This is a genomic window from Psychrobacter sp. Pi2-52 (assembly GCF_904846705.1).
GTDB lineage: Bacteria > Pseudomonadota > Gammaproteobacteria > Pseudomonadales > Moraxellaceae > Psychrobacter.
The window spans coordinates 1-115,343 of record NZ_CAJHBS010000005.1 but is presented as its reverse complement, the minus strand read 5'-3'; the positions used below and the strand labels follow the sequence as shown (position 1 = coordinate 115,343).

Genomic DNA, 115,343 nt, shown 5'->3' with positions numbered 1-115,343 from the left:
GCATATCGGCTCTAGCTGGTAATTCCTTACTGATAATGACCTGCTGCTGCTCATACATTTGCCACAGCGCTTGCAGATGATGCTCAAAACCATACTGTTGTATCTGCTGCGTCAGTAGCGCCTTGTCTGCGTAAAGATGCACACACTGACCAAGACTTGCCAGCACTACTGCACTGGTAATCGCCTCTATACTGTGACCAATAAGCACACAGACTGTGGAATCAGTTAATTGGTTTGGTTCAGATTTATTGTTATATTTATTCATATGGCTACCATCTAAAGCCGTTTCCATGAGCGTGCTTTCCTATATTATTGACACACCATTATCGCTAGGACAGCTGTTTGATACGCTGTAGTAATTGGTCAGTAGACGTATCAAATAGACCTTGAGAATCTTTCTGCACGTGCTGCATAGCATGGTGTACGGAGTCTGCCATTTGCTTGCCCATCTCAACGCCCCATTGATCAAACGGATTGATATCCCAAATGCTGGCCATGACATAGACCTTATGCTCGTAGAGCGCTATCAATGCGCCTAAGCTATGCGGCGTCAGCTCATCAATCAGTAATGTAGTTGACGGTTGATTCCCACGGTAGTACTTATATTTGTCCGCATGAGACACTGTCTGTGGATCAACCAGATCTGTCACAGCAGCATTGCCAAATGCCAATACTCGACTTTGCGCAAGACAGTTGGCTAAAGACAATTCGTGCTGTTGCTGCAATGATGAGTTCTGCGCCTCATCACCGTAGCGTCGCACGCAAGCGATAAAATCACAGGAGACTTGCTGCGTACCTTGGTGTAGCAGCTGATAGAATGCATGTTGTGCATTTGAGCCAATTTCACCCCATAGAATTGGACACGTATCATAGTCAATATGATCCCCATTCCGAGTAACAGACTTACCATTACTCTCCATCTCTAGCTGGGTAAGATAGCTAGGTAGATAGCCCAATCGGCCATCATAAGGCAATACAGTGTGCGCGTTTACTTGTAAAAAAGTACTGTTCCAAACAGCCAGTAAGCCTAGCAATACTGGTAAGTTATCAGCAAAATCAGCCTGTGCAAAATGCTCATCCATACTATGAGCACCGCTTAATAGAGCCTTAAAGCCATTCATACCGATACGAATAGCAATGGCAAGGCCAATTGCTGACCATAGAGAAAATCGACCGCCGACCCACTCCCAAAGCTGCAACTGATGCTCAGGATGAATTCCCCAAGCACTCATTTTTTCACTATTGGCTGAGATGCCGATAAAGTGACGACGCAATACACTATCTTCTGTACCTGCACGGAGTTTTGCCGTCACAAGTAGCCAAGATAATGCCGTCTTAGCATTCGATAAAGTGTCAACCGTACCAAAGGATTTGGAAGAGATAATAAATAGTGTGGTCTCAGGATTTAAATGCTTGAGTAGATTATCAAGCTGCGTACCGTCCATATTGGAGACAAAATGCACTTCAATACTGGTATCTGCCCATTCGTCGAGCGCTGTAGTTGCCATGAGTGGGCCAAGATCAGAACCGCCAACCCCAATATTGACAACATCTGTAATTGCCTTGCCAGAAAACCCGCGCCACGTGCCATTGCGCACGCGCTCTGAGAGGCGTGCTACTTGTGCCAAACTATGATGTACATCAGTGACAATATTTTGTCCATCGACTTGTAATGTCGCTGTCTCTGGCAATCGTAATGCTGTGTGCAATGCAGCACGCTGCTCGCTGGTATTTACCATCGCTCCTTGTAGTAACGAATCAATACGAGCATCTAGCTCACAACTATCGGCCAAACTTAGTAAGTTAGACAATACTGTCTGATCGATACGCTGCTTACTAAAGTCCATATACAGCGCACCAGCCTGCACACTGAAATGCTTAGCGCGATTATCATCTTGCGCAAATAACTGTGCAAGCGACCATGGATGTTTTGCAAGCGTCTGTAGTTGCTGCCAGTATTTAGAATGTCGAGCACTGCTATATGCTTTGTCGCCCTTTATCTCTTCCATCAGCTACTCATCGTCTGCTAATTGCTGTTCGGCAAAGTAGATGAATGCCTGCATATACGAGCGCATATCGCCTGCATCGTAGCTATCGCCACGCATAGTTGTGACATGGACACCATATTCACTAATGAGCGCGTCAATCGCATCTGTCAGCTGAATTTCACCACCGACTGAAGCTTTAGTGTTTGTCAAGTAATCGAATATCTTATTGCTAAATATATAGCGTCCTACCACAGCCAGATTTGAAGGAGCATCATCTAAATTGGGCTTTTCTACAAAACCAGCCACTTTAAAGCTAGTATTAGTATTTATTTCTTCACTAATGTCATTAGTATCGCTGAGCTTTTCATCTAGTTGAGCAATACCGTATTTATGTACATCTTCATCCGCTACTTGATCAACCAATATCTGTGAATGACCATCTGTAGCAAAGGCATCTAACATAAACGCCAAATTGTCAGTTGACATATCAGTAGTAAAAGGATCAAGCACGACATCAGGCAATAATACGGCAAAGTCATGCTCACCAATGATTGGTCGCGCTGCCAGTACTGCATGTCCCAAACCTAACGCTTTACCTTGACGTATCATCGACACAGTCACATCTTCTGGCAACCAATTTAAGCTATCAGCCAGTTCATCTTTGCCTTTATGACGCAATTGATTGTCCAATTCGGCATTGATATCAAAGTAGTTTTCAATCGCGCTCTTTTGCGCATGACCGACCAAGACAATATGCTTGACACCCGCAGCGATGGCCTCTTCGACCACGTAGTGAATAGCAGGGCGATTGCCAAGCGGTAACAACTCTTTTGGCACAGATTTTGACAATGGCAGCATACGTGTCCCAAAGCCTGCAACGGGAATAATGGCGTGGGTGATTTTTTTCATAGTATGTTAGCTATATTAAGAAGATGGGTGAAAATGAGACAATCATAACGCATTATTAGACAGCTGTAACGCCATGTGACTTAAGAAACATCGTAGCCATTTGGGTACATGCTCTGCCAACGCCATGTATCTTGACACATATCAGTAATCGATAATTCAGCTTGCCACCCTAACAACATTTTCGCTTTATCGACACTGGCATAACAACTCGCAATATCACCTGCTCGACGATCTGTAAACTGATAAGGAATAGCCTGACCAGATACATCAGAAAATGCACATACCAACTCTAATACAGACGTACCTTTGCCAGTACCTAAGTTAATAGGTAAAAAGCCTACTGAATATTGTTGTGTCGTACCACTTTCGTTTAGTCTGCTTTGTTTCTCTAAATAATCGAAGGCAGCCACATGACCTTGAGCTAAGTCAGTGACATGAATAAAGTCACGGACACCTGTTCCATCGACAGTAGAATAGTCATTACCAAAGATGCTAAGCTTTTCAAGTTTGTCGACGGCCACTTGGGAAATATAAGGCATCAAGTTATTAGGAATATCATTTGGGTCTTCGCCAATCTGTCCTGATGGATGTGCCCCTACTGGATTAAAGTATCTGAGAGCAATCAGGTTCCAACTGTCATCGGACGCAGCTAGATCTTCTAAGATATGTTCAACTGCAAGCTTACTTTGTCCATAAGGATTGGTACAAGAACGCTTCGATCTCTCATCGATGGGTAAGGATTCAGGATCACCATAGACAGTGGCAGATGATGAAAAAACTATATTCTTAACGCTATACTCTGCCATAACTTCTAATAAGGTTATGGTGCCGCTGACATTGTTATTATAATATAGCAATGGCTTGGAGACCGACTCTCCAACTGCTTTTAACCCAGCAAAGTGAATCACGCCGAAGAATTTGTGTAAAGCAAAGACTTCTCTAAGTAACTCAGTATCTCGTATATCACCTTCGATAAACTCAATAGGCTGTCCAATCAGAATAGAGACTCGATTGATAGCTTCACGGTTACTATTAGATAAGTTATCGTATACGACAATATCATAGCCTGCTTCATGCAATGCTATACAGGTATGGGAACCGATATATCCAGCACCGCCCGTAACTAGTATCTTGGTTTTCATAAGAGATTCAGATATAAAAAGACACCCCATTGTAGGGGTGTCTTTATCATATTTCAATGTAGATTTAGTAGTTTAACTGTAGACTAATGCCTATCTTACCAACCAGTAACTTCTTTTAGCTTGTCGCCAAGCTTAGATGGGTCACGTGTATACGCGATACCAGCATCTTCAAACGCTTTGAATTTCTCTTCAGCAGTACCTTGACCACCAGAGATGATAGCGCCAGCATGGCCCATACGCTTGCCTTCTGGAGCAGTAACACCAGCGATATAACCAACAACTGGCTTAGTTACATGATCTTTGATGTAAGCAGCAGCTTCTTCTTCAGCAGTACCACCGATCTCACCGATTAGGATAATAGCTTCAGTTTGTGGATCAGCTTCGAATAGTTTCAATGCGTCAATCTGGTTCATACCAGGGATAGGATCACCACCGATACCGATACAAGTTGACTGACCAAAACCAAGCTTAGTAGTCTGAGCGACGGCTTCATAAGTCAATGTACCAGAACGTGAGATGATACCTACTTTACCTGGCTGATGGATATGGCCTGGCATGATACCGATTTTGCACTGACCTGGAGTGATAACGCCTGGGCAGTTAGGACCAACTAGACGCACATCGCCAGCTTCTTCAAGATAGCGTTTTGCTTTTAGCATATCGATAGTCGGTACGCCTTCAGTGATCACAACGATTAACTTAACGCCAGCATCGATTGCTTCAACGATAGAATCTAGTACAAATGGTGCTGGTACGTAGATAACAGAAGCGTCAGCTTGAGTCGCTTCCATTGCTTCCGCCATAGTGTTAAATACTGGTAGGCCTAGGTGCGTTTGACCGCCTTTACCTGGCGTCACACCACCAACTACTTTTGTACCGTATTCGATGGCTTGTTCAGAATGGAACGTACCATTTTTACCAGTAAAACCTTGTACCAATACTTTGGTATCTTTATCGATTAATACACTCATTATATTTTCCTTGTATTCGGTTGTCTTGTAACAGTGGCCTTTATGACTATCATTATCAAATTTTGATAACCAATTTTTATTATAAAAACCACTATTACGATTTGACTACTATGCTTAAGCGTTTATCTCTAAACACTTATATTTAAAGACTTACGCTTTAACAGCATCGACAATTTTTTGAGCCGCGTCAGATAAACCTTGAGCTGAAATCAATTTCAGACCAGACTCTTCTAGGATTTGCGCGCCTTTCTCAGCGTTGTTACCTTCTAAACGAACAACGACTGGTACTTGTACGTCAACTTCTTTGATAGCAGCGATAATAGCTTCTGCAATCATGTCACAACGTACGATACCACCGAAGATGTTGATTAGAACACCTTCAACGCTGCTGTCTTCAAGAATGATCTTGAATGCTTCAACAACGCGATCTTTAGTTGCGCCGCCGCCAACGTCCAAGAAGTTAGCAGGCTTGCCGCCATACAATTTGATGATGTCCATGGTCGCCATCGCAAGACCAGCACCGTTAACCATACAACCGATGTTACCTTCTAGAGCAACATAGTTTAGGTCAAACTCAGCGGCTTTAAGCTCACGCTCGTTTTCTTGTGTTTTGTCTTGTAGCGCTGCAATTTTAGGCAGACGATACAATGCGTTTGAATCGATACCGATTTTGCCATCGACACAAACGATTTCGCCATTTTCGCGAACGGCTAATGGGTTGATTTCCATTAGAGCAAAGTCGTTTTCAACAAATGCTTTATAAGCACCAGTCATCAATTTAACGAACTGGTTAATTTGCTTACCTTCTAGACCAAGTTTGAACGCAACGTCGCGCGCTTGGAAAGGCATTAAACCTACTAAAGGATCAACATTTACTTTGAAGATTTTTTCTGGAGTGCTGTGTGCTACTTCTTCGATATCTACACCACCTTCGGTAGATGCCATGAAGGTTACACGACGAGTCGCACGATCAACGACTGCACCAAGATATAGCTCAGTTTGTACTGGGTACATATCTTCTGCAACCAATACGAAGTTGACTGGCTGACCATCAGCATCAGTTTGGAACGTTACTAGGTTAGTACCGATCAGCTCTTCAGCAACTTGCTTAGCTTCTTCACGAGTTTTAACCAGCTTCACACCACCAGCTTTACCGCGACCACCAGCATGTACTTGCGCTTTAATTACCGCAATATCAGTTGGGGTTTTATCAAAAGCTGCAGCAGCTTCTTCGCCGTTATGAGCGATGATGCCTTCTTGAATTGGCAAACCGTAGCTTTTTAATAGCTCTTTTGCTTGATACTCATGTAAATTCATTGATTGTATCCTTTATTTTTTACAATTAATAAAAAGTGAAATCAAGTGCGCACATATACATATTAATCATACGTCTGACGCACTCATGATTGTGGCATCACCACAATAGCGATACCACAATCAGGTTGTAAATCGATAATAACTAAATTAGCAATTACTTATTTTTTACGCTTTTTACGCTGGATAGCGTGAATAGCACGACCATCTGCAGATAGAGCAGCTTCATGCACTGCTTCTGAAATAGTTGGATGAGCAAATGTCATCAACTGTAAGTCTTCGATACTAGACACAAATTCCATCGCGATCATACCTTGATGGACGACATCACCAGCACCAGCAGCGATAGCATGCATACCTAATAGACGATCTGTTTTCGCATCAGCAACTACTTTCACAGAACCTTGCGCTTCACTTTGCGCTAATGCACGACCGTTAGCAGCTAAGTTGAAAGAACCTGTTTTAACTTCATAGCCAGCTTCTTCAGCTTCTTGCTCAGTCAAACCTACCCATGCGATTTCTGGGTGAGTATAAATGACATTGATGATAGTGTCATAGTTAACTTGAGGTTTTTCGCCATGAATGCGCTCAACAGCCATCATACCCTCTTCCATAGCTTTGTGCGCAAGCATAGGACCACGGACCAAATCACCGATAGCATAAACGCCATCAAGATTGGTTTTGCATTGGTCATTAACATCGATAAGGCCACGTTCAGTCAACGTGATACCGCTGTCATCGCCAAGTAGCTTTTCAGAATAAGCACGGCGACCAACACAAACGATTAGCTTATCAAAGCTCTCCTCGCTCGATTCACCTTTGCTTTCGCTAGTGACGACAACTTGGTCACCTTGTACTTCAGCATTGGTTACTTTGGTATCGACACGGATATCAAGACCTTGCTTCTTCAGCATTTTGCCAGCTTCTTTTGAGATGTCTTTGTCAGCAGCAGCTAAGAAACTAGGAAGTGCTTCATATACGACGACCTCGCTACCTAGACGACGCCATACTGAACCAAGCTCAAGACCGATAACACCAGCACCAATAACGCCTAAACGCTTAGGGACTGAGGTGAAATCAAGTGCGCCAGTTGAATCAACAATACGGTCACCGTCAGTCTTGGCAACAGGAATCTCGATAGGCACAGAACCTGCCGCAAGAATAACATTCTTAGCAGTGATCGTCGTTTCGCTTTCGTCTTCTAGAGCAGTAAATTTGACTTTTTTGTCAGCGCCCGTGCCGTCAACTAAAGTACCCCAGCCCTGTAGCCAATCAACACCATTGCCTTTTAGCAACGCAGCAACACCACCAGTCAACTGCTTAACAATACCTTCTTTACGTTCTATCATTTTTTCGATATTGATAGCAACGTCACCAGTACTGATACCGTGCTCGTCAAGGTCATGCTTAGTAGCTTCGTAACGATGTGAGCTGTCAAGTAGGGCTTTTGATGGGATACAACCAACGTTTAAGCAAGTACCGCCAAGTGCTGGCTCGCCTTTATAAACGCGCTTTTCGATACAAGCAACACTCATACCGAGCTGGCCTGCACGAATAGCTGCTTCGTAACCACCAGGACCGCCGCCGATGACGACTAAATCATAATTGTCTTTCATAGTACGTTCCTATTTTTAATTGTATGTGTCATTTAAACTGGTTGTTATCTCGCTGATAGATCAGCGTTATCTACACTGAACAGTTAATACACTATGTCAATGAGATAGACTCACTCATCAATAATCGATAGCAAGTCACCATTATTAAATTTATTTAAATACAGTTATCAGCGCATAAAGAGATCGCTGACTAATAAAAATCATTATCTATACCAAAGTTAAAAAGCTTGTATCAGCGGTTGCCAATACAAGCTTAAAAGCTTACAGGTCTAGTAGTAGCATTGCAGGGTCTTCGACCAACTCTTTGATAGTTACCAAGAACTGTACTGCTTCTTTACCATCGATCATACGATGGTCATAAGATAGCGCTAGGTACATCATTGGTAAGATTTCAACTTTACCATCTACAGCCATTGGACGGTCATTGATAGCGTGCATACCTAGGATAGCAGTTTGTGGTGGGTTCAAGATAGGTGTTGACATCAATGAACCAAATACACCACCGTTAGAGATAGTGAACGTACCGCCAGTCATGTCTTCTAGACCAAGCTTACCTTGCTGTGCTTTACCGCCAAACTCACGAATTGTGCTTTCAACATCAGCCATGCTCATGCGATCAGTATCACGTAGTACTGGAACAACCAAACCACGATCTGAAGATACTGCTACACCGATATCATAAAAACCATGATAAACAATGTCATCGCCATCTAGTGAAGCGTTTACTGCTGGGAAGCGTTTCAGTGCTTCTGTCGCTGCTTTTACGAATAACGACATAAAGCCTAAACGTACGCCATGACGCTTTTCAAACTTCTCTTTGTACTTAGCGCGCATGTCCATCAATGGCTTCATGTTCACTTCGTTAAACGTCGTCAACATCGCTGTATCTTGTGATGCTGATAATAGACGCTCAGCAACACGTTTACGAAGACGAGTCATTGGAACACGTTTTTCAGTACGCTCACCCATTGATTCAGCAACAGGACGGCCGCTATCAGACTTGATGCTGCTGTCTGATTTCAATGTAGGGTTAGCCATATCAGTTTTGGTTACACGACCACCGCGGCCACTACCTTCAACTTCTTTAGGATCTATGCCTGACTCTTTTGCTGCTTTACGAACTGCTGGGCTTTGATCTTTATGATCAGCTTCGCCTTTCTTATCTGTTGCTTGAACAGGCTCGCCACCATCGGCAGCTTGTCTTGCCTGAACTGGCGCAGCTGGTTGATCAGGATCTACTGCTGGCGCTTCTTCTGCGCTAGCACCAGCACTTGCACCGGCTTCAAACTGAGCGATAAGCTCATCAGACAACACAGTATCATCAACTTGCTTTACGATTTTGGTCAATACACCATCATCAGGTGCCACAACTTCTAATACAACTTTATCAGTTTCAATTTCAGCCAATAGGTCATCACGATTAACTTGTTGACCTTCAGTGACATGCCACTCAACGATTGTGCCATCGGCAACCGATTCTGGAAAAACGGGGGCTTTGATGTCAGCCATCGATATACTCCTTAGATTTGGATATTCATACTTATTATTAAGTCGTGATAGGCAGTCAGTAGTTTTCTAATAACTTTGCTTATATTTTATTAAAAAACACTGACTGTCATCGCCTGATTCATTTATCTTCTATAATCTTTTGATTAGACAAGGTGTTACTGAGCTAATTCATCAACACTTATGCCAAGGCCACCAGCAATGAGTGCTTGCTGTTGTTGAGCGTGTAGTTTTGGTGATCCTGTTGCAGGGGCTGCACTAGGAGGACGCGCTACTGGCTCCATGACTTTTGCTTTGGTTGGATGCGGTACGACAATACGGAACATATGCGGTGCCAAATAGTACCAAGCGCCTTGGTTCAATGGCTCTTCTTGCGTCCATACAATTTCAGTTAGGTTACTGTACTTTTCGATTTCAGCGATTAAGCGAGTCTCTGGCAATGGATACAATTGCTCAATACGAACAATAGCCACATGATCAAGACCTAATGCACGGCGCTGCTCTAACAAATCATAATAGACCTTACCACCACACAGAACCATACGGGTCACTTTATCTGCGTTGTGATCGTCCATCTCTGGCAATACCGTCTCAAACTTACCGTTAGCAAGCTCTTCTAAATTAGAAGTCGCTAGCTTATGACGCAATAAGCTCTTTGGTGACATAACGATCAATGGCTTACGAATAGGACGTACTGCCTGACGACGTAATGCATGATAAATTTGCGCAGGAGTCGTTGGGGTAATGACCTGCATATTGTCTTCAGCACATAGCTGTAAGAAACGCTCTAAACGTGCAGATGAATGCTCAGGGCCTTGACCTTCAAAGCCATGTGGTAACAACATCGTCAAACCACAAACACGCTGCCATTTGGTCTCGCCGCTTGAGATAAACTGGTCAATCACAACCTGAGCACCATTCACGAAATCACCAAACTGTGCTTCCCAAACGATCAATGCGTTCGGTACAGTGGTCGCGTAACCATATTCAAAGGCTAGTACCGCTTCTTCTGACAACAATGAGTTGTAAGTAGCAAAGCGCGCTTGATTTTCGCTCAGATGAGACAACGGTACATACATGCTACCATCATTGACATTGTATATTTCACTGTGACGATGTGAGAAAGTACCACGGCCTACATCTTCACCAGTAATACGTACTAGTACGCCATCGTTATCGACCAATGATGCATAAGCCAATGTCTCAGCCGCACCCCAGTTAAGAGGCTCTTCGCCCGTTTGCATCGCTAGACGCTGCTCAACGACTTTTTGAACCTGACGTTGTAGCTTATAACCTTCTGGCATTTCGGCCATACGGCGTCCATAACCTTTCAGCTTTTCTATATCAACACTGGTATCCCAGTCATCAACCAAGTCATGACCTAGATAAGGTTTCCAATCTACAAATAACTGCTCGTTAGGCTCTTGAACCAATGAGCTAACAACATAATCACCACGGTCTAACGACTCACGATAGTCATCTTCGTACTGTTTTTCTTCTTCAGTATTTAAGATACCTTCTGCGATAAGCTTCTGCGCATAAAGAGTACGAGTAGTTGGAAGCTTCTTAATAACAGCATACATCAATGGCTGAGTTGCAGATGGCTCATCTGCTTCATTATGGCCATTACGGCGATAGCAGAACAAATCAATGATGATGTCTTTGTCAAACTTATGACGATAATCTAATGCTAACTGAGCGGCAAATACGACTGCTTCAGGATCATCACCGTTTACATGTAGGATAGGAGCATGAACCATCTTGGCAACGTCAGTACAATATTCAGTTGAACGAACATCTTCTTGACGGCTAGTAGTAAAGCCAACTTGGTTATTAATCACGATATGCACAGTACCGCCAGTGGTATAAGCACGGGTCTGTGACATCTGGAAGGTTTCTTGAACCACACCTTGACCAGCAAAAGCGGCATCACCATGAATCACGATAGGTAATACTGAATTACCACCAGTATTGTCTAGTAGTGGCTGATCATTACGGCGTACTTGACGAGCACGTACTGAGCCTTGTAGTACTGGCGCGACAATTTCAAGATGCGATGGGTTAAATGCTAAAGCCAAATGCGCTTCGCCACCTGGTGTCATCACGTTAGATGAAAAACCATTGTGGTATTTAACGTCACCTGAGCCTTTTTCTGGCTGCACTTTACCATCAAACTCATCAAATAAGTCTGCAGGATTTTTACCTAAGATATTGACTAATAGATTGAGGCGGCCACGGTGAGCCATACCAATGACCATTTCTTTTGTGCCATATCCACCAGCACGTTGAATGATTTCATTGATCGCAGGAATGAAGCTCTCGCCCCCTTCCAAACCAAAACGTTTAACACCCGTGTATTTACGAGCAAGGTATTTTTCTAGACCTTCAGCAGCGGTTAAACGCTCAAGAATAGATAAACGTTTTTCTTTATCGAATTTGATATAGCCTAGATTAGTCTCTAGGTATTCTTCCATCCAGCGTTTCTCTGTACTGGTGGTAACGTGCATATACTCGACACCGATATGGCCACAGTAAACACGTTCCATGATTTCGATGATTTCGCGCAATGTCGCTTCATCTTTACCGATGACTAAATCATTTGTCGGGAATACGGTATCAAGATCAGCTTCTGACAAATTATGATAAGCAAGCGTCAAATCTTCTACTTCTGCACGTGGATGCAAATCTAAAGGATCAAGCTTGGCGCGGCGATGACCGCGACGACGGTATGCTGAGATTAGTTGCTGTACGCCCATCTGCTTAGGATCACAGTTGGCAGAGCTGCTAGAGTCGGTATCAGTACTGCTACTCTTATTTGCCGTTTGATTACGAGCAAGTAGTAAGAACTGATCTTTGATAGCGTTATGCTGAGCATCGTTCTGCGACTTATACTGTTCAAAGTACGTTTGCCAGTCAGTATCAACACTATCAGGGTCTGTTAGGTATTGCTCGTAGAGAGCTTCTATATAGTTGGCGTTATCGGCAGCCAGTTCAGTATGTACTTGGCCAGATTTTTCTTTGGTTATACTATTCATAATAATCGTCTATTTGATAGATAAATGAATGGAATCGTGCTTATTATTGTGTCAGTCGTTGTATGCTCAGGTAGTTAGACAATGTGTCATATCCTGTTAAATACTATTCGATAAAACACTTTTATCCCTAAGTATTGCCATCACCATAGAATATTGCTGTCAGTGTCTACAAGAGCAAGTGATGCTAAATAGTGGTAACAAGTCTTATTGCAATACCCGTCTAAAAATAAAACTATTTGTGAACGCTCAGTTTTCTTATCTAGCTCGTTTCACAACATTAATTTATATATACTTCTTTGAGTCATAACCAATCCATTAATGATAAGCTATTAATAGATAATTATATTTTCAGCTAACCTATAAACTGGTTATTGATGCTGAGTTACCCTAAATTTGCTGATAAATCCTGCCTTTTCAGACAGACATACATTGCTGTATAGATTATCATGCCCATTTTTTGCGACATAGTTTGTTTGTTCAATACTAGGTATTTATGTAATGAATATCTATCATCAATTATAAACGCATAATCATTGTGCGCATAGTATTTTAGCCTGATAATGTCATAATCTGCTCAAACGATACATATTAAGCGCTAAAAAAGACGCTTTGATCATCTCATTAAATACCAAATACAATTATACCAAAATTCGACTGTGTCTATATTCGATTATATAGGGTGATTGTCTATGTATTATTTCTTCTTACATACGACCAACGTATTGACCATACAGTTTTACTCATAAATCATTTAAAACCTATTTTTCAATAGGCTAAATTCATCATATCTTTTAAATGACAGGTCAGCTATAAAAGTAGTAAATCTATATATCAGCTTTTTAACTAACAAAAACACCACCTAATGAATAGGTGGTGTTTTTCGTATGGTAACTATAAAGATTAATTATTTGTGCTTAACCAGCTTGGTCAATCAACATATTACGTAAGTGACCGATCGCTTTGGTTGGATTCAAGCCTTTTGGACAAACTGATACACAGTTCATGATACCGCGGCAACGGAACAAGCTAAACGGATCGTCTAAGCGAGCTAAACGTGCTTGAGTATCACCGTCACGACTATCAGCAACGAAGCGATAGGCATGTAATAACGCTGATGGTCCTAGGAACTTATCAGGGTTCCACCAGAATGATGGGCAGCTGGTTGAACAACAAGCACATAGGATACATTCGTATAGACCGTTCAGCTTTTCACGCTGTTCAGGCGACTGTAAACGCTCTGTTGGTGGTGCTGGCTGATCATTAATTAAATATGGATGTACTTTCTCATACTGCTCATAGAACTGGTTCATATCAACAACCAAATCACGAACCACTGGCAAACCAGGTAGCGGACGAACCGTTACTTTTTCTGGTAGCGTGTTCATGTTGATTAGACATGCCAAACCGTTTTTACCATTGATGTTCATGCCGTCAGAGCCACAAATACCTTCACGGCAAGAGCGACGGAAAGTAAGCGTTTCATCTTCTTTCTTTAGGCGTAATAATACGTCAAGCAACATACGATCTGAATCAAGTAGTTCAATCGTATAAGTTTGCATACGTGGCGCTGCGTCCAGATCTGGATCGTAGCGATAGATTTCGATGGTGCGAGTACCTCGGCTCATAATGCTAAACTCCACACGTAGGTGATGGCGGGCATACAAAGATTGCAACATATTTGCGCTAGCTATTAATCAGTACTGATAACCAGTATCGGGTACCAATTAATAGCGTAGTAGCGCTGGCATGAGCATGTAGCTGGCGGTCACCTTTTTAATAAATTAATAAGGGATAAAACGTTAACACTGCTGTTATCTATCAACTATATATAAAGCATGCAGTCTAGAATTAGTAGACGCGGACTTTTGGTTCGATATAATCAACGGTTAATGGCACTTTACGTACTGGCTTATAAATGATGCGATTGCCTTCAGAGTACCATAAAGTATGCTTCATCCAATCGTGGTCATTACGGCCGTTAGGTGCGTAATCATCATCTTCTGGACGATCATAATCAGATACACTGTGTGCGCCGCGGCTTTCATGACGCTTCGCTGCAGATATCATTGTCGCTTTTGCTACCTCATATAAGTTAGCAACTTCGAATGCCTCAATACGTGCTGTGTTGAACACTTGTGATTTATCGCCAAGATGAATCTTGTCGATTTTTTCACCTAGCGCTAAAATCTTCTCAACGCCTTCGTCCATCATCGCTTGCGTACGGAATACACTAGCGTGTTTTTGCATCGTAGCACGAATCTCATCAGCCACGTCTTGAGCATTGTAGCCTTCAGTAGACTGTTGCAGCTTGTCTAAACGCTTCACTGTAAAGTCAAGTACGCGTGGATCAAGCGGCTTATAGTTGTGATCTGCATGGTGGAACTCATCAACGATATGCTTACCAGCTGCACGGCCAAATACCAATAGATCTAGCAGAGAGTTCGTACCTAGACGGTTAGCACCATGTACACTTACACAAGCACATTCACCGATTGCATAAAGACCTTTAACCACATTGCCTTTTGCATATAGACCGTCTTCATCAGTACCCGCTTCTAGATCCGGCACAATCACTTGACCATGAATAGTGGTTGGAATACCGCCCATCATGTAGTGAATGGTTGGGATTACTGGAATTGGCTCTTTAGTGATGTCAACGTTGGCGAAGTTTTTACCGATCTCAAATACTGATGGTAGACGCTTCATGATGGTTTCAACACCTAGATGCGTCATATCCATGACGATATGATCAGCATTAGGACCACAACCACGGCCTTCTTTGATTTCTTGGTCCATCGAGCGCGATACGAGATCACGTGGTGCCAAGTCTTTCACGGTTGGTGCATAACGCTCCATGAACGCTTCGCCATCTTTGTTACGCAAGATAGCGCCTTCACCGCGGCAACCTTCAGTTAATAGTACACCTGCACCATGAACACCAGTTGGATGGAACTGCCAGAATTCCATGTCTTGCAATGGAATACCAGCACGTACTGCCATGCCAATACCGTCACCAGTATTGATATAAGCATTGGTAGAAGCTGCGAAGATACGACCAGCACCACCTGTCGCTAGGACAGTAATTGGTGACTGGAATACTGCAATCGTACCCGTCTCTTGCTCAAGCGCGACGACACCGTTGATGTTACCAGCTTCGTCTTTGATCAAGTCAAGGGCGATCCACTCGATAAAGAACTCAGTGCCCTGCTCTAGGTTTTTCTGATATAGCGTATGTAATAGTGCGTGACCTGTACGGTCAGCAGCGGCACAAGCACGTTGTACTGCTTTTTCGCCATAGTTAGACGTATGACCACCGAACGGACGCTGATAGATCGTACCATCTTCGTTACGGTCAAACGGCATGCCCATGTGCTCAAGCTCATAGACTACTTTTGGCGCTTCACGGCACATATATTCGATAGCGTCCTGGTCACCTAACCAATCTGATCCTTTAACGGTATCATAAAAGTGAAAGTGCCAGTTGTCATTGCTCATGTTGCCCAAACTTGCACCGATACCACCCTGAGCGGCAACCGTATGCGAACGCGTTGGGAATACTTTGGTAAGGACTGCAACCTTCATGCCTGCTTCCGCTAAATGCAATGAAGCACGCATACCTGAGCCGCCGCCACCAACGATAACTGCATCGTAGTTTAGGGTCTTGATATTACTAATGGTATTGTCTTGTCTAGTTGCCATTACGGTTTTCCTAATGCCTGTTAATGCGTAAAAGTAAATCAAAGACTGTTTGAGACATCTCTATTACAGCTATAAAGGCTTACTATTTGGCCATTTCTAAGCTTATAAAATAAAGAGTATTAATAGTCGTTAACCACTTAATTTGCATATCTATCGTTATACTGAACTAAGCATACTCAACTATAATCAGATTAGCTGATCAGTAATGCTAGTCCAATGCTATGACTATTCTTGGCTATCAACGGATGACTCTAAAGTACCTTACCAACTAATGTATCAGTTGGATGCATCCGTCGTTATATATAGATATCAGAGCTTTTTATGAGATGGTTAAACGGTAGCGATACCGAAACCGTTACCCCAAAAAATCATGATGCCCCAAAATAGAAAGACTAAAATAGCGATAATCATCAATGACTGTAGTACTAAACGTAAACCTGCTGCGCTTGAGCCCAGTTTGCCTGTTGTAATATAGTCAGTAAATACTGTCCACATCCCAACCCAAGCATGACCAGCTAGTGCAAGTACTGCAACCAAGCTGAATAGACGCATTGGTAGGCTGGTCATAAATGATGACCATTCAACAAAAGTGACATCGCCATGGGTCAAAAAGAAGCCCAGCAATACCACACTATAAACGGCTAAAACAACAGCACTAATACGCTGAATAATCCAATCACGTGAGCCTGAACCTGTCAGACCAGTAGCACTTTTGATTCCTGAATCATTTTTTATCATTAGAACATCACCCATACAAATGACGCGACAACTAAAATCGCTGCAATCACAAAACTGACCATAGAGGCAGTGCGGCCAGATTTTAGCTCTTCGTTCATGCCCATATCAGCAAATAAATGTTTGATACCCATCACAAAATGATATGCAATGGCGGCAACAAATATCCATGCTAAAAAGCGCACAAGTACGTTGTCAAATACGGTCGCAAAACTCTCAGGCGATGCCAATGAGTTCTGTAGTATCCATAACATGACAGGAATCAATAAAAATAAAATAATGCCAGAGATACGATGCAAGATAGAGGCGATCGCGATCGGTGAGCGATTAACGCTAATCACTTGGCTTAAAGGCAGATCAATAGGTCGGTTGCTTTTCACAGCGGGCATCCTTTTGCGGTTATACTCCTGTATCTGCTATCAACGCCTGACATAAATAGTGCCAATTGAGCATTGAGCAACACACGAGACGAATAAAGTAAGGAAGAGCTAGCTGACTTCGTTTAGTTTGCGCTAAATATGAAGAAAGGATCATGTATATAAAGGTATTGATAGACTGTTCAATGTCGCTTGTCGAATCGACAGGCCTATCAAACAACCTATCTATTATACAACAAAGAGAATAAACATGAGTAACATCGACTAACCAGTCTATTTTAGAGGTCGTATGAATAGTAAGACAACGTTACTATGTCTTCTATATCAGAGCAGACCTTATATTAGGCATTCAAAATCTTGTGCCAAACAAATAAAAAATATCGGTTAAGAAGAAAGTTCAAACCATAGAATGCGGTTTGGTCTATCGTAACATCAGACAATCGTAAATAAGCATGAATAGAAGACGCTCTGAACGACACTATAACATGGTCATTTATTAATTCGCGCAAAGCTAGTGCCAGTTAATTCCTACAATTATAAAATGCCTGAGCAATAATTACAAATTTATCCATTCAGTAAGAATATATACATATTTAATCAATAAATGAATGGATAAGGATAATACTGGTTTTAACAGTGATTATTATGACAAACTTTAATCCGCTTACTAGGCATAGTCTGCCAGTTTTTGGTGTCATTATTTATGAGTTTTGTCTCTTAAATATATTTAGAAACCCAAAATATTGCTCCGATAATGCTGCTATAAACTTGCTCAAAAACAGAGGAATTTTAAGCAAAATAACCTGACAGACATATTTTGATACAAAAATTGCAGCGAATAACTACCGCCACACCGCGCCAATTGGACACATGCTCCATAAAAGTTTTTTCAAATCATCAAGAATTGCTGCTAATATACCCTGCGTACTAAATGAGTTGAATGCACTTTTACTGTTCAACCGACAATGACGCGAGGGTATGCGTCTGTAGTAATTTATTCTAACAAGTCAAACCAATGGAGAGCAATTTATGGCTGATACTAATGCCAAACTAACCGTGAATGGTGAAGAATACGAACTTCCTATTATTAAAGGTACTTTAGGGCGCCCAGTTATCGATATTGCTGCTTTACAAGAATCAGGATTTTGGTCTTATGACCCTGGTTTTAAAGTAACTGCTCCTGTTGAATCAAAGATTACTTATATTGATGGTGGCAAAGGCGAGTTATTACACCGCGGCTACCCTATCGACGAGCTAGCGAACAATGCTGAATACCTAGAAGTTGCTTATGCACTTTTACATGGTGACCTACCTACTGCTGAGCAAAAAGCAGAATTTTTTGAAAAAATCCGCGAGCATACTGCTGTTCATGATCAATTGCGTAAATTCTTTGAAGGCTTCCGCCGTGACGCGCATCCAATGGCTATCATGGTTGGTGTCGTTGGTGCTTTATCAGCGTTCTACCATGAAGACCTAGACGTGAGCAATGAAGAGCATCGCGAAATCACAGCTATTCGTCTGATTGCTAAGATGCCTACGCTTGCTGCGATGAGTTATAAATACTCACAAGGCGAACCGTTCATGTATCCGCGTAATGACTTTAACTACGCAGAAAACTTCTTATACATGATGTTTGCAACGCCTGCTGATGTAGACTACGAGAAAAACGACGTTATCACTCGCGCAATGGACAAAATCTTTACCTTGCACGCTGACCATGAGCAAAACGCTTCTACGTCAACGGTACGTTTAGCTGGTTCTACTGGTGCAAACCCTTATGCATGTATCGCTGCTGGTATTGCAGCCCTTTGGGGACCATCACATGGCGGCGCGAACGAAGCTGTTCTTGAGATGCTAGACGAAATCGGTACTGTTGAGAACGTGCCTGAGTTCATGGAAAAAGTGAAGAGCCGTGAAGTGAAGCTAATGGGCTTTGGTCACCGTGTTTACAAAAACTTCGATCCACGCGCTCAAGTAATGAAAGAGACTTGTGATGAAGTACTAGAAGCACTAGGTATCAACGATCCTAAGCTTGAATTGGCAATGGCACTAGAGAAAATTGCGTTAGAAGATCCGTTCTTCATCGAGCGTAACTTATATCCAAACGTTGATTTCTACTCTGGTATCATTTTGAAAGCCATTGGTATCCCAACGTCAATGTTTACCGTAATCTTTGCATTGGCTCGTACTTCAGGTTGGATCAGCCATTGGTTAGAAATGCACAGTGCACCGTTCAAAATCGGTCGTCCACGTCAGTTATACACTGGTGAAACGCGCCGTGATTTTGTAAAAGTTGAAGATCGCAAGTAAGCAAAAATAATCGTTACCCAATAAAAAATCCCGACATCGTGCGGGATTTTTTATTGTCTTAACTCTCGTTATTTGATATTGATTGTTTTATGAGAAATGATTAATTCAATCAGTTCATAAAAATATAGTCAGTTACTGAAACTCTTTTAACGTCTGCTCATATTTGGCAATCTGCTCATCGTATCCTTCGATAGTTTCATTAAATTTAGCCATTAAAGCTTCAAACTCTTGTTGCTGCTGCTGTTTCATTTGCTGCATATCAACCACTTGTTGAGCTTCTATTTGTTCCCATACCTGATGCTGAATGATTAAACGGGCAAGTGCTGGACTTTTCGCACTTACTCTGCCAGCAATCTCTGCATGCTCAAGTAACTGCGGAACCAAGGTTGCCACATTGATTAATGTATCAGAATCCTCTGCGCTCAGCGGTGTTGTCACCGGTTGATATAAAGCGTCCATGGTCTGCTGATAGCGTTCTATAATTTGGTCCTCGGTCAACATAACAGGTTTACGCGGCTCAAGACTGATGCGTTTTAACACCGTCAAATCACGCTCACCAACTTCAGTGCTAGTATTGACGTCAACCTCTGCATCTACATTTGAATTGCTGTCTATCGGGGCGATATCGTTATTCGATGACACCACTTCTTCAGAACTGGTAGCAGTAGTATTTGCAATAGGAGCGGTATTATCGGTCGCTACTTCGTTATTACTATCTGTATTTTCACTATTATTAGTACTCAGTAATAATAGCTCCTCACTGTCTGACGTATCTGCCGCTTGCAATGACTCATATTCTGCTTGCAATCGTCTCTGTAAACTCTGCGCCTGTGCGACATATATCGGCTGAAATTGTTTTATGCGCGCAGCAGCTGAGTCGCTTTTTGGCATAGGCTGACTGTCTTCTACGGTTGTTTTTTCACTGGTTTGACTGTCATCAGCTACAGACGCTGTGTCAGACTGCTGACAGCCTGTCAAAAACAACACTCCTGACAGTGCGGCTACAAGCAAAGTCGGTGGATAGCGGGTATCAACATTAGGCTTTACTGACAAAAATTTAAACATGAGAGTACATATCCTTTGGTAAAGCAAAATTATTAAAGGGTAAATTACCATTGCGGTTCGTTATTCTTTGATTTTTAGCGACACAGTTGGCTGTTAAATTGCCCAATATAGTTATCCAGTATTTATCCAACTGTCCTGTATCTCAATTACTATATAACTCAATCGTTCTATAGCTCGGTTATGCTTATCATAACCAAGCTTACTGTTTTTTTTAAAAACTAGATGACTGATGGATCATCAGTATTTTCTGTCTTAACAATAGGCTGCTCTGTCAAAAATGGAATACAAGTTTCCCACTCTTGGCAGTTCTGACCACGCTGACGACGTACAAAATAGTCTTGAACCATGCGTGCCTGCTGCTCAATACCATACTTAAAAAATGATTTACCTGTTTCTAACACGTAGTCATATTTTCGGTTGATGATTGCTCCGCGTACCACTTTTAAGCCTTGCTGTAACTGCCATACGTGCGTTAGCTCGTGTATGAGCCAGCTTTGTTTGCTCAGTGGAGCTTCGCTAAAATCCTTAATCCAATCGACTGAATTAAAGTAAATATTGCCATTAGGGCTAACTGCATAATGTTTTAGTACCCACCACACTGTCTTTAACTGCACTTCATCAAGTTTGATGCTGTCACCAAATACTGAATACGCCAACGCTATCTCGCCAGCTGTCAGATAACGTGACTGCTGCTTACCTGTATCACTACGCAAGTAGCTATTGAATAAGCGTTTAAGAGTCGGTTCAGACATCGTTAATGCAATACCTTATATTTGATAAGCCATTTTTAATAGTTAATGGTCGCGATTGGCTAACTTTTCTCATCGATACGGTAGAACTGTTAATAGTAGAGCCGTTAATATAGATGAATGATGAAAACTAAAGTACTCCGGACACAAGCTATACGCTTAGTTAGCTTTCATTAACATATTTTTGCGCTAACCTAGCGCGTATGACTTATAACAAGTACCATCCTTATAAACTAGCTTACTTCTACTGCTGATGTCTAATACTCATTGCTATTATAAAATTGCTGCGAAAATCATGCCAAACATATATGAGTGTCGAAACCCAATGAGAATGATGGAGTTAGACTAGTATGCTGTTATTTAGATTTAACTATAAAGACCTTGCCATTACTACCATTGCAGCTAGTAGATAGCTTTTTTATTTTTCGATAGAGAATCTTATGCCACCTAACTTCCATGCCGATACCCCACTTGCTCAGCGTATGCGCCCTACTTCTCTTACCGAAATCATTGGTCAAGAGCATTTGCTGGCAACTGGTGCACCGTTACGACGTTTGGTAGAGCAAGGACACCTGCCATCTATTATCCTGCACGGTGAAGCAGGTATTGGCAAAACAACCATTGCGATGTTGTTAGCCGATGCCGTGAATAGACCTTTTCATGCGCTTTCCGCGTTAAATACTGGAGTCAAACAGTTACGCGAAGTCTTAGATAATAAAGATTCGTTGGCATTTGAATCACCTGTGGTCTTCATCGATGAGATTCATCGCTTTAATAAAGCACAGCAAGATGCACTATTGGGTGCGGTAGAGTCTGGTGATATTACTTTGATTGGTGCCACTACGGAGAACCCGTCATTTAGTGTCAACAACGCTCTACTGTCACGTTGCCAAGTATATCGTTTAGAGCCGTTAACACCTGAGCAGATAAGTGCCGTGCTGCAACGAGCCCTTTCGGAAGACAATATACTCAAAAGATTGACCGTCGATTTACAAGCAAAAGATACCATTAGTCAATTGGCCCACGGTGATGCTCGAAAAGCGCTAAATTTATTAGAGTTAGCCATTCAGACTGCTGATGCCAAGCAGTCGCCAGTGATTATCGATGATGAATTGGTCAGCCGAGTGGCACAGACTGCTTTGGTAAGATATGACAAAGATGGCGAGCAGCATTACGATATTATCTCAGCGATGATAAAGTCCGTCCGCGGCTCAGATCCAGATGCGGCATTGTATTGGATGGCACGTATGCTCGTAGGCGGCGAACCTGCTGATTTTATTGCGCGGCGCTTGGTGATTTTGGCCAGTGAAGATATCGGTAATGCCAATCCTAATGCTTTACTCCTAGCTGATGCAGCATTACGTAGTGTGCAATCTATTGGTATGCCAGAAGCACGTATTATTTTAGGGCAAGTTGTGGTGTATTTAGCGACCAGTGCCAAAAGCAATAGCACTTATAAAGCAATCAATGCTGCGATGGCGTTGGCTGAAAAAGATGCTTCACCTGTACCGCTACATTTGCGCAATGGCGTGACCAAACTGATGCATAGTCAAGGCTATGGTCAAGGTTATGCTTACCCGCACGACTATCCTAACCATTACTATCCACAAAGCTACTTACCAGATAATTTGGTTGGTAGCAGTTTCTACGAGTTTGCAGATAATCAGCGTGAGCAGCACAGTAAGCAATTTATGGACTGGCTAAAAAGCCAAGCGGCGAGCAATGATTAACTGTGATATAGATCAATAAAAAAGATAACGCACAGATTTACGAGTCAGTTTTAATGTTCATTGATAATATTTATGACTATTTTTGACATACTGAACGATATAGTGGGAAGATGGCGCAGCACGTGACGCTGAAAAGCGTTAAAATAACCTCATAATGATATATACAGGCAATTAAGCGAGTCACTTTTATATCAAATGATATTGCTTATAGCGCGATTTACTTGACCGTAGTAGCGCTTTGCTTGACCGTAACAGCGCTTTGTATTATCTACTGCTACAATAAGCAGATAGAGCCCTATATTCCAAATGACATCTATTTATAAATAATAAAATATTGAGATTTACTATGAGTTTAAATGCAATTCCTGAGATTATCGAAGACATTCGTGCTGGAAAAATGGTCATCTTGATGGATGATGAAGACCGCGAAAATGAAGGTGATATCATCATGGCAGCGACGCATGTCCGCCCTGAAGATATTAACTTTATGATTACTCACGCGCGTGGTCTTGTTTGCTTGACCTTATCACAAGCGCGTTGCCAGCAATTGGCACTGCCACTAATGTCAGATCGTAACGAAGCTAAATTCAGCACCAACTTTACTGTCTCGATTGAAGCAGCTGAAGGCGTCACCACTGGTATTTCTGCTGGTGATCGTGCACGTACTATTCAGGCAGCGGTATCTTCATCAGCAAAGCCTGAAGACATCGTTCAGCCTGGACATATTTTTCCAATTATGGCACAAAACGGCGGTGTTCTTCACCGTGCAGGCCATACAGAAGCAGGGTGTGATTTAGCACGTTTAGCAGGTCTAGAGCCAGCAGCGGTGATTGTAGAGATTATCAATGCAGATGGTACGATGGCGCGCCGTGACGACCTTGAAATATTTGCAAAAGAGCATGACATCAAGATAGGCACGATTGCTGACCTTATCAATTATCGTATCGCTAATGAGCAAACGGTAGAAGAGATTGAGTCACATCCGTTTGAAACTGAACACGGTACTTTTACGCTACATCGCTTCCGTGAGTTTGGCGCTGAAGAAACACATTTAGCCTTGGTAAAAGGTGATGTTAGCGAAGGCATCAGCACTGTACGTGTTCATGGTTTCCACCCATTACGCGACTTATTCGCTGCTAAAAATGATATGACTGGCCGTAGTGGTTGGAGCGTACAGTCAGCACTAGAAGAAATCAGTGCTTCAGATCGCGGTGTGCTCGTATGGATTGGTAGTAATCAGCCAGTTGATTTGGGAGATGCGCTGGATAAAGCCGCGGACAACGAGTCGCAATCAACCATCACGCAGCAACCTTATCGTAGCATCGGTGTTGGTGCACAGATATTACGTCATTTAGGTGTCCGTGATATGCGCTTATTATCATCGCCAATGAAATTTTTTGCATTATCAGGTTTTGATCTAAACGTGGTTGATTTTGTTCATGCACCACAACAAGACTAACGACTATTTAAGAAAGTAGTTGCAGAATGAGTGATAAAAAAGGCACGCTAACATCATGTTAGCGTGCCTTTTTTGTTTTTAGCTTTTAATTTATAATAATTTTTTTGAAAAAATGAATCATCGACTCATATAGAAACCAACCTAAAGCTCAGGCGTATGACCAAACTTGGCTTCCAATGCTAGCAGCTGTTGACGCTCTGCTGCTGTCCATGGCAATTTACCTTTTCCATCACTATCCAGACGTACTACCACAGCCTCTGCCGTAGCAACGATGATCTCTTGCGCAGTACTATAGTAACTATATTCCATCGCCATACTTGTATTGCCTAAACGCTTACAACGAACTCCTAATAATAATGTATCAGGATAAATAACTGGGCGTAAATACTGGCAGCTAGACTGGGCTAAAACAGTGACCATACTGCCATCAAACATACCTAGCGCATGCAAATAACTAATGCGTGCTGACTCAGCGTAACGATAGTAAACCACATTGTTCAGGTGATTGAAGGCATCCATCTCTCCCCACTGGATAGGTTGATGATGAATAACGGGATAATGAGCTAGTAATTCAGGGCGGTGTTCGTTTGCTGCATCAGATATAGATACTGACTTTTCATTAGAGTGGGTCATTGCTTACCTTACGTTTTATATTTTCTGTATTAACTCTTGTGACTAACTCTCTTTAGCGTTGCGGCTTGTCTAAAATTTCTGTCGTCAATAATGGCGTTGGTTTTGGTGCATGAGCAATCAACTGATTTAGCCATACAATTACTTCTGGTATGTCACTCGGTGCTTTCATTGTCTCAAGATTACTTTGACCATCGATTGGTTTTTTATTTGCTTGTACAATTCCAATCGCGCCAGCTTGTACTGATTTTTTATTATCGCTAGTTGAAGCTTTAGGTACCAACGTTTTTAACTGTTTGCGTGCCTGCGTCAAATAGCTGACAAGTTGATCTTGCTTACGCATATTGCTGGCTTGGCTTGCTAAATTCAACGTCATGATGACTTCATGGATAGTGAGCTGACGACGCGTTAAATTTGTATCACCAGTCGCTGAGGTATCAGTGGCATTGGTTGCTTTGAGTAGCTGCTTGTTCTCAGTAGCTGCATCTACCAGCTCTCGACGCTGTAGATCCGTACCTTCATAACTGCCAAGACGCTCATGACTGTGCAAAAACTCCTGAATGTTCTGAATCGCAAGATTTTGTATTTGCCACGGGCTTGGCTGTGAGCTTTGTGCCTGCAGACGCTCAATATCTTTAATCAAACTTTGCTTTATAACGATGGTTAGCGCAGGTGCAATTTCATTACTGCTTTGCGATAACTGCCAATGTAGACCTCGCAATAACTCAATCGCGGCACTGTCATTACTATCCGCCAACAGTCTATCAGCCGCTTTAATTTGGATACGCAATAGGTCCAACTGATTCTGAGCTTGGCTACTGGCCTTAACTCTAGGTTCTGGCAACGTCTGCTGACTCATGGCAAATAGACGGTCGTCCATTTCGTTTAGTCGACTGATTACTTGCTCATTACTCTGCAAACGGTCGTTGACACTATGCTGAAAGCGCTGCTGACTAATATATAGCCACAATAATGCAGCGATCAGTAATAAGATAACCAGCCATTGCATCCGTAGCAGCAAAATATTTGCTTGCCGGCGCTGCTGAACAGTAGAAGGATCCTTAGATAAGGACTCAGAATTCATTGACATAAGGCAGTACCGTTATTGGTATAGATAAACATGTTTAAAGCAAATGGGAAGTTTAAGGTATTATATTTTAGAATGAATGGCTGAGAGAATCGTATCTGGCGACAAATCCTCTACTCGCCAGTAGCTCAACTGCTGTGCGTCAACCATATTGGCCAGACGCTCACCCAACACAACGTAAAAAAAATCTTTTAGCGTAAGCGAAAGCCGCTGTTCTATATCAGCCACTGCATCAGAATTTTGCTCTTTTTTTAACGTCTTCGATTGCTCGTCATTGACGATACTTGACCAATGCTCAAAAGCCGCCGCACTGCTGATTACGACAATTGGCTTTGGCTGCTTTGGTAGGGCAATATCTGACGTAGTACTATGAGTAAGAAATGCTTGTTGCCACTGCTGATATTCAGCCATTGCATCGATAGGCATTGTACGCTCGTACCAAGCAATACTATCGATATGTACACCGCGCGCCTGCAATGTATCAACCAATAATCGTCGTCCGCCAAGCCCGCGCCATATCAGCAATTTATCGCCTGCTTGTAAGCTATCAATTTCAGTCATTGCTAGCATGCCTTCGTTATTGGCAGTCTCAGGCTGAAGTATTTGATAGTCTGTTGTATTTATACGCACCTGACTGAACTCTGCCGCCGTTGCTTCACCAACCGCAACCAGAGGACTAGGTAATGATAAACCTTCTAGTAAACTATGTGCGTACTTGTCATTATCGTCTTTCGTTTTGTGTTTACGCTTTTCATGTTCAAGTGATTGCCAAACGGCTAACCCTGAAGCCGCTGCAGTTGGGCTAACGACAACAAGTGCTTTGTACGCCCCCGCCAACCACTGATGCATTAATGCAATATCTAGATCAGTTGTTGGTCGTGGTCGTAGCGTCAACATTGGCATCTCAATCACTACCAATCCTGCCGCTTGCAAATGCTGCGTCAACGGTGCTGCTCGCTCTACTGGGCGAGTATTGATGACAATTTGCGGCATTACTTTTGACTTATCATTAGCATAATTCTTATGAGAAGTTATGTATGTAGACTGAGTTGGCATTGATGACATCGATATACCATGACAAAAACGAATGAAAAAGGCTTAAGTATATAAAAATGGCTGATGCTTAGATCAGCCTATCTTACGGTTAATCCAACCTATAGCGACTGTACTTTTACTACTCAGGCTGATAGATCGCTGACAAAATAGCGCCTGCACCATCGGCAAGTAGCATTTCTGCGACATCGATACCCAGTTGGTTGGCTTGGGATTCTTGCTCAGCTTGTGTCCCAACCAACGTAGCTCGTTTGTCTGCCTTCAACAATTCGCTACCATCGGCCTGACCCACTCGACCGCGTAGCCATAGCACATTCCCGCTGTCGTTATTGCCGTTATCACCATTGTTATCATTATTAACGCTGGTTTCTTCAGCTGTCTGCAGAACTGCATAAGCGGCGATCGGTACTTGGCAGCCGCCCTCTAAATGACGGTTCAGAGCACGCTCAGCGATAAGTCGAATACGGGCTTTGTCATCATTGAGTGGTGCAAGTAATTTAAGGACTTCTTCATCGCCTTCACGGCATTCGATTGCTAAGGCACCTTGCCCAACTGCAGGCAAGCAAGCTGCAATGTCAAGCTCACCGCGTATTCTCTCGTCCAACTCAATACGTTGCAAGCCGCTCGTTGCCAGAATAATGGCATCATATTCACCTGCATCCAGCTTGCCCAAACGAGTGCCGACATTGCCGCGCAACGTTTTGATTTGCAGGTCAGGACGATAGGCTTTGATCTGGCATTGACGACGTAAACTCGATGTCCCAACGACTGCACCTTGTGGTAGCTCATCAATACTATTATAAGTATTAGAGACAAAGGCATCTGTTGGTGAGGCGCGTTTACAGTAGACGCCTAATGTGAGGCCTTCGGGAAGCTGCATGGGTACATCTTTTAGCGAGTGCACTGCAATATCAGCTTGTTTGTCATACAACGCTTGTTCAAGCTCTTTTACAAACAATCCTTTACCACCGATTTTGGCCAAAGGTGTATCCAAAATCTTGTCACCCTTAGTGACAATTTTTAGTAAATTAATCGTCAGATTAGGATACAACGCCAATAAACGATCACGAATATGCTCAGCCTGCCATAAGGCTAGAGGACTTTGACGTGTGGCGATATTTAAAGTAGTCAAAACAGGTTGCTGCAGATTGCTCATAAAGGGCCTCAATAAGTTCGATACTAATACTATAATGGCTATAGTCCCTATGTCAGTACTGTTCATATTTATACTGAATAATATCGATATTACTCGATAGGGCAAGTTTGCCAAAGCATAGGCGACTCAAATGATTAATAGTAGATGCTGACGCAAAAAAAATACCCCTATTTAAGCATAAATAAGGGTTTGATGATATGGAATGATTGGTCGCTATCAGGACAGCCTATTACATGCTTTGTATTTTATCACGTAAGGCAGGTAAGTGACGACGACTGACCGCTAGCGTCTCATCAATACCTTTAAAACGTATCTGATACTGACCTGCGTCTAGGGTTTCTAAAAAGTCCAAATAACTAAGGTTGATGATGGCATTGCGATGTACTCGGAACAGACGATCATCAAATTCTTGCTCTAACTCTTTTAGCGTTTCATCGATCAATACCATGCCATCTTTGTGACGCACTTTGACGTATTTTTGATCTGCTGCAAAATAGTAGATATCTTTTAGCTTAATCAGTTCAACACCGCGATGCGTACGAGCAGCGATATGTTCACGTATCGGACGTGCTGTCGGGTCTTCAAGCTTGCGAATTTCATTTAGTTGAGCGGCATTTAAGTTCTTTGCTTTGTTTAATGCCTCTAGTAGCTCATCTTTGTTTGCAGGTTTCAACAAATAGCCAATTGCATTGGCTTTTAACGCTGCGATCGCATAATGGTCGTATGCCGTCACAAAGATAATCGCTGGTGGATGCTCAAGTTTGGCAAGTTCTTGAGCACAGCGTACTCCGTCCATTTCAGGCATTCGGATATCTAATAATATAATATCTGGCTGCTGGGTTTTTACAGCGACGATAGCTTCTGCACCTGTTGTGGCCTGAGCAACTACCTCATGGCCTGACTCCTGTACAATTCTCACCAAGCGCTCACGCGCTAGGGGCTCATCATCACAAACTACGATACGCATGCAAACTCCCATCCAAGGACATACTTAATATTTTTTTCAATAGTATTACGGCTATATTAGCATTCATTATCAATCACTTAGAATATAGAATCTAAATTATTTAATAAAATTCTGACGAAAACTACCAGTTTTTATAGCGGACAATATACTCCTGCTATCGGTAGATTTTATATGGTGTAATTGTGTTTCACGGTAGTTATGATATTACTGATTCGTAATCATTATTTATCAAACACAAATTGTGATACTTATACATGGTACTGCAATAAGTATGCCACCTAGGCTTTTAAGAGTTAAAAGAATGGAGAAAGCTAATAAAGAACAGTAAGTTATAAACCGACGTCTTGTAGAGGATAGTCGATGATGGTGATAATTTGAGTACTGGCTACCGAACTTTGGATATCAGCACTTTGTCCAAAATGGGCGCGCAAACGATCAGCTTGAATATAGAAATTCATATGCTGACGCAAGTCATGATTGATAATTAGTGTCTTTTTGGGAAGCGCAACATCAATCATGATTTTAACTCGGTGTTGTTCCCACGTGACTTCAATATTAATACAGATAGTTTCTGTGGTCAGCTCTACCACATTGAGGAGTATTTTCTCTAGCACGCTTTGTAGCGTTAGCGCAGTGATAACCATGTCATACATGATATCTTCTTCAGGTAACGTCCAATTGACTTCGAGCTTGTCTGCTAAACGACTAGATTCGATTGCCAAATAATGCTCACAAAGATCAACCTCTTCTTCAAAGCTAATCTCACGTGTACCACTAAAACTAGCACGGAACAATGCAGAGACGTGCTGTAATAAGTCAGCGGCTTTGGGCGGGTTTGATTCAATCAGTGATACGAGTGTATTGATAGTATTAAAGAAAAAGTGCGGGGCCGTACGGGCTTTTATTAGGTCATTTTGTGCAGTCAATTTATATTCAAAGGACAGCTTGAGCGCATTAAGCTCACGGTAGCTGCGCAGAAAATATAATAAAAACACAGTGGTAAAACCGCCAGACAACACTGTATTGAGCACGATATTCAATATAAACGTGCGACTATCATATGTTAGCCAACCGAAATTAATCATAGATAATGTGACTAACGCCATCGAAACTGCAGCAGCAAACATTAGTAACAGTACAATCCGCATACTTAAGCTAAGAATACTGGCGTTTTTGAAGGCAGGGCGTAAATAGTCAACTAAATACAGTGAGGGAATAACCGTCAGAGTGTTTTGAGTGAAGCTACTTACAAACTGAATCATGAAGTCTGACCAAGTGGCTAAGCTATGGCGCTCCATTACCGTTAGGAACAAGGACCAAAAAAAGATATATGTCAGCCACTGCCAAGGCCTCATGATTTCCATGAGTTTAGGAATAAAAAACTCTAAGCGTGTAGCTAGTAAGGCAACCTCATCATTTGCTATACTCGAGTTCTTATTCTCTTGACTTGTCTTGTACCGATATGAACGCCAATTCTTCAAAACCTAGTAATCCTGAATCAAGTAAAAGTTCATCTGACTCTGATTTTAGCACAGATGCTCCGATAACAAGTACCACAACGCAGACTGCGCCTGCTAGTAGCCAAGGCCAACAAATGTGGGGCGGGCGCTTTAGTGAAGCGACAGATAGCTTCGTTGCCGCCTTTACTGCCTCTGTAGGCTTTGACCAACGCTTTGCTCGTCACGATATTCAAGGCTCGATTGCTCATGCAACGATGCTAAAAGAATGTAACATTTTAACTGCTGATGAAGTTGCCACCATTATCGATGGCTTGCAGCAAGTATTGCGCGAGATTGAAGCAGGTGAGTTTAACTGGTCGATCGCTCTGGAAGACGTGCACATGAATGTCGAGTCACGTTTGACTGACATCATAGGTGCCGTTGGTAAAAAGCTACATACTGGACGTAGCCGTAATGATCAGGTAGCCACAGACATTCGCCTATGGTTGCGCGAAGAGACTGATAATATTATTGAGTTATTAGTCCGCTTGCAAAGCGGCTTGCTTGATTTGGCTGAGCAACATACTGATACTATCATGCCAGGCTTTACTCATTTGCAAACGGCACAGCCTGTTAGCTTTGGGCATCACGTGATGGCATGGTTTGAGATGTTGTATCGCGATACTGAGCGTCTTGTCGATGCACGTCGCCGTATCAATCAGATGCCACTTGGTAGCGCAGCGCTTGCTGGTACGACTTTCCCAATCGATCGTACCATCACTGCTGAACTACTAGGTTTTGAAGGTATTTGCCAAAACTCACTCGATGCCGTTTCAGACCGTGACTTTGCGATTGAGTTTACTTCAGCAGCATCTATCCTGATGATGCATATGTCGCGTATGAGTGAAGAGATTATTCTTTGGATGTCAGCGCAGTTTAATTTTGTGCAAATACCAGATCGCTTCTGTACTGGCTCATCGATCATGCCGCAAAAGAAGAACCCTGACGTACCTGAGTTGGTACGCGGTAAAGCGGCGCGTGTCTTTGGTCAGTTGATGACTTTGCTGAGCCTGATGAAAAGCCAGCCGCTCGCCTACAACAAAGACAATCAGGAAGACAAAGAGCCTTTATTTGATTGCGTTGATACGTTGACAGGTTCGCTATTAGCATTTGCTGATATGCTACCCAACATTACGCCAAACGTCGATGCCATGCGTGCCGCTACGATGAAAGGCTATGCGACTGCGACTGACTTGGCAGATTACCTAGTACGTCAAGGTGTGGCATTCCGTGACGCTCATGAAGTCGTTGGTAACGCTGTTGCTTTAGGCATCAAAGAGGGTGTTGATCTAAGTGATTTGTCATTGGCACAGCTACAGCAATTTAGCGATGCTATCGGTGAAGATGTCTTCGACTATCTAACGCTAGAAGGCTCATTAGCAGCTCGTGACCATTTAGGTGGCACTGCACCAAACCAAGTCAAGCAAGCGGTGATCAATGGCCGTGCTCGCTTAAAAGCCTTTGCTTAATCATTAATTTGCAAATAACAGCCAACTTGCTAATTTAAACTTAACACCCGCTACTTATGCGGGTGTTTTTATTTGTCCTATGACCTCTACTGGTTTGGCCAATGTCATTTTCAAAATATCACTACCTTTAAATCCTCAATAAAAAGGTTAAACGTAGATAGTATTTGTCATACACCAACTACCAGAGACTGTATAACAAATGAATAGAGGCTTGACGGTATACATTAGTACCCTTTGCTAAATCTACCAAGACCGTTATCATAGACTCATATGATATTTGATTTAACCACTTAATATAATGAATAAGGAATGCCTTATGACTGAGACTTTTAACCCTCAAGCAAATACCGTGTTTTGCCGTAAATATAAGCAAGATTTGCCAAAGATGCCGCATCCACCCTTCCCTAATAAAAAAGGTCAAGAGCTGCAAGAGACCGTATCTGAAAAGGCGTGGAAAGAGTGGCTTGAGCATCAAACAATGCTTATTAACGAAAACCATCTAAGCATGATGGATCCTGCTGCCAAAAAGTTTTTAATAGAGCAGCGTGATAAGTTCTTAGACAATGAAGACTATGAGCGCGCACAAGGCTGGACACCAGAAAGTTAGTATTTACTGGCTTTCTACTAGCTACATTTAGTAGTTATAAAAAAACGCGCTCACTATAGCGCGTTTTTTATTATAAGGTAAAAATCAATGTATTTCCTATCAGCCTTCATCACTATCTGACGTTTCTAGCTCATTGGCTGACAATGTACTAACTTGACGAGCAGCTAAGCGATCATTGGCTTCTTGCACCGCTTTTTCGACCATCGCATAGTCTGAATGACGCACGTCCTGCCCACTGATATAGTTAATCACTAGCTCTGCGATATTTTGTGCATGGTCACCAATACGCTCTAGCGATCGTAATATCCACATAATATTAATGACTTTTGATACATGGCGCGAGTCTTCCATAATATAGGTCATCAAGGCGCGTATAGCTGACTGATATTCGGTATTGACCACGCTATCATTACGCATCACTTCAAACGCTTGCTCCGCATTTGATTGACTAAAAGCTTCTAGCGAGTTGTTTAGCATCAGACGAACTTGATTGCTCAAGTGCTGAACCTCAGCATAGCCGTATGCTGAGTTGCCTTCTGCCGCAATTTTACTGGCCATTCGCGCAATCTTTACTGCTTCATCGCCGATACGTTCCAAATCAACCACACCTTTACTGATCGACATGACTAAGCGCAAATCACTGGCAGCTGGCTGGCGTTTGGCGACCAATAATAAAATATGCTCGTCGAGTTCGACCTCCATTCGATTGATATCGAAGTCCATATCGATGACTTCTTGCGCCAGTATTTCGTCTTTATCGATCAGAGCGTGAATGGCTTTGGCCACTTGGTTAGCCGCGCTATCACCCATGTATAAAAATAAACGGATGGCTTCATCAAGATCTTGGTCGAAACTTTTGGAGATATGCTTATCACTTTGCATGAGAGGTATTCCCTAGAATCTATATTTTAATAGCGCGGTGTGCTTGTGAAGTTAGAAAGTCGGCTTATGACATGCTAATCAGCATTGTCTGCTTGTACCGATTTCAATCTCAATCAATGTTAGCCATAACGACCTGTAATATAGTCTTCTGTCGCGGTTTGGGTAGGTTTGGTAAATATCTGATCGGTCTCACCCATCTCAATCATATCGCCTAGATACATATAGACTGTGTAGTCAGATACGCGTGCTGCTTGCTGCATATTGTGAGTGACGATAGCGATGGTGTAGTCGTTTTTCAGATCTTCGATCAAATCTTCGATAGCACCCGTCGAGATAGGATCCAGTGCTGATGTCGGCTCATCAAGCAACAGTACTTCAGGCTTGGTCGCCACACTACGAGCGATACACAGACGTTGCTGCTGGCCACCTGATAACGACAGTCCTGATGCTTTTAGCTTGTCTTTTACTTCTGGCCATAGCGCTGATTTTTTCAGTGCCCACTCGACGCGATGATCCAGCTCGTCTTTGCTTAATTTTTCATACAGTCGTACACCAAAGGCGACATTGTCATAGATTGACATTGGGAACGGCGTTGGCTTCTGAAAAACCATACCAACTTGTGCACGCAGTAAGTTCACATCGATGTCTTTACCCAAGATGTTTTTGCCATCTAGATTGATGTTGCCCTCTGCACGCATACCTGGATATAGATCGTACATGCGGTTAAAGGTACGCAGTAGCGTAGACTTGCCACAACCTGAAGGACCAATAAAAGCGGTCACTTTTTTATCCGCGATATCGATATTGATGTTTTTTAATGCCTGAAAGTCATCGTAATAGAAGTTTAGATCTCGAACTTCCATTTTTGCAGCAGGCATATTCTTAGGAATATCTTGAATCGTTTGTTTATTAAAATCAGCAGTGTTTGGTTGCTGAGCTTGGTTGCTAGTAGACATGGGTCTATTTAATAGGCTGCCTGTTGCCGTATCAAAGTTGTCAGCAGTCGTGTTCGTACGGACATTGCTTAGGACATCATTCATAATATTTCAACCTAGCTCAATTAATTTCATATAAGTTTAAGTAAATGCTTAGCGTGCAGCGTACTACAGTCTGGTCTGCTCTCAGCCCTTATTTGGGCTGACCTCTACCACCGATAAATCTTGCCAAAATATTCAATACTAGGACAGATGCTGTGATAAGCAGTGCTGCTGCCCAAGCCAATGTATGCCAGTTGTCATAAGGACTCATCGCAAACTGGTAAATGGTATTGGGTAAGTTAGCAATAGGCTGACCCATATCTGTACTGAAGTATTGATTGTTAAGTGCGGTAAATAGTAACGGTGCTGTCTCACCAGTGATTCGAGCAAAAGCCAATAGCACACCTGTGGTCAGTCCAGCTCGTGCAGCTTTTACAGTTACCTGAGTGACCAGTTTCCATTTAGGAGTACCTAGCGCATAGGCTGCTTCGCGTAGACTATTAGGTACCAAGTTCAGCATGTTTTCTGTCGTACGTACGACCACTGGAATAACAATCAATGCCAATGCCAACGCGCCTGCCCAACCAGAGAAACTTTGACCTTTTACCATCAGTGCATAGATAAATAGACCGATGACAATCGATGGCGCTGACAATAGAATATCATTTAAGAAGCGTGTGACCTTGCCCAGCATACTGCCTTTAGAAAACTCAGATAAGTAAATACCTGTCATAAGACCAATAGGTGCACCGATAAATAATCCTGAAAAAGCCAACATGACCGAACCAACGATAGCATTGCGTAAACCGCCTGCACTCATCGGTGGCGGCGTATCGGCGGTAAAGATTGGTAGCTGCACCATGCCTTGGAAGCCTTCAACAAACAAAGTCACCAAAATCCATGACAACCAAAACAGGCCAAAAACCATCGCTGACATAGCAAAACCCAGACCTAACTTGTTGGTCAAACGACGCTTGTTATAAAGACTTTGATTGTAGCGGGTAGCGCCGTTTGGCTTAGTAGGTAGTGGTGCATTGATCGCATTGTTAGCAGGCATAATATTTATTTCCCATATCTTTTATCAATATCTATCAAGGTTCAATAAATCGGTAACAGATCTATCGATTACCTGCTTTGTGATCCATGCGCATGAGCATCAGTTTTGCTAAAGACAGCACAATGAAGGTGATGACAAATAAGATTAAGCCTAGATGTAGTAAAGACGCAAGATGTAGCTCACTAGACGCTTCAGCAAACTCATTGGCCAAGGCCGATGTAATCGTCACACCAGACGTGAATAGGCTTGGACTGATATTAAACGCATTACCAATCAAGAAAGTAACTGCCATCGTCTCACCCAATGCACGACCCAGTCCCAAAATTACGCCACCAACGACACCAGCTTTGGTATAAGGCAGGATAATCTTGAACATGACTTCCCAAGTCGTTGCGCCCATGCCATATGCTGACTCTTTCAGTAAGTCAGGTACGACAGAGAAAACATCGCGCATGGTGGCAGCGATGAACGGTATGATCATAATGGCAAGTACTAGGGAAGCGGTAAACATACCCAGTCCCATAGGCGCACCTGCAAACAGTTTACCGATAATAGGCAAAGGCCCAACGTGCTCAATGAACCATGGCTGAATGTGATCACCAAAGAATGGCGCAAATACGAACAGTCCCCACATGCCATAAATGATAGATGGGATACCAGCCAATAACTCAATGGCGATACCAAGTGGTTTTTTGAGGAACTTAGGGCACATCTCGGTTAAAAATATCGCAATACCGAAACTGACTGGAACCGCGATAACAATAGCGATAAATGACGTGACTAAGGTACCGTAAATAGGCGCTAATGCACCGTATTCATTGGCGACTGTATCCCAGTTATTGCTGGTATAAAATCCCAAACCAAACTCTTGAATACTCGGCCATGCTCCAACAATTAGAGACACCAAAATGCCCCCTAGAGATAGAAGGACGAGTATGGCAAACGCTTTGGTAGAGTTAACAAATAAAGCGTCGTAACGTTTTTGTTTAGCCAGTTGGGACCTTAAGTCTGTCATAAGTGTCTCAGCATTGAATGGGATGAATCGAAATATTAAAAAGATGTATCTCAGGTTTTAACACAACAAACTTAAACGGTATGAGTAAGCATATCTATCGAGATGTATTCATCAAATTTGCTGTGTTAAAACCTCTCAAACAACTACCGGAGAATAGTTATTCGAGAGGATAACTTGTAGGATACTAAATAGTATTTAGCAGAAACAAATTACTGAGCTGGCTTGTAGACAGGCTGTCCATCGCTACCTTTCACTTCGTTCCACTTCTCTTTGAACAAGGCTACTGCCGTGTCAGAGAATGGTACGTAGTCTAGTTCCATGGCGCTGTCATCACCTTGGGTATAAGCCCAGTCAAAGAAGTTCAACACGCCAGCGACTTGCTGAGGATTTTCTGGTTGCTTATGTACCAAGATAAAGGTCGCAGCAGCGATAGGCCATGCTTGGTCAGTTTCAGAGTTGGTGATGACTTTATAAAAGCCTTCTTGTTGTGACCAGTCGATATCACCTGCTGCAGCAAACGTCTCAGCAGATGGCTGTACGATGTTACCAGCTGCGTTTTTCAGCGCAGTATGTGACATCTTATTCTGCTTAGCGTAAGCATACTCAACATAGCCGATAGAGTTTTTCATACGGTTTACGTAGCTTGAGACGCCTTCGTTACCTTTACCGCCTGCACCAGTAGCAGAGGTCGGCCACTTGACGGTTTTATCAACGCCAACGGTGTCTTTCCAGTCTGGTGAAACCTTGGCAAGATAGTCAGTAAAGTTAAACGTCGTACCTGAACCGTCTGAGCGGAATACTGTTGTGATTGCGGCATCTGGCAAGGTCAAATCTGGGTTCATCGCCTTAATCGCAGGGTCATTCCAGTTGCTAATCTTACCCAAATAGATATCAGCCAACGTTGTGCCGTCTAGCTTCAGTGCACCAGGCTCAACACCGTCGATGTTGACAATTGGTACAACACCACCGATAACTGTTGGGAACTGAATCAAACCTGCTTCGTCTAACTCTTCAGGCGTCATCGGTGCATCAGAAGCACCAAAGTCTACTGTTTTTGACTGGATTTGTTTGATACCACCAGATGAGCCAATCGACTGATAGTTGACTTGGCCACCGGTCGCAGCATTGTAGTCATATGACCATTTCGCATAGATAGGCTGCGGGAACGACGCACCTGCACCTGTAATATTCATAGCGATATTTTCAGCAGATTTAAAATCTGACGTAGCAGAAGATGCTGTCTGAGAGGTTGTTTCAGCTGTTGTCACAGCGCTACTGCTAGTATCAGCAGTTGGCTCCGCCGTATCTGTTGACTTATTACACGCCGTAAGCATTAATGTACAACTGACGGCCACTGCTAATAACGAATAACGCATGTAGGACTCCTGAAGTTTAACAACGGTATAAAAAAGCATTGCTTGTGATATGCGTGTTATCTTGCCAAATCTTTATGACAGTTTAATGACAACTTCTAGAATCCTTCATTCGCTTTACATAATATTTGAATAATTCGTCTACAACCTAGCAATACTAAGCACCCTCATCTATTAACATTCAAAAAATTATTCACGAAAATATGGAACTGTATGTGTGACACGGAATATTTGTATCCAAATACTATTAGCCGTTGGTACAGAATTTTGTTAGTATGAAGGCTGATTTACAACACTGACAGACTCGGGGTGCGGTGTATTTTTGGCTCACTTTATTAAACTTGCTTTATTAAAGTAGTCGCCTTGATACATTCGCTGAGAGATCACCCGCCGAACCTGATGCGGTTAGTACCGACGCAGGGAAGTCTTAAGCACTTTGTTATTTATGACAAAGGGCGCGTAGAAATACATTTTTATCGTCACTACTGTCTTAATATGCGTGATGCATAGCCAGATAAGAAGAGAGGATATAAAGCTGCGTCCAATATTTGATGAGCACCATGCGCGACGATATTTTTTGGTCGAAGTTGTGGGTTCATGATATAAATTTGTCTAGATGATGGATGCCTACCCCCGCAGATACTGGCGGTGTTGATTTTATTCAAAAACCAACACGCTAGGACAGCATATGACTACTGCAGACACCACCTCAATTGCACCGAAAGCCCAAACGCATAACCCAGCCGACAACTCAACGCTTGCTTCAAATGCTGCTGACACAACCAACGTCAAAGCAGATAAAAAAGCAGATGCGCTAAAAACCCCTGCTCACCGTGCCGCAAGTGATGCCCGTTTCGAAGAAGATGCGCGCGACTTGCACCGTATTTTACCTGCCTCAAGAAAAGTCTATATCGAAGGATCAAGACCTGACATCCAAGTACCGATGCGTGAAATCAGCTTGGCTGATACACCTGTAGGCGGTACGGGAGATAAAGACGGTGAGCATAATCCACCGTTTTACGTGTATGACACCTCAGGTGTATATACCGACCCTAATGTCGATATCGACCTAACACGTGGATTGCCAAAGTTGCGTGAAAGCTGGATCGCGGAACGCAATGATACCGAGCAATTAAGCGGCCTATCTAGCTCATACGGACAAGCACGTGCTCGTGATATCAGCACTGCTAACCTTAGATTTGCCCATATTGATAAACCGCGTCGCGCCAAAGCAGGACAGAACGTCACGCAAATGTACTACGCGCGCCGAGGCATCATCACCCCTGAGATGGAATATATCGCCATACGCGAAACGCAAAAGCAGCATGAACTGACCGATATGCGTCAACACGATGGCGAAAGCTTCGGTGCCAATACGCCTCAAATCATCACCCCTGAATTTGTTCGTGATGAAGTGGCAGCTGGACGCGCAATTATCCCAAACAACATCAACCATCCTGAATCTGAGCCGATGATCATCGGTCGCAATTTCTTGGTGAAAATCAATGCCAATATCGGTAACTCAGCGTTGGGCTCGTCTATCGATGAAGAAGTATCTAAAATGACGTGGGCAACACGTTGGGGTGCGGATACTATTATGGATTTATCAACGGGCAATCACATTCATGAAACCCGTGAATGGCTAATCCGTAACTCTCCTGTGCCGATTGGTACGGTACCGATTTATCAAGCATTAGAAAAAGTCGATGGCGTCGCTGAAGATCTTACATGGGAGATATTCCGTGATACGTTGATCGAGCAAGCAGAGCAAGGCGTAGATTACTTTACTATTCACGCTGGCGTGCTATTACGCTATGTGCCGCTCACCGCAAAACGTCTGACAGGTATCGTCTCACGCGGCGGCTCTATCATGGCGCAGTGGTGTTTAGCCCATCACAAGGAAAGCTTTTTATATACGCATTTCGAAGACATCTGCGAGATTATGAAACAGTACGATGTAGCATTTAGTCTAGGTGATGGCCTACGCCCTGGTTGCTTGCAAGATGCCAATGATGAAGCGCAGTTCGGTGAGCTACGTACGCTTGGTGAATTGACTAAAGTGGCATGGGAGCACGATGTACAGGTGATGATCGAAGGCCCTGGACACGTTGCGATGAACCGCATCAAAGAAAACATGGACTTGCAGCTTGAGCTATGTGCTGACGCGCCTTTCTATACTTTAGGGCCATTAACCACAGACATCGCCCCAGGCTATGACCATATCACTAGCGCCATCGGAGCTGCAATGATTGGATGGTTTGGTACAGCGATGCTGTGCTATGTCACGCCAAAAGAACACTTGGGTCTGCCAAATAAAAAAGACGTCAAAGACGGCATTATCACTTATAAAATTGCTGCACACGCTGCCGACCTTGCTAAAGGTCATCCAGGAGCACAGGCACGTGACAATGCACTATCTAAAGCACGTTTTGAATTCCGCTGGGATGATCAGTTCAATCTAGCGCTCGACCCTGATACGGCACGCGAATATCATGATGAGACGTTGCCAAAAGACGCTCACAAATCGGCACACTTTTGCTCCATGTGTGGTCCTAAGTTTTGTTCAATGAAAATCACTCAAAATGTGCGTGAATATGCAGCAGGACTGGATAAAGATACCGCTAACCAAAAAGTAACGCCGCAAACGGGTGACCTAACCGATGCTGGTCACCTAATCAAAGAGGTAGATACAGAGCTCGTTGGACAAGTTGGTGAAGCCACTGCTGAGGAAATTCGCCAAGGCATGGCCGAGATGACTAAAAAATATAACAACGAAGGACGCCAGTTATATAAAGAGGTGTAGGGTTAATAACCGATACTTTTCAAATAAGAAAAGCCCTACTATTCAAGTATTTTTATACTTATCTAGTAGGGCTTTTTTGCTTATTTACTCATGATTTATGTGCGAATTTTTATTTACTACGTTTACACTTTTGACGCTTCATAAATCTCTTCAATTGAAGCATTAATTGTCTCAGCAAACTCGCTATCACTTTGTTGCTTACTCAAGCCTTCAGTAAAGGCACGCGAGAAGCTCGCAATCATACCTGGGTTTTGTTTGAGCTTGGCACAAGCATCGCTACGACTATAGCCACCAGATAATGCCACTACTTTTAGCACTTTAGGATGGTCAATCAGCTCCTGATAAAACCCTGCTTCTTCTGGCAAGGTCAGCTTGAGCATCACTTGATGTTCGTCACTTAAGCGTTCCAGATTGCGTAGAATATCTGCCTTTAGTAGTAGCTCGCACTCATGCTTTTGAGTGCTATCAATATTGACCTCTGGTTCGACGATAGGCATCAAACCTTTTGAAATAATTTGCTTAGCCACATCAAACTGCTGCTGTACCACAAGCTCAATACCATCGACATTTGGCTCATAGATGACTGAGCGCATTTTAGTACCGAATACGGGATAGTTTTTTGCTTTATCTAATAATAGATCTAGATTCGGAATCGGCTTCATGACTTGTACACCGCTCATTTGCTCAGCCAGACCTTTATCTACCTTTAAAAATGGTACGATATTTTTATCTTCCCATAGGTAATTAGCCGTCGACTTACCGTTGACTTCGCGCTCCATGGTGTCTTCGAACAAAATTGCGCCAAGTACACGCTCACTATCAAAACAGTCACACGTCATAATACGAGCACGCATTTCATGAACCAAATCAAACATGGCCTCATCATTATCATAAGCATCGCTGCTGACACCATAAGTCTCTAACGCTTTTGGTGTACTGCCACCACTTTGATCAAGAGCAGCAATAAAGCCTGAGCTATTTTTTATACGCTGTAATTGCTTATCGTATTCCATTGAGCCTGCATCCTATTTTTATTGGTTAAGTTAACTATCATAAATTAAGCTTTTTTATTCCATACAAGCCGTGTTATTTGTAGATAACCTTATCATAGGATGATTTGTATGCCTATATAGGATACGTGACAATATAGCTAAAAAACCATGAAACCAATACTTTTGGACAGTGTGCATTACGCCAAAAATAGTACCCCTACACAGCAGACTGCCAATACTAAGCCTACTATATTGATACGGTTTAACTGCTCTTTAAATACACCTACGCCAATCAATGTCGCTACGGCAATAACGCCGACATTCATACCAGTGAAAACAATACTGGGAGAATCATGCAGCACTTGGTGTGCCCGTACATAGGCGTAGATATTGCCCATGTTTAGTGCACCAAGCAGCAAGCCTGTCATAAGCGCTTGTTTTTGCCAATGTACCCTTGTGACAAGTAAATAGATTAGCAGCAATATACCTGCTACGCCAAAACTAACCAGTAGAGTTAACGGAAAGGCCGCCCCTTGTTTGGCAACTTGTTTGAACAAGATATCAATAATGCCGTAGCCTGCCCATACCCCGAATAACCACAGTGGCGTATGCTTTGCTTGCCGAGTAATATCGTTATGCTGTGGTCGATAGACAAGCGCACCTAATGCCAAAAAGCCCAACGCCAGTCCAAGTATACGTGTACCAGTTAGCACCTCACCGAACAGCAAAAAAGCTGCTACGATAGGAATAATAAGTGATAAGCGCTGAGACGCGTCGGTTGCTACCATCCCCACCGCTTCAATGGCTCGCCCCAGAATGATAAATACGGCAGGCAATAGTACCCCAAGCGCGATGATGATGCCCCAAGCGCTATCAAGCGCATGAATGGTAGCTACATCAGGTTTTAGTAATACCCAAGTAAGTAAAAAAGCCACAGGATAGCCTGCCACGATGGTCTGACGAATATCTATATTTTTCTGGCGCAATATTTTCAAAAGTACGGAGACAGCGACGCTACATAGCACCGCTATTATTAAATACATCATTCACTGCTACCTTTTGAACTTCAATGTTGAGTTATTACTGTTCGTATATTTATAAAAACCATTAAATAAAATGCCCGCTAATCAGCTGATTTTCGCAATAAAATCATACTTATAAAAGCAATATTTAAACCATGAATAAGTTTGGATGTAGAATGTAACAAAATATGTTTTCCACAGCAACCTATTTATTATGGTTATAACTGAAGCTTTCAAAACATAGCTATTCTTAAGCAAATTACAATTAGCATGCAGGTATGATTAGTAATTTTGCTAAAATAGCACCTAATCCCAATCACAAAAGTAAAGATTCTAGATAACGAGTCCTCTCGTTCATCTTGACGTACTGCTATTGATGTTTTATTAATGCCTATGAATGCTTTATTTCGCTTTTTTGAAAACCGCCTACCCGCCTTTCCAGACACCCCTATGCCATTGCCATCACCTCGCGATGGCATGCTGAAGTTTTTGTGGGCATGTACCAATGGCCTACGCGGCTGGCTACTAATCTTTATGATTTTGTCCGCTGGTATCGGTATCTACGAGGCCATGCTGTTTGCTTGGATAGGTAATATCGTCGATTGGTTGGGCGTTTATACGCCGCAAAACTTATGGGTAGAAAAAGGCGATATGCTGCTCATCATGCTCGCTGTCATGATAGTAAGCCCATTGTGGATTGCCTTGTCATCGTTTATCCACTTTCAGACCTTGCAGGGCGTGTTTCCTATGCAGATGCGCTGGCGGTTCCATCAGCGCATGCTTGGGCAATCCATGCAGTTCTATCAGGATGAGTTTTCGGGGCGCGTCTCAGCTAAGGTAATGCAGACAGCGCTAGCAGTACGCGATACTGTGATGACCGTCACCGATATGTTTATGTATGTCTCTGTCTACTTTATCACCTCAGGGGTGATTTTGTTTAATTTAGACAGCTTACTACTCATTCCATTTGTCATTTGGCTGGTCTTGGTTGCCATCACCATTTGGTACTTTATCCCTAAGCTCAAGGAGACAGCGATTGTGCAAGCGGATGCTCGTGCCTTGATGACAGGGCGAATCACTGATGCTTATGCCAATATCATGACCGTAAAGCTATTTAGCCACTCTCGTCGTGAGCTTGGCTATGCTAAAAATGCCATGGGACAATTCTTAGGTACGGTACATGCGCAGATGCGCTGGGTCAGCTATTTAGAAGTATCGACCCATCTTATCAGCGTGATCTTGGTCAGTAGTACGGCAGGTATTGGATTGTACTTGTGGCAACAAGGCGCAGTTGGTGTTGGTGCCATTGCTGCTGCGACTGCTATGGCGTTACGTCTAAATGGTTTGACGCGTTGGATTATGTGGCAGACAGCCAGTTTGTTTGAGAGTATCGGTACAGTTCAAGATGGTATGCGTACGTTGTCAGCACCGCAGACAATCATTGATAAACCTGACGCACCAGCGCTAGCCGTCACGGACGGTCGCATCGTGTTCGACCATGTCGACTTCAGTTATGAGAATGACGAAGAAGACAATGGCCGAACTGGCGAGACTGTTGATAGTGCCAACATTGCTAAACGCGCTCCTAACTCATATATCAAATTGTTAGACAACTTCCACTTAGATATTAAGCCGGGTGAAAAGATTGGTTTGGTTGGGCGTTCAGGTGCTGGTAAATCGACCTTGGTCAATCTGTTACTGCGCTTTTTTGATGTCGATAGCGGTAAGATTCTGATTGATGGTCAAGCTATTGATGAGGTCACGCAAGAATCGTTACGTCAACAGATTGGTATGGTGACTCAAGATACGTCATTGCTACATCGCACCGTGCGTGAAAATATCGCCTATGGTCGTCCTGATGCTACTGACGAAGAGATTATGATCGCTGCCAAACAAGCTCAGGCATGGGATTTCATCAAAGATCTGTACGATGATAAAGGCAATACAGGACTTGATACCCAAGTGGGTGAACGCGGAGTCAAACTATCTGGCGGTCAACGTCAGCGTATCGCTATCTCACGTGTTATGCTAAAAAATGCGCCGATCTTACTTTTGGATGAAGCGACCAGTGCGCTAGATTCTGAGATTGAATATGCCATTACCGAAAGCTTAAATGACATCATGACTGGCAAGACCGTTATTGCTATCGCCCATCGCCTGTCTACTATTGCCGCATTGGATAGACTGGTCGTTATGCATCAAGGTAGCATCATCGAGCAAGGTAGTCATGATGAACTATTGGCATTGAATGGTGTCTACGCTCGACTGTGGCAACGTCAAAGCGGTGGCTTCTTAGGTGAAGACAACTAAGATTCATTAAGAGCAATCATAAGAAGACAATCTACAAAAAAATCACTCAAAATAAGTCACAAGGAAGTGTTTATTTTATGGAAGCATTCACAAACCGTATTAATCTTGGCGGAAAACAGGCTCGCTATTATGACCTTAGCCAATTTAATCAGTCGTTAGACTCAAGCTCTACTCCCCGCGCGCCAGCACATTTTTATAGTGGCAATAGTTTTACTGTTGGTACTTATACACCACTATTGAGTAAGCTATCCACCGAATTTGATATCAGCTCACTTGCTCTACGTGGCTACTGGTATGATAAGCCGCAGAGCCGTCGTCTGACGCGCGAGCAAGATGCTGATATGCTGATTGAGTTTTTAGAAAAGACCCAAGATAAGCCTGTCGTCGGTATTGGTCATTCGCAAGGCGCAACAGCCACAGCAATGGCAGCTGCCAAACGTCCAGAGCTATTTTCACAGTTATACTTGATCGAGCCTGTCACATTTACCAGAAACCAAACTACCTTATATAACCTTTTGCCACGCTCTGTCCTACTAAGCCGCGAGCCTTTCAAAAGCACGTTAACCAAGCAATCTACTTGGCCAAGTACCCATAGTTATTACGAGAGCCTACGTGCGCAGCGTGCTTATAAGCGTATCAGCGATGAGCATTTGCAAGTGTTTGCTGAGCAAAGCTTGAGCAAGAATGCAGATGGTAGCTATACGCTTATGTTTGCACCAGAACAAGAGCTGGCCAATTATTTTGGCGCCCCTCATATCGATGCTGCGCTCAAGAAACTACGCTGTCCTTACACGTTGATTACAGGCAAGCCTACCCTGTTCATCAATGATAAAGTACGAAAGCAATGGAAAAAGTTTGTCCCAGATAGCAGTCTTATTTCGCTGTCAGATTATGGTCATCTATTGCCAATGGAAGCGCCTGAACTATGTGCTCAAATTATCAACGAGCACTATCAAAGCAGTAAATAAGGATTTATAACGACTGAATTATGACTGACCTCTTTGCTCCTGCACCCACGGATAACTTACTACCCTATGATGGTAAGGTGAATGATCTAGGCGTGATTATCGACGATGCCACTGCCCTTTATAATACTCTACTAAATGAGCTACCTTGGCAGCCAGACATCGTGACGTTATTTGGTAAGACCCATATAACTACTCGGCAAATCGTTTGGATGGGAGATACAGATGCAGACTATCAATATTCAGGACACGTGCGGCAAACCGTTTCATGGTCAGATGTAGTGTTTCACGTGAAACAGAAAATCGAACAAGCTTTAGCAGATGTTGGCGTAACTGCCAATTTTAATACCTGCTTACTTAATTACTATCCTTCTGGCGCTGATGGTATGGGCTACCATGCTGATGACGAAAAAGAGCTCGGTCATCAACCAGTCATCACCTCCTTATCGCTTGGTGCAACACGTAAATTTGTTTTTAAGCATAAAAAAACTCAAGACAAAGTTGAACTTTATCTTGAGTCTGGTCAGCTCGTTGTGATGCATGGTGACACACAAACCTTTTGGAAGCATACGATTACTAAGACAAAGACGATCGATGCTGGGCGAATCAGTCTAACGTTTCGGCATATGCTTACATCTTGATACTATCGCTGACTTAACGAGTCATCTGATATTTATGCAATGCGATCCAAAAAACGCTCACGGTAACACTGATAAGCAGCTTCACACACATTAGCAGTGTAGCTAGCATTAACACCACCTGCGACTACTGCGCCTACCGCTGGAATGATTTGCGCCGCTTTTGTCTTAACGATGTTAGTGGCTACTTTAGTCGCTGTCTGACGCAGTACACGAGACACGACTTCTTCATTAATCTGATTGAATGCTTGAGTTTGTGGATCTTTAATCATTGCCTGAGTGTCATCTAACGCCGCTTTACGCTCTTCAACAGAGGCAGAAGTTGCTACAGCCAACAAAGACATAGCAAATAGCTGCTCGCCTTCATTATTGATATCAAAGCCATAGTACGTTGCATATTCCCCAATCGCACGTAGATTGGCTGTAATAAGCCCAACGACATCAGCAGGGATACCTGCCCAGCCTACGACCCCTGTAGTCACCCCTTGCGCACTGGTTAGCGCTACATATTTGCTTTTGAAAAACTTAACTTGTTTGTCTACAACCACAATGGGTAGACGTTTAATATCAGCTAGTGTTGCAATCGAGGAGCTATCAACATCCGCTATCTCTTGATAGCTATCAATAACGTCTTGAGTGTCCAATGTCCAATTGGCTGCATCACTCAAAGCAGTAATCGTTTCCTCAGTTGCTTTTTTTAGAGAATCGCCAAATTGTGGAGCCTCCATTAACGCATCACCGGCTGCTACCACAGGGGTATTAAGCACTGCGAGCGTCTTATCCAAAATCCCTTTATCAGGGTTCTTCCATGCTTCTATTTCTGCACGGACTTTGGATTCATAAGCAATGTGGTCATCTGTTTTTTCATTGCTGGTCTTATTGTTGATAGTCATATTATTCCCTTTATTAGTATCGTTCGCTTTCTATCCTATGATAAATAAGCGAAGACTACAGGGACGTTCTGTTGTCCAAAATAAAACTTTTGTATGATTTGTTAAATCATCAGTTAGGTTTACTGGGTTTCAACAGATATCCCCTTACTAATAAATCCTACCAAACACTACCTAATATTTGGGCAATCTTGACATTCACTCAGCTGCCGCTAAGACAATCTTGCCAAAAGCATCGCCTTTTTGTAGCTCATGGTGCGCTGCAACAACTTCTGAGAGTGGATAGGTTTTTTGAATCTTCAAAGTCAGCTTACCATCGGCCACTTCCTGTAAAATACGCGCCATATCTTGACCACTACGCTGCGCTTTGTAACCTGCTACTTCCAAGTCTTTTTGCTGACCGGCTTCTTTGAGCTTATCAACCCAGATAGTTGGCAACACATTTACTCGAGCACCTGTCTTGAGAACGCTAAGCGCGCGGACACCTGCTTCGTCACCGACTAAATCAAGCAGCACGTCGGCTTGTAGATCAGGAAACGCTTCATCTTTGGTATAATCTATCCAACCCGCCAGCTTAGATACGTCTATCAACTCATCAAGCTTGGCGTACTTTTCTGGTGAGCAAATTACCGTCACCTTGATGTTATCTTGTGCCACTTTATTCATGAGCAATTGGATTAGTAAATGACCAACACCACCTGCTGGTGCATTAATCACCACATGCTCGCCTGTTTTTATATCAGCAAAATCCACAAATTGTAGTGCCGTTTGTCCGATACAAGGCAAAGCACCTGCCTGCTCTAAAGTGACACCTTCTGGTACTTTCGCAAGCAACTTGGCATCTACTGCCACATATTGCGCGTAACCACCACCGCTAAAGGTCAAAGCCGCTACTCTATCGCCGACAGCAAACTCATCGCTATTACTGCTGACTACTTCGCCTGATACATCGAATCCTAAAATAGCTGGCTGATCATTCTCAAACTTGTCTTTACGGATGTTTTCCGCACCCCAGCCTTTACCTTGGCGGGTTTTATAATCGACAGGGTTAATCCCAGCATAGGCAATTTTTACCAGTACTTGGTCGTCCTGTAGCTCAGGGACATCAGCACCATCTTGATATTTCATTACTTCCGGCTCACCGAACTCGCGTATGAGTACGGCGTGCTGTGTCTTAGGTATGTTGTGGTTAGCTTGGTGATTATCATCAGTAGTAGACGCTGTTGCCATCGTAGAATATCCTTATATTTTGTTTATTAGGCTGTACTTGTTATCTATTTTATTGAAACGTTGTGCTGTTAATAGCACTTTCAATCGAGAACATGGTTAATCAATAATATGATCAATAAAGACAATTGTTCATATATCGATAGATTGCCAATATAATACATTTAGACGAATTATTATAGTTAGGTATTAGGGCAACATCAGCTCTGCACTAATGGGCAGGTGATCTGATAGCGATGACCAAGGTTTTCCAGTGTGTACCCAAGCATCCTTCACAAGCAAATTGCGCACGTAGATACGATCTAAGCTGAGTACTGGCAGTTTTGCGGGAAAGGTTGGCAACAGCTTGCCATGACAATGTTTGAACGCTTCTATCATACCGAGATCTGATGCCAGTTTGTCACAAGACATCTTTTTCCAATCATTAAAGTCGCCTGCCAAGATGAGCGGTTGATTCGGCGCAATCTCATTTCGAACATAGTCACTAATCGCTTGATACTGCTTGATACGATCCCGCTCAAACAAGTTCAAATGTGCGCACAGCACCACAACTGGCATCTCCCAACCGATAGGCTGTACCTCACAGTGCAGAACCCCGCGCTGCTCAAGCTTATTGACCGTAATATTTACATTGTGTTTGGGATCTAGCGGGAAGCGACTCAATACGGCATTGCCGTGATGGCCGTTTTCGTACTCTGAGTTTTTACCATAACTGTTTTGTAGATCTAAAAATTCGCCAAACCATTCATGCTGAGACTGATCTGGGTACTCGTTATACTGCATATTGCGTTTGAGGTTTTGGCCTTGCACTTCTTGCAAACACAAGACGTCTGAACCGACAGACTCTAGCGCCTGAGCAATACCTTGCATCTTCACTTGGCGATTCAGCGGTGACATGCCTTTGTGGATATTGTAGCTGGTTAAAACAAAAGAGGTGGTAGTCATAGTTTGGTTAGTTGTACGCTCATTATTTATGGAGTAAAGATCAATAGCTCAGCTACGACAACACCCATAGTGATGGTAATGACAGACATAAAAAGAGCACTGGCTCATACTGAACCAATGCTCCCATATTACACCTATGTATTATTAATGGCTAATTCATAAATGGCTGATTCATAAATGGCTGATTCATAAATGAACATCGCGCATAGGTGTCAGCGTCAGATTAGTATCGAGTTACTAACGCTATTGGTTGATCTTCGCCCATGATGTCTTGTGGCATAAATACAGCTTCGCCGCCATTATGAATGACGTGTTCGATGATTTCACCGATTGCATCATCTGTGATGCCTTCCGTAGTCGCATCATTGGCAGGGCTTAACGTTTGTGCTTTCTCGTCAATCTTAGCGGATTGTATATAACCACGGCGTACATAAAGTGTCTCACCAGCTCCTTGGAAAGCACTGCGATATACTTCCTGCAAATCAGTCTGCAACATATTCGCACCGCGAGCTTTATCTATTTCACCCAATGCAGCTTTGTGCAGCGATGTGCGATACTCTTCTACAGCTTCTTGCACACTGTCAACGATATGCTGTGCACTACCATCTTCTAGATTGGTCGCATTCGATACTGTAGCAATGATATTATCTGGACGATCGCAGACTTCTTTATAGTAGCCAATATTTTTTGCATCACCAACTATGACAAGAGGCATTTTATGCTCGCCCCACAATTCTTGGACACTTTTATCAACTTGGTTAAAGAATTCTTTTAAGTGACTGCTTTCGTTGTTTGATGAGCGATCTGAGCCACCGTCACCTGTTGTATATAGTCCGTTATTTTCAACAGGGAACTGAATGTTCTCCATGTTGTTTTGTGCATCGTCATCTTTATCGAACTCTCTCACGACGCGATCATTAGACGCTTCAATCAAACGAGCATTATCACGAGTTAGGACCACGGTATAGTAATGTACCGCACTTGCCATATCTCGAACCAAATCACGAGTAGCAAATCTATCTGAGATCACAACGCGTTCTGTTGTATCAATTGGCATACGGATAACTTGTACATCATCTGTGCTAGCAAATATAGCTAATGTATCGAGGTTATAATTGTGATTGAGCTCACTGATTTTATTTTGAATATTATCTAGAATGGTAGTCGCTGTGCGTTTATCGTACTCTTTTGTCAGACGATCTTCGGCAACTTTCAATTGGTTTTTTAGAGCGATAGGATCTTGCTCATTAGCTGGATGTTCACGATGCGTTTTAACAAAGATACTTACAGCAGGATTCGCTTTAGTTTCACGTAAACTTTTAAGAGTCGCTTTCATATATTGCTCCTTGTTTTATTATCGTTCATTTTTAACTTTATGTATTTCTTCACTCATATACTGTTATGAACATAGAAATTTCTGTCCGTGTTTTTCTTGCATCCTGTCGATGCATAATATTTAAATTCCATTATCTTGATGCTAACAGCTATACCCCACTCCCTGTAGGGTTAATTTGCAAGCAAATGATAGCGCTTTGTAAGTAGAGCACTCTATATTGTTAAAGAAATGCCTTAGCGAGCATAACTACACATTCAGATAATTATCTTAAGAAGTGGAATCTAAGTGTCAAAATTTCGATATTTACTTTCAGATTGCTAGCACTGCTTTACTCACTTGAATCGTATAAAAATGCTTAGGTTGTATTTTTACCAAACGAACCCATCTTTTATATAATCTATATATAAAATAAGAACACACTGTATATTTCAATAGTAGCCAGATTTATCTCATTCTCATTTTGATTAATAATAATTCATTGATATCGGATACCTATATGACACCTTCTCCTTTAGATTTACGCCTTGTCGATTTTACCGACACTGCACCACATACATTACAGAACCAAGTAATTGACGCTATTGATGCTGCCAATGCTTTTTTAGATACCTTAACCGCGATAGAAAGTGACAGTGCTGAAAAAATAAGCGCTGAACAAGCTTTGGCAGATGTGATGAGCTTTGACCATATCAATTTGGCATTAGATCGTAGCTGGGGTATTTTGTCGCATCTCAATAGCGTGATGAGCAACGATGAGATTCGTCATGTTCACCATGAGCTGCTACCAAAGCTATCTGCTTACGGTACGCGAGTGGGCCAACATCAGCCTTTGTTTAATCGCTATCAAACTATCGTCAATGACACAGATTTCTTTGCTACGTTAGAGCCTGCTCGTGCACGTGCAATCGAACTGGCATTACGTAGCTTTGAGTTATCAGGCGTTGCGTTACCTCAAGCTGAGCAAGAAAAGTTTGCCGCTATCCAAAGTGAGTTATCGACCCTGTCTGCAACCTTTTCGGACAATATCTTGGATGCGACGCAAGCATTTGCCCTGCCTTTAGAAGACTCTCAATTAAAAGGCTTAACAGAGAGTGGTTTGGCACTATTGGCAGATGCAGGTGAGCAATACAAAGCGCGTGAGCTTACTAATGGCACTCTGAGTCAAACAGATATAGATGCGCTTCCAACGCCTTATTATGTGGCCAGTTTAAATATTCCTGTATATCTAGCGATCATGACTCATGCGGACGATCGTAGCCTGCGTGAGACGTTGTATCATGCTTACGTCACACGCGCCTCTGAATTTGATACGCATACCAATGCAAAAGGAAACTCATTAAATAATGCTGACAATATGAGTCAAATCCTCTCATTACGTGAGCAAAAAGCCAAGCTACTTGGTTTTGCAAATTATGCTGAAGTATCGCTATCGACCAAGATGGCAGATAGCGTCTTAGAAGTTGAAACATTCTTACGTGACTTAGCAACGCAAGCAACCCCTGCTGCCAAAGCAGATTTGGCACAGCTACAGAAATACGCTAGCGATTATGGCATTGACGAATTGCAACCGTGGGATAGCGCCTACATCGCTGAAAAGGTAAAACAAAGTGAATTCAGCTTATCGCGAGAGGAAATTCGTCCATATTTCCCATTACCTAAAGTGATTAATGGCTTGTTTACTATCGTTGAGCGTCTATACGGTATCAAAGTACAAGAGCAAGGTCATAAGGATGCAGAAAGTGACTCAGTCTCTCGCTGGCATGACGATGTGAGTTTTTATCAATTATTCGACGCTGATGATCGCTTGCTCGGCGGCTTCTACTTTGACTTGTTTGCGCGTAGCGGTAAGCGTGGCGGTGCATGGATGAGTGGTTTTCAATCTCGCTATAGCTATGAAGAACAGAACCATCAACAGCTGCCCGTTTGCTTTATGGTTGGCAATTTCACGCCAGCACTTGATGGCAAACCTAGTTTATTGACTCATGATGAAGTATTAACCTTATTCCACGAGTTTGGTCATGGCTTACATCATTTATTGACTCAAGTGATGGTGGGTGATGTCGCTGGTGTCAATGGCGTCGAGTGGGATGCGGTCGAGCTTCCTAGTCAGTTTATGGAAAACTGGGCTTGGGACGCTGAAGGTATCGCGCTTATCAGTAGTCACGTTGAGACTGGTGAGCCATTACCTAAAAACAAGCTCGATGCACTACTAGCAGTCAAAAATTTCCAAAGCGGCATGCAAACGCTGCGTCAGATTGAGTTTGCTCTATTTGATTTACTCATTCATGCTCATACGCCAGCACTTAGTTACGATGGTATTTTAGAGACGCTCAATACTGTCCGTCATGATATCTCCGTTATGCAAACACCTGACTATAACCGCTTTGCTAATGGTTTCAGTCATATCTTCGCGGGTGGTTATGCTGCAGGTTATTACTCATACAAATGGGCAGAACTGCTATCAGCTGATGCGTTTAGCAAGTTTGAAGAAGACGGTATTTTCAACCCAGCGACAGGCAAAGCGTTCCGTGAGTCTATCTTATCTGTTGGCGGCAGTTTCCCAGCGAAGACCAACTTTGAAAACTTCCGTGGTCGTAGCGCCAGTATCGACGCCCTACTACGTCATAATGGTTTCACTGATGTTAAAAATATTGATGCGGCAAATACTCAAACGACTCGCGAGGTCATTTAAATGCGTTATCAGTCACCTAGTCCTAAGCGCCGATTTTTAGCAGGGGTACGTTGTCCAAAATGTCAGGAGATGGACGCTGTGGTGCAAGTTAATATCGTGACTCCTGCCCCAGATGAGTATATTGAATGTACTCAGTGCGGACACACAGAGCACCGTCCCGATCCTGATGCCATTAGCGCAAAGAACCATTTAGAAGATCAAATGGCTCGCGATGCGATGGCGACTGGCACCAGCGGTACTGTAAAATTTAAGTCTTAGCGATTTAGTTTTCATACTTAAAAACAGATTAAATCCTTTATTATTTAATGGTCTATTAAGCCTATCTATCAATAGATAGGCTTTTTATTTTGAGTTTGCTATAGTATGGCTACTTATATTCTTGACATGAATCGATCATAATATGAAACCAGACAACATCCGGCCTTCATCAACCCGCGCTTCCAAGAAAAAACAGACTAAAACACGTCAGAAAATTCTGGCAGTACTTATCTCCATATTGTTACTTATCGTCGTTGTCTACCTTATCGTAGGAAGATCTGGCACTCAGTCCATACTCCCTGTAGATGACGCCACTTCGGCACCAGTAACTGAGCAAACGCCGAAAGAGTCAACAACAGACAATATATCTGAGACAACAGATGACTCTGTGATTAACAATAGTGTGCTCATGGATGAAAACTCTGGAGCAGCCAATAATGACAATAACGCGATACCAAATCCTACTGCTATATTAGATGCGCCTCTACCAGAAAATGATAGCTTGGCGAAAGAAGAGATTGATCGTTTAGAAGATGAGCGTCAGCGACTGGCCGAACAAGAAAAGTTAGCCGCTGAACAAGTGGCTATGAATAAGCAGTTGACTGATATGAAGGCAGAACAAATTGCGCTACTCGAACAACAAATTGCTCAGTTAGAAGCAAACGACTCTAATAAAGCGACGGTTCAATAACCGTATACTTGATTTGGTTATAGAGAGGCTTACGATGGCGATTTTGCAATTCACACATGCCTCTATTTTAAATAGCAATGCACAGCTGCTTGTTTTACCTGTCAACAATACTGGTATCGTTTTAGATCCTGTACTCACACGAGCGAAAACTCTATTTCCTGATAACTATAGTCACTATCATCGTGCATGCCGCGATGGTAGTCTGAATGTTGGTAGCTGCTTACTTAATAAGCGTACACGTGAGCAGGTCGGACTTGGTATCAGTAGTAACGGTAACCAGCCAAACTATATTGCCAACCTTGTGATATCAAACCATCCTTATCATCCAGCGCGCATACGTTGGCTGACTGCTGCTTTGATTGATTTACAACAGCAAATAATACCGCTTATACGTTACCAAGGCATACGCAGAGTTGCATTGCTTGCGCGGCCGCTTATCTCAGGCAAACCACGTGATCTCGTATTCAATGAAAATACTACAGTAGATACCCTGGCCTTAGACTGGCATGCTGATACTTTGCCATTACTGACTGAGTACTTACAAGACCTACCAAAACTTCGTATCGATATACATATTCCTAAAAGCATTGATTTATAAATGGCCTTTTAGCTAGCCAGTCATCGTCCTTTTGAGCATACAAAAAAACCGCCTTGAATACTCATAACGAGCATTTCAAGGCGGTTTTTTATTACTTAAACCACATCAGATATTGAGTATTAGTTCTGCTCAACACCTTTCATAGTTAGTTTGATACGACCACGGTTGTCAACGTCTTGTACGAGCACTTTAACGATTTGGCCTTCTTTTAGGTAGTCTGATACATTCTCTACGCGCTCTTCTGCGATTTGTGAAATATGTACTAGGCCATCCGTGTTTGGCAAGACATTTACAAATGCACCGAAGTCGACGATACGAGCAACGGTTCCTTCATAAGTTTTACCAACTTCAACTTCAGCAGTTATTGCTTCGATTTTACCGATAGCGGCTTTAGTCGCTGCTTTGTTTTCACCAAAGATACGAATCGTACCAGCGTCATCGATATCGATAACCGCACCAGTCTCTTCGGTTAGCTGACGGATAGTTGCGCCGCCTTTACCGATAACGTCACGAATCTTGTCTGGGTTAATTTCGATAACCGCGTAGTTTGGTGCATGAGCATTGATTTCAGTACGGCTCTCAGGCAATACTTGGTTCATTGCTTCTAGGATATGGATACGACCTGCATGGGCTTGTTTAAGCGCTTGCTCCATGATGTCAGGGGTAATACCTTCGATTTTGATATCCATCTGAAGTGCAGTGATACCATTTTTAGAACCGGCTACTTTAAAGTCCATATCACCTAGATGATCTTCATCACCCAAGATGTCTGACAATACAGCAAAACGATCGCCTTCTTTAACCAAACCCATCGCGATACCAGCCACTGGTGCTTTTAATGGTACGCCTGCGTCCATCAATGCCAGACTTGCACCACAAACAGAAGCCATAGAAGATGAACCGTTAGATTCAGTGATTTCTGATACCACACGAATCACATACGGGAAACGCTCACTATCTGGCAACATCGCTTGTACACCGCGGCGTGCTAGACGACCATGACCGATTTCACGACGTTTTGGAATACCTTCACGGCCCGTTTCACCAACTGAGAAATGTGGGAAGTTATAATGCAGCATGAAATGGTCACGAATCGTGCCACCTAGTGAGTCAATCATGTTGACGTCACGGCTGTTACCAAGTGTGGTAGTAACCAATGCCTGCGTCTCACCACGTGTGAACAATGCTGAACCATGCGTATATGGCAATACACCAACTTGTACGTCAAGCGCACGAACTGTCTCAGGGTCACGACCATCGATACGCGGCTTACCTGACAAGATGTTGTCACGAACAGTACGATATTTAAGGTCGTTATAGATTTCTTTAAGCTCAGATACGGTATCAGCATAAGTTTCTGACTCAGCATCACCAGCAAGTACATCAATAATTGACTGCTTAATTTCATCAAGCTTCGTGTAACGTGTTTGCTTATCAGTAATGGTATAAGCGTCAGCAACTTGCTCGCCGAACTGCTCTTTCATGCTGCTAGTAAGTGCTTGATCACGCTCAGGAGCAGAGTATTGCTGCTTAGCAGTACCGATTTCTTCAGCCATTGACGCAATGTTATCAATGACGATTTGTTGTTGCTGATGACCATACAATACTGCACCTAGCATCTGGTCTTCTGACAGCTCTGCCGCTTCAGATTCAACCATTAATACCGCAGACTTAGTACCAGCTACAACCAAGTCTAGATCACTGGTTTCAAGCTGCTCAGACGTTGGGTTTAGAACGTATTCACCGTTAATGAAACCAACACGAGCAGCAGCAACAGGACCATTAAATGGCGCATCAGAGATAGCTAGTGCTGCTGAAGCACCGATTAGTGCAGCGATATCTGCAGACTGAGTTTTATCTGATGATACAACTGTTGCAGTGATTTGGATTTCGTTTACGTAGCCTTCTGGGAATAGCGGACGAATCGGACGGTCAATCAAGCGTGAAGTTAAAGTTTCAAATTCGCTCGCACGGCCTTCACGTTTGCCGTAGGCACCTGGGATTTTACCCGCTGCATACATTTTTTCTTGATAATTAACCGTTAGCGGAAAGAAGTTTTGACCTTCTTTAGCTTCTGATTTTACGACTGCTGCAACTAATACTGTTACGCCGCCCATATGTACTAAGATAGAGTTTGCTTGACGGGCAATACGGCCTGTCTCGATAACAACCTGCTGGTTGCCATACTGAAATTCACGCTTAATGGTGTTGAACATTGTCATATAATCTTCCTAATGTTGACTGACAAAACTGATATCAGCGTCAAAAAAGCTGATATCTGTCATTAAAATTCTGTGTATATGGCTATCAGTTGACATGTTTTCTATTAAAAATCATCGCAACCAATGCCAATAACGTTACTTGGTTATCTCATATATTTGTCTGAGTTAGACATCGTACTATTATGTATATTCGGTCGTGCAATTTTGGCTTTACTATAAATACTATCAAAAAGACATTAAGTCAAAAGACTTCGATGCTAAAAACCCTATAGGCTATTTTCTGAACTTTCAAATATCAGCTATCTGCGCTGATTACCAAGCCAAATAATAAATATTTTATCAATAATCGCCATATCTGTAGCAGATGCGCTATCAAGCTCACAAGGCATTATTTTACAGTGATTTATAGCCATTGACCAATTAATTGCACAGTAGCGCAATTATCGTCAGGAAATACCGTACTTGAGACTTGGTTAGTACAGTTTGTACCAATATCCCTCTTAACGATTCTATAGAAGGAGTTATAGCTCTTACTATTTGAACACGGTATCTAAAACGAATAAGCATAAAAAAACGGCGTGAAACTATTCCACACCGTTTTTGGAAAAATCTATTTTATCGATAACAACAAACAAGTTCCAAGCGATTTAGCAAAAAATTTAGCATCCACTCGTACTATTGTCGTTAGATTAACGACGTAGACCTAACTGGCTGATTAGAGTAGTGTAACGACCAAGGTCTTTACCTTTTAAGTAATCAAGCAGTTTACGACGCGTGTTAACCATACGGATAAGACCGCGACGGCTATGATGGTCAGCTTTGTGTGCTTTAAAGTGATTCTGCAAATCATTGATACGAGCACTCAACAAAGCTACTTGAACTTCTGGAGAACCAGTGTCATTTTCGCCACGTTGGTATTGAGCGATGATTTGTTCACGATCGGTATTAGTTAGCATAAATATCTCCGGCAATGCTAAAAACTTTAAAAAACGGACTACAATTTGAGTCAGTATTAAAGCAATAGAATAATAAATAAAATAACTTGTACGCCATTCAGGACAACCCTGCATTACTAGAGTTGACCTAGTGTACGACAAGCTCGGTTAACAACCATTTAATATATTTTAAATCGTACATTGTATTTAGCTATAGCACTACTTAATCAAAGTAATGGGCTAGTTACAGTACATCATTCAAAACCTAATTTAAATGTGGGGGTAATTATAACAAAAAACTGCTGAACTAGCAGCAGTTTTTCATAATACTTGTAAAGCGACATTTAATTTCTAATAACTAGTATTTAATAGATAACTATCTATTAAGAGCCTACCTAGGCTACTTAGGCTACTTATTAGCGTCAGACTCTGTCGCATTGCCGCCTAGTTCATCATCTTCAAGAGGCGCGGCAGTAGTCACTTCCGCTAGACTGTCTGGGGCGGTATGCTCACTTGGATTGATTTCTTCTGCAAGCTTTTCAATCTCTTTTTCTTGCTTGTCCATATTGTTCGGTGAATTACTCATATTAGCTCCTGAATTATTATTTTGTGGACTAACTGTCGTTGCACTCATCGATCATAAGACGTGCAAACTATAAACATATCGATGCCACCTATTATAGGTGGCATATTAAAAACCTACTTATCTTCTTTCGCATTTTCTAAGTTAGCTGCGATACGTTCTGCTGCTGCTTCGCTGTTTTCACTATGATTGTCTTCAGTTTGACCTTTAAGCGCTGCTTCTGCTGAATCAGAACGTTGTTGCTCAAGCTTGGTGTCATTTGGATTAGAATTTGACATAGTATCTTCCTTAGTTATGGTTATAAATATTAATTGTACAGAGTTAAGATTTAGTAGTACTTAATTAAATTTTTTTAGTTAGAAGCCAAAGTTCTAAGATAATGCTTTATCTATGGCATCAACAAAATTGGGTATATCATCTGGGTTACGCGAAGTAATAAGATTACCATCTACCTGAACTGTCTTATCTACGTAGTTTGCTCCAGCATTTTCTAGATCTAATTGCAAAGTAGGATAAGCGGTAAGGGTTTTGCCTTTAGCAATACCTGTATTGATGAGAGCCCAAGGAGCATGACAAATAACAGCTAGTGGCTTTCCTGCTTCATTAATAGCATTGATAATTTGATGAGCCTTTTCGTTACCACGAATAGTATCAGCGTTGACAGTACCACCTGGTAACACCAATGCATCATAGTCAGAAACGTTAGCATCTTCTACAAAGATATCAGCAGTAAAAGTATCACTCTTATCTACGTCTTGCTGCATGGCTTGCACTTCTTTTTTATCATTTGTTGTTATGAGAAGTGTTTTATAGCCTTTGTCTTTTAGCTGATTATTGACGTCTTCATACTCTGCTTGTTCAAAGTGGTTATGTAGTAAAAAAGCGATCGTTTTCATAACTTTCCTTCTTCTTATCTATTAGTTTTTGTGAGCCAGTATATTTTTATAAGTTAGTTTTATTATTGTTTGGCAGTACATTCTCCTTTGAACTATTTTATTTTTGTTCAAATGCGTCCTTTCTGCATTGGTTTTTACTTTTAATTGTTTATCGTTTTAGTTATTAACCTTATGGCAATTTTTTATTTTTATAATATTTGTCCGTTTTATTTTTTAACTCAGCATTCCCTATCTGATGAATCTAGAGTACAAAAAAAACAGGTTTCACCATAGGCGAAACCTGCAATAAAATGTGACGGTATGTGATTAGTGTAAACTATTAGTAAATCAAGCCAATATTAGGTGGTAGTTTCTCTATTTAAGTAGCATTGATGAAAACTTTACTATTAGCGCTGAATCAATTTCTTAGGTTGTAGACGTCCGTTTAAGCTCACAGACCCCAAACCGAGAAATTCTCCCTGCTCATTGAGTAAACGTATATCAATAGGTATTTCATGCTCTAGGAGCTGAGGCGCATCAAGACCAATATTAGCTTTACTGTGAGTACTAGCATCATCATTAATATCGACAGAGCTATTCTTAGACAGCTGGTCAGAAACCATTCTAGCAACATAATCCTTGAGCTTACCTGTTAGCTCATCAAATACGTTTAAGCGTTGCCCCATATGTACGCGGGCGCATTGTTCCTCTGTCAGGGTTAGCTCAGCATCGATATCAATACAAGCATCGATGGGCAGTAGCCAAGACTGTCGCTCCTCTAAACCATGCTCTTCTAATGAAGATAAAGCGATCGCATCATCAATGTTAAAGCTCCCTACTTGTGTACGACGCAATGCCGTCAAATGTCCTAGCGTACCTAGCTGCTTTGCAATATCTTCCGCTAATACACGTACGTAAGTACCTTTAGTACAAGTAACCATTAGATTAATCTGGGTATCATCTATCATCTGTAGATTGATTGCTTTAATCGTGATATCTCTAGGCGGTCTATCAACCTCAATACCAGCGCGAGCATATTCATACAGTTTTTTGCCATCTTTTTTTAGCGCTGAATACATCGGAGGTATCTGCTGCTGAGCACCCAAAAACTGCTGGACAATAGTCGCCAATGATGCTTCGTCAAATACGGGAATAGATGCCTGCGTTACGATTTGACCATCAGCATCACCAGTATCGGTTTGACTACCTAGCAAGATAGTCGCTTGATAAGATTTATCAGCATCCAGTTGATAATGGCTAAACTTGGTGGCTTCACCCAAACAAATAGGCAACAGGCCAGTTGCCATCGGATCAAGCGTCCCTGTATGCCCTGCCTTTTTACTATCGTGTATCGGTGATTTAAATAAATACTTCACTTTTGACACGACTTGCTGCGAGGTCATACCTTTGGGTTTATCCACCAATATGACACCTGAAACTTTTACTTTTTCAGGTAATTTATTGGCTTTTTTATCAACTTGCTTAGACGCTATAGACATAATAATAATTTACTCGTCATTCTCGTTTTGCTCAGTTTTAGTCACGGCCTTACTAATCAAGTCCATCATATAGTTACCACGAGCCGTTACTTCATCATAATGAAAACGTAAGCGCGGCGTAGTACGTGTTTTTAAGCTATGGCTTAGTTCCGTACGCAAAAACCCTGCTGCTTTATTCAATACTTTGATACTTTCTTCATGATTGGTCTTGTTCATAGAATCATTGAGCTCAGGCTCCATGATAGTGACATAGACGTCCGCATAGCCTAAATCTGGGCTAACTTTGACACTAGAGATTGTGACAAAACCCGTTAGACGAGGGTCATTGACTTCATCACGAATAAGAACAGCAAGCTCACGCTGAATCTGATCCGATAATCTTTGTAAACGTTGGTTCATGTTATTACCTTACTTTAATGGGCTTATTTTATTACTGTATAAATCTGCTGATTAATAAATGTTGCACTGATATGTGCTAAAAAAGGCCTAGCAGGATGTACCTGTTAGGCCTAAGTACAGCTGAATATTAGCAAAGTATCTAAACAGCTCAGCGGATTACGCATATTGCATTAAGACATACTCTGCTATCGAACAGCAGCTTTAGATAGTACGTGCGAACTCTTGGATTTCAAAGACTTCGATCTTATCACCAGCTTCAACATCATAGCCACGAACGGCCAGACCACATTCCATACCAGTACGTACTTCATTAACGTCTTCTTTATAACGACGCAATGATTGCAATTGACCAGTAAAGATAACTTGATCATCACGCAATACGCGGATAGGTTTGTTGCGATAAATTGTACCTTCAACCACCATACAACCAGCAGCAGCACCGAACTTACTAGAACGGAATACTTCACGAACGTCTGCGACACCAAGGATTTTCTCACGATGTTCAGGAGCAAGCATACCGCTCATTGCTGATTTAACATCATCGATCAAACCATAGATTACGCTATAGTAGCGAATATCCATGTTAGCAGTGTCTGCTTTGCGACGTGCGGTAGCATCTGCACGAACGTTAAAGCCTAAAAGTACCGCTTCACTAGATTCGGCAAGGGTTACGTCAGACTCAGAGATAGGACCAACGCCTGAACTGATAACTCTGACTTTTACTTCGTCAGTAGACAATTCATTTAGGGCAGCTAGTAGTGCTTCAAGTGAACCACGTACGTCTGTTTTTAGTACGATATTCAAGAATGACACATCGCCTTGGCCCATCTGATCAAACATGCTTTCCAAACGCATCGCATTTTGACGTTCGAGTTGACGCTCACGGTTGGTTCTAAAGTCCGCAACTTCACGAGCTTTTTTCTCATCCGTTACAACTAGGAACTCACTACCAGCAGCAGGTGTTTCAGGTAGACCCAAAATCTCTACAGGAATAGAAGGACCAGCTGATTTAATACGTTGGCCATGCTCATCGGTCAATGCACGAACTTTACCATAGTGCTCACCAGCTAGAACCAAGTCGCCTTGTTTCAATGTCCCTTTTTTCACTAGGACACTAACGACAGGACCACGACCTTTTTCAAGTCTCGATTCAATAACCACACCCTGAGCAGCACCGTCTAATGGCGCTTCTAGTTCCATTAGCTCAGCTTGCAAGCTAATGAACTCTAGCAAGTCTTCGATACCTTCGCCTGTTTTGGCCGAGATACGAGCCATTGGTGTATCGCCACCCCATTCTTCTGAAACAACTTCTTTCGTCGTTAATTCATTAAGAACACGGTCAGGATCAGCGCCTGGCTTATCCATTTTGTTGATAGCAACAATAATTGGCGTACCAGCTGCGCGTGCATGATCAATTGCTTCTGCTGTTTGTGGCATCATGCCATCATCAGCTGCAACCACCAATACAACGATATCAGTCGCTTGAGCACCACGTGAACGCATTGCGCTAAACGCTGCGTGACCTGGAGTATCAAGGAAAGTAATAACACCGCGATCAGTTTTTACATGGTAAGCACCGATATGCTGTGTAATGCCACCCGCTTCACCATTCGCAACTTTCGTTTCACGAATTTTATCTAGTAGTGAGGTCTTACCATGATCAACGTGACCCATGATAGTCACTACTGGTGGACGAGTCTGGATGTTGCTGCTACGCTCATCAACTGCGTACTGTAAGTCATCTTCGACTTTAGTATCACTAACTGGTACTGGGTTGTGACCCATCTCTTCAACAAGCAAGCTTGCGGTTGCTTGATCAATCGTATCTGACTCACGAGCCATTTCACCCATTTTCATAAGTAATTTGGTTACTTCGCGAGCTTTAACCGCCATACGCTGAGCAAGATCGGCAACTGAAATTTGCTCACTAATCTCGACATCATAGACGATTTTTTCAACAGGTTTTTCAAATTTATGCTGTGATGCTTGAGTTGAACGCAAACCGTTTTTGCGATTTTTGATTTCACGCTCATCTTGGTTCTTACGACGACGACCACGAGTACCAGTACTGTTCGAACCACGTTTGATTTCGCGACGCTCTTTTTCGAAAGACTCTTCTAATGCATCACCGACCAAACCTTCAGCCAATGGCTCATCTTTACGTACTTCAGTAACAGGCTCACGATCTGTATATTTACCAGCCATCTTGCGCATTTGCTCAAGTGTACGCTTTTGCGCTTCTTCAGCTTGTGTGCGGCGGGTTTCTAATTCGATTTCACGCAGACGCGCTTCTTCTTTCTCACGAGTCTCGCGAGCTTTACGCTCAGCAGCGGTTTCAACTTTAGGCTTAGTTGCAGCAACTTTCTTCTTCGGCTGTTCTTTAGGCTTAACTTCAGCCTTCGCTTTACCGCCTTTTTTGACAACAACTGATGTAGAAATATCATCGTTTTTGTCGTCTGATTTTTTGCTAGAGCCTAAGCTTGCGCGCATTGCTGCTAGCGTTGCTGCTTGACGCTCTTCCGCTTTTTTCTTAGTAGCGGCACGTTCTTCAGCTTCTTTTGCTGCACGTTCTTGAGACTCAATTAGAGCCTGCTCACGAGCGGCTAGTTCTTCAGCCATCTTTTCTGGATCAGGCTTTTCGAATACTTTCTTTTTACGCACTTCTACATTGACGCTCTTAGATTTACCAGAAGAGCCGGTCACACGTGCAGTACTGGTCGTCTTAGATTTAAGACTAATACGACGCTTTTCTTGTTGACCATGACTTTGCTTTAAATACGTCACCAGCTTTTCTTGCTCAAGCTCGGTGACTAGGTCATCCTCTGCGCGAGCAGGCAGGCCAGCATCTACTAATTGCTGCTTTACAGCATCTGTAGTTTTGCCTACCATTTCTGCCAGTTCTTTGACGGTCTTATCTGCCATTTATTATCACCTACTGTCTATTATTTGCTATATGTTCAATTCAGTTGTTGGCTACAAATGATTGGGTTAAGGCTGATACTTATAAATAGATATCAGCGCTTTATTCTCAATAGCATATCACCAAAAGACAGCGATATGCAGTTACCGCTTATTCATCGAACCAAGATTCCCGAGCTTTCATGATGAGTTTTCCTGCAGTTTCAGAGTCTAATCCTTCGATATCTTCTAGATCGAAGACGGCTTGTTCTGCCAAGTCATCAACAGTAATAATGTCTTTTTGCGCCATTTTATAAGCCCAACTGACTGTCATACCTTCAAGCTCTTGAAGCTCTTGACTTGGCTCTTTCATGTTCTGTTGTTTGACCAGTTCATCAGCGATGACGACTTCTTTAGCACGCTCTTGAATCATATCAATCGCTTCATCGTCTAGACCTTCGATATCATAGAAAGTCTCAACTGGTACATAGGCCACTTCTTCAATACTGGTAAAACCAATATCAACCAATGCCTGTGCTAAATCTTTATCTACTTCTAGGCGCTCATAGAATAATTCAATAAACGCTTTTGATTCGTTTTGTTGACGTTGCTGATACTCTTCTTCAAGCATCATATTCAGCTTATAGCCCGTCAACTCAGACGCTAGACGTACGTTTTGACCTTGTGATCCAATAGCACGCGCCAACTGATCATTAGTGCTAAAGATAATATCTGCCGTTTGCGTATCTTCATCTAAAATGATACTGCTTACGTCAGCAGGCTCTAGAGAGCTGATGATGAACTGGGCAGGATCATCTGACCATACCACCACATCAATACGCTCACCGTCTAGCTCTTGCTGTACTGCTTGGATACGTGTACCACGCATACCAATACAAGCGCCAACTGGATCAATACGATGATCGTTAGTCTTCACGGCTATTTTAGCACGAGTACCTGGCAGACGAGCGACGTTACGAATTTCGATAATTTGTTCTGCAATCTCAGGCACTTCTTTTTGCATCAATGCTGATAGCATTTCAGGATGCGTGCGAGATAACAGTAACTGTGCTCCGCGGTTTTCACGGTTCACATGGTACAAGATAGCGTTAATACGTGATTTTGCACGGAGTTGTTCGCGTGGCAACATTTGATCACGTGACAAATAACCTTCGGCATTGTCACCCAAATCAATAATATAGCCATCACGAGTCTGTTTTTTGACTTCGCCATACATCATTTCACCAACACGTGGCTCGAAAGCGTCTGCAACTAGTGCACGCTCAGCTTCACGAATCTTTTGGATGATGACTTGTTTGGCTTGAGTAGCAGCAATACGACCAAATTCGATTGATTCAATTTGCTCTTCTTTAATATCACCAATTGACCACTCTTCTTGATCAAGATCGGTGATAGCAAGCTGACAAGCTGGCATTTCATGGTCTTCATCTGCAACCACTGTCCAGTAACGATAAGTATCGTAATCGCCAGTTGCACGGTCGATTGCTACCCGTACAGCCACTTCTGGCTGCTCGGTATATACTTTCTTCTTAGTCGATACCACTAAAGCGTCTTCAATTGCTTCAAAGATATCTTCAGGATTTAAGCCCTTTTCATTACTGACAGTTTCTACTACCGTTAAGATTTCACGACTCATGCTATACCTGTCCTATCATTTTTTAATTGACTTAAATTTTATAATTTGGGTGCTGCTATTATATAGTTGCTATAAGCCACATAAGCTATTGGAAGATAAAACTGTCTATCTATAAACAGTTACCCTAGTAAAAATCTAGGCATCTTCATAAATCAAATTGGCTTTATCAATATTACTTAATGCAATCTCAAACTGCTCGCCATCACTTGACGTCAGTTTTAAAGAGTTTTCATCAATACTATCTAAAGTACCTGTGGCTTTACGACGTTTTTGATCGCCTGTGCCGATAGCTTGAATCAGACGCAAGCTCACAGTTTGACCAACATACGCATGCATTTGCTCATCTGAGAAAAACGCACGATCAAAACCAGGTGAAGATACTTCTAAGATGTATTCACCAGCGATAGGATCATGAACTTCTAAGATACCGCTTACTTGATGGTTTACTGCCGCGCAGTCTTCAATCGTTACTTGTTTATCTTGGGCTTGCTCTTCTGGCAATGCCTCAATATAGATACGTAGTAAAGAGCGACGACCTTGTGGCGCAAACTCGATACCCCATAATGACACATCACAAGCGGCCACGGCAGGGGCAATAATATTAGTCAGTTCTGCAACTTTAGTCGAAAGCTTCATAATCTCTTTGTATTTTCCTATTCACTTATCTATCGTACTTAGTAAACCGTATTAAAGATTGACTCTTATCTATATATATAACAATCTTATGATGATAAGAATCACGGTCAGTATATAATTTTAAATCACAAATATATGATACATATTGTGCATTTATATAGGGACGAGCGTAAAAAACATCAAGCTCGGCCAAACAATGCTTTTATTATTTATAAAGCACTACTATCGATAAAAGTATGAGGAATAAAAGATAGTGTTGCTTAAGAAGCATCGTGCCGGTAGCGGCCGATGATGACCAGTGACGAGTAATATCGTACTCTATAGACTTAGAGCTTAGCATAAGTAGGATAGATACCGCGATAACACTGACCTTCAGATACAAAAAAACCCACAAACATAATGGTGGGCTAATCGGTACTGACAAATTTAGTGTACAAAACATCAGTATAAAAAGTGGTAGCGGGGGCTGGATTTGAACCAACGACCTTCGGGTTATGAGCCCGACGAGCTACCAGACTGCTCCACCCCGCATCAATCTAGAACGCATATTATAGGGAGGTTTTGTAGAAGTGTCAATACTTTTTTTAAATTAATTATAAAATAAGTATTATCTACTAAAAATCCAACCTGACGCTATGCTGCGTGTGTAAAACTTGGTGCGATTGGGGGGACTTGAACCCCCACAGCTTTCGCCACCACCCCCTCAAGATGGCGTGTCTACCATTCCACCACAATCGCATTATACTGCTCTGTCCCTATCATCCAATCTATAATCAATGATGCTTAAGGTAGGCATCTATAGAACAGGAGTTGCGAAAACAGGAAAGCATTGTAAATCTAACCTACCAAAATAGCAAGCGCTGCCTACTTAAAAGAGGCTTACTCAGGATTTTGAGTCAATGGACGAGGCGTTTGCGGTGCTGAAACTGGCGCATCTAGACGAAACTGATCTTCTGCTTGCTTACGAGCATGAACAGCAAGCGTCATACTCGTAATAAAAAATATGACCGTTAGTACTGCTGTAGCACGCGTCAAGAAATTAGCAGTGCCGGCTGCGCCAAACACGGTACCTGATGAGCCGGCACCAAAAGAAGCTCCAGCGTCTGCCCCTTTACCATGCTGTATCAGAATTAAGCCGATCATGGCAATGGCCACAATAATATGCAGGGCTAATATAAACGTAAACATGGTGGCCTCTTTTGCCGCGTAATGACGACTGATAACGGAAAATAAAACGTAAGGTTAATATAATGACACTTGACATGTTCAAATGCCAAATCGACTATATAAATAAGGCGCATTGTACACGATTGCAAGGGCAGTGTTAAACCTACTTTTACTAACCGCTAAAACCATACTGTCTATAAGCTATGATCTTGATATCTGAGCGTTATTTATTCATTTAAGCATTGGCTTGGTTAAAGGCATCGGCAATCGCTAGGAAGCTCTCTGCTTTTAACGAAGCACCGCCCACTAATGCACCATCGATCATGGCATCAGAAGCAAAGCTATTGGCATTATCAGCGTTAACACTACCGCCATACAGCACGGTAATTGTATTTGTTATATCAGCAAAGCTTGCAACCGTTTGCTTAATATACTGATGAGTCTTACTCACTTCTGCCACAGTAGGCACTTTACCTGTACCAATGGCCCATACAGGTTCATAAGCGACGAGCAGCTTTTCAGATAACGATGATGCTAAATCTGGCTGTTGAGTCAGTAAATCCTTAATAACCGAGAGTTGCTCATTGATAACGTCGAGTGTTTGACCATTGTCATACTGCTCTTGCGTTTCGCCGATGCAAAATACCACGCCTAAGTTCTGAGAAAACGCATGAGACAATTTGCTTATCAGGCATTTATGAGACTCCTTGTGATATTGACGACGCTCAGAGTGGCCAAGTAGCGTCCAAGTAGCACCTGCATCTGCTACCTGCTGTGCTGAGCAGTCACCCGTATAGGCTCCTGTACTTGCACTATAAGTACTAACGTCCTGTGCTGCGCAAAGTATTGAGCTACCTGCTAGACGCGTACTCACTGTACTTAAATGAACACAACTTGGCGCTACCATTAATTTACAGCGGTTTTTTGACGCCTGTAAGTTGGCTTGTTCTTCAGTATTAACTTTAGTCAATAAGTCGTCCAACAGTGCATTGACAGCACTGTTAGTCGCAGGATTCTGTTTCCAATTGCCAATTACCCAAGCTTGCATACTTATTTACCTTGTCTCATGTATTCATGCCAATTCGGCTAATATGCGCGTCAGTATAACAAATAATTCGTAAGTGCTATAGTAGCGTGCCACCATGAGCAGAATCACTTCTGCAAACTTATCTACAGATAATACATCAATAGACCCTTATTTTTACGAGCTAGTCGTCTAATGGTATATATAATTTTTTCAAACTAAAGTAAAGTTCTATACTACAGAGTTTATAAAATCAAATATTATTGCTGGTTCTATATATAGATATACAGGTAGATAGGATAAACAAAGCAAGACAGTTATCGACTAGCAACGACAAGTGTATAGCTTGTAATATCAAGCATTTCTACAGAATATTTTGTATCAAAGGAGAGGTTACAATGTCTATCGCAACCAGTAAGTACGGCGGTCTAGCGCAGCAACTGATTAGCGACGGTGTCGTTAGTGAAGCGAATATGAAGACGGCACAAATTGAATCGCAACAGCAGCAAATAGGATTGGTACCCTATCTAGTAGACAACAAATTGGCCGATGCTTATCAACTTGCCCAAATGCTATCCCAAGCTTTCGGCGACCCTCTATTCGATCTTGATGCATTAAACGTTGATGTTATTCCAAAAGACTTGGTTGATGAAAAAATCGTTCGTAAGTTTAATGCTTTACCACTATTTAAACGAGGACAACGACTATTTGTCGCACTAAGTGATCCCACACGCGTTGATGCCATTGATGCAATAGCCTTTAATTCTCGACTGTCGATAGAAACCATTGTTGTCGAAGAAAATAAGCTAAAGAAGCGTATTGAAAGTGTTTATGCGGATACTATGCAAAGCTTTGATAGCTTTTCTGATAGCGATCTAAACGTTGACTTCGAAAATCCTGATGAAGATACAGAAGATGGGGAAACCAAACTTAATGACGGTGTCGATGAAGCACCTGTCGTAAAGTTCGTCAATAAAATGTTGGTTGATGCTATTCGTATGGGCGCTTCTGATTTACATTTCGAGCCATACGAAAAGTCTTTCAGAGTACGATTTCGTGTCGATGGCGTCATGCAAAAAATGGCCAGCCCACCGGTTCAACTTGCGAATAAAATTGCAGCACGTCTAAAAGTCATGTCGCAAATGGATATCTCAGAACGTCGGGTACCGCAAGATGGGCGTATTAAACTAAAAATTTCTAAGAATAAAGCCATTGATTTCCGGGTAAACTCATTACCGACGTTATTCGGTGAAAAGCTTGTTTTGCGTATCCTTGATCCATCATCAGCTATGCTAGGTATTGATGCATTGGGGTATGAACCAGATCAGCAGGAAATGTTTTTAGAGGCATTACACAAACCACAAGGCATGTTGCTTATCACTGGTCCTACTGGTTCTGGTAAGACAGTATCACTTTACACTGGTATCAACATCTTGAATACTGGCGCAACCAATATCTCAACGGCTGAAGATCCAGTCGAAATTAACCTTGAAGGGATTAACCAAGTCAATGTCAATGCCAAAGTTGGTTTGACGTTTGCCAATGCGCTCAAGTCTTTTTTGCGTCAAGACCCTGATATTGTCATGGTTGGTGAGATTCGTGACCTTGAGACTGCTGAGATCGCTATTAAGGCAGCACAGACTGGACATATGGTTCTTTCTACTTTGCATACCAACTCAGCGCCTGAAACATTAACGCGTCTACGCAACATGGGCGTCGCTTCTTTTAATATTGCCACGTCAGTCAACCTAGTCATTGCTCAACGATTGGCACGACGTCTCTGTAAGAACTGTAAAAAACCTATTAACATCCCGCGTCAGAGCTTATTAGAGATTGGTTTTACCGATACTGATTTAGATAACACTGATAATATCATTTATGAACCAGTCGGCTGTAATGAATGCCGTGAAGGTTATAAAGGCCGTGTAGGTATCTATGAGGTGATGAAAGTCAGCCCTGACATTTCACGCATTATTATGGAAGATGGTAACGCAATAGATATCAAAGACGCTGCCATTAAAAACGGTTTTCGTGACCTACGTCGTTCTGGAATTTTAAAGGTGTTGCAAGGTGTCACGAGTATTCAGGAAATGATGCGAGTGACTTCTGAATAATAAGTAAATTTTATAAAATATGTACAATACGTTTTTTATTCTAACTGCTACTTATTTTGTTAAGTAATTTATAAACCTGTAACTTTCATTATCAGATACTTTTAAAAATAAAACAGATGACCACTGGTTTTTTACGCTAAAATAAAGTATGCCTGACTGGTATCTTAAGTCTGGTATTCTATTGTGAATTTACAATATATATTGGACAATTTTGAGGGTAGTAACATGGCAAAAGCTAAGACCGATATTTTGTTGGACTTTGTCTACGACGGTGTAAATCGACGCGGACAGAAAGTGAAGGGCGAAACTACCAGTCGTAGTTTAGAACTAGCAAAAGCGACCCTGCGTAAACAAGGTATCACAGTTAAAGGGATTAAGAAAAAACCAAAACCACTTTATACCTTTAAAAAAGCCATCAAAGCCATTGATATTGCCATTTTCGCTCGGCAATTAGCAACAATGATGAAAGCAGGCGTGCCATTAACACAATCTTTCGAAATTGTCGCCGACTCCCTCGACAACCCGAGTATGAAAGACTTAGTACTGCAAATAAAAGCAGATATCGAGGCAGGTGGTACGTTTGCTTCTGCGTTGCTCAAGCACCCCCGCTACTTTGACGACTTATTTTGCTCACTTGTCGAATCCGGCGAGCAATCAGGTGCACTTGAAACGATGCTCGAACGGGTCGCTACTTACAAAGAAAAAAGTGAATTACTAAAAGCAAAAATCAAAAAAGCAATGAAATATCCTATTGCTGTTATCGTAGTTGCAGTCATTGTCACTATGATTCTACTGATAAAAGTAGTACCTGTATTCTCAGAGCTATTTGGTTCATTTGGCGCAGAGCTACCGGCGTTTACTCAAATGGTGGTTAATATGTCTGAGTGGATGCAGTCATGGTGGTTTATTGTAGTAATTACTATTGGTGCTATTATTGTTTGCTTTTCAGAATCAAAAAAACGCTCCAAAAAGTTCCGTGACTTTTTAGACCGCGCTATATTAAAAGCCCCAATATTTGGCAATATTGCTTATCAGGCTGTTATTGCTCGTTTCGCTCGTACATTGTCTACGACATTTGCTGCTGGTGTCCCACTTATTGAAGCCTTAGATTCTACTGCCGGTGCTACCAATAATGTCGTATTTTACAATGCTACCCAGCAAATCAAAAATGATGTATCTACTGGTCAGCAATTACAATTTTCCATACGTTCGACCAACTTATTTCCAAGTCTGGCTATTCAAATGGTTGGTATTGGCGAAGAGTCTGGTAGCTTAGAAGAAATGCTAGATAAAGTCGCTGTCTACTACGAGAATGAAGTTGATAATGCGGTTGATGGTCTGACTAGCTTGATGGAGCCGTTAATTATGGCAGTATTAGGCGTGTTAGTTGGTGGCCTAGTCATCGCAATGTACTTACCAATCTTCCAGATGGGCTCAGTAGTAGGATAATTATTTGATGCAATTTATACAGTTACTACAAGAGAACAGTACCCTAGCTTTATTCGTATTTGGCCTATTAGGTCTTTGTGTTGGCAGTTTTCTAAATGTTGTGATTCATCGCATACCGCTGATGATGGTGTATGGGTGGAGACAAGAGTGTAGCCAGTTTATGTCTGAACAGGCAGATATGCCACGCGAGCATACGCTACCCATAGCAAATATTGTCGCTACTGACCAACCAATTACTTTAAGTCGACCTGCCTCACGCTGTCCTCATTGCGCACATAAAATTAAGTGGTATAAAAATATCCCTTTAATAAGTTGGCTGTTATTACGTGGACGCTGTTCAAGCTGCAAAGCGGCTATCGGTCTGCGTTATCCTCTCGTTGAGCTAGTAACTGCCATCCTATCCGTATTAGTAATATATAAGTTTGGGGTAAATGCTACAGGTTTGTCCGCATTGGTTTTAGTATGGACACTGATAGCTCTAACAGGTATCGACTTTGATACGCAGCTACTACCTGATCGCCTGACCTTTCCATTAGCAGGCTTAGGGTTGGCGGTAAACTCACAAAGCTGGTTCGTCTCACCAACACAATCCATATGGGGATTACTACTTGGGTTTTTATCGCTATGGATAGTAGTCAAGGTATTCTATTTAATCACTAAAAAACATGGAATGGGTCAAGGGGATTTTAAACTACTAGCAGTGTTAGGTGCTTGGCTCGGACCTATGATGTTACCCTTAATCATCCTACTATCGTCTTTACTTGGCTCTATCGTTGGATTGATCTTGATGAAAAAACAGGGTGAAAGTCGACCTTTTGCTTTCGGGCCTTATATCGCTATTGCAGGTATTGTTGCCTTATTATACGGCTCAGATATTGTCAGTTGGTATCTTGGTATGTATGTCTAATAACTGATAGCGTACACTAGATTATTGTAGTAAATTTTCGGCAGTGACCCATGAACGAAACCTTAAAAGGCCGATTGTGAGTTCAAAACTGCATTCATTGTTCTATCTGTCAGATAAGCCATTATTATGTCAAAAAATACATCGCAATTTTATTCACACCAGCCACAAACCACGCAACCAAAAAATAAGAAGCTCGTAGTCGGTTTGACGGGTGGTATCGGTAGTGGTAAATCTGCCGCTAGTGCTTGGTTTTCTGAGCAAGGGATCGATATTATCGATGCCGATGTGATCGCTCATGAGATCGTTACTAAAGGCAGCGATACTCTGCGCAAAATCCAAAAAAGATTCGGTGATTGGGTGTTAAATGGTGATGGGTCAATGGATAGGGCTGCTGTACGTACACACGTATTTGCAAATCCTGAAGCGCTGATTGAGCTTGAGGCTATCACGCATCCAGCAATACGTGAGACAGCAAAAGCACAGCTAGATGCTAGTACTTCACCGTATATAATCTTGTCTGCGCCTCTACTTATAGAGGCGGCAGAGGCAGGACTGGCCAATCTATGTCAACGTATTTTGGTCATGGATGCGACCGAAGATACGCAGCTTGCGCGTGCCAGTCAGCGTGATGATCAAAGCATACAAAAGATTAAAGCCATTATGACCAATCAGCTGAGTCGTGAAGAGCGTAATCGTCATGCAGACAATGTCATACTCAATGAGAGCGACCTTGCCTCTCTATATCTACAGTTAGAACCCTTGCACCAAGAGTATCTTACGCTTGCCCAGCAGCTAAAGTTCGCTGGCGATTAACCTCGTACAACGCCATGCCAGTAGCAACACTCACATTTAGGCTCTGTAGATTACCATGCTCGTTTCCTGACATTGGAATATAAACCAACTCATCACAGCTCTCCATTGTCAGGCGACGCATACCCTCTCCTTCTGAACCCATAATAATAGCGGTCTTGCCAGTTAGGTCAGCGGCATGTATTGGCTTAGCCTCTTCACTAAGTGCCGTACCAAATACGAAAACGCCTGCATTTTTGATTTGCGACAACGTGCGTGCCAAGTTCGTAACGCTGACAATCGGCATCATCTCTGCTGCGCCAACTGATACTTTAGCGACTGTTGGCGTTAGGCTCGCTGCATGGTGTTTTGGACAAACCACTGCATCCACACCCATAGCCACTGCGGTACGTAGGCAGGCGCCAAAGTTATGTGCATCAGTAATTTGATCTAGTACCAACAATAAGCATTGTTCACGGCCAATAATAGTATCAAGCAAACCTTCATCAGCGAAACCTAACGGACGAGCATTGAGCACCACGCCTTGATGCTGCGGACTGCCACATAATTGCGTTAGCTTGTCTTTTTGGGTTGGTTGAATACTAATGCCGTTTGCTTCCGCTTCGGCCATGATAGCTTGTACATGACTGTCACTCTCACGCCCTTGCTGCACAAACAAGCTAAGGCCATCAAGAGGACGATGTTCAAGTAACGCATCAATGGCATGAATGCCGTAAAAATAAATGGGTTTTGCCATAATAGGCCTACTAAATATAAAGTGGATATCGCACTAGGCGACGGAATAAAAGAGGGTAACGTCGGCTTTAAATGTCATAGCTCATTGATGATGAGAGAACAGTAAACCAAACGTCAAAAAAGAAATAAACAATACCAATCCGATATTGTTTATTTTCTCGAAACACTAATGTGTGATAGAACAGGCGCTAGAATGAAAGCTCGAGCGCCCTATTAATAATATCAGCCTTCTAGATGACAGACATATTGAACAATCTCTTCAGTACGTAGGTTAAAACCGCTATTGCCTTCAACGACAAATGATTGACCGGCACGGTAGTAGCTGAATTCATCATCACCATTGATCTTCACTTCACACTCACCACTAGTGATTTCGATACGCTCAGAAGTATTAGTGCTAAAGTGATAATGCTCAACCAAGTTGTCACAAGGTAAGATCACGCCTAGCGTTTTATGACGACCATCCTCAAACATAATGGTATGGCTTGAGCAGCGACCATCATAAGATACTGTCGCTTGGGCATTAACTGTTACGTTAGTAAATTGCGCCGCTGTCATAGTGGCTTCCTTATCAAATAATTATGGTAAAACTAAAAAATAAGTAACTGGTTACCGCTAGAGCCGCGTCATCAACACACCTCTCTGCACTGAGTGCGGTATCCTTCTCTACTAGATATCTGCGTGCTAAGAGTAGCCACAGGTTCTATGAAAACGCTTTGGAATAATGACTGATTGGCATACTCTTCTCACTATACGCCTGTAATTTTACAAAATCATGACTCGTTATCATGCACCGTATGTCATCAATATAACAAGAAGAGTTTATCATTATGTGAGATTATGCTACCACATTATATCTATAAAGTTTGTTAAAGCGACTAGGAAAATGCTGTTTGATGCGAATCTTAAACTTACTTACTCACCTTTTTTTGAGTCAGCACCTGATCACTACAATTGGGCTATTTTTATAAGTTTAATTCGCAACCATGCTTAGTATACAAGCATCATTTTGACAGGCTTAATCACCTTAATGATTGATATTGTGAATATTATGATGATGACTCATAGCCAGTCTTTGACATTTTTATGGTAATCTTCCAACAATAAAATCTATTATATATCGCTTGAAAGTTTGTATTTAAGCGCGTTTAACACCATACTATTTGCCTATAATATTTATCTCATTAACACGGTTAAATGAATAATTTCATTCCCTTATCTACCCTATTTTATATATGGCTTCTTAAGATGTATATGAAGTCTATTGTCTGTCATGAGAGGCGTTGATGCTAGTATCATTAACTTTACATCAGTTTGCGTTGATCGCTCAGCATGAGCTGAGTGTGGCTGAAGGCTTCAATGTCATCACGGGTGAGACCGGTGCTGGCAAGTCATTATTATTGGATGCGCTGTCTTTATGTGTTGGTGAGCGCGCAGACAGTGCGATGGTCAGACACGGGGCGGCGCAAGCCGATATTTATGCGCAGTTTGACGTAGAAAACAATACCGTCATCGCTGATTGGTTTGCCAAAAATGATAGACCATTAGAAGAACCTGAAGTCCTCATTCGTCGTCAGCTCAGCAATACCGGACGCTCAAAAGCGTGGTTAAATGGCACGCCTGTCAGCTTGGCGGAGCTCAAGAGCTTAGGTGCATTGTTAGTTAATATCCATAGTCAGCACGCTCAGCAAGCGCTCCTCAAGCCGCAGTTTGTGGTGCAATGGCTCGACGAGATGGCACAAATCACGCCATTAGCCATACAAACCGCCAGTAGCTATCAAGCTTACCAGCAGCTCAAACGCCATGCTGACGATATTGCGAGCCGTGAGGCTCAACGTCAAGATCGTATTCAACTTTTACAAAGCCAACTGGCAGACATCACCCCTCTATTGGCTGTGGACTATGCAGAAGTTGAATCTGAGCACGAGGAGCTCTCTAATATTGAAGCCTTAATGCAAGAGGCCAGCCATGGCTTGCATCTGCTCGACAACGATACCGATGAGCCAGATGTAATGACCTTGCTCGGGCAAGTAATCAAACTCTGCGACAATCAAGTAAGCGTCAGTCAAACGTTTGAACAAGCTTCTGAACAGCTCCATCTAGCACAGCAGCAAATCACTGAAGTGACTGCCCTGCTATCAGATTATGCTGAACAGCAGCTACCTGATCCTGAACGCTTACAGACATTAGACAACCTAATCAGCTTAGGTCATCGCTTATCACGTAAGCATAGCTTGCCAACGAGCGACTTAATCGATGAAGCAAAGGGGTGGGAAGCGCAATTAGAGCAGTTAGAAAACGAGCCAAGTAGCGATGCGATGGCGGCACAAATTGAACAAGCTTGGCAAGACTATCTTGCATTCGCCGCTCAGCTAAATAAAGAGCGCTCGAAAGCCGCGCCGATCGTCAGCAAACAATTAATGCAGCAACTACAACCGCTCGCGCTACCCAATGCCCGCTGCGAGTTTGTCTTTACCAAAAAAGCCGATGCCAGCCAATATAGTGCGCAAGGTTGCTATGATATCGATTTATTATTTAGCGCCAACGTCGGTATGCCTATGCAGCCATTACATAAGATTGCCTCAGGCGGTGAGCTGTCACGAATGGCACTGGTGATGCAAGTGCTGCAAGCGACCAATGCCGATAATAATGCCGCTAAGCCGATGCTAGTATTTGATGAAGTCGATGTTGGTATCAGTGGCGGTACTGCGCAAGTGGTCGGTGAGCTGCTACGCTCACTTGGGCAAACACAGCAATTGCTAGCCATCACACACCAAGCACAAGTCGCAGCGCAAGCGCATCAACATATCTTGGTACAAAAGCACCATCAAGAACAGACCGAAAGCGAGCTACTCATACTGACCAACAGTGCACAAGTAGACGAGCTAGCGCGTATGTCTGGTGGTGTCATTATTACCGATGTCACGCGCGATCATGCCCGCAGCTTATTATCCGATGTTAAATAACGCTCTACCTGACCTATCTAACGTTAAATAAACGTTCGTTTTCATCAAAACGGATGGTTATCTGAGTCTGTATGATGGTCAGTAGCAATTAGTGCGAATCTTGCTTTTCTGTTGATTATCACCATATAGTAGTCTTTCACCCTTATTATTAGGTTGCATTTGTTTCTATGTCTAAAACCAATTTGACCCATCATTTTTTGATTGCAGCACCAGAGCTGTCAGACCCAAGGTTTGAGCAGGCACTTATATATATTTGCCGTCATGACAAGCATGGTGCACTAGGTCTGATGGTCAATCGTCCGCTCGAGCAATCTCGCGTAGGTAAGCTGCTAGAAGATTTAGATATTGAAGTGACCAATCCGCAGGTGATGGAAGATGTGGCATTAGAGGGCGGCCCTATGTATCCTGAGGTCGGCTTTGTGCTGCATACTGGTCAGCCAGAATGGGCGTCTTCTTTTGCTATTTCAGAGAACGTTTGCATCACGACTAGCCAAGATATTCTAAAGCGTATTGCCGCAGGGCAAGGTGTTGGTCACTATCAGCTGTGTCTAGGACATGCCAGCTGGGGCAAAAAACAGCTAGACCAAGAGCTCAGTAATGGTGATTGGTTAGTCTGCCCCGCTGATCTGAACTTATTATTTGATACACCGTTTGAAGAACGCTGGCAAATTGCAGCCGACAAAATCGGAGTCAACTTTGACTACCTTAGTAGTGACATAGGTCATGCGTAATATCATACGCTCTGCGAATTTAGATAAAAACATAAAGGACACCCATTACTATGGTAGATAGCACTTTGACAGCCAGTAGCACAGACGCTATAGATAATGACATTGATATTGATACTCTGGATAACGATAGCAATATCACTGCTGAAACTATTGAGCCAGAAGTAAAGCCACATCTTATTTTGGCGCTAGACTACGGCGTCAAAAAGATGGGTATGGCGCTCGGTAATACCATCACACAGACGGCACGTGCCTTTGACATTTTGGCAATGAATAACGGCCAGCCAGATTGGGACAACTTAATTGGTATCATCAAAGTCTGGGGCGTGGCGCAAGTCGTGGTTGGTCTACCGCTTAATATGGATGGCACTAGCTCCATGCTTTCAAAACGAGCGCACAAATTCGCTCGTCGTCTGGCCCATAGAGTGATGGAGCAACATCTGCCAGTGACCGTATCACTGTGTGATGAGCGGCTGACTTCAATCGAAGCAAGAGAAATCGCATGGGACAATGGTTGGATCAAAAACGAACGCGACCCAATCGATGATATCTCCGCTTGTATTCTGATGTCGACCTATTTTGCTGATCCTAATAGCAGTATCGCTATCGATGCAATCAAAGCAGAATAAAGCAGCCAAATAGGTAAAAGACACGTGTGCGGCTATAATGTTACTTCGATACATCATACCTCTCAACGGATAAATGACTGATTACTATGACCACTGTCTCAGACCAATCTTCGCAACATAAGTCACAGCATGGTTTTGCTCCACTTGCTATTGCCCGTATTAAAGGCGCACAGCGTGCCAACCAAATAGCGATTTATCTCATTTATGCGGCTATTTTTGCATTTGTGGTCTTTGGCACGATTGCTAGTATCAAAGCCTTCCATGATAACCAGCTGCTTTATCAATTATTTTATAATTTACCCTACGCCCTCGTAGCCCTCACGATACCCATTACTATTTATGATGCATTGGTCGTTTATCGCTATCGCTTAAATCAACCGTCGATGATTGCCATGAGTCTTGGCGTATCGACCATTATATTGGTTGGTGGATTAATTTTTGCCGATACTGCATGGTTAGGACTATCTTGTTGGCTGGGCGTGGCATTTTTATTTAAAGTAAGTTTTAAGCGATTTTTTAGCTTTTTAGAAGTAGCTGATGTACCTGATGCCGACGAAGAGGCTGAAAGTACTGAAGCATAGACGATCGACAAAGTACGCCACGATAAGTACTTAAGCAAACTACTTACCCTCAAACTCACTTATTTAGCGTTACGATAATGACTATGACCACTTCGATACCAGATACGCCTATCCACCATCACTTAGATACTCAAGGACTGATCTGTCCTGAGCCCGTCATGATGCTACATCGCGTCATTCGCAAAGCAGATGGCGGTGAAGTGATTGAAATATTGGCGACAGATCCTGCTACTACGCGCGATATTCCAAATTTCTGTCGTCATTTGGGTCATGAGCTAATCGGTCAAGAAACATTGGCTGAAAACGTGAGCTTAGACGCTGATCCTGATGAAATCACCATCGATAGCGATGATGATACGCCTGCGAGCGTAACACTGTATCGCTATCTGGTTAAGAAAAAAATGGCATGATAGGTTTGGCATTATTTTAATAATTATCTGTCATCGCTAACTTAACCCCTACCTGAGTATCGTCCTATGAGCCGTGATCGTGCCGTGCAACAACGACAGCCTAAAGCATTGGCGGTCGATGATGAGCCAGCTTATATGACTGAGTTTCGTCAAGCCATGCTGGCGCGAGGTCTAGCGACGCGTACTCGTAATGCGTACGTCCGTGACCTGCGCTCTTGCGAGCTGACCAACCCTATCGCCCTGACACGTTGGCAGCCTGATGATGTGCTGCACTGTCTGTCGCTCCTTGCTAAAGATGGCAAAACCCCACGTACCCAAGCGCGTATGCTCTCAAGCTTGCGTCAGTTTTACCTATGGATGATTGCCAGTAATCTGCGTGAGGACAATCCTTGTGAGCGTATCAAAAGTCCAAAACTCGGACGTCCGCTGCCAAAAGACTTAGCCGAGGCGGATGTCGATAATCTACTTGCCGCACCTGATACCAGTACGGCACTTGGACTGCGTGACAAAGCCATGCTAGAAGTGCTTTATGCCTGCGGTCTGCGGGTGAGTGAGTTGATTAACCTCTCATTAGAGCAAGTGAATCTAAACTCAGGCTGGCTACAAATCACGGGGAAAGGCAATAAAACGCGATTGGTGCCCCTCGGCGAATATGCAGCGGATGCATTGGAAGATTATCTGTCTCATGGGCGTGGCGACTTGATTGCTCATTTAAAATCAGGCAATTGCCAAGCGGTATTTTTGACGGCGCAAGGTGGCTATATGACGCGGCAGAACTTTTGGTATCTACTTAAGAAGTACGCCAAAGTTGCCAGTATCGATAAAGAGTTATCCCCGCATACGCTACGTCACGCCTTTGCCACGCATTTGCTCAATCATGGTGCAGACTTGCGTAGTGTGCAGTTATTGCTAGGACATAGCGATTTATCCACCACGCAAATCTATACTCATGTGGCAACAGCGAGATTGCAGAAATTACATGCTGAGCATCATCCACGTGGGTAGCCTTGCCATATAGGCAGCATTGAAATCTAATATTATTGATGATTGTAAGAGGAATATATCGTGTCGCAAGCTCAACCGTCTGCCTTAACGAAGCGTCAAAACTTCGCCCTCCGAAACCTTACTATCATGGGTTATTTAGAAGGCACGTCTTTTCTATTGTTACTTGGTATCGCGATGCCACTCAAATATATGTTCGATATTCCAGAAGCGGTAAGCTATGTCGGTCCAGTGCACGGGGTATTATTCGTTGCCTATGTCGTGGTGCTAATCATTACGGCGAGCAGAATAAAAATGCCGCTTTGGGCGCTACCTGCTGGCGTGCTTGGCTCGTTTTTACCATTTGGGCCATTTATATTTGATCATTTACTGAAGAAGAGTCTGGGGAAGTAGTTTCGAAAAAAATTCAATATCAGGAACGATGTATAGCTGAATGCGGCTAACTATAATGCCACTCTATTCGCCTGCAGTATCTATCACTATTCTAGGATTACGTGCCTGTATCTCGCGATAAAAACGTGATTTGTCTTTTGGTGAAATTAGTATTTCTTCATCTTGATATGATATTTTAATCCTATCCAATGATAGTGCTGGCGCAGAACTCATACTTCGAGTCGGCGTAATGTAGGTAATATCTGTAATCTCAATTTTTTGAACAGAGAACCCACTATCTACTTGTAGTTGGTCATTCGTTAATATGTACTCAGTACCGAAAAAAGGGATGAGCATTAGTGCGGCAAAAGGGATGAGAATAACCGTCATTAATATAGTTTGTATGAAAGATTTGTGAGCACCTCGCTGCCACTGCCATAATGGAACAGTCACAGTAAATAAACTCAAACCCCAGAGTAGCAGTCCAAGCCAGAAGTCTACTTTAGATACGAATATAATGTCTGGCATAAATAATACTTAGCGACTATCAGGTTAAATTTGATTCTATCTTAAGCGATGCCTCTTATCTAATGTCTCTAACATTTTTCTTAGAATTTTTTGCGATATAGCAAAATGCAGTTCTAGAAATAGATAGCTGCAAACCCATCCTTTTCTCGTTACAATACCCTTATTAAAGTGCGTCATGATATACATGCTGCCTAAATGGGCTGCGCACTACCTTTTTCCTATCTATTATCCGAGAATCCCATGAGCCATAGACCACCTGCTGACCTATTAAAAAACGCCGAACACTGGCGCGAAGATATCAATTTTCGCCAAGAAGTGCTGGGTAAGCCGTTTGATTTTGCGACCACGTGGGGCATTTTTTCACCGCAAAAGCTCGATGATGGTAGCTTGATGCTGCTTGATTATGTAGATTTTGAGCAAGATGATGATTCGATTGATTTGGGCTGTGGTTATGGTGTACTTGGTATGACGGCAGCGCGTGAATGTCCGAATGGTCAGCATACGCTGATTGATAAAGATTTTATGGCAGTAGAATACGCACGTCGTAACTGTGAGAAAAATGGTCTAAACAATGTCGATGTGCATTTATCAAATGGCTTTAATCATGTGGCAAAAGACAAAGACTTTAGCCTTGTGATGTCGAACTTGCCAGCCAAAGTCGGTAAAGAGCAGCATTATTTATACTTCCTCGATGCCTATGCACGCATGCGTAAAGGTGGACGTTTTTACGTGGTGACCATCAACGGTCTGCGCCAATTTGTGAAACGCTCGTTTACCGAAGTGTTTGGCAATAGCGACAAAATCAAACAAGGTAAAACCTATACGATTACGATGGCGACCAAAGACTAGTTTTAGCTTTGCCTGATTGAGTTTCAGCCATTTAAACTGAGGCTCAAATTGAAATCGACATAAAAAAGCACGCTAAATTAGATTTAGCGTGCTTTTTATTTGGTATGACCAACTGTCTTTTTACATCTGGCGTTTTATCAAATATCCACCCAATAGCGCGCTGCCGATAATCGGTAATAACACCATCAGCATAGGCGAAAAACCTGTCGCTAGTGATACGAAGCCGACCAAGTCCTGAATATAGCTGAATAGCAATCCAAACAGCAATGCCACGACGATACGTAAGCCTAAGCTGTGCGTCCGTAGTGAGCCAAAGACAAACGAGCAAGCAACGATTACCAATGATAATATCGACAAAGGCGATAGCAGTTTTTGCCAAAATGCGACTTCATGATCTAAGGAGCGCTTGCCCTGCCCTCGCATAAACTGACGATGCTCGTATAGTTGCGTCAGAGACAAATCCTCTGCCTTGCGCGTCAGTAGATACACAGACTCTGGGGCAAAAGGTAAGCTTAACGTATCTGATGGTGAAATAGCTTGGCTACTCTCAAAGCCCTGATTGATAGAGAGCTCAACCATATCATTTAGCTGCCACTCGTAACGATACTGCTCGCTTGGCTTTTCACTGTTCACATCAATTGGTTCACGGCCAGTATACTTTCCACCTTCCGCATGGACAGCGGTTTGCAAATTTCCGTTGTTATCCAAATGCCAGCGTTTCACTTCGCCAATATTGCCTGCTACATCAGCATAATCAATATATAAAACGTCGCTACCATCAGGTGTAGCACTGCCATCTTCTGCGGTTTCGAATCGTGGTTGTGTCGTCCAGTAGCCGCGTACCGAAGTGACCAGTGAGGTACTGTCCTCATCATTAATCTGTTTTGCCAACTGATTAGAAGACGGTAGAACGAACTGATTAATAGCCAAGGCCAACAGTACAAATATCAAAGCGGGCTGCAATACCCAGCCGACGATGCGATAGATACTGACCCCAGCCGCGCGCATGACGACCAGCTCACTTTTATTAGCTAGCAAACCTAAGCCAATAACAGCACCCAATAGCGCACCCGTTGGGATAAATTGCTCTAAAAAGTATGGCGAACGATAAAAGATATATTTGAGCGCCTCGCCCATGGTGTAGTTATCATCTAACGAATCAAGCTCTGATAAGTAAGAAAAAATCAGCTGCAACGCCCATAAGCCAATAACGGCAGCGATAATAGCCAATAGAGCGTTGAGTTTAACATAACGACTGAGGACTTTTAGATTGGCAGGTTTTTTAGCCAATTGATTAGACTTGGCTGACTTAGCAAATAAAGAGCGCATTAAGACTGCCCTCCTTGTGAGCTGTTGTTCTGATTATCGATGTCGCTAACTGAACTAGTTGCGGCAGCGGCTAGCCTATTTTCTTGTTTGCGAAAGCGCAATCGATGTTGCACACGGCTACCCCAATTCATATAAAGCGCCAATGCCATAAATCCTAAGATAAGCCATGCATACGCCCATACGCTGATGCTGTCTTTGCTCACTGCGTTTTTGAGCGAGATGATACCTAATGCACAGCTGACAAATAATAAGATAGAAGGGAACAAGCGCAGCCAACGTCCTTGACGCGGACGGACTTGCGCCAGTGGCACGGCCAACATAGGCGCGATAATCATCAGCCATGGTAGCGCCAAACGGTAGCCAAGCTCACCTTGTGCAGCACGCATTGTACTATTCGTGCCTGATGGTGAGCTACTCGTGGCGGCTTGCCACAATGGTCCAATCTGTTGCGTTTCAATATTGTCTTCGGTGATAACTTCTTGCGAAGACTCAGTCAAGGTGATGCGATAGCGATCAAAAGCGACTTGATTATATTTGAGACTGCCTGCGCCAACTTCGTAACGACGTCCTTGGAACAAATCCAACTGGGTCACGCCGCTATTGCCAGTATCTACTTGCTCAGCACGCTTAGCCAACGTGATCGTGTCTTTGCTGATGTCCTTTGCACCACTACTTATAATATCTTTTGGAATATCAGAGATGCCAATTTGTTCAGCTGTTTCGCTGTCAATCGTGTTATTCATATTAGTAGCATTGACATTAGCATCGACATCTTCAGCAGCACCACCTTTTTTAGCAGGTTCTGATTGTATCAATATCACATCTTGCAACTTTTTCTTATCATCGCTGAGACTACCCACATATAAATGATAATTACCGCTACTGATAAACTCGTTCGGACGAATCAAGTCGAACGCACTGGTCAATGCTTGCTGCTGCCACACAGCCTCAGACGAGCGTACGCCCCAAGGCTTACCAACGACAGATAGCGCCGCTTCGCCGACGAACAACGCTAATATTAATGGTGTCATCAATCGAGCAAGCCGACCTCGAGACACGCCACTAGCATTGATCACTGCCATTTCTTGATCGACATACAAGCGACCAAATACCAGCATCAAAGCGATAAAGAATGCTAACGGTAATATCAGCTCTAAAAAATACGGTAGGTTATACCCAATGATCGTAAACAGTAGGCTGACGTCCAAACGACCTTCAGCAGCAATGCCAAAATAGCGTATCAAACGACCGCCGAGCATCATCACTACCAAAAACCCCAACACTAAGGCAGTGGTCGAGGCAACTTGTTGTGTCATGTAGCGGCGTAATATCACAATGGGTACTCTTAAACGGTTGGTATGTGCGCAATTGGTGATAAGCTTATTGAATATTTAGGTCGTACGACGACATATCACCAGCATGATATGAGTCATTTAAATACTCAAATAACGGTAAACGTCACTAAGCGACTGGTTAGTCATACTCAATAAACACAAGCGACAGATATAACCGCTAATGCTAGCATGTTTTGCCCAAAAATGGCTGTGAAATGTGTTTGAAAACATTACCTACACCTTGCTGAGAGCGCATTATTGACAGTAAGTAACAAATATAGCAATTATTGGATGAATAATTGCTAAAACCTTAAATTGCATCGAATTGATAGTATTTATGGCGTTAAGTTTTTGCTTTATTTATTTTAGAAAGGTTTGTTTGTCATTCGTATCATCGAACATTTATCTCTGTTATTAATTGCTAGACTGACCGATAGAAAAATATATTTATATCGTCAAATGGAGAATAATACTAATGAATAAAACCACAACCAACCCCGCTACCTTACTCGAACTCGCTGGTGGCGCTTTCGACACACTCGACTGGTCAAACGCTGCGCTTGTTTTAATTGATTATCAAAACGAGTACGTCGACGGTGCGATGCCATTGGGGCAAGCAGGTGCAACAGCCATCTCAAATGCACGCCTGTTACTTGATAAAGCCCGTCAGCAAGACATTCCGATTTTTCACATTACGCATCATGGCGCAGAAAACGGCAATGTATTCGACCCTTTATCGTCTAAGGTCGAGATTGTTGAGCAACTACAACCACATGATGGCGAGACAGTGATTGCCAAAAAACACCCAAATGCTTTTCATGATACGCAGCTACAGTCATTGATTACATCAGCGTCAAAGCAGCAAATTATTTTTGCGGGTTTTATGAGCCATATGTGCGTTAGCTCAACTGCCCGCGCAGCATTTGATCTAGGCTTCGATAGTTTTGTTTGCCACGATGCCTGTGCCACACGTGACTTGCCTAGTGCCAAAAGAGATGCTATCAGCGCTGAGGTGATGCATGATACAGCGATGGCGGCATTACAAGATAGATTTGCCGCGATGGTAACGACCGATGAATTGGTCAATGACTAAGTTGCCTAGTTGCTAAGTAACTAAATTGCTAGGTGGCCAAATGATTAACTGGCTAGAACAGCCGATTTAGTCATTATCCACGTAAACTATGCACTTGAATAAGCCTCTGATATCACCATCAAAGGTTTAGATGAGTGGACGCAGTAACCTAGCTCAAACCTTTTTACTTAAGCTTTGCTAACTGCATAGCAATATTGCAATATGCTACACTATCGTGATTGCTCAATAGACCAAATACTCTAATAATCATAAGCAATACACGAACGTTATAATCATCATAACGCTAATAAGGATAACTGTATGAATATCAAATTATCTCAGCATCTGCCAAAGACACATACCCAAAAGATTCTAAAAAAAGAAGCCAACAGTAAAGACAGCGCTTGCTTGGTTGTTTTAATTGACAGTAAGAAAAATATCTTAGCTGAATCAGCACTGACTGACTATACTGCCCGTATTGAGCAGCTGATTGAAGTGTCACACTTCAAAGGCTCACTGGGTGAGACTGTTGCCGACTATGCATTGGCAGGTGACAAAAAAACCACTAAGCAAAACCCTGTTCAACTGCTATTGGTCGGTGTAGGTAACACTGATAAGTTTAACAACACCGTACTGCAAAAAATCGCCAATACCATTTATAACAGTACGCAAAAACGCGTGGCCTCTATCACGGTCGCATTAGGCGATGCTTTAGAAGAAAATCATTTTGGTCAATTTGCCCTTAATCTGTTGGCAGCTAGCTACCGCTTTGATAAATATAAATCTGAGCAAGCCACGCCTGTATTGACTGATGTTTACCTGTTAGCTGATGAGTCACTACAGCCTGCGCTAGCATTTGCTCAGTCAGTATTTGCTGGTCAGAGCCTCACTCGTGATGTGGCCAATGAACCTGGCAATATATGCTTCCCAGCTTACATGGCTGAACAAGCTCAAGAACTTGCAAAAACTTACCCTGACCTATTAACCGTGAAGGTACTAGGTGAGGACGAGATGTCAGCGCTAGGTATGCATTGCTTCTTGGCCGTTGCACAAGGCTCTACCAAAGAAGGTAAACTGGTACTCATGGAGTACCGTGGTAAATCAGAATTTAGTTCAAATGCAGGCACTACCGAGCACACCACTAGCAACGCAAAAGTGAGTGGTCTAAAGGCATTGGCCGATAAACTACCAACCAAAAAGTCAGCTAAAAATGCAAGCAAAAATAGCAATGACCATGCACAAGCGACCAATGACGACGCACCTATCGTATTAGTCGGTAAAGGCGTAACCTTTGATTCAGGCGGTATCTCAATCAAGCCAGGTGCGGCGATGGATGAGATGAAGTTTGACATGGGTGGTTCGGCGTCAGTACTTGGTACAATCAAAGCGTTGTGCGAAGCTCGTCTACCAATCAACGTCGTTGGTGCGCTAGCCTGTGCTGAAAACATGCCATCAGGTGATGCAACACGTCCAGGCGATATCGTCAAAGCGATGAATGGTAAATCAGTCGAAATCTTAAATACTGATGCTGAAGGTCGTTTAGTACTAGCAGATACCTTGTGCTACGTGCAGCGCTATCAGCCAAAAGCCATCATCGATGTTGCCACCTTGACTGGCGCTTGTGTGGTTGCACTAGGTCATGTTCGTTCAGCAGTATTTAGTAATGATGAAGATGTCCTGTTTGATTTAGAAAATGCCAGTAACCTATCAGGCGATCTTATTTGGCATATGCCTTTGGATGATGAATATCAAGCTCAGCTTGACTCACCAATCGCTGATATGCAAAACATCGGTGGTAAAGGTGCTGGCGCGGTAACTGCCGCCTGCTTCTTGTCGCGTTTCATTGAAGAAGGTCAAGCATGGGCCCATTTAGACATTGCTGGTACTGCATGGAACTCAGGCAAAGACAAAGCAGCCACTGGACGTCCTGTACCACTGTTTATGCAATATCTAAAAAACAGCGCAGAGATGGCTTAATCCATTTATGAAAATTAGTTTTTATGTATTAAGTGAAAGTAAGGCCCAAGATTTCTTGGGCTTTATTTGTCAGCTGACTCAGACGGCGCTTAACAAAAGCGCTCAGTCTTTGCTGATTTTAATTGAAGACGAGACATTACTATCAAATCTAGATACGGCACTTTGGGCACAAGAGTCCACGAGTTTTATACCGCATCAATGTCTTTCTGATACTGACAATAAAAGTACCAATGATAGAGGTACTGATGATAGCAACATCAACATTGTTGCTCATAAATCATTAGCGCCTGTACTGCTAGGCAATCATATGCCAGCAAATTTTAATGGTATCGTGCTCAATACGACGACACGTCCCGTCAACGATTTTATGACTGCTACCAATAATTCAAAACCCTCTCGAGTCCTTGAGCTGATCCTACCTGATGCCACAAGTACACAAGAAGGTCGCAATAAATATAAAGCCTACCAGCAATTAGGTTACGATCTGACCCACTTTAAGGTGTAGCTCTGCCGGTTATTTTCCCTCGTATCTTTTTCTATTTTTGCAGCAAAACATACTCCTTACGCTATATATTCCTAATTCTGCTTTCTTATTAATGAGGTATTCTGAGTAGCTAGCCCTTGCCTATAAGTGCTGCATTCTTTTTTATACTAGTTCTATAACTCTACTATCCCTCTGTTTGCACGCAACAGCTACTGCTATGAGCGGTATGCGAATATGTCAAAAAATGCTACCATCCTTCGATAAATTTTCTGTTGTGACAATTCACTTACTTTTAACGGACTTGAGGGTGTACAGATGCGTTCATTGATTGCGATGTATCAGCGTATAGGGCTGGTGCCGCTTATTATTATTGGTTTGGTATTAGGGGTATTGATTGGTTGGCTGGCGCCAAGTATCGGCACCGCCATAGGGTTGCTTGGTACACTCTTTGTCGGCGCACTAAAAGCAGTCGCTCCCATCCTAGTGTTTATTCTGGTTATGGCAGCCATTAGTCAACATCGCAGTGGCAATGAAGTCTACGTAAAGCCGGTGCTTATCATGTACATGTTCGGCACTTTTTTGGCAGCACTAACGGCAGTCGGTGCCAGCTTTTTATTCCCGACTGAGCTGGTCTTGATCAACGCCGATATCGCGCAAGTACCACCTGCTGACCTAAAAGAAGTCTTGACGAACTTGCTCATGAACTTGGTCGCTAACCCGATCAATGCAATCGCTGAAGCCAACTATATTGGTATCTTAGCATGGGCAATTATTATCGGTTTTGCATTGCGCCAAGCCAGTGATACTGCTCGTAATGTTGTCGGTGATTTCGCTGATGCCATCTCACAAGTGGTTAAATGGATTATTGCTTTAGCCCCATTTGGTATCTTAGGCCTAGTCGCTAGCACGGTTGCTGAAACAGGATTTGCTTCTTTGGCAGGCTACGCACGTATCTTAATGGTATTAATCAGCTGCATGTTATTCATTGCGTTGGTTGCCAATCCGCTTATCGTCCTTATCAAAACTGGCAAGAACCCTTATCCACTCGTGTTCAGATGTCTGCGCGAATCAGGAATTACTGCCTTCTTTACACGTAGTTCAGCGGCCAATATCCCAGTCAACATGAACCTTGCCCGTAAGCTTGGATTGCATGAAGACACTTATTCGGTGACCATCCCACTAGGGGCCACCATTAACATGGCGGGTGCTGCGATTACGATTAACGTCTTAACGCTTGCTGCTGCTCATACGTTGGGTATCGAAGTGACGTTTGCATCAGCGCTGCTACTCAGTCTGGTTGCTACGATTAGTGCTTGCGGTGCTTCTGGTGTTGCTGGTGGTTCATTGCTATTGATTCCACTCGCTGCTAGCTTATTTAGCATTCCAAATGATATCGCGATGCAAGTAGTTGCGATTGGCTTTATCATCGGTGTGATTCAGGACTCAGCTGAGACTGCTTTGAACTCTTCTACTGATGTATTATTTACCGCAGCAGCGGATCCGACGTATTCGCGTTAATTTCTGCTGAAGTGTTTTATATAGACATAAAAAAAGGGCCTTTATAGGGCCCTTTTTTTACGCGTTATCTTGATTGTTAGTTTACTTTAGATTATCTATGTCGACTTCGATGACTGGTGTTTGCTGCTCTATCTGACGTTTAAGTTGGCGCAGTTGCTCAACTTCATCTAACAGCTCAAGTATCAAACCAATTGCTGGTACGCTGGCTTCAAAATCACGACTCAATCGCGATGCACGGCGCACTGTCGTCAGCTGATAACCAGTAAATTTTTCATGCTCTGGTACATCATATTCAATGATATTTTCTTCGATTAATTCGATGACCCATTGGCGCTCCTGGCCACAGGCAGAGACCAGTTCATCTAAGCTCATGATGATGTCTGTAAATTCAGTCGAGTGGTTCATAGCTATTATCCTCGTTTTCTCTTTATTTCATCGGTATCGTATTCATCTCTGCTATTCGTCTATTACTTCAGTAATAAATGACAGTTATTTATAACCTTATTTAACGACTAATATTGATATCCGCAAAGGCTTGCTTTAGCTGCTCATAAGCCTGTATCGACGCATCACTACTGACATCAGGATTGACGATATTTAAAGTTAGATACAGGTCACCTGCTTGCTTGGCAGGGATACCTTTGCCTTTGAGACGTAAATTGCTACCGGACTTGCTGTTCTTAGGAATGGTCACACCAAGCGTACCCGCTGGCGTACTGACGTTGATTTTTTCACCCAATGCCGCTTCCCACGGTGCAATATTCACAGTTTGATAAACGTCTGCGCCTTCTATACGAATATTGGCATCATGACGAATTTTAACCTTCAAAAACAAATCGCCATTTTTGCCATTACTGCTACCAGCAGCACCTTGCCCTGCTAAACGAATTTGCTTACCGTCAGTGATACCTTTAGGGATTTTTATCTTAAGAGTCTTATTGTCGTAGTCGACATTACCATTGGGCTGACGAACAGGGACGTTTAGCTTAATGCTGTAGTCGTCGCCACTATAGACTGAAGACAAATCAACGGTAATCTCAGCATGCTGATCCTGACCTTTGCTATCTTGCGTCCCAAAGCCACCACCAAATTGATCGAAGCCGCTGCTTTGAGAGCGACTGCCAGTTTGCCCACCAGCTGACCCACGTGCGCCGCGACCAAATGCTGAAAAAATATCATCGAAACGAAAACCACCATCACCAAAGGCCTCACCGTCACCAAACTGATCTTTGATATCTTCCCAGCGAAAACCACCTTGACCTGCGCCAGTTTGCCCACTACCACCAAACCCACTCGATCTACTTTGACCCGCGAACGGATTATTTAGCATAGCGTCATATTCGGCGCGCTTTTCTTTATCTCTGATCGTTTCGTAAGCGTTGTTTATTTCTGCAATTTTATTATCAGCGTCTGGATGATCACTGACATCGGGATGGTATTGACGAACGAGCTTACGGTATTTTTTTTTGATATCAGCGTCTGAGGCGTCTTTTTTGACCCCTAAAATGTCATAGTAGTTTTTCTCTGCCATGTTATTTTCCCCAAAATAAAAACATATTAGTGGTATCAGTCTGCCAATTTCAAACGATACGGTATAAATAGCTACTAGATTTTGCTATAGCAATTTTTGTAGCCTACTTATCATCATAGCAATAATTATAACAAACACCGTTATATAAATATTACCAGTAGTGATGCCAAGGGATATCTACAATATTCTCTAATGTAAATAAGCGAACACCTTTACCTTAAGTTAGATTTCTTAAAAATCTAGAATCATCAACTTTCTATTGGCACTACAATAATACTAAACCTTCTTTATTTACAAAATAGTAAGAATATAGCAAGGTTTTTTTACATTATATTATCTATTACTATTTGAGCTTTCATAACGATAATTATGCTATATCGATAGATTTGGTCTTTATATATTACCTATTTATATTACGTTGCTGGCTTTCCAATATTTTGTCGGCTTCTTTATGAGAATCACTCTTTATAAGTCTAATTTTAGTACCTACGTCATCATTATTTTTGCTAAAAAATATCTATTTTTCCTTAAAAAACAGGTATTTGACCTCGTGAGTTTTTTACACGGCAGTAATACTATGACAAGCTAGCTCTTGTAGAATCCCCTATTATTCATACTCATAGGGAGTATAGATAACGTAGGCAAGAGCATCTGTCTATTTTATTAATTGCTTAAAGGTATTAAATGTCTTATTTAATCAAGTCTTTGGTTGTCACTTTATCGCTACTACTTAGCACCACAGTTTTTGCAGCCAATACCAGTTATTACGGTAGTAAGTTTCATGGCAAGCGCACAGCTAGTGGCAGTATCTTCAACATGAACTCTTTAACCGCTGCACATCGCACGTTACCGTTCGGTACGAAGGTACAAGTAACCAATCAAAAGACAAAGCAGAGCGTCGTTGTAAAAATCACGGACAGAGGACCTTTTATTAGAGGTCGTATCCTTGATTTATCAAAAGCCGCTGCTGGTGAAATAAACTGTCAGCTTTGTACGACCACGATGGAAATACTGTCGTACGGTGATGGCAAATATCGTAAGGAATAATGTAATAAAAAAGGGATGGCTTATGCCATCCCTTTTTTATGTCTGCTTATATAACTAACTATCTAGAATGCTTTATGCGAACTTAGCTTCCATCTCTTCTAAAGTCGTCATTGATAGTAGTAACTTCTCTTCATTATCACTATGCTGCTGCTGTAGCGCCGTTTGCTCATTGAGCAATACAAGTAAGTCAGACTTACGGCTCTCTTCGTACAGCTCTGTATCAGCCAGTTTTTCTTCAAGCGTTACAAGCTGCTTATCAATCTTAGCCAATGTCTTTTCTGTTTCTTCTATCTCGCGGCGGATAGGTGCTGTCATTTTACGCTGTTCAGCCGCTAGCTTACGCTGCTCTTCTTTACTAAGTGCAGGCGTCGCAGCCTTACTCTTTGATGAGATATCAGATGCTTTGTTGCTTACTTGACTATTATCTGTTTCACGTGAAACAAACTTCTTACTCTCTTTTTTGCTTTTTTTCTTACCTGTATTTTTATCTGATGCGTTCTCTTGCTTGCGCTTCTCTGCTAGCCACTTACCATAGTCACCAATGTCGCCATCGAACTCTTCGATGATGCCATCGTGTACCAGATACAGCTCATCACAGACATTTGCAATCAACTCTCGATCATGCGATACCAGTACCACTGCACCTTTAAATCCTTGTAAGGCAATCGTCAATGCTTGACGCATCTGCAAGTCCAAATGGTTGGTCGGCTCATCAAGTACGAGAACATTGGGACGCTGCCAAACGATCAATGCCAATGTTAGACGCGCGCGCTCACCCCCTGAGAATAGCTCGCTTGGGGTATCAATGCGCTCACCGCGGAAGTCAAAGCTACCCAAGAATGAACGTAGCATCGCATCAGAGGTTTTGCCCGCTAGGCGACGTAACATCTCTATAGGCGTTGCTTTGGCATCTAGGATATCCATTTGATGCTGATTGAAATAGCCTAGCTTTAGGGTATCCGAAACACGATATTTCCCTGTTAGTACGCCAAGCTCACCGACTAATGCTTTAATCAGCGTTGATTTACCAGCGCCGTTCATACCCAATAAGCCAAGACGGGTGTCAGGGGTTACCTGTACATTGGCATTGTGTAGAAGCGGTGTCTCACTATAGCCAATATCTGCGTTGGTCAGCTCAATTAGCGGTGAGCTCATGTTTGCTGGCTCATAGAACTGGAACGAGAAAGGGTTATCAGCCATCATTGGTGACAGCTCTGCCATGCGCTCTAACTGTTTAATACGGCTCTGTGCTTGCTTAGCTTTACTGGCTTTAGCACGGAAACGACGAATAAAGTCATCCAAGTGAGCCTTTGTCGCTTCTTGCTTTTCAAACGCTTGCTGCTGCTGCGCCATACGCTCATGACGGGTACGGATAAACTGCTGATAGTTGCCAGTATAAAGGGTGATTTTTTGTTGCTCTACATGCAGGATATGACCAACTGTTGCGTCCAAAAACGCTTGGTCATGCGAGATGACGATGACCAGACCCATATAGGCATTGATCCATGTCTCAAGCCACAGAATAGCATCCAAGTCCAAATGGTTGGTTGGCTCATCGAGCAACATCAGATCAGCACGGCTCATCAAGGTTTTGGCAAGGTTTAAGCGCATACGCCAACCACCAGAAAACCCTTCTACAGGCAGCTCATGCTGGCTAGTCTTAAAACCAAGACCTGCCATAATTTGCGCCGCTTTGGTCGGCGTACGATATCCGTCGATTTCATCGAACTGCTGGTGTAGCACACCAATTTGCTCATCACTGACACTGTTCAAATCATTTAGCGCAGCATTAATTTCATACCACTGCTCATCACCGCTCAATACATAATCGATTGCAGACTGCGTCGTAGCACCAACTTCCTGCGCCATGTGCGCCACATGCCAGCTATCAGGAATACTGATTTCACCTTTATCAAGGGTGACCTCTGTATCGCCTGTACCCATCTGCGTCAGTAGTAGCGCAAATAAGGTAGATTTGCCTGTGCCGTTGTTGCCCGTCAGTCCAACTTTGTGACCTGGATGGAGCTGAAAGCTTGCACCTGCAAACAATTCACGACCATCACGGCGAACACCAACGTCTTTAAATTCGATCATATAATTTCTTCATCTCAACAATAATATAGATATAGGGCAATAAGAAACACACATAGGGTATGCCAACTGGCGGCTATTATTTCAAACGCTTGCCCCATAGGCAAACAATTAAATAACTATTTCAAAACTAAGTATTTATTACGCCAAACACCTTAAGTTGCACAAGCGACTCTTGAGCTCATACATGGTTGTTACTATTATAAAGGTTATGGCCGTAAAATACCGTAATATGACTAATAAGCTTTAAGACTGCCTAATATTATTAAGTAGTGTTTTATATCATCACACGCTATTATTTTTTAGTCTGGTTATTGGTTTAGCCCATTGACGCAGTTATTTTAAAAAACACAATATCAAAATTAGATCACTGCTATTCATTAGTAAAATTCAGTAGTTACATCACTCTTGACAAACGAATTAGCACCCCCATTATGATATACTGATAAAAGATAAGTACCCACTATCAATAGAGCCAATAAAACGTTGTGGTGGCACAAATACTATTTTGAAATTGTACAAACAGCTTATAATGCACCAATAGCTTTGCCATAATGACAGCACCCAATTAAATCAAACGCCGTGCGTATCTTTATTTGCAAGTACCCTATTGCAAACCCAAACAGGACGACGACCGCATTTGATCCTAGCAACTGAGGTAGATATGAACGAATCAGCCAACCAATTTAGTCCAAGCTCAAGCCAGCCAGTAGACCCAACCGTATTAAGCCTAACTGATAGTGCGGCGCAAAAAGTACGCCGTCTACGTGAAGAAGAAGGCGATAGCGATCTTATGCTACGTGTCTATGTGACGGGTGGCGGTTGTTCTGGTTTCTCTTATGGGTTTAACTTTGCCAACGATCTAAACGAAGACGATGCCAATTTTGATAATGGAGATGTGACGTTAGTCGTCGATTCGCTAAGCTATCAATACTTGCAAGGCTCTACCGTTGACTATACTGAAGGACTGGAAGGGGCACGTTTTGTGGTGACCAATCCAAATGCCACGACCACTTGCGGCTGCGGTTCGTCATTCTCTATATAAGCTAAATAGACGCGGTCGCGCTATGGTTATTAAGATAATGCGATAGTGTGCCAATACTATGTCAAATGGCTTGTAGGCATAATGAACAAAGCATCTATCTCTCAGGTAGATGCTTTTTTTATCAAAATGTCTGGCCAGAATAACGCTATATTCGAGATGAATTTGTATTAAAAACAGGGTCAAAATCCTCACAAATCGCTTTGCCTAAAGCTTATCGTATTTGTAATTGTCCGTGGTTTTCAAGGCAGCTTTGAGCTAAACTGACGGAATTATTGACCTAACATTTACCTATTTTATGGACAAACGCTTATCGTGTTTTGATCCGCCATAATAAATAACAATAGATGACGATTATGAGTATTTTTGCGAGTAGCTTTGTTAATTTCGAAATCCCTAATTGGTTTGATAGCCAACACTTAACGGGTATGCTCCGCGGTATTGAAAAAGAGGGCCTGCGAGTAAAGCCTGACGGTTTCTTGGCACAGACCCCGCATCCAGCCAAACTTGGGTCAAAACTTACCCACCCTTTTATCACTACCGATTACTCAGAAAGTCTGCTTGAGCTCATCACTGAACCAAAGTCCTCACCAAAAGAGACCCTCAATATGCTGCGCCAATTGCACGTATTGGTCTATCAGGGCATACCTGAAGGTGAGCTGATGTGGCCATTATCGATGCCTTGCATGTTGTCTTCTAAAGACGAAGATATCCCACTAGCTGATTATGGTAGCTCTAATACGGGTAAGCTAAAAACCCTATATCGTAGTGGCCTTGGTATCCGCTATGGTCGCCGTATGCAGACGATTGCTGGTCTGCATTACAACTTGTCTTTTGGTGATACGTTGTTTGAGACATGGCAAGCCAAAACATCGACTGCCCAAAGCCAAACATTGACAGAGTTCAAAAACGAAAAATACCTAGGGTTGATTCGTAACTTTAAACGTCTAACCAGCCTTGTTTTATATTTACTGGGTGCCAGTCCGAGCGTATGTCCTTGTTTCTTGGCAGGGCGTGAGCACGATTTAGAACTGCTCAATGATTCGACCTATTACAAACCTGCTGCGACTAGCCTACGTATGGGCAAGCTTGGCTATACCAATAGCGTGCAAGAGCAGCTTGATATCCGTTATAACTATCTGCCAGAGTATGTCGATGGTCTGCGCCGTGCCATCCAAACACCGCACGAAAGCTTTGCTAAGCTTGGCTTAGAAGACGAAGATGGTAACCCGATCCAAATCAACAATCATATTCTGCAGATAGAAAATGAGTACTACAGCCCTATTCGTCCTAAACAAATCGCAATGAGCGGTGAAACACCAACCGAAGCGCTTGAGCGTCGTGGTATCGCCTATGTCGAGTTCCGTGCTATCGATCTTGACCCATATAGTGACGTAGGTATTCGCCTCTCTAGTGCTTGCTTCTTGGAAGTGATGGCGCTGTATTGTCTGTTCAGTGACTCACCAGACCTGCTACCTGAAGAAGAAGACACGCTCGCTATCAATCTTGAGCGTGTGGTCAATGAAGGTCGCCGTGATGACTTGCATATTATCAATAATGGCCAAGAGCAGTCACTCGAAAGCTGGATGCTCACGCATCTAGAGCGTATGCAGCCGCTTGCTGCATTGCTTGATGCTCACTACGGTGGTAACGATTACCGCGCGGCCGTAGCATTAATGCAAGGCAAAGCAGGACACTCTGAGTCGACTATCTCTGCACAAGTAAATTCCGACAGTAAACGCTTAGGCAGCTTATGGCAGCTTGGATTTACGTTGGCTCAGCAGCATCGCGAGTCTTTATTACAGCAGACACTTAGTCCAAACACTCAAGCTAAATACGAAGTATTGGCAGAAAAATCTATCTTACAGCAAGCTGAGATTGAGCAGTCTGAAACAGAAGACTTTGCGGAATTTTTACAGCAGTATCGCTAAGTTGCTAGTTATTAATTACTAAGTCCTCATTGTTAAAGTCTGACTGTGAAATTTTGACTGCTTAATCTTGATTGCTACCCTACATCTATTATAGATAAACCCATAAGAGTAACCGCACAATGCGACAGCTAACCACTTACCGTAACCTGCAAGTATTTTTGGTGATAATGGCCGTGATAGGCATGAGCTTTGCGCTGTTTTATTTACAGCGTCATTTAGGACTTTCACCTTGCCCACTCTGTATTTTTCAGCGTGTTGGTCTAATCGTCATGGGCGGATTCGCCCTGATATCAGCGTTGTTTAATCCTAAATCTAAAGTGATAAGACTACTGCTATGGCTTGGTAGTCTAGTAGGTATCGGCTGGGCAACTGCGGTAGCAGCACGCCATGTATGGCTGCAACATTTGCCTGCTGACCAAGTACCTTCTTGTGGTCCAGGACTGAACTATTGGCTTGATACCCTCCCTATTCTACAAGTATTCAAGGAAGTATTTGCTGGCTCTGGCGAATGCGCTTCTGTTGATTGGACGCTTATGGGATTAAGTATTCCTGAGCAGTCGTTGATTCTATTTAGTGTGCTGCTAATCGTACATGTGTTGATATTAATGCGTATCGTAAAATCTGCTAATTAAGATCGTATGACTCAATAAAACGTTAGCTTTCCTAGTTCTACTTTTAAAACAGACATTGCTATCTTCGATACAATGTCTGTTTTTTTGTCTACTATTAACCCGCCCTTACAACCCATATTAGCCTTACCAACAGGTATCGCTAATGTCAACTTATTCCTTTTAGACATATGGGCAACAACAAAAAGCCCACAGAGATATTATCAAGCCTTTGATATCTTTAGTCAGCTTGCCTTATAAACAGATAAGCATTAGATATTTGTCGCTTTCTACTCATAAGCTATCTGTATTTTGAATATAAGATAATGCTATCAAGTTCTTAATTTATATTATTACTACGCGCCCATGCCTTATTATCCTTATCTTTGACAATGGCTTTACGTTGTCGATAGTATAGATGAGCTTGAAAAATACTTGTTAAAAACTGTTTTTGGTATGACCATGATATATTTTGCTCCCGTTTGCTCTACTACGCTTGCTATCGTAAAACGCTGGCGTCCTTCGTTACTTGTAGCGTCACTATGCGTGCTACTCGTAGGCTGTGATAGTGCCTCGTCCAATACCGATAAAGACATGGTATCTACGTTCGCGTCGACTGGTTCTGAGTCGCAAGATGCTTCACAATCATTGCAAGATGACAACGCTAGGAATGCTGAGCTAGCGAATGATGATGAAACAGGCGAAATGGTGGAAGGGCAATCATTAATTGCTGCTGCTCAGTCAAATAAAGATACCTATGTAGACAGCTCTATGGAGCGATCAGAAGCAAAAAGCAGTATGCTGCAAGCAACATTGATGGGCGATTATGGCGGCATGGTCTCTTGTATAGATTGCGACAGTATCGACGTTACATTGAACTTATTCGCTGATGGTTCCGTACTAAAAACAAGTTATTATCATAATCCTGAAAAACCAAAAACACCTCTACTCGAATCGGGCATCTACCGACAAGACAATGACAAAATCACCATTGTCTATGAAGGGAAAAATATCGAAACCTACCATATCCAAGACAACCATTTGATACGGATCGATGAGCACGATAATTTAGAGGATGACTATACGTTATCTCGCAAATAAAAGCGTCATCATGCTGACTGTTAGTTGGCGTATCTCTACATACTAAAACGACCAAATTACATTAGCTACATAGCGCCTACTTGTTAGGCGTTTTTTATTGGTCATCGAACAGGGTTTACTTTACAATGATTGCTTGTTTGCCAAGCTGATAGGTTGATCATTGTTTATCAAAGTGGTTATTTTTACTGATGACAGCTAGGCACTTCATACTTTATTTTATCAGCTCTCTATTCTTTTCATTCAAGCGCGTACGGAACGTCTATGCATATTCATATCCTTGGTATTTGTGGTACTTTTATGGGCTCACTGGCATTGCTAGCACGTGCGCTTGGGCATACGGTTACGGGTTCAGATGCCAATGTCTATCCTCCTATGTCCACTCAGCTCGAAAATGCTGGCGTGACTATAGAAGAGGGCTACCTAGTAGAACATTTGCAACCAACGCCAGACTTAGTCGTCGTTGGGAACGCGATGAAGCGCGGCATGGATGTGATTGAGTATATGCTAGATAATGGCTTGCGCTATACCTCAGGTCCGCAGTTTTTATCTGAGCAAGTATTGCAGTCACGTCACGTAATCGCCGTTGCAGGTACGCATGGTAAAACTACAACCACGACTATGCTTGCGTGGATATTACATTATGCTGGTATCGATACAGGGTTTTTGATTGGCGGTGTGCCATTAGTTGATACGACTGACGAGCACTTACAGCAAGTGTTTGCGCACAGCAGCTATTTGGGCGCTGATAAAAGCGATGATGATAAATCTGGTTACTTCGTGATTGAAGCAGATGAGTACGATTCTGCGTTTTTTGACAAGCGTTCGAAGTTCGTTCACTATCGTCCGCGTACTGCTATTTTGAATAACCTTGAGTTTGATCATGCAGATATCTTTGCGGATCTCAATGCAATACAAACTCAGTTCCACCATATGGTGCGTATGATTCCAAGCACTGGCAAAATCATTATGCCAGCCGCGACCATCAGTTTAGAAGATACGCTAGCGAAAGGGGTTTGGACACCTATCTGGCGTACTGCCGTCATCGACTCTACTTTAGCTGATACTAGCGAAAATGCGCGTGCTCTGAAAGATAGTAGCGATTGGCAGGCTGAGCTGATTCAAGAAGACGGTAGCCAGTTCAAAGTCAGTTTTGCCGCTAATGAAGATGCCTCTGCCGTTGTAAACTGGTCAATGAGCGGCATCCATAACGTCAACAATGCATTAGTTGCTGTGGCTGCAGCACATGACGTTGGCGTCAGTGTTGAGACTGCCTGTGCTGCTTTATCAGATTTCGCTGGTATCAAGCGCCGGATGGAGCTGATTGGCGACGTCAATGACATCTTAGTCTTTGATGATTTTGCCCATCATCCAACAGCTATTACAACCACATTAGATGGTGCCAAAAAGAAGCTGGCGGATAGACGTATTTGGGCTATCATTGAGCCGCGTAGCAATACCATGAAAATGGGCATTCATCAAGACAGCTTGGCTCAATCAGCGGCACTTGCTGACTACACATTATGGTACGAGCCTACTGGTTTGGAATGGGGCTTAAAAGAGGTCATCGAACAAGCTAAGGCTACTAGCGACGCTATCGGTAACCAACAAGTGCTATCAAGCATTGATGATATCATTGAGCATATTAGCAGTCATGCAAAAGCAGGTGATGCGATTGTGGTCATGTCGAATGGCGGTTTTGAAGGGATTCATCAGCGTTTATTAACCGCATTACATAACGGCTAACGCTTCTAATTAAGATAAAAAAGCAGCTCTTATAAAGAGACAGCTCTTCTCATTCTTTTATACACAAACGCAGCTCATCTAATAGATGGCTGCGTTTTTTATTTCTAATATTTATATGTCTTCATTATATGGATTCAGCCTTACAAGTACCACGTTGATAAACGCTGTTAGCACCACTGCTACCTTTGTAACCTTTCGTTTACTTATTGCTCTTACTCAATAGCAAATCGGACTTTTTCCTCACATAGCCCCTACAGTAGTAACATTTTATGCTTACTTTTGCGTTCAGGGAGTGTTTACAATAGATTTATCAAAACTTGTAACACATTATAAATATTAATAATATTAGGAGAATAACATGAGCTTTATTTGGATGATTATTGTAGGTTTAGTCGCAGGTCTATTAGCACGTGCTATTAAACCAGGTAACGACCCTATGGGTTGGATTATGACTATCGTATTGGGTATCGTTGGTGCAATGTTAGGTGGTTTCTTAGCTGGCCTAATCGGAATCAATGCTGATGGTGGTTTCACTGGTCTTATTTTCTCAGTAATTGGTGCAATTATCTTACTGTTCTTATATGAAATGATTGTCAATAAACGCCGTGCATAATTAGTTATAAACCGTACATAGTTTGGTCATAAATGATTATTAGCTAATTAAAATACTATATAAACAAAGCCTTGCATTAAGCAGGGCTTTTTTATGCCATTTATCATCAAAATTTAGTCTTTCTATATGCATATAGCATCATATGACTGCGAAAGTATTGATAAGCATTACTTTTGTCCCCATTTATCTTATAATATCAACCCTATTTTGTCCTTATCTTTGAGGTGAGCGTTATGGCACTACTCCCTATCTTAAGTTACCCAGATCCTCGCTTGCGTACCATCGCCAAGCCTGTCAAGGAAGTGACTGCTGAAATCAAAACCTTAATCGCAGACATGATCGAGACGATGTATGATGCTCAAGGCATTGGTCTTGCAGCCAGTCAAGTGGATCATCATATTCAGCTTATCGTTATGGATTTGTCTGAAGACAAAAGCTCTCCTAGAGTTTTTATCAATCCAAAAGTCACGCCACTGGTAGAAGAAAAGCAACCGTATGAAGAAGGCTGCTTATCTGTACCTGATGTCTATGACAAGGTCGAGCGTCCTAATAAAGTCCGTATTGAAGCGTTAGACGGTAACGGTGAGGTCATCGATGAAGTAGTCGAAGGACTGCTTGCTGTTTGTATCCAGCATGAAATGGATCACCTAAATGGCGTAATCTTCGTTGACTACTTGTCTCGTCTTAAACAGACTCGTGCTCGTGATAAAGTTCGCAAAGTTCTTAAAATACGCGAAAAGCAAGAAGCTCAATCAGCAGAAAAACAGACACAAGCCGTCAATTCTTAAAGCCCTACTCTTTATTCTTATCTTTTTTATTTCGTCTTTATCCTTCACATAGTTACGTCACAGTGAGTGTTAATATTTAGCATTCACCGTTTGGCGATAATTTTTCTAACCGATACAGTTTCCACAAAAGGTTTACTACTATGACAATGATCAAAATTGACCAATATTTTGAACCTGCCAGCTGGCAGAAATTTACCAAGGCTGCTGAAGGTCGCGAGACGCCTGTCTTGGTAGTTGACCTTAGTCGTATCGAAACCAAATACCATGAAATGGTAAGTCTGTTTCCTAATGCAAAACTGCATTATGCAATGAAAGCTAGCCCTGCGGTGGAAGTAATCAATTTACTAGCAAACCTTGGTTCTAACTTTGACTGTGCCTCTATTTATGAGCTTGATCGCGTGCTTGGTTGCGGCGTTGAGCCATCTCGTATCTCATATGGCAACACCATCAAAAAAGCTGAACATGTTAAGTATGCCTTTGAAAAAGGCATCGATCTATATGCGACTGACTCAGAAGCAGATCTAAAAAACATTGCCAAACACGCTCCAGGCTCTAAAATATTTGTGCGTATCTTGGTGCAAGGCTCAGAGACAGCAGAATGGCCATTGTCACGTAAGTTTGGTTGTCATCCTAATATGGCAATCGACCTACTGGTTCAAGCACGCGAGTTGGGCTTGGTACCTTATGGTATCTCGTTCCACGTCGGTAGCCAGCAAAAAGACGTCGCTGCATGGGATGATGCATTAGCCAAAGTTAAATATATGTTTGACTGGATGAAGAACGAAGAAGGTATCAAGCTACAAATGATCAATTTGGGTGGCGGCTTCCCGACCAATTACATCAGCGAAGTCAACCCTATTAAGGTCTATGCAGAAGAGATTACCAGCTATTTGACTGATGATTATAATGATGATGAGATGCCTGAGATTATTTTAGAACCAGGCCGTTCACTCGTTGGTGGTTCAGGTGTCTTGGTTAGTGATGTGGTACTGATCTCTCGTAAGTCAGATACCGATTTGACTCGTTGGGTATATACCGACGTTGGTCTATTCCAAGGCTTAATCGAAACGCTAGGCGAAGCTATCAAGTACCCTGTCTATACGCCTAAGATGGAAACGTCTACCAGCGAGGGTACTGTGGTATTGGCAGGCCCAACCTGTGATTCAACCGATATCATGTATGAAGAAGCGGGTTATCAGCTACCAGAAGAGCTTGAGATTGGTGATAAAATCTACTGGCTGACCACTGGTGCTTATACCAACTCTTACTCATCGGTAGAGTTCAATGGTTTCCCACCGCTCGAAGTGGTTTATATTGACTAGTATTTGTAATGTTCCACAAAAAAGCGCGGCACGGTTGTTAATACTCGTGTCGCGCTTTTTTGTACGTAACGATTTCATAACTAGTCAACTCGTAAGGAAATAGGCACGCTATTGTTGTTATTAATAGTTCGGCTACCGTTACTGGTACTACTGCTTGAGTTTTGTGAAATCTGTCCAATCGTTACCCATTGTCCACGTGGCACGATCATCGTACTGTTCAATCTTTGACCTCGAACAGGATTACTAGCACTGCTAGTAGAATTGTCAGTAGAACTCATTTGATTATAAGGTGAATTCGGCTGCACTAAGCTTTCTTCCACTTGGGAAAGTTGTACTTCCACCTGCCCGCTAGGCAACAGTCTTGGTGTGATAGCAATCCCTTGTGTCATTGGCAGTAGTATTTGCTGCTGAATCACGATCTGTGGTTTGAAGTTATCGTTAGCTGAACGATGATAAGTTGAATAGTTATTAGCATTGTAGGTTTGAGTTAGCGAGTAGATCGTACCTGTGCTGATACTCGCCGCACTGCCAGATAGTGTTTGTACTTGATATAGATTATTACCCTGCTGCTGGCTGCTACGCTGACTAATGACCCCTGCACCTTGAATACCGCGATTGGTGATAATGACTTGACCCTGCTGAATACTACCTTGCCCGCTACTACTATTGCCAACACGTACAGCGACCGTCAATGCCTGTGGCTGACGGTCAATTTGAGACAACAACTGCTGTACCGCCTCATAATTGCGTGCCGTCGTCCGCAGTACCAATTTATCTTGATACGTAGTCACCGTACCACCGTCTGCGCTACTATTTAATTGCTGCCTTACTGCAGGTAGTAGGCTAGCCCCGCCATAAGTATGGATAACATAGGTTTGAGAGGTGCTGGCTTGTACGGTAATTGGTAGAACCGCTAGACTCAGTGCACCAACAGACAGACATACACGGCTCGTAAGGTTGATGGTACAAATAGCACTAATCATTTTATGTTTAACATAACGTTTGATACTATTCATACCCGCTCCCTTGCTGCTATTAAGTCATCGAGCCATCAGTCATAACGCTATAGTCAATCATCAACTATTAACTATAAATAGTCGTTAGTCACTTAATCCAAGTACATCTTGCATGTTGTACTGACCTACTTCCTGCTCAACAACCCAAGTTGCGGCACGTACGGCACCCGCGGCAAATGTCATGCGCGCACGCGCACGATGGGTAATCTCGACCACTTCGCCATCTGCGATAAACATCACAGTATGGTCGCCTACGATTTCGCCACCACGTACCGCGTGGATACCGATTGTCCCAGATTCGCGCTCGCCCGTTTGTCCTTCGCGGCCATAAATAGCAACGTCTTTTAGGTTTTGTCCGCGTGCTTCTGCGACGGCTTCGGCCATCATATATGCCGTACCAGAAGGCGCATCGATTTTGTGTTTATGATGGGCTTCGATGATTTCTACATCAGCATCATTACCAAACGCTTTGGCAGCCATACCGAGTAGCTTCAATGATAAATTAACGCCTGTCGAATAGTTACCCGCATATACGATAGTGATTTTCTCACTTGCTTTTGCCAGTACTCGTTCTTGCTGTTCATTGAATCCTGTCGTCCCGATGACCATAGCGACGTTATGCTCAGCACAAACTTGCATGTTTTTTTCAGTAGCGTCAGGCAAGCTAAAATCAATCAGTACATCGATATCAGCAATCACAGCGGCTAAGTCATCAACGATTTGTACATTTAAATGACCGATAGCAGCAACTTCGCCGGCATCAGCACCGACTAGGCTAGAGCCTTGACGCTCAATCGCTGCTTTTAATGTAGTTTGCGGGTTATTCTGTACTGCCTCGATGAGCATACGACCCATACGGCCGCCTGCACCGATTACTCCAACGTTGATAGATTTATTATTTGCTTGTTCGCTCATACTTTTACCTTAGATGTTTTATATTTGGTGAAATTATCTTTGACCATATTTATCGTAAGTTTAGCAAATATCATCACATGAATGGCTTTTTATACCATCAATAAAAAGCCCAAAGGTTTCACATGAAACCTTTGGGCTTAGTTTAATACTAGCTACTTAGTTAGATTATTTCTTAATCGAATAAGTCGCCGATTTTCTTGAAGAATGACTTTTTATGTGGTGACTGTTGATGCTTACTGTCGTCATCCAACGTGTCTTGGAATTGGCGTAATAAGTCTTTTTGCTCACGAGTTAGATTTACTGGCGTTTCGATAACCACACGGCAAATCAAGTCACCTTTCATAGTAGTACGGACTGGCGTCACACCTTTGCCGCGTACACGCAGCAACTTACCGCTTTGCGTACCTTCTGCCACTTTGATTTTTACTTTGCCATCTAAGGTTGGGATTTCGACTTCTTTACCCAATGCTGCATCAGTGATGCTTACTGGCACATCCATATATAGGTCAGCACCTTGACGGGTGAATACATTGTGCTGTTTGACGCGTACTTCGACATATAGATCGCCGTTTTGTACGCCAGCACCGCCCGCTTCACCTTCGCCAGCTAGACGAACACGATCACCATCATCGACGCCTGCAGGGATAGAGACTTCTAAGGTGCGTGATTTGTCTTTTACGCCATTGCCATGACAGTCCGAACAAGGGTTTTTGATCTGCTTACCCGTACCGCCGCAATGAGGACAAGCTTGCTGTACCGCAAAGAAACCTTGCTGCATACGTACTTGACCTTGGCCATGACAAGTCTGACAGGTAACCACATCAGAAGCATTTTTTGCCCCTTTACCATCACAGGTATCACAAGGCGCAGGAGCCGTGAAACTGATTTCTTTTTTGCAGCCACGTACAGCTTCTTCTAATGTCAGCTCAATCACATAACGCAAGTCAGAGCCGCGACGCGAACGCCCACCGCCGCCGCCACGCTGCTGACCGAAGATATCACCGAAGTTACCAAAGATATCACCAAAGATATCTTGGAAGTTACCGCCACCTGCGCCGCCGAAGCCGCCGCCACCCATGCCGTTTTCAAAGGCTGCATGGCCCATACGGTCGTAGGCTGAACGTTTCTCTTCGTCGCTCAATACTTCATAAGCCATTGAAGCTTCTTTGAATTTGTCTTCCGAATCAGGATCATCAGAGTTGCGATCTGGATGGTATTTCATGGCAAGCTTACGGTAGGCTCGCTTAATTTCTTTGCTGTCAGCGGTCTTGCTGACACCTAATATTTCATAAAAATCGCGCTTACTCATGCTCTCTCCTATCGTCTTTACAGCCACACCGGCTCGTCAAGTCATCAGCTCAATTGATAATTGTCTTAATCTTATTCGTGATTCTTAGCCATCAGATATATATAACGTTTCACATGAAACACAACAACTCACCATGCTATAGAACCATAATGCTTAGACTTAACCAACAAATACGGTGAAGGCTGCTTAGCCAAATCAATTATAAAAAGTTTGCGCTATTTATGGAGATGGTCTGCTGATTTATCAAGCTCTTAAATGATGAAATTAGCAGTTGGCATTGTTGCGGCAAAAGCCAAACGATTCATTAAGGTTACTGCAAAGCTTTTCGTACCTGAGCGGTGCCCAGTCGTGCTAATATTTACCGCCACATCTACGGTCATTTATACTCATAGTGATGACGCTTGCGACAAGGTATCAAGTCTTATGAAAAAGCTGGTTATTCTATTAATCATCATTGCGGTAGCAGTATATGCAGGCTCGCCTTATTACAGCGCTTATCAGCTCAAAAACGCTTATGACGATAAAGACGGTGCCACTATCGCAGCGGCTATTGATTATGAGCAAGTGCGACCAAGCGTTCAAAACCAGCTAACCAGCCAATTTGCGACGACAATGACTAAATATCCATTAATTTCTGAATTGGGCGGTGAGCCGTTGACCCAAGCCGCGAATGGTTTTATCGCGCAGGCAGTTGAAGGTGCCATCACACCGCAGAATATCGAAAAGGTGATTAATACCCAAGGTCAAGCCAATACAGCAACCAAAGAGCTAGCTGCAGCATGGGCCATCGCTAGCGATCAAGTCGACTTGAAAAACCTAATTCAGAGCTTAATTATTCAGCGCGGTGATGTCGATGCCGTGGTCAAAAGCCAAATGCAGCAAGTCATGAAAAAACAAGCTGCCGAACTTGAGCAGCAAGTCGCCCAAGGCAATGACAGTGAAAAGCCAACGCTTAGCTACTGCGGTATCAATTGTTTTAGTATTAGTGGTCAGGTAAAAGGCTATCCTCTTACTATCGAGATGCAGCGTGAAGGGCTTATCAATTGGAAAATCGTTGATATCGTCTTACCATAAATTATTTAAGACAGCTTCTGATATGCAAAAACGTCTGAATAGAACCATAAAAAACCGCCCTATGAACTGATTCACAAGGCGGTTTTTTTACTTTGACTAGCAGTCCAATATCTTAAATTTTTGAATTACTGAAGCACTTAACCCTACCAATCGATTATTCAACACCCAAGAATTCTAGAAATTCTGGACTCTCAAAACTCGCTTGATATAGCACGCCATCTTCACGATAGATGGCAGGCGTCGCCATTACCGCGAGTCCAGCTGCTTTTTCACGATTGGGTGTTACATGGTCAACTGTACAACTTGCTGATGCAGGCGTCATTTCACCCTGTAGCATCGCTTTGTCAAATGCCTGATGACGACTGTCTTCATCCGCTTGGCACCAGATACCACGCATCTGCTTTGGTGACGCCTCATATATCGGATAGCCGATAACATTGACTGTACGCCTTTTGCATTGAGTGAGGGGACTTGCTGATGTAATCGGCGGCAATAAGGGCAATTCACGTCATCAGATAGATAACGGCTCTCTCAGTAGTGGTTGCTGGATAAGTAATCAGCTGGCTTTTGTCCAATGACGCAAACACAGACTGGTTTTTACGTTTTTCAAAGTTCTCATCGAGGCCGATAAATTGACCGTTTTCGATGACTGATATTTCACCATCGGTAATATACTGCGCATCGTCCGATAGTAAAAACGGCACGCCTTCTAGCGTTGCTCCCCAGATAACACCCGGTACTGCGGTATAAAAGAATGGCGTTTTAGCGCTCATGTTCTTAAGCGCAGCCATATTTGCTAGCATGTCAGACTTGACTGAAGCACTGACAGGTTTACCTACTTGCGCACTCGTGCTACGTACTGGCGTTTTAGTGATAACTTGCTTACTTGGGTTTTTCTGTAGCTCACCCTGAACGACGTAACGACCATCTTCGGTGATGTGCAGCGGCAACTGGCCGGCCAAATTCACTTGATACATATTGGGCAGTTTGGATGGCACAATAGAAGTAATCTGTGTTTTGATGCCTGCTTGGGTCAGTACTTGGCGCAATCGCTTATCAACAGCTGCACTTACTGCTTGAGCTACTTGCGAACTTGCAGTGCTTTGCGTTACGTTATTACTGTTGGCATCTGCCGAACTTGGCTGAGCGCAAGCAGTAGTTGCTAATAGTATGATGCTGATTAGGCTAGCGGACTTACATACAGGTAGTGTCACAGAGAGATTCCTATCTGGTTTTTAATAATGGCAGTTTTTAATAATGGCAGTTTTCGATATTAAGACCAATTCCAAAGCTATTACTAACTCAAAGGTAGCAATACATTTTCTGATTAGTCAGCTTTTTGGAATTGGTTTAAACATTGTCTATCATAAAAATATAGATAAAAAAGACTGTAGCATATGGGATAGTTTTGCAAAGCACTAAATGGCTAATGTCGCAAAACTGCTACTTAGCTTTAAGAGATAGGCAATACAGGTAGGTAGTAGACATAAATACAATATAGCAGACCGCAAAAAGCAGCACACTAAGTAGCGGCTGCTAATTGGTTTAAAACGATAGTTTCAAGATAAATACTAAGGCTAAAGCTTAATAGTTTCAGTGCTCATTTATTAAAACTTGGCAACTTCTTCTGGCGTTAAGAAACGGCTGTCGCCTTTTTCTAGGCCTTCTAGATTGATATGACCGATACTGGCACGGTGCAGCTCAGTGACTCGATTACCAAAGTAACCCATCATACGTTTGACCTGATGGTATTTGCCCTGCTCTAATGTCAGACGTGCATGTTTTTCATCAATGAACTCAAGAATAGCTGGCTTGGTCGGCTCATAGTCGCCTTCTAATAAAATCCCTTCAGCGACTTTTTTCACAGCTTTTTCTTGTGCATCACTATCCATTGCATCTGCCAATGTCAGCTCGTATACCTTTGCATGCTCGTGCTTAGGACTGGTGACACGGTGCAGCCAGCCGCCATCATCACTCATGAGCAATGCGCCAGTGGTATCGACATCGAGACGTCCAGCGATACGCAGGCTACCCAATTCTGGTACAGCAATCAGTTCGGTGACGATTGGATACTCTTTAACTTTTAGCGTGCACTCGAAACCTTCAGGCTTATACAACAAGATATAGCGATTGCCCGCAGCGACCGACAACGGCTCGCCTGCCCACATCACATCATCATTGACCACATCGACATGTAGGCCAGGATCTTTAACCACTTGATCGTTTACGGTAATCTCGCCTGCGTGCATGATCTTTTTTGACTCTTTGCGCGACAGCTCGGTGGCTTTACTAATGAATTTATCTAAACGCATACTATTTACTACCATCGGTTTTATTATACCAGCCCTAAATCAGAAACTAACGACGCCAGCACTCAGCCGTGAGCGGCTCGTTATCTTCGATGGTTAGAAATGGTACTATAATGAAAAATTAAATGAACACTGTGCTCAATACAAAAGCCAGTGAAAGTCAGACCAGTTTAACATATCCAACCTAAGCCTGATGAAATATGAGCTATCAAACGCTAAAACGTGCCGTTACCACGCGACTCGAAATTAAAAAATCTGAGTTTATCGCTTACGCCTACCCGGTGACCTCTCGCGAGCAAGCAATGTTTCACGTGGAACAACTGCGCGAGCAATATCCTGATGCACGGCATTTTTGTTGGGCATACATCATTGGTGACCCTGATAACACCACTAGTGCTGGTTTCGATGATGATGGCGAGCCAAGTGGTACAGCGGGTCGACCGATATTAAATGTACTGCAGCATAAGTCGATCGGCAACGTGATTATCATCGTGGTGCGTTACTTCGGTGGTATCAAATTGGGTGCTGGCGGTCTTACCCGTGCTTATGCGGGCTCTGCTCAAGCGGCCGTCGACGAGATGATATTAAACCCTTATGTACCGATGACCCAGATTCAGATACTGGCAGAATTTGCGACTGAAGCGCAATGCCGCTATATGATAGAGAGCCTTGGCGGTCATATCGACGATGTCGCCTATAGCAAGCAAGTAACCTTAACCGCCACACTTGCTGAAGCAGATGTCGAAAATTTAAAAGCGCGCTTAGCAATGGATGGTCAAGTATTGGATAAGCCAGAAGATTAAAAGTTTCTGATTAACTACTCTCATCGCAAATTTTGGACAGCTCTCCTTTCAATATATTTATTTGTTAGATTTTTCAGTAACTGTTTTCAATAACTGTTTTCAGTAATCATGCGTTCACTGAAAATTATTGGTTTTCACAGGTACTGGCGTTATGATAAAAAAACCTTACCACGCTACTCTATTTGTTTTTCCACGATTATTAAATAAGACCAATATATGTCAACTTCAACCAAACCTTTTTCTCCAGCACCTTTTAAGCCACCATTTTGGCTAACCAATCCACATCTGCAAAGCATCTTACCTAAGTTTTTTGCGCCAAAGGCACCCACCTACCGCCGCGTGGTCGAAAAAGACTCATTGGACGAGAGTGATATTGCTTATGATTTTTATGATGCGCACCCTATAGAAGCGTCAAAAAATGGTGAGCTTGAGCAAACCCCATTGATTGTCCTCTTCCACGGCATGGAAGGTAGTAGTGACAGTCATTATGCGCGCGCACTGGCGTATCAAATGCACGCGCAAGGCTGGCATTTTGTGGTGGCACATTTCCGCAGTTGCGGCGGTATTCCTGCCAGTGGCACAGTGTTCTACAACGCAGGCGACACTGATGAGGTGCATCATGCGCTACAGAATTTGCGTGAGCAGTATGCCAATATTTATGCGGTTGGCGTCTCGTTAGGTGGCAATGCACTGGCCAAATACATGGGCGAATATGAGGACAAAGTCCTTTGTAAAGGTGCCGTTGTTATCTCCGCGCCAGTCGATATGTCTTCAGCTGCTATTACTATGCACAGCTTTTTAAGTCATCGTATCTATACGCCGTATCTGCTTAACCCAATTATCAAAAAAGCGTTGGCGAACGATCTCACTCAAGATGAAATCAACTCTATCAAAGCTGCCAATCGTATCAGTGATTTTGATGATATCTTTACTGCGCCGCGTCATGGATATCGCTCCAAAAACGACTATTACCATACTGCATCCGCAATGCCATATTTGCGCAACGTCACTCACCCTCTGCTATTAATCAGTGCAAAGGACGATCCTTTTATTGGCTTTACTGCTACGCCAAATGATGTCTCTGATAGTGTCACTATCTTAGATACTGAGCATGGTGGTCACATCGGTTATCTACGTTATCGATCAGACAACGGTCATTCCAAAAGCAAATCGTCTGTTACCAATGATAAAGAGTCCAAGACTTCAAAATTCGATATTAACTGGATACCTGAGACGGTCAGCGCTTATTTTAGTTGGATTGGTGTGGCTTCTACTAGCGAACCTTCTCAGGACGTGGTCTCTGACAATAAATAATCACTGTCATCAATGACAAAATAATAACGCCAACGTTTATAACCTTTTGAGAGTGTTTTATGTACCCATTTATCCGTTATGCTAGCACCATCGCTCATGCTGCCCTAAAAGCAAAAAAGGGCGATACTTTGGCGCTCAAGGACACCAGTGAAATTCAGTTTCGCTGCCGCTTATCCGATATAGATAATTTTTTGGAGATGAATAACGGCCGCGTGTTTACGCTTTATGATTTGGGTCGTATGGACTTTGCAGTACGGACTGGTCTTGGCAAGCAATTGTTAAAACAACGCTGGGGCTTGGTCATCGCTGGCAGCACTATCCAATACCGTAAGCGTATTCGCGCCTTTCAAAAAGTCACACTCAAGACCAAAATCGTAGGTATCGACGCGCGCTGGCTCTATATCGAACAATCAATGTGGGTCAAAGGACAGCCCTGCTCATCTGGACTACTGCGTACTGGTGTGACAAAGGGTGGTAGAGTGATCGACACGGCACAAGTACTGGCTGCACTGGGCCAGTCTGATTGGGATCTACCGCCAAAAGGTTACGTGGCTGAATGGATCAAAAGTGATGCTGATCGTCCGTGGCCGCCTGTCGATACAGCTGACTAACTTAACTTTATAAGCTAGAAATCCATTACTTTTAATTTATTTAACAGATGGTACAAGCAAGCAACCTTATAGCTACTATTTCATAACAACTCATTATATAAATATATATAATAAATGTTAGGATAGTAGTGAGTACATACTCAGATAAAACAAATATAGTCTTATAAGGAGAATAATATGGCTAATACAACAGATTATGTCGGCACGTTATTTGATAATAGCGAATCAAACCCAAGCAAAATTACTTTAGCATTTACCATGGCAGGCGTGGCACTGAAAAAAGGCCATTCTGCTACTGTGATATTAATGGTGGATGCGGTGCATCTGGCAAAACCAAACGCGCTAGACAATGTAGATATCGGCGATCCGTTCGAGCCAGCTGGTGAGGTACTAGAAGCCTTTATCGAAAAAGGTGGCCAAGTATTGGTCTGCGGCGCTTGTATGAAACACAACGGTGTAGAAGAGTCAGATATCGACAAGCGCTTTGAAGTGATTAGCGGTGATGATGTGGTTGAGCTGTTGATGAATGCGAAAGGGTCGTTGCAGTTGAATTAGGACATAAGCAAATTCAGTTAATCAAGCTGTAGAAGTGAGTCAGTTTCTTAGTCATCGTTTTGGTGGGGGAGTTTCCTAAAAACTGTGTAACTGCTTATAATCCATTAACAGGAGAATAAGCAATGACTACTCAATCTGACATTAAAAAACTGGCCGAGCAAATGGCTGGTAGCATGAAAAGCTTTGA

At 42.7% G+C, this 115,343-nt stretch carries 101 protein-coding genes, 2 tRNA genes and 1 riboswitch (1 of these 104 running past the window's edge); of the genes, 43 read left to right on the top strand and 60 right to left on the bottom strand.

The features are described 5' to 3' along the window. The 13 genes from JMY00_RS04715 to sdhC all read right to left on the bottom strand — a co-directional run. A protein-coding gene (locus JMY00_RS04715; RefSeq protein ID WP_240990652.1) for a UDP-glucose/GDP-mannose dehydrogenase family protein crosses the window boundary here: on the bottom strand, positions 1–292 show its start. Its footprint begins 1,094 nt before the window's first position; 292 of the gene's 1,386 nt are visible here — the first part of the coding sequence; it begins with the start codon at positions 290–292; the stop codon falls past the left edge of the window. A gap of 37 nt (positions 293–329) precedes the next feature. After that, positions 330–2,009, bottom strand: a complete 1,680-nt coding sequence (gene pgi / locus JMY00_RS04710; RefSeq protein WP_201579293.1) for a glucose-6-phosphate isomerase — start codon at positions 2,007–2,009, stop codon at positions 330–332. 3 nt (positions 2,010–2,012) lie between these two features. Continuing rightward, on the bottom strand, positions 2,013–2,897 hold the full coding sequence (locus JMY00_RS04705) for a UTP--glucose-1-phosphate uridylyltransferase (RefSeq protein ID WP_201579292.1): 885 nt from the start codon (positions 2,895–2,897) through the stop codon (positions 2,013–2,015). Positions 2,898–2,977: 80 nt separating this feature from the next. Continuing rightward, positions 2,978–4,039 carry a UDP-glucose 4-epimerase GalE gene (gene galE, locus JMY00_RS04700; RefSeq protein WP_201579291.1) on the bottom strand — a complete coding sequence of 354 codons (1,062 nt, stop codon included), beginning with the start codon at positions 4,037–4,039 and terminating at the stop codon, positions 2,978–2,980. 95 nt (positions 4,040–4,134) lie between these two features. Then, a complete protein-coding gene (gene sucD, locus JMY00_RS04695) occupies positions 4,135–5,010 on the bottom strand; it encodes a succinate--CoA ligase subunit alpha (RefSeq protein ID WP_101204626.1) in 876 nt (291 codons plus the stop codon). A 150-nt stretch (positions 5,011–5,160) separates the two neighbouring features. Next, positions 5,161–6,327, bottom strand: coding sequence for an ADP-forming succinate--CoA ligase subunit beta (gene sucC / locus JMY00_RS04690; protein WP_201579290.1), 1,167 nt, complete (start codon positions 6,325–6,327; stop codon positions 5,161–5,163). A 158-nt stretch (positions 6,328–6,485) separates the two neighbouring features. Further along, on the bottom strand, positions 6,486–7,940 hold the full coding sequence (gene lpdA / locus JMY00_RS04685) for a dihydrolipoyl dehydrogenase (RefSeq protein WP_201579289.1): 1,455 nt from the start codon (positions 7,938–7,940) through the stop codon (positions 6,486–6,488). Between the two features lie 261 nt (positions 7,941–8,201). Further along, positions 8,202–9,449, bottom strand: a complete 1,248-nt coding sequence (odhB, locus tag JMY00_RS04680) for a 2-oxoglutarate dehydrogenase complex dihydrolipoyllysine-residue succinyltransferase (RefSeq protein ID WP_201579288.1) — start codon at positions 9,447–9,449, stop codon at positions 8,202–8,204. A 155-nt stretch (positions 9,450–9,604) separates the two neighbouring features. Continuing rightward, positions 9,605–12,481, bottom strand: coding sequence for a 2-oxoglutarate dehydrogenase E1 component (locus JMY00_RS04675; protein ID WP_201579287.1), 2,877 nt, complete (start codon positions 12,479–12,481; stop codon positions 9,605–9,607). A gap of 914 nt (positions 12,482–13,395) precedes the next feature. Then, complete coding sequence (locus tag JMY00_RS04670; protein WP_055123743.1) at positions 13,396–14,106, bottom strand: succinate dehydrogenase iron-sulfur subunit; 711 nt, start codon at positions 14,104–14,106, stop codon at positions 13,396–13,398. A gap of 223 nt (positions 14,107–14,329) precedes the next feature. Further along, positions 14,330–16,180, bottom strand: a complete 1,851-nt coding sequence (gene sdhA, locus JMY00_RS04665) for a succinate dehydrogenase flavoprotein subunit (RefSeq protein ID WP_057757857.1) — start codon at positions 16,178–16,180, stop codon at positions 14,330–14,332. A gap of 330 nt (positions 16,181–16,510) precedes the next feature. Then, positions 16,511–16,915 carry a succinate dehydrogenase, hydrophobic membrane anchor protein gene (gene sdhD / locus JMY00_RS04660; RefSeq protein WP_201579334.1) on the bottom strand — a complete coding sequence of 135 codons (405 nt, stop codon included), beginning with the start codon at positions 16,913–16,915 and terminating at the stop codon, positions 16,511–16,513. Positions 16,916–16,917: 2 nt separating this feature from the next. After that, positions 16,918–17,304, bottom strand: coding sequence for a succinate dehydrogenase, cytochrome b556 subunit (gene sdhC, locus JMY00_RS04655; protein WP_082624524.1), 387 nt, complete (start codon positions 17,302–17,304; stop codon positions 16,918–16,920). A gap of 1,017 nt (positions 17,305–18,321) precedes the next feature. Between sdhC and gltA the strand changes: the two genes are divergently transcribed. Further along, positions 18,322–19,602: a citrate synthase gene (gene gltA, locus JMY00_RS04650; protein WP_201579286.1), complete on the top strand. Its 1,281-nt coding sequence runs from the start codon at positions 18,322–18,324 to the stop codon at positions 19,600–19,602. A gap of 132 nt (positions 19,603–19,734) precedes the next feature. Here gltA and JMY00_RS04645 read toward each other — a convergent pair whose 3' ends face one another. Then, positions 19,735–20,667, bottom strand: coding sequence for a hypothetical protein (locus JMY00_RS04645; RefSeq protein ID WP_201579285.1), 933 nt, complete (start codon positions 20,665–20,667; stop codon positions 19,735–19,737). Between the two features lie 218 nt (positions 20,668–20,885). After that, positions 20,886–21,419 (bottom strand): type IV secretion protein Rhs, encoded by a 534-nt coding sequence (locus tag JMY00_RS04640; protein WP_240990651.1) that lies wholly within the window; start codon positions 21,417–21,419, stop codon positions 20,886–20,888. 437 nt (positions 21,420–21,856) lie between these two features. On the opposite strand from JMY00_RS04640, the gene JMY00_RS04635 reads away from it, so the two are divergent. Next, positions 21,857–23,146 carry a replication-associated recombination protein A gene (locus tag JMY00_RS04635; RefSeq protein ID WP_201579284.1) on the top strand — a complete coding sequence of 430 codons (1,290 nt, stop codon included), beginning with the start codon at positions 21,857–21,859 and terminating at the stop codon, positions 23,144–23,146. A 346-nt stretch (positions 23,147–23,492) separates the two neighbouring features. Continuing rightward, positions 23,493–24,605: a bifunctional 3,4-dihydroxy-2-butanone-4-phosphate synthase/GTP cyclohydrolase II gene (gene ribBA, locus JMY00_RS04630; RefSeq protein ID WP_102092681.1), complete on the top strand. Its 1,113-nt coding sequence runs from the start codon at positions 23,493–23,495 to the stop codon at positions 24,603–24,605. A 141-nt stretch (positions 24,606–24,746) separates the two neighbouring features. Here ribBA and JMY00_RS04625 read toward each other — a convergent pair whose 3' ends face one another. The 6 genes from JMY00_RS04625 to JMY00_RS04600 all read right to left on the bottom strand — a co-directional run bounded on the left by JMY00_RS04625 (position 24,747) and on the right by JMY00_RS04600 (position 30,760). Continuing rightward, positions 24,747–25,238, bottom strand: a complete 492-nt coding sequence (locus tag JMY00_RS04625) for an acyl-CoA thioesterase (protein WP_201579283.1) — start codon at positions 25,236–25,238, stop codon at positions 24,747–24,749. A 52-nt stretch (positions 25,239–25,290) separates the two neighbouring features. Next, on the bottom strand, positions 25,291–26,325 hold the full coding sequence (locus JMY00_RS04620) for a hypothetical protein (protein ID WP_201579282.1): 1,035 nt from the start codon (positions 26,323–26,325) through the stop codon (positions 25,291–25,293). A gap of 60 nt (positions 26,326–26,385) precedes the next feature. Further along, positions 26,386–27,387 carry a uroporphyrinogen-III synthase gene (locus tag JMY00_RS04615; protein ID WP_201579281.1) on the bottom strand — a complete coding sequence of 334 codons (1,002 nt, stop codon included), beginning with the start codon at positions 27,385–27,387 and terminating at the stop codon, positions 26,386–26,388. Between the two features lie 109 nt (positions 27,388–27,496). Next, on the bottom strand, positions 27,497–28,531 hold the full coding sequence (gene hemC / locus JMY00_RS04610) for a hydroxymethylbilane synthase (protein ID WP_201579280.1): 1,035 nt from the start codon (positions 28,529–28,531) through the stop codon (positions 27,497–27,499). Positions 28,532–28,760: 229 nt separating this feature from the next. Beyond that, positions 28,761–29,498 carry a LytTR family DNA-binding domain-containing protein gene (locus JMY00_RS04605; RefSeq protein ID WP_102078269.1) on the bottom strand — a complete coding sequence of 246 codons (738 nt, stop codon included), beginning with the start codon at positions 29,496–29,498 and terminating at the stop codon, positions 28,761–28,763. A 329-nt stretch (positions 29,499–29,827) separates the two neighbouring features. Further along, a complete protein-coding gene (locus JMY00_RS04600; RefSeq protein ID WP_240990650.1) occupies positions 29,828–30,760 on the bottom strand; it encodes a sensor histidine kinase in 933 nt (310 codons plus the stop codon). A 332-nt stretch (positions 30,761–31,092) separates the two neighbouring features. On the opposite strand from JMY00_RS04600, the gene argH reads away from it, so the two are divergent. Together argH and JMY00_RS04590 are read left to right on the top strand one after the other, a co-directional pair. Then, entirely contained in the window at positions 31,093–32,466 is a 1,374-nt protein-coding gene (gene argH, locus JMY00_RS04595) for an argininosuccinate lyase (protein WP_201579332.1), read from the top strand. A gap of 316 nt (positions 32,467–32,782) precedes the next feature. Next, complete coding sequence (locus JMY00_RS04590) at positions 32,783–33,073, top strand: oxidative damage protection protein (protein ID WP_201579278.1); 291 nt, start codon at positions 32,783–32,785, stop codon at positions 33,071–33,073. A gap of 99 nt (positions 33,074–33,172) precedes the next feature. Here the strand turns inward: JMY00_RS04590 and phoU are convergent, their stop codons facing one another. The 5 genes from phoU to pstS all read right to left on the bottom strand — a co-directional run bounded on the left by phoU (position 33,173) and on the right by pstS (position 38,380). Beyond that, positions 33,173–33,955 carry a phosphate signaling complex protein PhoU gene (gene phoU / locus JMY00_RS04585; protein WP_201579277.1) on the bottom strand — a complete coding sequence of 261 codons (783 nt, stop codon included), beginning with the start codon at positions 33,953–33,955 and terminating at the stop codon, positions 33,173–33,175. A 119-nt stretch (positions 33,956–34,074) separates the two neighbouring features. Beyond that, a complete protein-coding gene (pstB, locus tag JMY00_RS04580; protein WP_218870065.1) occupies positions 34,075–34,833 on the bottom strand; it encodes a phosphate ABC transporter ATP-binding protein PstB in 759 nt (252 codons plus the stop codon). 250 nt (positions 34,834–35,083) lie between these two features. Further along, complete coding sequence (gene pstA / locus JMY00_RS04575; RefSeq protein WP_102078265.1) at positions 35,084–35,989, bottom strand: phosphate ABC transporter permease PstA; 906 nt, start codon at positions 35,987–35,989, stop codon at positions 35,084–35,086. Positions 35,990–36,050: 61 nt separating this feature from the next. Then, complete coding sequence (pstC, locus tag JMY00_RS04570) at positions 36,051–37,004, bottom strand: phosphate ABC transporter permease subunit PstC (protein ID WP_101204645.1); 954 nt, start codon at positions 37,002–37,004, stop codon at positions 36,051–36,053. 209 nt (positions 37,005–37,213) lie between these two features. Beyond that, positions 37,214–38,380, bottom strand: a complete 1,167-nt coding sequence (gene pstS, locus JMY00_RS04565) for a phosphate ABC transporter substrate-binding protein PstS (RefSeq protein WP_101211185.1) — start codon at positions 38,378–38,380, stop codon at positions 37,214–37,216. Positions 38,381–38,672: 292 nt separating this feature from the next. Beyond that, positions 38,673–38,817, top strand: a riboswitch (TPP riboswitch). Between the two features lie 248 nt (positions 38,818–39,065). Here pstS and thiC point away from each other — a divergent pair. Beyond that, entirely contained in the window at positions 39,066–41,180 is a 2,115-nt protein-coding gene (gene thiC, locus JMY00_RS04560; RefSeq protein ID WP_240990649.1) for a phosphomethylpyrimidine synthase ThiC, read from the top strand. 122 nt (positions 41,181–41,302) lie between these two features. Here thiC and JMY00_RS04555 read toward each other — a convergent pair whose 3' ends face one another. Both JMY00_RS04555 and JMY00_RS04550 read right to left on the bottom strand, forming a co-directional pair. Further along, positions 41,303–42,193 (bottom strand): fructose bisphosphate aldolase, encoded by an 891-nt coding sequence (locus tag JMY00_RS04555; RefSeq protein WP_201579276.1) that lies wholly within the window; start codon positions 42,191–42,193, stop codon positions 41,303–41,305. Positions 42,194–42,369: 176 nt separating this feature from the next. After that, complete coding sequence (locus JMY00_RS04550) at positions 42,370–43,218, bottom strand: EamA/RhaT family transporter (RefSeq protein ID WP_201579275.1); 849 nt, start codon at positions 43,216–43,218, stop codon at positions 42,370–42,372. Between the two features lie 369 nt (positions 43,219–43,587). Between JMY00_RS04550 and JMY00_RS04545 the strand changes: the two genes are divergently transcribed. From JMY00_RS04545 to JMY00_RS04535, 3 genes are all read left to right on the top strand, one after another. Further along, complete coding sequence (locus tag JMY00_RS04545; protein ID WP_201579274.1) at positions 43,588–45,504, top strand: ABC transporter ATP-binding protein; 1,917 nt, start codon at positions 43,588–43,590, stop codon at positions 45,502–45,504. Positions 45,505–45,581: 77 nt separating this feature from the next. Further along, positions 45,582–46,472, top strand: coding sequence for an alpha/beta hydrolase (locus tag JMY00_RS04540; RefSeq protein ID WP_201579273.1), 891 nt, complete (start codon positions 45,582–45,584; stop codon positions 46,470–46,472). A gap of 20 nt (positions 46,473–46,492) precedes the next feature. After that, complete coding sequence (locus JMY00_RS04535; protein WP_201579272.1) at positions 46,493–47,110, top strand: alpha-ketoglutarate-dependent dioxygenase AlkB; 618 nt, start codon at positions 46,493–46,495, stop codon at positions 47,108–47,110. Positions 47,111–47,142: 32 nt separating this feature from the next. Here JMY00_RS04535 and JMY00_RS04530 read toward each other — a convergent pair whose 3' ends face one another. From JMY00_RS04530 to JMY00_RS04515, 4 genes are all read right to left on the bottom strand, one after another. Next, positions 47,143–48,000, bottom strand: a complete 858-nt coding sequence (locus tag JMY00_RS04530) for an EcsC family protein (RefSeq protein ID WP_201579271.1) — start codon at positions 47,998–48,000, stop codon at positions 47,143–47,145. Positions 48,001–48,195: 195 nt separating this feature from the next. Beyond that, a complete protein-coding gene (locus JMY00_RS04525) occupies positions 48,196–49,227 on the bottom strand; it encodes an NADP-dependent oxidoreductase (protein WP_201579270.1) in 1,032 nt (343 codons plus the stop codon). Positions 49,228–49,413: 186 nt separating this feature from the next. Next, a complete protein-coding gene (locus tag JMY00_RS04520; RefSeq protein ID WP_102091367.1) occupies positions 49,414–50,169 on the bottom strand; it encodes an endonuclease/exonuclease/phosphatase family protein in 756 nt (251 codons plus the stop codon). A gap of 223 nt (positions 50,170–50,392) precedes the next feature. Further along, positions 50,393–51,505 (bottom strand): hypothetical protein, encoded by a 1,113-nt coding sequence (locus JMY00_RS04515; protein WP_191114503.1) that lies wholly within the window; start codon positions 51,503–51,505, stop codon positions 50,393–50,395. A gap of 496 nt (positions 51,506–52,001) precedes the next feature. Here JMY00_RS04515 and JMY00_RS04510 point away from each other — a divergent pair, with 496 nt between their 5' ends. From JMY00_RS04510 to JMY00_RS04495, 4 genes are all read left to right on the top strand, one after another. Beyond that, on the top strand, positions 52,002–54,197 hold the full coding sequence (locus JMY00_RS04510) for a M3 family metallopeptidase (RefSeq protein WP_201579269.1): 2,196 nt from the start codon (positions 52,002–52,004) through the stop codon (positions 54,195–54,197). Continuing rightward, a complete protein-coding gene (locus JMY00_RS04505) occupies positions 54,198–54,455 on the top strand; it encodes a YheV family putative metal-binding protein (RefSeq protein ID WP_201579268.1) in 258 nt (85 codons plus the stop codon). 142 nt (positions 54,456–54,597) lie between these two features. Beyond that, positions 54,598–55,146: a hypothetical protein gene (locus JMY00_RS04500; RefSeq protein ID WP_201579267.1), complete on the top strand. Its 549-nt coding sequence runs from the start codon at positions 54,598–54,600 to the stop codon at positions 55,144–55,146. Positions 55,147–55,180: 34 nt separating this feature from the next. Beyond that, positions 55,181–55,744: a hypothetical protein gene (locus JMY00_RS04495; RefSeq protein WP_201579266.1), complete on the top strand. Its 564-nt coding sequence runs from the start codon at positions 55,181–55,183 to the stop codon at positions 55,742–55,744. A 119-nt stretch (positions 55,745–55,863) separates the two neighbouring features. On the opposite strand, the gene pnp is transcribed toward JMY00_RS04495, so the two are convergent. The 14 genes from pnp to tpiA form a co-directional block, all read right to left on the bottom strand. Continuing rightward, positions 55,864–57,966 (bottom strand): polyribonucleotide nucleotidyltransferase, encoded by a 2,103-nt coding sequence (pnp, locus tag JMY00_RS04490; protein WP_201579265.1) that lies wholly within the window; start codon positions 57,964–57,966, stop codon positions 55,864–55,866. A 689-nt stretch (positions 57,967–58,655) separates the two neighbouring features. Next, a complete protein-coding gene (gene rpsO / locus JMY00_RS04485) occupies positions 58,656–58,922 on the bottom strand; it encodes a 30S ribosomal protein S15 (protein WP_045443035.1) in 267 nt (88 codons plus the stop codon). A gap of 388 nt (positions 58,923–59,310) precedes the next feature. Continuing rightward, complete coding sequence (locus JMY00_RS04480) at positions 59,311–59,487, bottom strand: hypothetical protein (RefSeq protein WP_201579264.1); 177 nt, start codon at positions 59,485–59,487, stop codon at positions 59,311–59,313. Between the two features lie 113 nt (positions 59,488–59,600). Beyond that, positions 59,601–59,762: a hypothetical protein gene (locus JMY00_RS04475; RefSeq protein ID WP_162799524.1), complete on the bottom strand. Its 162-nt coding sequence runs from the start codon at positions 59,760–59,762 to the stop codon at positions 59,601–59,603. Between the two features lie 93 nt (positions 59,763–59,855). Next, positions 59,856–60,380, bottom strand: a complete 525-nt coding sequence (locus JMY00_RS04470; RefSeq protein WP_102078737.1) for a type 1 glutamine amidotransferase domain-containing protein — start codon at positions 60,378–60,380, stop codon at positions 59,856–59,858. Positions 60,381–60,766: 386 nt separating this feature from the next. After that, complete coding sequence (gene truB / locus JMY00_RS04465; RefSeq protein ID WP_201579263.1) at positions 60,767–61,858, bottom strand: tRNA pseudouridine(55) synthase TruB; 1,092 nt, start codon at positions 61,856–61,858, stop codon at positions 60,767–60,769. Positions 61,859–61,867: 9 nt separating this feature from the next. Continuing rightward, positions 61,868–62,257, bottom strand: a complete 390-nt coding sequence (locus JMY00_RS04460) for a ribosome-binding factor A (protein ID WP_102091359.1) — start codon at positions 62,255–62,257, stop codon at positions 61,868–61,870. Positions 62,258–62,458: 201 nt separating this feature from the next. Next, the gene (infB, locus tag JMY00_RS04455) at positions 62,459–65,179 is read right to left on the bottom strand and encodes a translation initiation factor IF-2 (protein WP_201579262.1); all 2,721 of its coding nucleotides are present in this window, start codon (positions 65,177–65,179) and stop codon (positions 62,459–62,461) included. Between the two features lie 148 nt (positions 65,180–65,327). Then, on the bottom strand, positions 65,328–66,812 hold the full coding sequence (nusA, locus tag JMY00_RS04450; protein ID WP_057757751.1) for a transcription termination factor NusA: 1,485 nt from the start codon (positions 66,810–66,812) through the stop codon (positions 65,328–65,330). 135 nt (positions 66,813–66,947) lie between these two features. Beyond that, entirely contained in the window at positions 66,948–67,448 is a 501-nt protein-coding gene (gene rimP / locus JMY00_RS04445) for a ribosome maturation factor RimP (protein ID WP_057757748.1), read from the bottom strand. Between the two features lie 454 nt (positions 67,449–67,902). Continuing rightward, positions 67,903–67,979, bottom strand: a tRNA-Met gene (locus tag JMY00_RS04440). Between the two features lie 123 nt (positions 67,980–68,102). Further along, a tRNA-Leu gene (locus tag JMY00_RS04435) sits at positions 68,103–68,186 on the bottom strand. 141 nt (positions 68,187–68,327) lie between these two features. Next, positions 68,328–68,636, bottom strand: coding sequence for a preprotein translocase subunit SecG (gene secG / locus JMY00_RS04430; protein ID WP_021814138.1), 309 nt, complete (start codon positions 68,634–68,636; stop codon positions 68,328–68,330). Between the two features lie 214 nt (positions 68,637–68,850). Beyond that, the gene (tpiA, locus tag JMY00_RS04425) at positions 68,851–69,663 is read right to left on the bottom strand and encodes a triose-phosphate isomerase (protein ID WP_201579261.1); all 813 of its coding nucleotides are present in this window, start codon (positions 69,661–69,663) and stop codon (positions 68,851–68,853) included. 374 nt (positions 69,664–70,037) lie between these two features. Between tpiA and pilB the strand changes: the two genes are divergently transcribed. The 4 genes from pilB to coaE all read left to right on the top strand — a co-directional run bounded on the left by pilB (position 70,038) and on the right by coaE (position 74,922). Beyond that, positions 70,038–71,753: a type IV-A pilus assembly ATPase PilB gene (gene pilB, locus JMY00_RS04420; RefSeq protein ID WP_201579260.1), complete on the top strand. Its 1,716-nt coding sequence runs from the start codon at positions 70,038–70,040 to the stop codon at positions 71,751–71,753. A 225-nt stretch (positions 71,754–71,978) separates the two neighbouring features. After that, positions 71,979–73,202 (top strand): type II secretion system F family protein, encoded by a 1,224-nt coding sequence (locus JMY00_RS04415; RefSeq protein WP_201579259.1) that lies wholly within the window; start codon positions 71,979–71,981, stop codon positions 73,200–73,202. Between the two features lie 7 nt (positions 73,203–73,209). After that, a complete protein-coding gene (locus JMY00_RS04410; RefSeq protein ID WP_201579329.1) occupies positions 73,210–74,109 on the top strand; it encodes an A24 family peptidase in 900 nt (299 codons plus the stop codon). Between the two features lie 126 nt (positions 74,110–74,235). Then, the gene (gene coaE, locus JMY00_RS04405) at positions 74,236–74,922 is read left to right on the top strand and encodes a dephospho-CoA kinase (protein ID WP_201579258.1); all 687 of its coding nucleotides are present in this window, start codon (positions 74,236–74,238) and stop codon (positions 74,920–74,922) included. On the opposite strand, the gene rlmB is transcribed toward coaE, so the two are convergent. Both rlmB and JMY00_RS04395 read right to left on the bottom strand, forming a co-directional pair. Beyond that, positions 74,885–75,655 (bottom strand): 23S rRNA (guanosine(2251)-2'-O)-methyltransferase RlmB, encoded by a 771-nt coding sequence (rlmB, locus tag JMY00_RS04400; protein WP_102078746.1) that lies wholly within the window; start codon positions 75,653–75,655, stop codon positions 74,885–74,887. The genes coaE and rlmB overlap by 38 nt on opposite strands. A gap of 221 nt (positions 75,656–75,876) precedes the next feature. Then, positions 75,877–76,212, bottom strand: a complete 336-nt coding sequence (locus tag JMY00_RS04395; protein WP_057757729.1) for a pyrimidine/purine nucleoside phosphorylase — start codon at positions 76,210–76,212, stop codon at positions 75,877–75,879. A gap of 728 nt (positions 76,213–76,940) precedes the next feature. Between JMY00_RS04395 and recN the strand changes: the two genes are divergently transcribed. The 7 genes from recN (at position 76,941) to JMY00_RS04360 (ending at position 82,363) form a co-directional block, all read left to right on the top strand. Further along, positions 76,941–78,620 carry a DNA repair protein RecN gene (recN, locus tag JMY00_RS04390; protein ID WP_201579257.1) on the top strand — a complete coding sequence of 560 codons (1,680 nt, stop codon included), beginning with the start codon at positions 76,941–76,943 and terminating at the stop codon, positions 78,618–78,620. 167 nt (positions 78,621–78,787) lie between these two features. Further along, on the top strand, positions 78,788–79,351 hold the full coding sequence (locus JMY00_RS04385) for a YqgE/AlgH family protein (RefSeq protein ID WP_101204671.1): 564 nt from the start codon (positions 78,788–78,790) through the stop codon (positions 79,349–79,351). A gap of 50 nt (positions 79,352–79,401) precedes the next feature. Further along, on the top strand, positions 79,402–79,977 hold the full coding sequence (gene ruvX, locus JMY00_RS04380; RefSeq protein ID WP_201579256.1) for a Holliday junction resolvase RuvX: 576 nt from the start codon (positions 79,402–79,404) through the stop codon (positions 79,975–79,977). An 86-nt stretch (positions 79,978–80,063) separates the two neighbouring features. Continuing rightward, positions 80,064–80,558, top strand: a complete 495-nt coding sequence (locus tag JMY00_RS04375; RefSeq protein WP_201579255.1) for a hypothetical protein — start codon at positions 80,064–80,066, stop codon at positions 80,556–80,558. Between the two features lie 83 nt (positions 80,559–80,641). Next, a complete protein-coding gene (tusA, locus tag JMY00_RS04370) occupies positions 80,642–80,968 on the top strand; it encodes a sulfurtransferase TusA (RefSeq protein WP_114701432.1) in 327 nt (108 codons plus the stop codon). A 66-nt stretch (positions 80,969–81,034) separates the two neighbouring features. After that, positions 81,035–81,973: a site-specific tyrosine recombinase XerD gene (gene xerD, locus JMY00_RS04365; RefSeq protein WP_114701433.1), complete on the top strand. Its 939-nt coding sequence runs from the start codon at positions 81,035–81,037 to the stop codon at positions 81,971–81,973. Between the two features lie 60 nt (positions 81,974–82,033). Continuing rightward, on the top strand, positions 82,034–82,363 hold the full coding sequence (locus JMY00_RS04360) for a DUF3817 domain-containing protein (RefSeq protein WP_240990648.1): 330 nt from the start codon (positions 82,034–82,036) through the stop codon (positions 82,361–82,363). Positions 82,364–82,426: 63 nt separating this feature from the next. On the opposite strand, the gene JMY00_RS04355 is transcribed toward JMY00_RS04360, so the two are convergent. Continuing rightward, positions 82,427–82,870, bottom strand: a complete 444-nt coding sequence (locus JMY00_RS04355; RefSeq protein ID WP_201579254.1) for a PH domain-containing protein — start codon at positions 82,868–82,870, stop codon at positions 82,427–82,429. Between the two features lie 240 nt (positions 82,871–83,110). Here JMY00_RS04355 and JMY00_RS04350 point away from each other — a divergent pair, with 240 nt between their 5' ends. Beyond that, a complete protein-coding gene (locus JMY00_RS04350; RefSeq protein ID WP_101204678.1) occupies positions 83,111–83,719 on the top strand; it encodes a methyltransferase in 609 nt (202 codons plus the stop codon). A 120-nt stretch (positions 83,720–83,839) separates the two neighbouring features. Here JMY00_RS04350 and lptG read toward each other — a convergent pair whose 3' ends face one another. Together lptG and lptF are read right to left on the bottom strand one after the other, a co-directional pair. Continuing rightward, positions 83,840–85,048 carry an LPS export ABC transporter permease LptG gene (gene lptG / locus JMY00_RS04345; protein WP_201579253.1) on the bottom strand — a complete coding sequence of 403 codons (1,209 nt, stop codon included), beginning with the start codon at positions 85,046–85,048 and terminating at the stop codon, positions 83,840–83,842. Further along, positions 85,048–86,364: an LPS export ABC transporter permease LptF gene (gene lptF, locus JMY00_RS04340; RefSeq protein ID WP_201579252.1), complete on the bottom strand. Its 1,317-nt coding sequence runs from the start codon at positions 86,362–86,364 to the stop codon at positions 85,048–85,050. The genes lptG and lptF overlap by 1 nt, the downstream gene beginning before the upstream one ends. Before the next feature lie 493 nt (positions 86,365–86,857). Between lptF and JMY00_RS04335 the strand changes: the two genes are divergently transcribed. The 4 genes from JMY00_RS04335 (at position 86,858) to sstT (ending at position 91,433) form a co-directional block, all read left to right on the top strand. Beyond that, the gene (locus JMY00_RS04335; RefSeq protein ID WP_201579251.1) at positions 86,858–87,475 is read left to right on the top strand and encodes a cysteine hydrolase family protein; all 618 of its coding nucleotides are present in this window, start codon (positions 86,858–86,860) and stop codon (positions 87,473–87,475) included. A gap of 300 nt (positions 87,476–87,775) precedes the next feature. Continuing rightward, positions 87,776–89,431 (top strand): leucyl aminopeptidase, encoded by a 1,656-nt coding sequence (locus JMY00_RS04330; protein ID WP_201579250.1) that lies wholly within the window; start codon positions 87,776–87,778, stop codon positions 89,429–89,431. 7 nt (positions 89,432–89,438) lie between these two features. Beyond that, the gene (locus JMY00_RS04325) at positions 89,439–89,936 is read left to right on the top strand and encodes a DNA polymerase III subunit chi (RefSeq protein ID WP_201579249.1); all 498 of its coding nucleotides are present in this window, start codon (positions 89,439–89,441) and stop codon (positions 89,934–89,936) included. A 294-nt stretch (positions 89,937–90,230) separates the two neighbouring features. Further along, positions 90,231–91,433 (top strand): serine/threonine transporter SstT, encoded by a 1,203-nt coding sequence (sstT, locus tag JMY00_RS04320; protein ID WP_057757687.1) that lies wholly within the window; start codon positions 90,231–90,233, stop codon positions 91,431–91,433. Positions 91,434–91,514: 81 nt separating this feature from the next. Here the strand turns inward: sstT and JMY00_RS04315 are convergent, their stop codons facing one another. Next, the gene (locus tag JMY00_RS04315) at positions 91,515–91,838 is read right to left on the bottom strand and encodes a chaperone modulator CbpM (protein ID WP_102083164.1); all 324 of its coding nucleotides are present in this window, start codon (positions 91,836–91,838) and stop codon (positions 91,515–91,517) included. A 100-nt stretch (positions 91,839–91,938) separates the two neighbouring features. Next, a complete protein-coding gene (locus JMY00_RS04310; RefSeq protein WP_201579248.1) occupies positions 91,939–92,964 on the bottom strand; it encodes a DnaJ C-terminal domain-containing protein in 1,026 nt (341 codons plus the stop codon). A 684-nt stretch (positions 92,965–93,648) separates the two neighbouring features. On the opposite strand from JMY00_RS04310, the gene JMY00_RS04305 reads away from it, so the two are divergent. Beyond that, positions 93,649–94,011, top strand: coding sequence for a septal ring lytic transglycosylase RlpA family protein (locus JMY00_RS04305; protein WP_057757673.1), 363 nt, complete (start codon positions 93,649–93,651; stop codon positions 94,009–94,011). Positions 94,012–94,083: 72 nt separating this feature from the next. Here the strand turns inward: JMY00_RS04305 and JMY00_RS04300 are convergent, their stop codons facing one another. After that, a complete protein-coding gene (locus tag JMY00_RS04300) occupies positions 94,084–96,105 on the bottom strand; it encodes an ATP-binding cassette domain-containing protein (RefSeq protein ID WP_201579247.1) in 2,022 nt (673 codons plus the stop codon). A 661-nt stretch (positions 96,106–96,766) separates the two neighbouring features. Between JMY00_RS04300 and erpA the strand changes: the two genes are divergently transcribed. The 8 genes from erpA (at position 96,767) to JMY00_RS04260 (ending at position 105,250) form a co-directional block, all read left to right on the top strand. Next, a complete protein-coding gene (gene erpA, locus JMY00_RS04295) occupies positions 96,767–97,147 on the top strand; it encodes an iron-sulfur cluster insertion protein ErpA (protein WP_057757666.1) in 381 nt (126 codons plus the stop codon). A gap of 353 nt (positions 97,148–97,500) precedes the next feature. Then, a complete protein-coding gene (gene gshA / locus JMY00_RS04290; protein ID WP_201579246.1) occupies positions 97,501–99,075 on the top strand; it encodes a glutamate--cysteine ligase in 1,575 nt (524 codons plus the stop codon). 119 nt (positions 99,076–99,194) lie between these two features. Then, entirely contained in the window at positions 99,195–99,707 is a 513-nt protein-coding gene (locus tag JMY00_RS04285; protein ID WP_191114474.1) for a disulfide bond formation protein B, read from the top strand. 438 nt (positions 99,708–100,145) lie between these two features. Next, on the top strand, positions 100,146–100,784 hold the full coding sequence (locus tag JMY00_RS04280) for a copper resistance protein NlpE N-terminal domain-containing protein (protein ID WP_201579245.1): 639 nt from the start codon (positions 100,146–100,148) through the stop codon (positions 100,782–100,784). A 261-nt stretch (positions 100,785–101,045) separates the two neighbouring features. Beyond that, on the top strand, positions 101,046–102,527 hold the full coding sequence (mpl, locus tag JMY00_RS04275; protein WP_201579244.1) for a UDP-N-acetylmuramate:L-alanyl-gamma-D-glutamyl-meso-diaminopimelate ligase: 1,482 nt from the start codon (positions 101,046–101,048) through the stop codon (positions 102,525–102,527). Positions 102,528–102,885: 358 nt separating this feature from the next. Beyond that, entirely contained in the window at positions 102,886–103,140 is a 255-nt protein-coding gene (locus tag JMY00_RS04270; protein ID WP_057757652.1) for a GlsB/YeaQ/YmgE family stress response membrane protein, read from the top strand. 233 nt (positions 103,141–103,373) lie between these two features. Next, positions 103,374–103,928, top strand: coding sequence for a peptide deformylase (gene def, locus JMY00_RS04265; RefSeq protein ID WP_057757649.1), 555 nt, complete (start codon positions 103,374–103,376; stop codon positions 103,926–103,928). 146 nt (positions 103,929–104,074) lie between these two features. Further along, positions 104,075–105,250, top strand: coding sequence for a type III PLP-dependent enzyme (locus JMY00_RS04260; protein WP_201579328.1), 1,176 nt, complete (start codon positions 104,075–104,077; stop codon positions 105,248–105,250). An 80-nt stretch (positions 105,251–105,330) separates the two neighbouring features. Here the strand turns inward: JMY00_RS04260 and JMY00_RS04255 are convergent, their stop codons facing one another. The 3 genes from JMY00_RS04255 to dnaJ all read right to left on the bottom strand — a co-directional run bounded on the left by JMY00_RS04255 (position 105,331) and on the right by dnaJ (position 108,490). Further along, positions 105,331–106,266, bottom strand: coding sequence for a hypothetical protein (locus JMY00_RS04255; RefSeq protein ID WP_201579243.1), 936 nt, complete (start codon positions 106,264–106,266; stop codon positions 105,331–105,333). 84 nt (positions 106,267–106,350) lie between these two features. After that, positions 106,351–107,181: a 4-hydroxy-tetrahydrodipicolinate reductase gene (gene dapB, locus JMY00_RS04250; protein WP_201579242.1), complete on the bottom strand. Its 831-nt coding sequence runs from the start codon at positions 107,179–107,181 to the stop codon at positions 106,351–106,353. 172 nt (positions 107,182–107,353) lie between these two features. After that, the gene (gene dnaJ, locus JMY00_RS04245; RefSeq protein ID WP_057757637.1) at positions 107,354–108,490 is read right to left on the bottom strand and encodes a molecular chaperone DnaJ; all 1,137 of its coding nucleotides are present in this window, start codon (positions 108,488–108,490) and stop codon (positions 107,354–107,356) included. Positions 108,491–108,745: 255 nt separating this feature from the next. Here dnaJ and JMY00_RS04240 point away from each other — a divergent pair, with 255 nt between their 5' ends. After that, positions 108,746–109,564, top strand: coding sequence for a DUF2939 domain-containing protein (locus JMY00_RS04240; RefSeq protein ID WP_240990647.1), 819 nt, complete (start codon positions 108,746–108,748; stop codon positions 109,562–109,564). A 154-nt stretch (positions 109,565–109,718) separates the two neighbouring features. Here the strand turns inward: JMY00_RS04240 and JMY00_RS13600 are convergent, their stop codons facing one another. The 3 genes from JMY00_RS13600 to JMY00_RS04230 all read right to left on the bottom strand — a co-directional run bounded on the left by JMY00_RS13600 (position 109,719) and on the right by JMY00_RS04230 (position 111,876). Beyond that, positions 109,719–110,066 (bottom strand): hypothetical protein, encoded by a 348-nt coding sequence (locus JMY00_RS13600; RefSeq protein ID WP_240990646.1) that lies wholly within the window; start codon positions 110,064–110,066, stop codon positions 109,719–109,721. A 1-nt stretch (position 110,067) separates the two neighbouring features. Beyond that, entirely contained in the window at positions 110,068–110,778 is a 711-nt protein-coding gene (locus tag JMY00_RS04235; RefSeq protein WP_240990645.1) for a disulfide isomerase DsbC N-terminal domain-containing protein, read from the bottom strand. 393 nt (positions 110,779–111,171) lie between these two features. Further along, the gene (locus tag JMY00_RS04230; protein WP_102091327.1) at positions 111,172–111,876 is read right to left on the bottom strand and encodes a 16S rRNA pseudouridine(516) synthase; all 705 of its coding nucleotides are present in this window, start codon (positions 111,874–111,876) and stop codon (positions 111,172–111,174) included. A gap of 197 nt (positions 111,877–112,073) precedes the next feature. On the opposite strand from JMY00_RS04230, the gene JMY00_RS04225 reads away from it, so the two are divergent. From JMY00_RS04225 to JMY00_RS04210, 4 genes are all read left to right on the top strand, one after another. Next, complete coding sequence (locus tag JMY00_RS04225; protein ID WP_201579241.1) at positions 112,074–112,676, top strand: YigZ family protein; 603 nt, start codon at positions 112,074–112,076, stop codon at positions 112,674–112,676. Between the two features lie 216 nt (positions 112,677–112,892). After that, positions 112,893–113,990: an alpha/beta fold hydrolase gene (locus JMY00_RS04220; RefSeq protein WP_201579240.1), complete on the top strand. Its 1,098-nt coding sequence runs from the start codon at positions 112,893–112,895 to the stop codon at positions 113,988–113,990. A 59-nt stretch (positions 113,991–114,049) separates the two neighbouring features. Beyond that, the gene (locus JMY00_RS04215; protein ID WP_201579239.1) at positions 114,050–114,601 is read left to right on the top strand and encodes an acyl-CoA thioesterase; all 552 of its coding nucleotides are present in this window, start codon (positions 114,050–114,052) and stop codon (positions 114,599–114,601) included. 177 nt (positions 114,602–114,778) lie between these two features. Then, positions 114,779–115,156, top strand: a complete 378-nt coding sequence (locus tag JMY00_RS04210) for a DsrE family protein (protein ID WP_201572180.1) — start codon at positions 114,779–114,781, stop codon at positions 115,154–115,156. Positions 115,157–115,343 lie beyond the last annotated feature (187 nt).

Excerpts from the sequence above, each read along its gene's own strand:
- nusA (WP_057757751.1), bottom strand. The coding sequence starts at position 66,812 with ATGAGTCGTGAAATCTTAACGGTAGTAGAAACTGTCAGTAATGAAAAG.
- JMY00_RS04525 (WP_201579270.1), bottom strand. The coding sequence starts at position 49,227 with ATGGCAACAGCGTCTACTACTGATGATAATCACCAAGCTAACCACAAC.
- JMY00_RS04530 (WP_201579271.1), bottom strand. The coding sequence starts at position 48,000 with ATGACTATCAACAATAAGACCAGCAATGAAAAAACAGATGACCACATT.
- recN (WP_201579257.1), top strand. The coding sequence starts at position 76,941 with ATGCTAGTATCATTAACTTTACATCAGTTTGCGTTGATCGCTCAGCAT.
- JMY00_RS04260 (WP_201579328.1), top strand. The coding sequence starts at position 104,075 with ATGATCAAAATTGACCAATATTTTGAACCTGCCAGCTGGCAGAAATTT.
- JMY00_RS04375 (WP_201579255.1), top strand. The coding sequence starts at position 80,064 with ATGACCACTGTCTCAGACCAATCTTCGCAACATAAGTCACAGCATGGT.
- sucD (WP_101204626.1), bottom strand. The coding sequence starts at position 5,010 with ATGAGTGTATTAATCGATAAAGATACCAAAGTATTGGTACAAGGTTTT.
- JMY00_RS04550 (WP_201579275.1), bottom strand. The coding sequence starts at position 43,218 with ATGATGTATTTAATAATAGCGGTGCTATGTAGCGTCGCTGTCTCCGTA.
- galE (WP_201579291.1), bottom strand. The coding sequence starts at position 4,039 with ATGAAAACCAAGATACTAGTTACGGGCGGTGCTGGATATATCGGTTCC.
- lpdA (WP_201579289.1), bottom strand. The coding sequence starts at position 7,940 with ATGAAAGACAATTATGATTTAGTCGTCATCGGCGGCGGTCCTGGTGGT.
- JMY00_RS04705 (WP_201579292.1), bottom strand. The coding sequence starts at position 2,897 with ATGAAAAAAATCACCCACGCCATTATTCCCGTTGCAGGCTTTGGGACA.
- erpA (WP_057757666.1), top strand. The coding sequence starts at position 96,767 with ATGAACGAATCAGCCAACCAATTTAGTCCAAGCTCAAGCCAGCCAGTA.
- JMY00_RS04670 (WP_055123743.1), bottom strand. The coding sequence starts at position 14,106 with ATGAGCCGAGGTACTCGCACCATCGAAATCTATCGCTACGATCCAGAT.
- ruvX (WP_201579256.1), top strand. The coding sequence starts at position 79,402 with ATGGTAGATAGCACTTTGACAGCCAGTAGCACAGACGCTATAGATAAT.
- truB (WP_201579263.1), bottom strand. The coding sequence starts at position 61,858 with ATGTCTATAGCGTCTAAGCAAGTTGATAAAAAAGCCAATAAATTACCT.
- JMY00_RS04540 (WP_201579273.1), top strand. The coding sequence starts at position 45,582 with ATGGAAGCATTCACAAACCGTATTAATCTTGGCGGAAAACAGGCTCGC.
- JMY00_RS04210 (WP_201572180.1), top strand. The coding sequence starts at position 114,779 with ATGGCTAATACAACAGATTATGTCGGCACGTTATTTGATAATAGCGAA.
- infB (WP_201579262.1), bottom strand. The coding sequence starts at position 65,179 with ATGGCAGATAAGACCGTCAAAGAACTGGCAGAAATGGTAGGCAAAACT.
- JMY00_RS04520 (WP_102091367.1), bottom strand. The coding sequence starts at position 50,169 with ATGACTACCACCTCTTTTGTTTTAACCAGCTACAATATCCACAAAGGC.
- pstA (WP_102078265.1), bottom strand. The coding sequence starts at position 35,989 with ATGCCTGCTAACAATGCGATCAATGCACCACTACCTACTAAGCCAAAC.
- JMY00_RS04280 (WP_201579245.1), top strand. The coding sequence starts at position 100,146 with ATGATATATTTTGCTCCCGTTTGCTCTACTACGCTTGCTATCGTAAAA.
- rimP (WP_057757748.1), bottom strand. The coding sequence starts at position 67,448 with ATGAAGCTTTCGACTAAAGTTGCAGAACTGACTAATATTATTGCCCCT.
- coaE (WP_201579258.1), top strand. The coding sequence starts at position 74,236 with ATGTCAAAAAATACATCGCAATTTTATTCACACCAGCCACAAACCACG.
- JMY00_RS04600 (WP_240990650.1), bottom strand. The coding sequence starts at position 30,760 with ATGATTCAGTTTGTAAGTAGCTTCACTCAAAACACTCTGACGGTTATT.
- dapB (WP_201579242.1), bottom strand. The coding sequence starts at position 107,181 with ATGAGCGAACAAGCAAATAATAAATCTATCAACGTTGGAGTAATCGGT.
- ribBA (WP_102092681.1), top strand. The coding sequence starts at position 23,493 with ATGAGTTTAAATGCAATTCCTGAGATTATCGAAGACATTCGTGCTGGA.
- JMY00_RS04675 (WP_201579287.1), bottom strand. The coding sequence starts at position 12,481 with ATGAATAGTATAACCAAAGAAAAATCTGGCCAAGTACATACTGAACTG.
- JMY00_RS04515 (WP_191114503.1), bottom strand. The coding sequence starts at position 51,505 with ATGAAAGCGACTCTTAAAAGTTTACGTGAAACTAAAGCGAATCCTGCT.
- JMY00_RS04410 (WP_201579329.1), top strand. The coding sequence starts at position 73,210 with ATGCAATTTATACAGTTACTACAAGAGAACAGTACCCTAGCTTTATTC.
- JMY00_RS04635 (WP_201579284.1), top strand. The coding sequence starts at position 21,857 with ATGCCACCTAACTTCCATGCCGATACCCCACTTGCTCAGCGTATGCGC.
- sdhC (WP_082624524.1), bottom strand. The coding sequence starts at position 17,304 with ATGCCCGCTGTGAAAAGCAACCGACCTATTGATCTGCCTTTAAGCCAA.
- sstT (WP_057757687.1), top strand. The coding sequence starts at position 90,231 with ATGCGTTCATTGATTGCGATGTATCAGCGTATAGGGCTGGTGCCGCTT.
- JMY00_RS04555 (WP_201579276.1), bottom strand. The coding sequence starts at position 42,193 with ATGGAATACGATAAGCAATTACAGCGTATAAAAAATAGCTCAGGCTTT.
- JMY00_RS04620 (WP_201579282.1), bottom strand. The coding sequence starts at position 26,325 with ATGTCAATGAATTCTGAGTCCTTATCTAAGGATCCTTCTACTGTTCAG.
- JMY00_RS04470 (WP_102078737.1), bottom strand. The coding sequence starts at position 60,380 with ATGAAAACGATCGCTTTTTTACTACATAACCACTTTGAACAAGCAGAG.
- odhB (WP_201579288.1), bottom strand. The coding sequence starts at position 9,449 with ATGGCTGACATCAAAGCCCCCGTTTTTCCAGAATCGGTTGCCGATGGC.
- JMY00_RS04545 (WP_201579274.1), top strand. The coding sequence starts at position 43,588 with ATGAATGCTTTATTTCGCTTTTTTGAAAACCGCCTACCCGCCTTTCCA.
- JMY00_RS04270 (WP_057757652.1), top strand. The coding sequence starts at position 102,886 with ATGAGCTTTATTTGGATGATTATTGTAGGTTTAGTCGCAGGTCTATTA.
- JMY00_RS04590 (WP_201579278.1), top strand. The coding sequence starts at position 32,783 with ATGACTGAGACTTTTAACCCTCAAGCAAATACCGTGTTTTGCCGTAAA.
- JMY00_RS04460 (WP_102091359.1), bottom strand. The coding sequence starts at position 62,257 with ATGAACCAACGTTTACAAAGATTATCGGATCAGATTCAGCGTGAGCTT.
- JMY00_RS04315 (WP_102083164.1), bottom strand. The coding sequence starts at position 91,838 with ATGAACCACTCGACTGAATTTACAGACATCATCATGAGCTTAGATGAA.
- JMY00_RS04230 (WP_102091327.1), bottom strand. The coding sequence starts at position 111,876 with ATGCGTTTAGATAAATTCATTAGTAAAGCCACCGAGCTGTCGCGCAAA.
- JMY00_RS04225 (WP_201579241.1), top strand. The coding sequence starts at position 112,074 with ATGAGCTATCAAACGCTAAAACGTGCCGTTACCACGCGACTCGAAATT.
- gshA (WP_201579246.1), top strand. The coding sequence starts at position 97,501 with ATGAGTATTTTTGCGAGTAGCTTTGTTAATTTCGAAATCCCTAATTGG.
- JMY00_RS04330 (WP_201579250.1), top strand. The coding sequence starts at position 87,776 with ATGAATATCAAATTATCTCAGCATCTGCCAAAGACACATACCCAAAAG.
- JMY00_RS04240 (WP_240990647.1), top strand. The coding sequence starts at position 108,746 with ATGATGAAATTAGCAGTTGGCATTGTTGCGGCAAAAGCCAAACGATTC.
- pstB (WP_218870065.1), bottom strand. The coding sequence starts at position 34,833 with ATGCCTGCTGCAAAAATGGAAGTTCGAGATCTAAACTTCTATTACGAT.
- JMY00_RS04325 (WP_201579249.1), top strand. The coding sequence starts at position 89,439 with ATGAAAATTAGTTTTTATGTATTAAGTGAAAGTAAGGCCCAAGATTTC.
- JMY00_RS04215 (WP_201579239.1), top strand. The coding sequence starts at position 114,050 with ATGTACCCATTTATCCGTTATGCTAGCACCATCGCTCATGCTGCCCTA.
- JMY00_RS04350 (WP_101204678.1), top strand. The coding sequence starts at position 83,111 with ATGAGCCATAGACCACCTGCTGACCTATTAAAAAACGCCGAACACTGG.
- JMY00_RS04625 (WP_201579283.1), bottom strand. The coding sequence starts at position 25,238 with ATGACCCACTCTAATGAAAAGTCAGTATCTATATCTGATGCAGCAAAC.
- JMY00_RS04415 (WP_201579259.1), top strand. The coding sequence starts at position 71,979 with ATGGCAAAAGCTAAGACCGATATTTTGTTGGACTTTGTCTACGACGGT.
- JMY00_RS04475 (WP_162799524.1), bottom strand. The coding sequence starts at position 59,762 with ATGTCAAATTCTAATCCAAATGACACCAAGCTTGAGCAACAACGTTCT.
- rlmB (WP_102078746.1), bottom strand. The coding sequence starts at position 75,655 with ATGGCAAAACCCATTTATTTTTACGGCATTCATGCCATTGATGCGTTA.
- JMY00_RS04305 (WP_057757673.1), top strand. The coding sequence starts at position 93,649 with ATGTCTTATTTAATCAAGTCTTTGGTTGTCACTTTATCGCTACTACTT.
- phoU (WP_201579277.1), bottom strand. The coding sequence starts at position 33,955 with ATGCAAAGTGATAAGCATATCTCCAAAAGTTTCGACCAAGATCTTGAT.
- pstC (WP_101204645.1), bottom strand. The coding sequence starts at position 37,004 with ATGACAGACTTAAGGTCCCAACTGGCTAAACAAAAACGTTACGACGCT.
- JMY00_RS04480 (WP_201579264.1), bottom strand. The coding sequence starts at position 59,487 with ATGAGTAATTCACCGAACAATATGGACAAGCAAGAAAAAGAGATTGAA.
- JMY00_RS04335 (WP_201579251.1), top strand. The coding sequence starts at position 86,858 with ATGAATAAAACCACAACCAACCCCGCTACCTTACTCGAACTCGCTGGT.
- pilB (WP_201579260.1), top strand. The coding sequence starts at position 70,038 with ATGTCTATCGCAACCAGTAAGTACGGCGGTCTAGCGCAGCAACTGATT.
- tpiA (WP_201579261.1), bottom strand. The coding sequence starts at position 69,663 with ATGCAAGCTTGGGTAATTGGCAATTGGAAACAGAATCCTGCGACTAAC.
- JMY00_RS04605 (WP_102078269.1), bottom strand. The coding sequence starts at position 29,498 with ATGCGTATCGTAGTTTGTGATGATGAGCCCCTAGCGCGTGAGCGCTTG.
- JMY00_RS04535 (WP_201579272.1), top strand. The coding sequence starts at position 46,493 with ATGACTGACCTCTTTGCTCCTGCACCCACGGATAACTTACTACCCTAT.
- JMY00_RS04385 (WP_101204671.1), top strand. The coding sequence starts at position 78,788 with ATGTCTAAAACCAATTTGACCCATCATTTTTTGATTGCAGCACCAGAG.
- def (WP_057757649.1), top strand. The coding sequence starts at position 103,374 with ATGGCACTACTCCCTATCTTAAGTTACCCAGATCCTCGCTTGCGTACC.
- pnp (WP_201579265.1), bottom strand. The coding sequence starts at position 57,966 with ATGACAATGTTCAACACCATTAAGCGTGAATTTCAGTATGGCAACCAG.
- gltA (WP_201579286.1), top strand. The coding sequence starts at position 18,322 with ATGGCTGATACTAATGCCAAACTAACCGTGAATGGTGAAGAATACGAA.
- thiC (WP_240990649.1), top strand. The coding sequence starts at position 39,066 with ATGACTACTGCAGACACCACCTCAATTGCACCGAAAGCCCAAACGCAT.
- pstS (WP_101211185.1), bottom strand. The coding sequence starts at position 38,380 with ATGCGTTATTCGTTATTAGCAGTGGCCGTCAGTTGTACATTAATGCTT.
- JMY00_RS04510 (WP_201579269.1), top strand. The coding sequence starts at position 52,002 with ATGACACCTTCTCCTTTAGATTTACGCCTTGTCGATTTTACCGACACT.
- JMY00_RS04495 (WP_201579266.1), top strand. The coding sequence starts at position 55,181 with ATGGCGATTTTGCAATTCACACATGCCTCTATTTTAAATAGCAATGCA.
- argH (WP_201579332.1), top strand. The coding sequence starts at position 31,093 with ATGTGGGGCGGGCGCTTTAGTGAAGCGACAGATAGCTTCGTTGCCGCC.
- lptF (WP_201579252.1), bottom strand. The coding sequence starts at position 86,364 with ATGACACAACAAGTTGCCTCGACCACTGCCTTAGTGTTGGGGTTTTTG.
- JMY00_RS04645 (WP_201579285.1), bottom strand. The coding sequence starts at position 20,667 with ATGTTTAAATTTTTGTCAGTAAAGCCTAATGTTGATACCCGCTATCCA.
- rpsO (WP_045443035.1), bottom strand. The coding sequence starts at position 58,922 with ATGCTAACTAATACCGATCGTGAACAAATCATCGCTCAATACCAACGT.
- JMY00_RS04500 (WP_201579267.1), top strand. The coding sequence starts at position 54,598 with ATGAAACCAGACAACATCCGGCCTTCATCAACCCGCGCTTCCAAGAAA.
- JMY00_RS04640 (WP_240990651.1), bottom strand. The coding sequence starts at position 21,419 with ATGTCTGAACCGACTCTTAAACGCTTATTCAATAGCTACTTGCGTAGT.
- sucC (WP_201579290.1), bottom strand. The coding sequence starts at position 6,327 with ATGAATTTACATGAGTATCAAGCAAAAGAGCTATTAAAAAGCTACGGT.
- JMY00_RS04220 (WP_201579240.1), top strand. The coding sequence starts at position 112,893 with ATGTCAACTTCAACCAAACCTTTTTCTCCAGCACCTTTTAAGCCACCA.
- dnaJ (WP_057757637.1), bottom strand. The coding sequence starts at position 108,490 with ATGAGTAAGCGCGATTTTTATGAAATATTAGGTGTCAGCAAGACCGCT.
- JMY00_RS04355 (WP_201579254.1), bottom strand. The coding sequence starts at position 82,870 with ATGCCAGACATTATATTCGTATCTAAAGTAGACTTCTGGCTTGGACTG.
- xerD (WP_114701433.1), top strand. The coding sequence starts at position 81,035 with ATGAGCCGTGATCGTGCCGTGCAACAACGACAGCCTAAAGCATTGGCG.
- tusA (WP_114701432.1), top strand. The coding sequence starts at position 80,642 with ATGACCACTTCGATACCAGATACGCCTATCCACCATCACTTAGATACT.
- pgi (WP_201579293.1), bottom strand. The coding sequence starts at position 2,009 with ATGGAAGAGATAAAGGGCGACAAAGCATATAGCAGTGCTCGACATTCT.
- sdhA (WP_057757857.1), bottom strand. The coding sequence starts at position 16,180 with ATGGCAACTAGACAAGACAATACCATTAGTAATATCAAGACCCTAAAC.
- mpl (WP_201579244.1), top strand. The coding sequence starts at position 101,046 with ATGCATATTCATATCCTTGGTATTTGTGGTACTTTTATGGGCTCACTG.
- lptG (WP_201579253.1), bottom strand. The coding sequence starts at position 85,048 with ATGCGCTCTTTATTTGCTAAGTCAGCCAAGTCTAATCAATTGGCTAAA.
- JMY00_RS04615 (WP_201579281.1), bottom strand. The coding sequence starts at position 27,387 with ATGTCATCAATGCCAACTCAGTCTACATACATAACTTCTCATAAGAAT.
- hemC (WP_201579280.1), bottom strand. The coding sequence starts at position 28,531 with ATGAGCAATCTGCAGCAACCTGTTTTGACTACTTTAAATATCGCCACA.
- secG (WP_021814138.1), bottom strand. The coding sequence starts at position 68,636 with ATGTTTACGTTTATATTAGCCCTGCATATTATTGTGGCCATTGCCATG.
- JMY00_RS04505 (WP_201579268.1), top strand. The coding sequence starts at position 54,198 with ATGCGTTATCAGTCACCTAGTCCTAAGCGCCGATTTTTAGCAGGGGTA.
- JMY00_RS04395 (WP_057757729.1), bottom strand. The coding sequence starts at position 76,212 with ATGACAGCGGCGCAATTTACTAACGTAACAGTTAATGCCCAAGCGACA.
- JMY00_RS04285 (WP_191114474.1), top strand. The coding sequence starts at position 99,195 with ATGCGACAGCTAACCACTTACCGTAACCTGCAAGTATTTTTGGTGATA.
- JMY00_RS04300 (WP_201579247.1), bottom strand. The coding sequence starts at position 96,105 with ATGATCGAATTTAAAGACGTTGGTGTTCGCCGTGATGGTCGTGAATTG.
- JMY00_RS04310 (WP_201579248.1), bottom strand. The coding sequence starts at position 92,964 with ATGGCAGAGAAAAACTACTATGACATTTTAGGGGTCAAAAAAGACGCC.
- JMY00_RS04255 (WP_201579243.1), bottom strand. The coding sequence starts at position 106,266 with ATGAATAGTATCAAACGTTATGTTAAACATAAAATGATTAGTGCTATT.